Consider the following 115,343-nt stretch of genomic DNA (forward strand, 5'->3'; position numbering starts at 1 on the left):
GCGCTAGGCGTGTCACCCTGGGCACTTATCAATGGCAGCGCGGACGAGCTCAGTGTCCAAGTGTGGTGGCAGCTACGCCTACCGCGCCTACTTCTGGGGGTTGCCGTGGGGGCGATGCTGGCGGGCAGTGGTGCCGCCATGCAGGGGCTATTTAGAAACCCATTGGCCGACCCAACGCTATTAGGCCTTGCCAGTGGTGCAGGGCTATTTGTAGCACTTTGGATTGTGCTATTTCAGGGCAGCGCTGCCGTTAGCCTCTATGGCCAGTTTGCGGCTGGGTTCCTAGGGGCACTTAGCGTTTGCTTAGTGGTATTTGGCATTGCCAAGCGCCAAGGTGGTGGCAGTGCCGCCGTGATGTCGCTGCTGCTAGCAGGCTTGGCAATCAACACCTTAGCTGGCGCTGGGGGCGGCGTACTGGCGTTTATTGCCAGCGATGAGCAGCTACGCCAGCTAAGTCTCTGGGGGATGGGCACGCTTACCAACGCTCTGTGGCGCACCACGGCCTTAGCCCTTGTCCTTATTGCTGTTGCCCTATGGCTGTTAATACGCAGCGCTCGTGAGCTTGATCTACTTCAGCTAGGCGAATCTACCGCCCATGCGGCAGGCTTGGATGCAACGCGCTTAAAACGCCGTGTGGTTGTTGCTACCTCGCTTGGCGTAGGGCTGTGCGTCGCGCTGACCGGCGTAATTGGCTTTCTTGGCTTGCTCATCCCCCACTGCCTACGACTTTGGCTCGGGCCTGGCCATCGCCTGCTGCTCCCCGCCTCTATGTTAGGCGGTGCACTACTGCTAGTGGTGGCCGATACCCTGGCGCGCACCCTAGGTGCCCCTGCCGAAATTCCTGTCGGGCTGTTAACCAGCTTACTGGGTGGCCCTTACTTTCTTTACCTCCTAATGCGTCGGAATCGGGCATGCTAACCCTACATCAAGCTGGTTTCACCACCACGCCCTCTATCGCGCCGCTGGACGGCACCCTTCGCCCTGGAGAACTGCTCGCTATTGTTGGGCCTAACGGCGCGGGCAAAAGCACCTTACTTAGCATGCTGTCGGGGTTTCGCCCTTGTGAACAAGGCGAGCTACACCTGGATGGAAAGCGTCTGAGTGATTGGCCAATCAGCGAGCTTGCCAATCGCCGGGCGCTAGTGGCCCAACAGGAGTTACTCGGCTTTGATTGGCAAACCTGTGAGCTGATGAGTTTAGGCAGCAATCCAAGCAGCACACTTGTTGCAGAGCTACTGCATGATTTAGACCTGACGCACCTTGCCAAACGCAGCGTGCTTTCGCTCTCTGGCGGCGAACGCCAACGGGTAATGATTGCGCGGGGTGCCTGTCAGCTACTCTCTCGACGCGCACCCACCGCCAAAGATGGCGGACTTTTACTGCTGGATGAACCCACTAGCGCTCTGGATATCGGTCAGCAGCAGCGCTTAATGCGTCAACTGCGCACCTGGGCAGAACGACATCATATGGCGATTGTCTGCGTGCTTCACGACCTCAACTTAGCTGGCACCTACGCCGACCGAGTGTGGCTGGTGCATCAAGGTCAGCGTATTGCTCACGGCTCGCCCGCTGAGGTACTTGATCCGCAACGCATAGCGGCTATCTATCATGCCGATATTACTGCACTGAGCCACCCCACATCACACCGTACGAACGGTACCCCCTGGCTAGCGCTAGATCATTGATCAACAGGGCATCACAGCAGGCTAGCCTCATAGAGAGGCATACGAAGCAGTACAAAACAGCTGTACAAAAGCATCACAAACCTTAGACTTAAACGTATATAAGTTTATCGTCTAGTGAGGTGATGCCATGTCCTCAACGCTCCCAGCGCGTCTTACCCTTGAAGAACTTTTACAACGCTCACAAACCTCCGCGCCGCGTCCTGAAGTAGAGCTGCTTGGGCTCGACATGGGCTGGTATATCGTGCGATTGCATCACAATGACTCGGTTAGTTTACTGGTCGATTCCCAAGGTGAAACCAAGCGCTTTAGCGGTACCCAATGTGTCAGCCGCGCACTGGCGCCACTTGGCTTTACCCACGGCGTTCTCACTTGGGCAGACGCCGTCGACGAAATGATCGGCAACGACACCCCGCCAGTTTCGGCTCAACAACGCATGGCTTACGGCGTTCGCGTTGCGTTTGAGACACGGCACTGATTGCTAACCCAACCACCGTTTCAGTGAAGCCAAAAGCCATGCTGGCATTAAATACCGACATGGCTTTCACCCCAGCCTATCGATAAGATTCATCATGAGCCATCAAGTGCTTTCTAGTAGTTGTGTTAAAAACTAATTTTCCAAAGGATGGACTCTATGCGCGATGAGGAAAAATACACCCATTCAGAGGAGCAACTGCTCTATCTTCAAAAACGGTTAGATGAGGAAGATACCGCCGCCCTGAGCGAGCTGTTTGCTGAACTCGATATTTTGTCGATTGCGCGCACGCTTGAGTCTTTCCCAACCAAAACTCGCGACCGATTGTGGGAGTACATTCCTGAAGCACTGCTCGGCGAGGTGCTTGCCGAAGTCGATGAAGATATTCGTGCCGACTATATAGAAGATCTTTCAGCCAGCGATGTAGAACAAATCGTTAAAGGCCTGGACGCCCAGGAAGTAGCTGAAGTTCTCGACGTCGCCGACGATGCGATCAAAACGACCGTCTATGCCAGCCTAGACCAGGAGATCCGTGCCCAGGTTGAGAACCTTCATGCTTATGAAGATGACGTGGTCGGTCGTTACATGGACCCAGAGACGGTCAATGTAAAACAGGGCGTATCACTGGAGGCTGTACAGCGCTATATCCGCATTCATCACCTATTAGATGATGAGTCACAGCAGATCATGATTACCGATAAGGATAAGCGACTGCTGGGCACGCTGACGCTCATTGATCTCATCAAACAGCCTCAGGAGAGCATCGTTGATGAGTACATGGATACCCCCTTCACGCTAAATGACCAGATGAAGGTAAGTGAGGCTGCCGCACTACTCCGCTCTAAAGAGCTGCCGTTTGTTCCCGTTTGCGATAGTGACGGGCTATTAGTGGGTCAGTTGAACGCCGCTGATGTATTAGAAATCACCCAAGATGATGCTGATATGACGTTAAAACACATGTCAGGCGTCAGCGATGAAGAAGAAGTCTTCACTCCGATACTCCGCAGCGCAAAGAGCCGTGGAATTTGGCTGGGCATTAACCTGCTCACCGCTTTTTTAGCGGCCTTCGTGATTGGGCAGTTTGAGGAGGTACTGGATCAAATTGTAGCGCTGGCCATCTTAATGCCGGTAGTCGCGAGTATGGGTGGGATTGCGGGCAGCCAAACACTCACTGTGGTGATACGCGGCTTAGCGCTCGGCCAGCTCGCCGGTAATAACAAACAGTGGCTCTATAACAAAGAGCTGTGGGTGGGGATGAGTAACGGCTTAGTGTGGTCGCTGGTCGTTGGCGGTATTTCTTATCTGTGGTTCAGCGACCCGCTGATTACGCTGGTGATTACGTTAGCCATCTTTGTGAATATGAGCCTAGCGAACTTATCGGGTGTGCTGATTCCCTTAGTGTTGAAAAGGTTGCAAATAGATCCCGCATTATCAGGCGCCGTCATTTTAACCACTGTCACTGATGTGGTCGGTTTCCTGTCGTTCTTGGGGCTGGCGACAGTGATTATTTTGTGATCAGAATGCACCCACTGACGCTGACCCTGCCGTTTCAGTGCCAGTGGGCCTGCTTTAATAGCTAATCACGTGAAAATAGCTCAATGATTTAACCGCGTAATTTTATACAGCTACCCACATACCTTGTTTATTTGAGGACTCAATCGCATCAATCAAACGATTCACCCGTGCGGCTTCGCGGAAGTCAGGATAGAGGGGGCGGTGGTTGATGATGCCCTCCACCAGGTCGCGCACCTCGATAATCTTCTGATCGTTATAGCCCAGACCGTGCCCCGGCGCGGGGCTGAACGCGGCATAGTCGGGGTGTTCCGGGCCCGCTAACAGCGTAGTGAACCCGCGCCTGCCGTGGGCGTCGCCGTGGCGATATAGCTGCAGCTCGCTCATGCGCTCCTGGTCAAACACAATGGCGCCTTTGGTGCCCGTTAGCGTGTAGGCCAAGCCCATTTTGCGGCCAGCCGCCACCCGTGATGTTTCGATATTACCGATTAACCCCTGGTCAAACCGCAGCATGGCCTGGGCCTGGTCATCGTTCTCTACCGCAGCCATACCGCTGCCATCGGCCTTAGGCCGAGTGGGTATGACGATTTGCAGTTGGCCGCATACCTCGGTAATGCGCTGCCCGGTTAAAAATTCGGCCATATTGAGGATATGCGACCCCACATCACCTAACGCACCGGCCCCAGCGGCCGCCCGCTTGGTATGCCAGTCATGGGGCTTGTGCGGGTCGAGCAGGTAATCCTCATTGTGCCGTCCACGAAAGTGAATCAGCTCACCAATTTCACCGCTGGCAACAATCTGACGAGCCAACTGGGTGGCGGAATTGCGAATGTAGTTAAAGCCTACCAGGGTTTTGACGCCCGCCTTTTCAGCCGCGGCGACCATCTCGTCAGCGTCTGCCGTGCTCAGCGCCAGCGGTTTTTCGGCGTAAACATGCTTACCAGCGGCAATGGCGGCCAGCGCCATCTCTTTATGCAGGAAGTTGGGCGCGCAGATATCCACCACGTCCACCTCACTATCTTCTACCAAAGCGCGCCAATCGTCGGTGGCTCGGGCAAATCCCCAGGCCCGCGCCCGGCTCTCTGCAGTGGCAAGGTTAACGTCCGCAAGCAGTTCGCAAACGGGCTTGGCGGGCAGTTCAAAAACGCTGGACGCCGCATTAAAGGCAATGGCGTGAGCTTTGCCCATAAAGCCGGTGCCGATTAGGCCAATCTTGAGGGTTTTCATTGTGGTTATCCCTGTTCTAAAACAATAACGCCGGGCTAGGCCCGGCGTTAAATGGTGTCGTGCCCCGTAGGCTGTTTACATGGTCGGCATGGTGAAGTGGTTGGTCTCTTCACGAATGCCGCTGGGCCAGCGTTGAGTGATGGTTTTCATACGGGTGTAGAAACGCACACCGTCGGGGCCGTGCATGTGCAGCGGGCCAAACAGCGAGCGCTTCCAACCGCCAAAACTGTGGAACGCCATGGGTACCGGGATAGGTACGTTAACGCCGACCATACCGACCTGGATCTGCTCGCAGTACTGACGCGCCGCATCGCCGTCGCGGGTAAAGATTGCCGTGCCGTTGCCGTATTCATGAGCGTTGATCATGCTGACCGCTTCGTCGAAGCTCGCCACGCGAGCAATGGCCAGCACCGGACCAAAGATCTCCTCGGAGTGAATACGCATGCTGGGCGTGACATGGTCAAACAGGCTGGCGCCGATAAAGTAACCATCGCCTGCACCGTCAACCGCTGTCTGGCGACCGTCGACCACAAGCTCTGCGCCTTCATCCACGCCGACCTGGATATAGCCCGCCACTTTCTCAAGATGCTCGCGGGTGATCAGCGGCCCCATATCGTTATCCGGGCCATCAACCAGGCCTGGCCCGACCGTGAGTTTATCCAGTTCGGCCACCAGCTTTTCACGCAGACGGTTGGCGGTATCTTCGCCTACGGGCACGGCCACAGAAATCGCCATGCAGCGCTCGCCTGCCGAGCCATAGGCCGCGCCCATCAGGGCACCCACGGCTTGATCGAGATCCGCATCGGGCATGATCACCATATGGTTTTTAGCCCCGCCCAGGGCCTGAACACGCTTGCCATGGGCTGATGCGGTAGCGTAGATGTACTCGGCGATGGGTGTGGAGCCGACAAAGCTGACCGCCTGAACACGCTCATCGGTGAGCAGCACATCTACCGCTTCTTTATCACCATTGACGACGTTAAAGACGCCATCAGGCAGGCCCGCTTCGCTTAACAGCTCGGCTAAGCGCAGCGGCGTGGAGGGATCTTTTTCCGAAGGCTTCATGACGAAGGTGTTGCCGCAGGCCAGTGCAATGGGGAACATCCACATGGGCACCATGGCGGGGAAGTTGAACGGCGAGATACCGGCGCACACGCCCAGCGGCTGCATCATCGAATAGCTATCAACGCCGGTGCCGACGTTCATGGAGTGCTCGCCCTTCTGCAGGTGGGGAATGCCGCAGGCAAACTCGACCACTTCCAGGCCCCGGGTCACTTCACCTTTGGCGTCTGAAAACACCTTGCCGTGTTCGCTGGAGATCAGGCGCGCCAGCTCATCGGTGTGCTCCTCAACCAGCGCTTTAAATTTAAATAGGATACGCGAACGCTTCAGCGGCGAGGTTTTTGACCAGGCGACAAAGGCCTCATCGGCGATGCGCACCGCTTCGCGGGTTTCATCAGCGGTGGCCAGCGCCACCTGGGCGCTCTGCTCACCGGTGGCCGGGTTATAAACCGGCGAAGTGCGCTGGCTCTGACCGGCAGAGAGCTGACCATTAAGATAGTGGGATAGCGTCTTCATACAAGCTCCTGATTAAAAGCGGTGCTGTTTAGCTGGCAACGTCGAAGCCTGCCTGCTCGGCAAGTTGGCGTAGGTTGCGGTAACTCAGGCGGGCGTAAGTCAGCGGATGGGCAACTTCCGGGTCTTGTTCGGCTTCAACCACTAACCACCCCTGGTAGCCCTGTTCGCACAGGTGGGTTAAGGCGGGCAAAAAATCCACATTGCCATCCCCTGGCACCGTAAACAGGCCATCTAACACGCCGTTTAAAAAGCTTTTGTCGCGGTTGCGTACCGCGTCCAGCACTGGAAAGCGAAGGTCTTTGCAGTGCACATGGTGGATACGCTGGCTGTAGCGTTTGGCGATGGCGAGTGGGTCACCGCCGGCACCGCGCAGATGACCAAAGTCGAGCAGCAACCCCACCCCTTCACCGGTGTTATCCATTAAGCGCTCAACGTCGGCCTGGCTTTCGATCACCGTGCCCAGGTGATGGTGATACACCAGCTGAATGCCCTGGGATTTCAGGTAGTCGCCCACCACTTCCAGGCCATGCAGCAGTCGCTGCCACTCTTGCTCGGAAAGATGCGGGCGGTGGGAGAGCGGGCGCTCCTGATCGCCGTGTACACAGTGGGTGACTTCACAAAGCACCATCACCTTCGCGCCACACTCCTTGAGCAGGTTCATGTGATCCTGAATGGCGTCAATCTCTTCTTCAGGTGTGCGTTCCAACAGCTGCGCGGAGTACCAGCCCGACACAAGCGCCAAGTCGTGGGCGCTAAGCACCTGATTCAAGGCGTCAGGTGTACGGGGGAACTTGTTACCTAATTCAAAACCACTAAAACCTGCCTCGCGACCCTCTTTCAAACAGGTTTCCAGCGGTGTTGCGCCACCCAGGCTGGGCAAGTCATCGTTGGTCCAGGTGAGCGGATTGATGCCTAAAGTAACCGTCGGCATAGCGTATTCCTTGTCATTTTTGTCTGAGTATTTTTGGCGTTAGGGCGCTTTACCCTATCGCCGACTCTCTGATGTTCTGCATTCGATTAGCGGGCCTGGCGCTGCTTGGCTTCGCGGTACCCTTGATAGGCTTTATTGACCGCTTCACGCTCGGAACCCTCGGGCACGGCCACTTCCCACCAAGCGCCGCCTTCGTGGGTGCTGGGTAAAGGGTCAGTATCCAGGGCAATCACATAAGTCGAGGTGGCGCTGCGAGCGCGCACCAGCGCCTGCTCCAGTTCCGCAATACCGCTCACCGATTCAGACTCACAGCCCAACGCTTTGGCGTGGGCGGCAAAATCGGTTTTCGGTGCGCCCGCCTCGACAGTGCGGCAGTCTTGCAGCAGGTTGTTGAAACCTGCTCCGCCGGTGGCCTGCTGCAAGCGGTTGATGCAGCCATAGCCGCGGTTATCTAACACCACCACAATCAGCCTGTGGCCCAGCATCACCGAGGTCGCCAGCTCTGAGTTGTGCATCAGGTAGCTGCCATCGCCGACCATCACTACTACTTCCCGCTCTGGCTTGGCCATCTTGACGCCCAGCCCGCCGGCAATTTCATAGCCCATGCAGGAGAAGCCGTACTCCACGTGGTAGCTGCCGGGGCCAGAGCATTGCCAGAGCTTATGCAGCTCGCCGGGCAAACCACCGGCGGCGCATACCACGGTGGTATCGTTGCCTGCCTGACGATTGACCGCACCGATCACCTGAGCATCGGTAGGCAGCGCTAGCCCTTGATCTGCGGTTACACGGCGCACTATTTCGGCCCATTCGCGTTTGAGCGTGCCGGTTTGTTCGCGCCATTCATCGCTACCGCGCCACTCGCCCAGCGCTGCGTCGAGTTGCCCCAGCCCGATCAAAGCATCGCAGCTAAGCGGCAATGCTTGATGCTTCAAGCTATCGAAACGGCCAACGTTAAGGGCGATCAGTGTTTTATCGTTGTTTTCAAACAGCGCCCGAGAGCCAGTGGTAAAGTCCTGCAAACGCGTGCCCACCGCCATAATGACATCTGCCTGCTCCGCCAATTGGTTGGCGGCTGCGCTGCCGGTCACCCCAATGGCACCCACTGCGCAAGGGTGGCTATCGGCCAACGCTCCTTTGCCGGCCTGGGTTTCGGCTACCGGGATGCCCCGCGCTTTAGCAAACTCTGCCAGGGCATCGCAGGCAGCGGCGTAATGCACGCCGCCGCCGGCAATGATCAGCGGGCGCTTGGCCTGTTGCAGTGCGGCGATGGCTTGGCGAAGTTCGAAAGCATCTGGCGGCGAGCGGCGAATGCGATGCACTTTGGGGGCAAAAAATGCCTCCGGATAATCATAGGCAAAGGTTTGCACATCCTGGGGCAGCGCCAGGGTCGCGGGGCCGCAGTGCTCAGGGTCAAGCAGGGTGGCAATCGCCTGGGGCAGGCTAGTCAGCAACTGCTCGGGGCGGTTAATGCGGTCGAAGTAGCGCGATACCGGGCGAAAACAGTCGTTGACGCTAATCGTCGGGTCACCGAAATGTTCCACTTGTTGCAGTACCGGATCCGGTTCGCGGGTGGCAAAGGTGTCCCCCGGCAGCAGCAGGATCGGCAACCGGTTGGCATGAGCAAGCGCCGCAGCGGTGACCATATTGGTCGCCCCTGGGCCGATGGAGCTGGTCGCCGCCATTAGACGCTGACGGCCATTGGCCTTGGCAAAGGCGATCGCCGCGTGGGCCATGGACTGTTCGTTATGGGCACGAAAGGTCGGCAATTCGTCTTGCACGTGATAAAGCGCTTCGCCTAACCCTGCCACGTTGCCATGACCAAAAATCGCAAATACCCCCTCAAAAAGCGCCACTTCTTGTCCGTTGATGTCGATACGCTGGGCGGCAAGGTACTTAACCAGCGCTTGAGCCATGGTGAGTCGAATGGTGCTCATCTTACGCCTCCTCGGTGTGGGCCAGCGTTTGCGGCTGCGCCTGCCTTAATTGCCGCCACGTCTTTATCAATTCGGCATAGTTTTGGGCGACTCGCGCTACCAAGCTAGCGTCGTCGATACGCCCAGCCAGCCAATCACGACTCGCACTAGCAAATAGCGTGCGGCCAACGGTGAAACCCTTACAGCAGGCATGATTGGCGGCTGCTTCAAAGCCGCGTTTCATGTCGTCCATAGGGGCGTCGAGCCCGAGCAGTACACCCCCGCGGCAGTAAGCATCCTCGCGCTCAATGGTCTCGCCCCCCGCCTGCCAAGCAACATCCGTCATTGAGGGTAGCTTCCACCAGTCTGGGCGAATGCCTAGGTTGTAGAGTCGCTGAAGGCTGCGCGGTAGCGTCGTGTTATCGCTTTGCATATCAGCGGGAGGGATTATCTCTATCAGCAACTCCAGCCCATAAGTACAGGCCGCCTGGTAGAGCTGGCGCAGACGCTCCTCCTGCTCTAGGCGCAGTGAGAGTTCATCGTCAGGATGGTAGAACACCAAGCATTTAATGATCTGTTCTCTAGGCCAGTTGCGTAGGCAGGCACCTAAGTCATCGCCATGCTGGAAACGCAGCGGGCGTGAGCCTGGCAGCTCCACCGGCCGACCAATCCACCAGCCTTTTCCACTGGCTTGATTGAGTGCGTCTTGACCCAGCACGTCATCAACCAGGATTGCGGGAGTGGAGATGCCTCCCAGCTTGGCGCCCTCTTCAGCGGCGCTGACCAAGAGTTTTTTGAGTGCTGGCAGGCGCGCGCTGTCGGCATGCTCTTCGGGGGCCATATCGGTGAGCTGGCGACGGTGGTCAAACGCCAGACCCAACACTTCGGGCCATTGCGCAGGCACTCGGGTAGTGACCCGGTGTAAATGGTTTAGGCGTTGATCGATATCCGGACGGGGTACCTCATCCCGGCGCGCCAAGTAATCAAATAACTCGTCTTCGGTGGGCATGGCGGGGGCACAGCCGTGGCGGGAGACCACCAGCGCGCCACAGGCATTGGCATAGCTGGCACTGGTTTGCCAGGATTCATTGCGTAACCAGCCACGTAGCAGCCCACTCATAAAGGCATCGCCCGCGCCCAGTACATTGAGCACCTCGACCTGAACGCCCTTGACTAGAATGCCGTCTTCAATGTGTTCAGGAATCGCGCCTTCAAACACTACACAGCCCATGGGGCCCAGCTTGCATACTAGGGTCGCCTGGCTAACCTCACGCACTGCGCGCAGTGCCGTCAAGGTGTCAGTGCTGCCACCGGCAATATGAAACTCCTCTTCGGTGCCCACAATCAGGTCAAAATCCGCCAGCCAGCGCTGCAGGTCGGTGGTGACGGTTGCATCCGCAATAAAGCGGGTTTCACCATCGCCGGGGTTGGTCAGCCCCCACAGCACGGGGCGGTAGTCGATGTCTAGCACTCGCTTCACGCCATGATGGGCGGCAGCATCTAGCGCTTTGCGGCACGCCCGGCGAGTGGTATCGGTAGAAAGGTGGGTGCCGGTAATCGCCAGCGCCTTGGCCCGGGCGATAAATTCAGGGTCGATGGCGTCGGCGTCGATGGCCATATCGGCACAGTCGCGGCGGTAAAATAGCAGCGGGAAGCTTTCGCGATCTTTTAACGCCAGCAGTACCAAGCCGGTGTGGCGCTCGGGGTCGGTTTGTAGCGCGGAGGTATCCACCCCCACTCGTGCTAATTCCTCGCGAACAAAATTGCCCATTTGTTCATCGCCGACCCGCGAGAGCATGGCAGACTTCAATCCTAAACGAGCGGTGCCGTAAGCCATATTGCCCGAGCTGCCACCTAGGTACTTGGCAAAGCTCGCCACGTCTTCTAAACGGCTGCCAATCTGCTCGGCGTACAGGTCGACCGCCACACGTCCAAGACAAATCAGGTCAAGCGGTCGGTGTTGACTATTGTTATTCAGCATAAATGTCTCCCCACGTCACAAATTCGTGGTATCGGGCAAAAGAGGGCACTGGGCATAAAAGCGTCTTGGATGGCTATCGATGAGGCTTACCTAAAATGAGAAAGCAGCACGGAATCGATCAAGGGCGAGGCTGTCATCGCCAGAGGCCCAACCTTCTACCCCCACCGTGCCGCGATAGCCTATGTCGTTCAGCGCTTGAGCAATGGCCGGGTAGTTAATCTCGCCAGTCCCCGGTTCGCAGCGCCCAGGCACATCGGCTACCTGCACTTCACCAATGTACGGCCCGCAGCGGCGAATCAATTCAATCAGATTACCTTCGCCAATTTGGGCGTGATAAACGTCCAACATAATGCGCAAGCTGGGCCGATCAACACTCTCCACCAGTGCTAGAACATCTTCCAAGCGAGCAAACGGCACACCTGGGTGATCAACGTCGGTATTGAGGTTTTCAAGCACGAAGGTGACGTCATTCTTCTCGCCAAGATCTGCCAGACGATTGAGCGTGTCGCGGGCTTTGAGCCACATAGCGCCCGTCATCTGCTGGCAAGGCTGAACGGGCAACCCATTACCATCTAGCCCGGTGCCATGCAGGTTAAGGCGCGGAATGCCAAGGCGCTTTGCTACCTCAACCGACTCAGCGGCGGTGCGAAGCAGTTCATCTGCCCCGGTGGCATCTGCCAGTGTGCCGGTGACATAGCCAGTCATGGACGAAAACGTCGCCCCGCTATTGGCCAGCGCATCAATGTCGTGCTTCGTCCAGTCCCAGATTTCGACTTGAAAGCCCAGTTCAGAAATACGCTTAACACGTTCCAGTATCGGCAAATCGCAGAAGACCATTTCAGCACAGACAGCCAGCGTGAACGGCGATGATGGGATAGGTTTATTCATCATGGCTCCTTAATATCCGTTCGCCGTTCGCGGTGAAGAGGGTTCAGTGCTGCTTGCATCGGCAGACTGAGTGTCTTGGTCGGCTAAGCTGGCCTTCTTGGCTTTATCCTCCCGCTGGAATTCAGCAAGCTCTGCATCCAGGCTTTCAAGCTCAGCGCCCCCCGCCATCATGTTGAGCACTTCTTCGCGGCTGACTTCTTCTTTGCGGAAGGAGCCCAAACTGCCGCCGCGTGACAATAGGGTGAACGCATCCGCCACTGGGTAAGCATGGTGGACATTGTGGGTAATAAAAATGACTGCAAGGCCATCTGCGCGGGCTTTAGCGATGTAGCGCAGTACAACAGAAGCCTGCTTGACCCCAAGCGCGGACGTGGGCTCATCCAGAATCAGCACTTTGGCACCAAAGTAGACGGCACGAGCAATCGCCACACACTGGCGCTCCCCACCGGAAAGCGTGCCCACCGGCTGGCTTGGGTCGCGTACATCAATACCGATTTTAGCCATTTCCTCTTTGGCAACCCGGTCGGCATATTTCCAATCAATTCGCTTTAAAGGCCCCCAGCCCACCGTCGGTTCGCGCCCCATAAAAAAGTTACGGGTAATCGACATCAACGGCACCATCGCCAGATCTTGGAAAACTGTCGCGATACCAGCGTCTAATGCATAAGCTGGAGACTTGAAACGAGCTGGCTTGCCATCCAGTAGCATCTCGCCGTGGGTGGGCTGGTGAACACCGGAAAGGGTTTTAATCAACGTTGACTTGCCAGCACCGTTATCCCCTAGCAGGCACATAACCTCACCGGAGTAGACCTGCATTGAGATATCACTTAAGGCGATAACACTGCCGAAGTGTTTGCTGACACTGCGCATTTCAATCATTGGCGTACGTGTGGTCATGTTATTTGGCCTCCATCGCCTTTTTGCGCATGTAATTGTTGAATAGCACCGCCACCAGCAACATCACGCCCAGGAAAACCTGGAACCAGTCGGTATTAACGCCGGTGTAAAAGATGCCCATTTGCACCATGCCAAAGATCAGTGCCCCAAGCGCTGCACCAATGGCAGACCCATAGCCACCGGTCAGCAAAGCACCGCCAATGACAACGGCAATGATGGCTTCCAGCTCTTTTAGCAGGCCACGAATGGTGTCCGCCGAGCCGGTATCCATCACCTGTATGCAGGCAAAGATGGTGGCGGAGAAAGCGGTGAACATGAACAGTGAAATCTTGACACGATGGACGGGAACGCCTGAGTTGCGCGCCGCATTGGCATCGCCACCGCTAGCGAAGATCCAGTTGCCGTAAGGCGTGCACAGCAGCACCCAAGTCGCTACAGCGGTTAAGCCCAGCCACCAGACAATCGAGACGGGAATACCGGTAACCGTGGGGTTGCCCGCAAAGTTGGTCGCCATCCAGCCATTTGCTGCCATCCAGCTAAATAGGCCCGTAGCGACTTCTCCAGAGAAAAGCGCCGCAAACCAATCTCCAGGGATATGATCCTGCACTCCTCCCACCTGAGTACGTCCCGTCAACAACCGACTGGTTCCAATAGCCAGGCCACGCAGAATGAACAGGAAGCCCAAGGTAACGATAAATGACGGCAAGCCCGTTTTATTGACCAGATTACCGTTAATCCAGCCCACTAGGCCCGCACAGGCAAACGCCAATAAAATTGCGGCCCATAGCGGCCAGCCATACTCCACAGCGGGGATGGCAATCAGAATGCCTGCCAAGCCAATCATCGAGCCAATCGAAAGATCAAACTCTCCGCCGATCATCAGCAATGCAGCCGCCGTGGCGATAATGCCGAGCTGAGCGGCGACTTCAAGAAAATTAATAATACCCGCTGGGGTAAACATCCCGGTGCCGCTGGAGGCAGCGATAAAGAAGGCAAGCACCAACACGGCACCGGCCAGCGCCCCCAACTCTGGGCGATTAAGCGCTTTCTTCCAGAAAGAGACTCTCTGGATACGCTCGTCTTGATCAGCCGCTGTTGGCGCAACCGATGGTTTCGTTTCAGTGGAATTCATAGCGATCGACTCCTAAGGCTCGACACCGCCGAGCCTTTTCCGATTAGGTAGTTATCAGCGGATGCCCTGACTACTCAGCTCAATGACCTGAGCAGCGTTTTCTTGAGTAACAAATCCAGGGCCGGTGGCAACATCCCCTGCAGGCAGCAGACCATTCTTGACGAACTGATCTAGGAACATGACAGGTAAGTAGCCCTGCATGTACTGCTGTTGGTCGATCGCGAAGTCCAGCTCACCCGCATCCAAGGCTTCCAAAATACCGGGTGAAAGATCAAAAGTACCAAGGGTGAACATATCGGTTGCCCCCTGCTCACGCATGGCCCGAATCATCGGATCAGCGGCCAATGCACCCAAGGTCAGCACACCACGCACATCGCTGTTTTCGTTGAGGTAAGCGACAATGGCATTGCGAATATTGGTGGGGTCGTAGGTGGTCGCTAGCTGCTCAGCATTGCCATTGAAGCCGTCGACAAAACCATCACAGCGCTGGTCAAGTCCTTGATTGCCTTGTTCATGGTTAACGCAGACGCCTTTCTCGACGCCCATCTCCTGCATGCGCTCAGCAGCCTGCTTACCTGCTTCATACTCACTTTGCCCAATGTGCAGCCGGGCACCATAATCCCTTGCCACGTCGCCACCGGAGTTAATAGTGATGACGGGTATGCCGTTATCGACAGCATTTTGCACAGCGCCGCCCAGGGCATTTTCGTCGGTAAAAGAGAGAATCAAACCATCAGGACCAGACGCCACTGCTGCTTCTACAAGTTGCTGCATCTTGGCCATATCAAAGGTGGAGGGCGCGCGATACTCCAAGCTAGCCCCGACGGTTTCAGCGGCGGCTTCTGCGCCGTTTTTCACTACCGACCAGAAAGGATCAGAGGGAACGCCATGGGTCACCATGACGAAACGGCTCTCTTCTTGTTCTGATTCCTGTGCTTGTACGACACCTGCCATTAATGCCGTGGTGGCGGCAGAGGCTAAAAGCCATTGAGATAGACGTGCCATAAACAATTCCTCATAACGTTATCGTTGTTGGTAGGGAAGTGGCATTAGATGCCTTGGCGTCATGAAATATAGATTCCAAACGTCAGTTATAGCAAATTATTTATTCTATACTTTGGTATAAATGGAATATTTATTCCAATCAACTAGACTGCATAACAACGAGTCACTTTGCTCAGTACTGCATATCCACTAGTACATAAGCAAAAGGGTGCTAGATGGGCCAACGCGAAGGAATTTGTATGCCACAACCACCACAGAGCTATCGTGAGTTGGAAACGCTGATCACCGCCGAGTACGCCACACTGAGCAAACGCTTACAGCAAACCGCGCGCTTTATGCTTGATCACCCTCAGGAAGTTGCTTTAGCGACCGTGGCCAAAATTGCCGAACAGGCGGATGTCACGCCATCCACCTTAATTCGCTTGGCCAATAGCTTGGGCTTTAAGGGCTTTTCCGAAATGCAGCAGCTGTTTCGCAGCCGTCTGGTCGATGAGTTGCCTAACTACACCGAACGAATTCGTGCGGTACGCAGCGCCACCGGAGAAACACCCGATAGCACCCAACTATTATGGGAGTTCGCTGACGCCAACCGCGCCGTGCTTGAGCAGCTACCCAGCCGTATTGATCCAGAGAGCCTAGAGAAGGCGCTGGATATTTTTGAAAAGGCCCATGCGATTCATGTGATGGGCGCACGGCGCAGCTTCATGGTCGCCAGCTACATGACCTATGCCCTGGCGCATGTGGATAAACCTGCGTTGCTGGTCAGTGGTTTGGGGGGGATGTACGGCGAGCAACTGCGCGCGATGAGCCAACACGACGCTCTACTGACCATCAGCTTCTCTCCCTATGCCGAAGAGAGCCAAAAAGCCTGCGAAGACGCCCATCAGCGCGGTCTACCCATTGTGGTGATTACCGATTCAAGCCTTAGCCCACTGGCGCGTTTCGCGGATGTTGCCTTCGTGGTTAACGAAGCCGAAGTAAAAAGCTTTCGCGGCTTGACCGCATCGCTCTGCTTAACCCAAGCCTTGGCAATTGCCCTAGGCGTGCGACAAGACAAATCCCGGGACAAAGCCCTGGAAAAAGCCTCAACTAAAAAACGTAAGACATAAACACCAAGCCAACAGCAACAACAAAATAGGAGTGCTTATGAAACTCGCGCTTATCGGCGCTGGACGCATCGGCAAGGTGCATGCCCAGGCCATTTATTCACACCCCAACGTTACGCTGGTTGCCGTGGCTGATTTTCATCAGCCTGCCGCAGAAGCCCTGGCCGCGCAGTACGCTAGTCGAGCAGCCTCTGTGGATGAAATCTTCGCAGATGATGAAATTGATGCCGTACTGATTGCTTCAAGCACACCTACTCATGCGGAGTATCTGGAGCGTGCCGCCCGCGCAGGCAAGGCGGTTCTGTGCGAAAAACCTATCGCCCTGGACTTAGCGCGCACGCGCGATGCCCTACAGGTACTTAGCGAATACCCGGTGACCTGCGCGTTAGGCTTTACCCGCCGCCACGATCCTCAGTTTGCAGCATTGAAAAAAGCGATTACCGAAGGGCGTATTGGCGCACTTGAAACGCTGACGATTATTAGCCGCGCCCCCTCTCCCCCGCCTGCCGAGTATGTGGCTGAATCCGGCGGTCTGTTCCGCGACATGATGATTCATGATCTTGATATGGCTCGCTGGTTGCTTGATGAGCCTATTGAAAGTGTCTTTGCCGTCGGTAGTAGCATCATTGACCCAGCGATTGGTGAAGCAGGTGATGTGGATACCGCCATGGTCACCCTTACCACCGCCAGTGGAAAGCTGTGCCAAATCAGCAACTCACGGCGCGCCTGCTACGGCTACGATCAGCGTATCGAAGCCTTTGGCAGCCAAGGCATGCTGCAAGCCCAGAACGAGAGCGATACCCGGCTGCGTTTTACTGGTGAAGCAGGCCAAGTGGAAGACAAACCCAAGTGGTTCTTCCTGGAGCGCTACGCCCAAGCCTACCAACTTGAAATTGGCGACTTTGTCGCCGCCTGGCAAGAGAAGCGTGCGCCACTCGCAGGTGCCCAAGATGGCCTAGAGGCGTTGCGCTTAGCCGATGCAGCGGAGCTTTCATTACGTGAAGGTCGCAAAATCCTGCTCGACGCCTCGGTCTAAACAGACGCAGACGGGTCTGTGTAGACCTTTCATATCGACAACGACTAGCTGCCAACCGAGCAGCTAGCCATCAGGAAGGAGCGATATATGGCTTTACTACTGGTACGCCCCACCGCCCCAGATGCCCAAGGCACCGTGATTGACGTTACCCCAGAATCCGCTGGCTGGACGCATGTTGGCTTTCGGGTGCATAAACTCGCCAAGGGCCAGCGCCTGGAGGCCAGCAGTGATAACCAGGAAGTCTGCTTGGTGCTGCTCACCGGGCAGGCCACAGTGACCTGCGGCGAGCACCGCTTTGAAGACATCGGCAAACGCATGGATATCTTTGAGCAGATCCCTCCCTACGCGGTTTATCTGCCTGACCATGTTAGCTACGCGGTGGAAGCGACCACGGACTTAGAGCTAGCGGTGTGCGCTGCCCCTGGGCATGGCAATCACGCCCCAAGGCTGATTTCCCCCGACAACATCAAGCAGAGCACCCGTGGCCAGGGCACTAATACCCGCCATGTTCACGATATTTTGCCGGAAACCGAGCCCGCCGATAGCCTGCTAGTGGTTGAGGTATTCACACCTGCGGGTAACTGGTCTAGCTACCCGCCACATAAACACGATGTGGATAACTTACCCCACGAATCATACCTGGAAGAGACCTACTACCACCGGATTAACCCTGAACAAGGGTTCGCATTTCAGCGGGTTTACACGGATGACCGAAGCCTTGATGAAACCATGGCGGTGGAAAATGGTTGCTGTGTGTTGGTTCCCAAAGGCTACCACCCTGTGGGCGCCTCTCATGGCTACTCGCTCTACTACTTAAATGTCATGGCGGGGCCTAAGCGGGTGTGGAAATTTCAAAACGACCCCGACCATGAGTGGTTAATGAACGCTTAACAGGGCAATACTTCGCCCGCTAACATTTAACCAATGCTATGATATTGCGCCCCGCCTGTGCGGGTCTTTTTTATGTTGCCCGTTCCCCCTATTGATAGAGGTCCACATGCTCCCCGATTACTCTGTCATCGCGTGGGTGTTGATCGTATTTTCTGTTTACCTGACCGGCGTTTCAAAAGGCGGCTTTGCAGGCGGGTTTGGTACGCTTTCGGTACCGCTGATGGCGCTGGCGATTAGCCCTACCCAAGCAGCAGGCTTGTTACTGCCCCTCTTGCTAGTCATGGATGTATTTGCGCTAAAAGCATGGTGGGGAAAGCAGGCAAACGCCGAGGTGTGGCGGTTTGTGCCAGGGTTAGTCATTGGCGTGACGATTGGCACACTGCTGTTTGGAAGTTTAAGTGATCAAGGCGTGCGATTGGTGCTAGGCGTAATCTCCGTTGTGTTTGCGGTGTATATGTTGCTGAAGCCTGTCGCGAAGAAGCCGATTTCCACCCGCTGGGCGCTGCCTGCCGCCAGCGTTTGTGGGTTTACCAGCTTTATTGCCCATGCAGGCGCACCACCGCTGAACATTTACTTGATGCCACGCAAACTCTCTAAAGAGACCTTTATAGCCACCTGCACGGTCATTTATGCGGTAGTGAATGTCATCAAGCTCGGCCCGTATATGTGGCTTGGCGAAGTCAACGTAACAAGCGCCTGGGCGTCGCTACTGTTGGTGCCGGTAGCCTGGATCGGCGTGCGCAACGGGCTGTGGCTGCAAAGCCGCGTCAACGAAGCACTGTTTTACCGACTTGTGATTCTGGCCATGTTCTTGGTGGGAATCAACTTAGTTTGGCAAGCGGTAGGTTAGTGCGTGCTTACAGTGCTACCAGCAGAAGCCCACTCAACATGATCAGTGTGCCAGCGGCTTTTGCCGTAGAAGCGGGCTCTTTTAGCCACAACACACCCATTAATACACCGACTGGAATGGAGAGCTGGCGTAGCGCCACGACGTAACTCACTTCGTCGGTTAGTGCGAGGGCCATTAGTACCAGGCCATAAGTGCAGGTCATCATCAGCCCTGTGACGACCAGCATCACTAGCCCTTGCTGGCGGATGGCGGGCAACCGGCGACGTTCCGTGGGTAGCAGCATCAGCAGCGGAATCGCCCAGGTCAACGTCATCAATGCCTGTAGCACCATAAACACCGCGCCTGCGGTTAGACTGCTATGGCCTACTATCTGCATCAACGCCAATGCCTGCTTATCTATCAGCGAATAGCCCACGGTGCCGGCGCCTGCCCATAGTGCAAACCCCATGGCTGGGGTTAAATAGGTAGCTAGCCTACGCGCCTCTGGGTGGCTTAGCGGCAGGCAGAGCCCCCCCGCCACCACCAAGGCCATGCCAATGCCATCCCCCACATCCAGCGCGCGGTTACCGAGCAGCGCAATGGATACGAGCGGCACAAGCACCACCGGCAGCGCCCGTGCGATGGGATAAAGAACGCTGACCTCCCCACGCGCATAAGCCCAGGCTAAGCCACCCATATAGAGCATTTGGCACAATCCAGAAAGCGCCAACCATCCCCAGAATGTGTTGGGTAGCGCCGCCAACGATGGCCAAAGCCACACCAACGGCAACAACAGCACACCGCCTGCCCCGTAAGCCAAGGCAAAAAAAGCCAGCGACGGTGCATTACGCTTACCCAACACGTTCCACCCAGCATGCATACACACCGAAAACAGCACTAACGCTAAGGCGGCTGGGCTCAAGGCCGCTCTCCTCGCTGTAATCGGGCATTAATGGCATCCACAACGCTTGGAAGTTCGGCGATGGTGGCAATGCTGTAGTGCGGTTTTGAGGGGGCAAATTGAGCGGCTACTCGCTCGTGGGCTGCACGGCGTTCGCTATCGCTCAGTGCTTGATACTGATCATAACTCAGCCCCAGAGCATTACCTGAACAGGTGAGTGCGACCGTCCACATTCCAGCACGGCGCCCTTCTAGAATGCCGGGTGTGGTGTCATCTACTTTGATGCAGGCAGCAACATCGCTAATGCCTAAGGCAATCACATTGGCCAGCGCCTGGGCGGGGTGCGGTCGGCCATTGGGCACCTCATCAGTGGCCACCACATGATCCACTTGCAGGCCGTTATCGACGGCTAGCGCCACCACCTTTTCCATCACCACGGCCGGATAGCCGGAGCAGGAACCTATTTTCAGCCCCTGCCCTCGCAACCAAGTGAGCGTATCAAGCGCCCCAGGAATCACCGCCGAGTGATCGGCAATTTTGGCAATCTGCAGCGGCATAAAGCGTTCATAAAGCGCAGTCACATCAGCATCAGTCGGCAGATGGCCAACTGCCAGGAGAAAGCGCTCGGCTATCTCAGGCTGATTGCACAGCGTGCGGATATGATCCCATTTTCCCATGCCCATCGGGCCGCGTGCTTCTTCTAGGCTGATCGCCACACCCAGTTCGGCAAAGGCTTCGACAAATATCTGCGTCGGTGCGAAGGAGCCAAAATCGACCAGCGTGCCCGCCCAGTCACAAATCACCGCCTGTAGGCATTGAGGAGATTGATAGTGCATCAGGCACTCCTTGATTCAGTGAAGAGAGAAACACCCATATTCGTTAGGGCGTCTTGAATAACGCTGAGTAACTGCTCAATCACCGCCGCATCCAATTGGCCAATCCAGCCGATGCGAAAACTTTCAACGTCGGTTAACTTGCCCGGGTAGATCAAAAAGCCACGCGCTTTCAGCGCTGCGTAGAAGGTCTTAAATTCAAACGCAGGGTCGGTAGGGCTCAAAAAGGTAGTGATGATCGGCGATAACCATTCATCTTCTAAAAGCGTGCTGAAGCCTAACGCCCGCATGCCTCTTACCAGCACATCACGATTGTGGGTATAACGTGCGCAGCGCCCCGGCACGCCGCCCTCTTCCCGGTGCTGGGCAAGCGCCGCTTGGAAGGCCACCACCGTATGCGTAGGCGGGGTAAAGCGCCACTGGCCAGTGCGTTCCATGTAGTCCCACTGAGCGTGCAGATCCAGGCTCAGCGAGTGGGCACGCCCCTTACCAGCAGCAAGTAGCGTCTGGGGAATGATCACAAAACCAAAGCCCGGTACACCTTCGATGCACTTATTGGCTGATGAAATCAGCACATCAATAGGCGTTTTTGTCAGACTGATCGGTATGCCTCCAAACGAGCTCATGGCGTCCACGATCAGCGTTTTTCCGTGAGCGCGTACCACCTCAGCGATGGCTTCTAGCGGGTTCAAAATGCCGGAGCTGGTTTCGCAGTGAACTAGAAACACGACGGTAATGTCAGCATCTTGCTGTAGCAGTGCCGCCACTTCGTCGGGTTGCGGTGGTAAGTAATCACCTTTGTCCAGCGTCACATAACGGCGGCCCATCATATCGAGCAGTTGAGCAGCCCGCTTGCCGTAAGCGCCGTTCATTAACACCAACACCTTGCCGTTGGGGTCGGTTGCGCAGGCCAGCGCACTTTCAACAGCAAAGGTGCCACTGCCCTGCATGGGTACGCAGGCATACTCGTCGCTTGCCGCCTCAGCCATGGCAAGCAGTTGCGTACGCACGTCCGCAGTCACACGGTTAAAGTCGTCATCCCAGGAGCCCCAGTCACGCAACATGGCTGCTTTGGTCGCGTGGGAGGTGGTTAGTGGTCCTGGGGTTAAAAGGTAAGGCACTTGTGAATGATTTATCATTTTGGTCTATACCAGATTATAAACACAATTTAACCGCTAGCGCAGCGAGCTATCTCTAGCTCGCTTGGCGCCAACGCTGAGCGTTGTTTAGCAGAACGTGGGTAAGTGCGGCGTGGAGCAGTTTAACCACCAGCGAGGTCAGGAAAATCAGCACGGCCATGGCCGCGGCGCTAGCAAAATAGCCCGCCTCGTCCAGGTGCAGCACCGCCACTGAAGCCAGCCGCGTGTCACTGTTATAGAGGAACACCACCGCTGACACTGTCGTCATCGCATTGACGAACAGGTAGACCGAAATATCCAGCACGGCGGGCAGTGACACCGGCAATGTCACGCGGCTAAACGTGGTCCAGAACGGTACTTTTAGCGAGGCACCCACGGCTTCAAACTCCGGATCGAGCTGTTTCAGCGCGGTGACAGAAGTGAGGTGGCACACTGTATAGAAGTGCACTAGCGTGTTGAGCACCAGAATCGCCATGGTCCCGTACAGCCAGTTAAGGGGGTTACCTGCCTGGTTGAAAAAGAAGATATAAGCCAGGCCCAGCACCATACCTGGACCCGCCATAGGCAGCATGGCCATAAAGTGCAGGCCTTGACGCAACGGGCGATAGCCTTCGCTCTTTTCAATCAGCCACGCATTAAAGAAAATCACCAGTGTGCCCACTAACGCGACGCTAAATGCCAGTTTGAGGGAGTTAAACCACGCACCCCAGCCACCGCCAGCTAAGCCTTGAAAGGTGTAATGCTGCAGAGTGAACGACAGGTTATAGGGCCAAAACTGTATGAGCGACGCATACACTGCGGTACCAATGACCAGCAGAATAATGCCCGCGACCGAATAACACAGCAGCGCAAACGTCCAGTCTCGCAGCGGGCTAGGCGTTGGTTGCCATGGCACTGCCCGAGCCGAAAGCTGAGCCACCTGGCGTTTCTGTATCCAACGGTCAACGATGAACGATAGCACCGCAGGCATTAACAAAATAACGCTAACCACCGCGCCCATTTGGAAATTCTGTTGGCCCACTACCTGACGGTACACATCGGTGGCGAGCACGCTGAATTGGCCGCCAATAATTTTCGGCACACCAAAATCGGTAATTGCCAGCGTAAAGACAACGAACAGACATGAAATTAGCCCGTAGCGCACTCCGGGCAGCGTAATCGTCAAAAACGTGCGCCACTTCGGCGTGCCCAGTGCTTCTGCTGCTTCATAGAGGCGTGCATCGCTGTTAGTCAGCGCCGTGGTTAGCAGCATTAGCGCATGGGGAAAAATCCAAAAACTCATGCCCATCACAATGCCGATCGGCCCATAAATAGAATGACCTGCCAGCACGTCGCGCAAAAAACCCTGGTTACCAAACAGATACACCAAGCTAATGGCGGGCAGCAACGAAGGTGCCAAAATGGGCAAAATCGCCAACATTCGAAAGAGCCGTTTGCCTGGCATACAGGTACGGGTAATGCCGTAGGCGCATAAAAAGGCGAGCCCAGCGACCACTACCGTGGTGGTGAATGCCACGCGCAACGAGTTGGCAATTGAATTGACCAGTGCTGGCGTTTGAAAGTACTGCACAAAGTTTGCTAGCCCAATAAAGTCGCCGCTGCGGTCTTGCAGGCTTTTCACCAGCATCGCAAATAGCGGGAACAGCAGGCCAATCACTAACAGCGCCACGCCCGCTAACAGCACGAGTAGGCGTATCAATGCCTCCAGCGATGGCTTTGAGGCAGAGCCTGAAAACGTACTCGCTCTCATGACTGGTTGCTCCCAGCCGGGTATAACCGGGCAGCGTCGGCAGGCAAATGGATACCCAGGTTTTGCCCTAGCCGTAACCCCAGTGTGGCGCTATCACGGCTGGGAACATCAGCCAGTAGCCATTGTTCAGTATCGCTCAGACGCAGAGATACCCGCTGAAACGCACCTAAAAACTCAATGCCCATAACATCACCGCTCAGCCCGGTGGTGCTGGCACTAAGCGCGACTGCTTCGGGGCGAATGGCCAGTTGAGCTGCTTGGTCTTTCGCGTAAGTATGCGGCAAACAAGGGCATGAAATAGTGCCTAGCAGCGCGTGGTTATTCGCCTGGGCGGTCACCTCTAGAAAATTCATGGTGCCGATAAATGACGCCACAAAAGCGCTGGCGGGCTGGTGGTAAATCTCGGCAGGCGTACCTACTTGTTCGATCACCCCGTGATTCATCACCACGATACGATCAGCCATGGTGAGTGCTTCTTCTTGATCATGGGTCACCATGATGGTGGTCACGCCAAGGCGTGCCTGTAGTGCTTTGATCTGATGTCGCAAATGGCCGCGTACTCGAGCATCCAGCGCGGAGAGCGGCTCATCAAGCAGTAACAGGCCGGGTTCAGTCGCCAGCGCCCGCGCCAGCGCAACCCGCTGCTGCTGCCCGCCAGAAAGCGCAGCAGGATATTTATGCTCGCTACCATTAAGGTCAACTAGTGCAAGTAACTCCGCCACGCGGGCATCAATCGTCGCCCGATCACTTCGACGATTGCGTAACCCGTAGGCAACGTTATCGAACACGGTCAGATTGGGGAACAGCGCATAAGATTGAAACACGATGCCAAAATCCCGCGCTTGCGGGGGCAGCGTGGAAATATCCTTGCCACGCTGAATTAAGCTACCTGCTGTTTGCTGAGCCAGACCTGCAATGGTGCGTAACAGGGTTGTTTTGCCACAGCCAGAAGGCCCTAAAAAGCATACAAACTCGCCTTCCTGAATCTGTAGCGCAATGTTATCCAGCGCGGTAAAGCTTCCGAAGCGTTTAGTGACGCCATCTATGCTTAGGTGCGCAGAGGGTAAGTGGGGTTTCGCCGCCGAGTGAGCCGTCAGCGGCGATGTCAGTGTGGTCTGCATAACATCTCCAAGCCCCGGCCTTGGCCGGGGCAACTGATTCGTGCTTACTGTTCGGTCTTACCGTCGTAGCGGCGCTGCCACTCTGCCAGCACGCGCTCGCGATTAACCGCAGCCCACTGGAAGTCGGCATCAATCATGCGATCCGCAATGTCAGCGGGGTAGTTTTCAATCGGCTGCGCCACACCTGGATAGGCCACCACGGCATAACCTTCGTTATAGAGTTCGTTAGCTTCACGGGAAACAGCCCAATCCATCAGCGTTTGTGCAGCTTCCTGTTTGGTGGTTCCCGCAACGATGGCGGCAGCTTCCATATCCCAGCCAAGCCCCTCTTCCGGGAAGATCACTTCAATTGGTGCGCCTTGGGATTTTAACCGTGCCCCACGGAAGGCAAACGACACGCCAACAACCGCTTCACCGGTGGCCGCCAGGCTGCAAGGAGCAGAGCCTGAGTGGGTATAACGGGAAATGTTGTTATGCAGACGGTCCATATAGTCCCAACCTTGCTCTTCGCCCCACAGCTGCATCCAGCTGGCTACATCCAGATAGCCGGTACCGGAGGAGTTGGGGTTAGGCATAATCACATGCCCCTCAAACTCTGGCTGGGTCAGGTCTTCCCAGGAGGTCGGCATGGGTACGCCCTGACGCTCGCCTTCAATGGTGTTGTAGCAAATGGCCGCTACCCAGGCATCCATGCCTACCCACGCAGGGTCTTCACCGTTCCGGTAAGCGGCATCAATAAATTTTGGATCGAGATTTTCAACGCCAGCGGGGGCGTAGCGTTCCAGCATGCCCTCTTCTTCAAGCACCAGCAGACTGGTGGCTGCTAAGCCCCAAATAACGTCTGCCTGGGGATTGTCTTTTTCCGCTAGCAAGCGCGCGGTAATCACCCCCGTAGAATCACGCACCCAGTTAATGGTGATATCGGGGTGAGCAGCATTGAAGCGCTCGGCGTATTTTTGCAGATCATCTGACTCAACGGCGGTGTACACCGTTAGCTCAGTGGCGCTAGCCACAGAAGGGAAGGCAACGGCAGCCGTTGCAAGCAGAGCAGTTGCAATCTGATTAGGTTGGAACAAACGGCGAAGTTTCGACATGGTAGGCTCCCAGCGTTTTGGTATAGACCAGGAGTTTCCCGCCGTTAAATGACAGTGCGATGACGCTTGTTTGACCGATTTTTTAAGTTGTTGTGTACGCTCAAGCGTAGGTTCTTGTGAGGGATCTTGTGAGGTTTCTCGCGAGCGTCCCTGTCTTCGTAACCGTGTTACTGCTGGCCCGATAGCTCAACGCTAATGCAAAGGGAGTCATGCAGCCAGTGCTCCTCATCAAACTCAATGGGCCGCTGTTGACCATCAAAAATGGCGCGGCAAATGTTTAACCCTGCCGCGCCGGGGGCAACGAGTAACTCTTCAGCATCTAATGGCGACAGCGCTTCGGACACCATGCGTATTGAGCGATTGGCCAAGTGATGCCCCCATCGCTCTCTTAACAGCCCCCACAGTGACTGTCCGCTGTAGATGTCTAGCAGCTCTGGCGCACGCTCGGGCACCACCCAAAGCGACTCCACCAGCACAGCGCGATCATCTACGTAACGGCGACGGCGAATGTGGTGAAACGGCTGGTCATCGGGCAGTTCCAGGGCTCGGGCCGCCACCAGATGAGAACGGGTCTCCAGCTTAAGTACCGCCGTGCGTGGTTGCCGCCCCTGAGCGCGCACATAGTCGTTAAAACCTGCGTCCCGGGTGGGGTCATACACCAGCCTAGCCGGTGAAATAAACCAGCCACGTCGATTGCTGCGGTGAATAAGCCCTTCCCCCTCCAGTTGCGCCAAGGCTTGCCGCAACGTAACGCGGGTAGTCGAGAAGCGCTCTGCCAACGCTCGCTCAGCGGGCAACTTGCCTTCCCACTGCGTGGCATGCTGGGTAATTAAATGACGAAGTTGTTCCGTTAACTGTAAATAGTAGGCATCAGGCATGCGCCGATTTTCCTGGCAAATTATTGGCCGATGAAGCGTCTGACGACGCTGCCATCCGCCAGTCTAAGCGCTGCCACCCTTCTACACTAGCCACCTCCGCTAGCACGGGGTCAGGGTTAACCGCCACTGGGCAGTCGACATACTGCAGCAGCGGGATATCGTTGCGGGAATCTGAGTAGAACGTTGTGTGACTGGGGATAATTTTTTGCTCGGTTAGCCACTGCTGAAAACGCAGTACTTTACCCCCTCGGTAAGAGAGCACGCCTCTGCTATGGCCGGTGTAGCTTGTCCCACTTCCCGCTTGTTCGACACTTAGCTCTACCGCCAACACATGCTCGATCCCTAGCATCGTTGCAATCGGTGCTACCAAGTGATGCGATGATGCAGAAATGAGTACTAGGGTATCGCCTGACTGACGGTGCGCTTCCAGGCAGCGCCAGGCTTGATCAAAAACACGTGGCTGCAAATGAGTAGCGACAAAGCGCTCAACCTCTTTTTGTACATCCATCACTCGGCGGCCCCGCAGCGGCGCCAAGGTCATCGCTAGGTACTCCTCTAGCTTCAACTTACCGGCATGATAAGCCTGCTGCATCTGTTCGGCACGGGCTATAAAGGTTTCGGCATCACGGATCCAACCCAGCTCGATCATCCATAAATTCCAGCGGTCGCTGCAGTCTCCATCCAGGAGGGTGTCATCAAGGTCAAACAGAGCAAGGCGCATGTGGCACTCCTTTTTTCGCGAGTTCGGCGGCGCGTAGGGTATGCCAACGATGATGACAGGACGATGACGCTATTGCTGAGAATGGTTATTGCTCGCCTTACCTATCCATAAAATGGCTTAAGGGGTTAACCACATTGCCGCGAACTCATCAGCGGGTAACGGGCGGCCAAACCAGTATCCCTGAGCTTCGCTGCAGCCCATTTTTGCTAGTAAATCGGCCTGGGCCGAGCTTTCAACACCCTCTGCAAGAGTTTTCATATCTAGCGTGTCGGCCATGGCGATGATGGTTTGTACAATCGCCCGATCATGATGGTTATCGAGCATGTCACGCACAAACGAAATGTCTATCTTCAACGCATCCGCAGCGAAGCGCCGCAAATAAGAGAGCGATGAGTAACCTGTACCGAAATCATCAATAAACAGCGCGTAGCCAGCCTGACGCATAGACTGAGTAATCGTGACCGCTTGATCGGGATCACGCATAAAATCGCTTTCGGTGAGTTCTAACGCAATGGCGCATGGAGGTACGCAGGCAGTTAGCTTAGCCACATGTGCGGTTAGCTGAGGGTCGGCAAACTGTTGGGCCGAAATATTGATTGAGAGCCTTCCCGGCAACGGCGTATTGTTGGTTTGCCAAACGCTTAGCTGACTTGCCGCTTCTTCTAGCACCCAGTCTCCCAGCATGCGGATCAAGCCACGCTCTTCCGCCAGAGGAATGAACTCGCCGGGGCTTACCCAGCCCCACTCAGGGTCATACCAGCGGCACAGCGCTTCAGCCCCCTTCAATGTTTTGCTAGCAAGACTAAACTGGGGTTGGAAGTAAAGTTGTAAACGCCCTTCAATAATGGCTTGATGCAGGCGCTCGGTCATCCATTGCCGGCGTTCCATCGTCTGACGCATCGCCTGTGTATAGGGGCATACGCTATTATCACGTCGTTTTGCGTGATGGAGTGCAATACTCGCCGCGTTAAACAGCTCGCCGCCATCCGATACATCGCTTGGATAGCTGGCTACCCCAATACTGACGTCGAGGTTAAAAACACGATGCCCCAACTGGATGGGACGCTTGATTACCTCGCATAGCTGAAACACTACTTCTTGAAGACGAACATCCTCAATGTTGGGTAGCAGTATCGTAAATTCATCCCCGGAAAGTCGCGCGACAGCACTTTTGGACAGACTGGCTTGCCGCAAGCGCTCAGCCACGGTCACGAGCAACTGGTCTCCTACCTGATGGCCATGTAGGTCGTTAACCTCTTTAAAGCGTCGAATATCCAGCAGCAGTAACGAGAGCGAGTCATCCTGACTAGTCGCCTCTTTTCCCATGCTGGCCAACAGCTCAATGAAACGTGCGCGGTTAGGCAAGCCTGTGGTGTTGTCTGTATAGGCGAGACGCTGCATGTGTCGATGGTCACGGCGACGTTCGAGTTCCGCGGCGGCACCGGGAGAGAGAATTTTTAGCACGGAGGTCGCAAATGCATTGGTGGTCAGCGGTGCTTGATAAAACACCATCATCACGCCAATGGCATCTCCCTTGGCATTATCCAGGCGGCGGCCGATCCATGCCTGGGTACTGAGCGAGGTGCCTGGCAACGTAAACGAATGGCCACTTTGAACGACGCTCTCGCGCTCAAACACTACTCGCTCAGCAGGCGTTCCTTGCAACATAAACGTTTGGTTATCTATTAACTGTCCATTAGCAACTAAACTAACGGTATGGGCTGCTGTGGCGGGCAGCACCGAGTCTCTCTTGTCAGTTGATCCCAAACGCTGTGGAACAGGTTGATCCAGTAATGCGATAAACCCGGCATCTGCTTCTAATAACGTGGCTAACGTGGCGATCAATTGGTGAAAATAATCATCTCCTACGCGTGAGGTAACCGTCGTGGCTACTTGTACTACCGCGTCCTGCACGCGTTGCGATTCGTGCTGATCAGTCACATCCGAGATAAAGCCCTCGAGATAGGCCACATGACCATCATCATCGATGACAGCTTGACCTTGCTCCCACATCCAGCGGTAGCTGCCATCCCGATGACGTAATCGGTACACCACGCGATATGGCTGACGCTGTTGAATTGCCTGCTGTGCTGCTAAATAGAGACGATCCTGATCGGCTTCATGTATGAGGGAGGCGAAGCTTATGAGCCGATTGTCTTGTAACTCGTCCGGATGATAGCCCGTGAGCGCTTCAGCACCTTGGCTAACCAACTGCATCGTCCAGTGTTGGTCATTCAGGCAACGATAGGCCATTCCAGGAAGGTGATTGAGCAATGTATTTAAACGCCGCTCACTCTCCCGAGCCACTTCTTCACTTTGACGAAGCGCTTGCTCGGCTTGGCAACGGCCTAGCTCGGCGCCCGCTTGAGCGGCCACAATGCGCAAGATTTCGTTTTCAAGCCCATCGAGCTGCATCGGCTTATTACTTAACACCGCTAAGATGCCAATGGCGGAGCCATCTGATGAAAATAGAGGCAGCCCCATGTAGCTCTCCGCACCCAGTTGGCCGAGCAACTCGTCTTTAGGAAAGCGCGCCTGAACATCACAGGCATACAAGCAAGGCTCTCGACCTAAAACGGTTTCACAAGGCGTTCCAATGAGAGAATAAGCGATATTTTCCTGATGACAATTATTTGACCAAACGGCCAACGTTGTGGCCATATTAGGCTCGGTGACCACAGCGATCAACGCATGATCAATCCCAAGCAGTTGGGCAAGTTGCTCGACAAGCGTCGTATAAAAGTCAGGTCTTCCGCTGCGCCCCAAACCTTCCGCCAACTGGCGAAAAATCTCTAACGCTTCGTTTCTGGTGTGCATTGGCGCACTCACTTTTGTCATTCTAGAGCAGCTGCCCACATAGCGCTGTTGCAATAAGCTGTTGCAATAAAATGCAGCGGGATACAGCATAAACAGCTATTTTACTGATTTACAATGCCTACATATGACACTGCTAACACACGCAGACTCTATGATTGATCGCTTAGCACATAACTTAGTGGCTGCTCGCTACGCTGGACAGCACGTTGGGAGATAACATGACGGGCCTTTCAGCAGTAAACGAAACACTTTATGCCTCGCTCACTAATGAGCTGCCCGATTTTCTTAGTAACGCGTTATTACGGGCTGCTAACCTACCTTCGCTGCCTGCTGTTGCCATGCAAGTGCTTGAAGTAGCGCGTTCTCCCCGGGCTCCTCTAAGCGACTATGCTCGCGTCATTGAACGTGACCCTGGGTTAACGGCTCGCCTTATTGCGGCCGCCAATAGCGTGCACTACCTTCGCTCAGCTCATCCTGCACAAACCAGCTTGGAAGCAACACAGCGACTGGGGTTAGACGCAACGCTTGCCACCGTATTGAGCTTCACTCTGTTTCCTTGGCCACCCGCTGAGAATGCGGCTCTACAAACATGGCGCCGCGTCATTGTTGCAGCCGTGGTAGCAAGCAAGCTGGCTCACCAACTCTGTCCCGAAAAGGTAGGCAGCGTGTTCACGCTTGCCCTGCTACAAGATATTGGCATTCTGGCGATCCTCACCACCTACCCAGACGAAGCCGAAACACTATACGCGGAACATCAAATACCTCACGCACGGTTGGTCAACGCTGAACGCCGTCGCTTCGGCAGTGACCATACGCGGATCGGCGCTTGGTTAGCCGCAAAGTGGGGTTTACCGTCCCCAATCGTGCACGCTATTTACCAAAGCCATGATGGCTTTTTAACCGATGACATGGCAACACTCTGTCTACGTTTATCCGGTTCAATCGCCGATGCTTGGCTCAGCCCTGAGCCAAGTACCGCCTTAGCAATGTTGCTTAAACAGTTAGCGGTCACAGAAACGCTGACCACGAATGCAATCGAAGCACTTTTCCATCAGCTGCCCGAACAAATTGATTTATTAACTGATATTTTGGATCTCACAGTGCCAGTGCCTGTGGATAGTCATACGCTACTGGAAGACGCACAACAACTACTCTATCAACACGCATTAACACTCACCGCACGATTAGATGCTCAGCAGCAGCAGTTGAACACACTACAGCTGCATAATTCTGCATTAGAAGAACGTAGCCGCATTGACCCACTGACTCAATTGGCTAACCGCGCCTGGTTAGAAGAACAGCTCCAGGAACGTTTTGCGCTTTGCAATGAGCAAGGCCGCACGATGTCAGTCGTGTTTATCGATTTAGATCACTTCAAAGTACTTAACGACCAATATGGTCACCAGACAGGCGACTTGATTCTAGAACGTTTTGGCAAAACGCTAGCGTCACTAACTCGTTCAGGCGACTTGGCTGGGCGCTATGGCGGTGAAGAGTTTTTAATTATCTTGCCCGATGAGACAGCTCAGACCGCTAGACAGTTAGCCGAACGAATTGCTCTGCATTTAAACGAACAACCTATGTTGAAAATTGACCAAGAAGCACTGTATATAACCGCTTCTATGGGCATAGCGTGTTTAAGCGATGGTAATTTCAGCAATGAACGTGAGCTGATAGATGCCGCCGACCAGAGCATGTATTTCATCAAACGCTCTGGCCGCCGGGGCATCTCCGTACATGGCCAAGATTGACCGTTAATTTTCTGCTATCTGTTCATTGCCTGGGGCAGATACAAAGCGATCTCAGGGAAGAGATGCATGAAGGCAATCGCCAGCAACATCAGTAGGAAGAAGGGCAGCGTGGCTTTCGTGATGGTGACAATATCTTTACCAGTAAGTCCTTGAATCACAAATAGGTTAAAACCCACGGGCGGCGTAATTTGTGACATCTCGACCACAATCACCAGATAGATACCAAACCAGATCAGATCAAACCCAGCGGCGCTAACCACCGGCATAATAATGGCCGTTACTAACAAAATCAGCGAAATACCATCCAAAAAACAGCCCATGATCAGCAGCAGCACCGTTAAAGCCACCAGCAGCATCGTGGGAGATAGACCCATTTCACCAATCGTGCGAGCTAACTGCATAGGCACTTGAGTAAAGCCCATCGCAGAGGTCAGAAATGACGCGCCAGCAATAATAAAGGCAATCATGCAAGCGGTACGCACCGCCGCAAATAACGAGCTGGTAAAGATGTCTCGATTAAAGTGGCCATTAAAATGCGCAATGACCATCGATAGCACAACGCCTACCGCAGCGGCTTCTGTTGGTGATGCCAAGCCTCCATAAATCGATACGATAATACCGCCAATCAGCAGCAGAATTGGCACCAGCGACCAGGTATTGCGCAGCTTTTCAACAAAGCTCATACCCGACTCATCAGCACCGGTTAACCCGTTTCGATTACCCTTCAACAGGGCCCACAGCACCAGATAGGTCATAAACATGGCTAAAATCATTAGCCCTGGCCCAACCCCTGCCATAAATAGCCGGGTAATGGACTGCTCAGTCACCACGCCATAAACAATCAGCACGATGGAAGGCGGAATCAGCAAGCCCAGCGTTGATGCGCTAGCCAACGTACCAATCGCCATGTTGCTGTCATAGCCGCGGCGTTCGAGTTCCGGCAGGGTCATTTTACCCACCGTTGCACAGGTCGCCGCTGAAGAACCACATACCGCGGCAAACATTCCACTGCCAATGATATTGGTGTGAAGCAAACGTCCCGGCAGGCGATTTAACCAGGGCGAAAAGCCACGAAACATATTGTCGGCAAGACCTGAACGAAACAGAATCTCACCCATCCAGATAAACATCGGCAACGCCGTTAAATCCCAGCCATAACTTGCTCCCCAAAAATCCGAGGCAAGAATAGGGCCGGGGTCAAAGGGACTAAAAAACTGAAGGGCAACCCAAGCAGTTCCAATTAGGGCAAAGGCAATCCAGACGCCACTGCCTAACAGCACCACAAGGGTAAAGATGGTAGCCAAACTGAGTAATAGCACGAGGGTGTCTCCCGGGTAGCGTCTTAATGCGCTTCGTTGTCGTCGATGGCGGTCACTTCACGGAAGCTCGCAGGGTCACGGATGGCAATACGTAGCGCTATCCACAAGGCTTCCATAAGCGCCAATGCCAAAAGCCCTCCCCCAACGACCAGTACCGATTGAGGTATCCACAAGGGAATAGATAAAAAGCCTGACGAAACATCGTTGTACTGAAGGCTTTCCCTTGCCAATCCAATAAAGCCATAGGTCAGTAAAAAGCTGATCACTACCGCAATGAGTAGCCCAAACACCTCAAACCAGACGCGTATGGCAGCAGGTAGGCGGGAGATAAGCAGTGTTACCCGAATATGCGCATGGTGAACAAAGGTGTAGGCAAGCCCAAGAAACGTTGCTCCTACTAACAAATAAGACGCCATTTCAGAAACACCGGTGATGCTCACGCCGAGTCGGCTAAGGCCAACCAAAACAAGCAGCGCATCTACTAACCGAAACGTGACCTGCAGTGCGATAAGTGCACAAATAGCCACCATACACGCCGCTGCACCCCAGGCACCGAGGCGGTAGAGTTTGTCGAATTTAAACATCATGTTCGCAGTCTCATTGAGCGCGTGGGTGGGAAGGGCGACAAACGTAGCCGCCCTTTAAGCCAGCCTTAGTTAGTAAACTTTAGTTATCGCGCTGTTCGCGATAGCTTTCTAAGGCTTGTTTTGCTTCGTCGTCAGCACGGGATTCCCAATCAGCAAACAGCTCATCCCCCGCCGCTTGCAGGGCAGCAGAGACCGCATCATTAGGCTGGGAAACTGAAATGCCATTTTCCCTCAGTGCTTCCAGGCTAGTTTCATTGTTCTCACGGCTCATTTGCCAGCCACGCTCTTCAGCCCGAGCAGCAGCTTCCATCAGCGCGTCTTGGGTGGCTTCATCTAAACGGTCAAAGCTACGCTGACTCATAAACACAATATTTTTAGCCAGCCACAAGTTGGCATCGGTGTAGTCGGTCACGTAGTCCCAGGCAGCCATGGAGTTACCGGTAGAGCTTGAGGTAATCATGGCATCCACACGACCGGTGCTAAACGCGGTAGGAATATCAGACTCTTCAGTTTCCGTCGGGCTTCCGCCTAAATTATCAACGAAGCGCTGAGTATTAATATTCGGCGCACGCACCCGCAGGCCATCAAACTGATCGGGGTCCGTTAGCGGCGCTGAGGTGTAAATGCCCTGGGCTGGCAAAGCCACTGCATACAAAGGAACCATGCCTTCATAGGCAAATAACTCAGCAATCATCGGTTTCGTGGCTTCCCATAAGGCATAGGCATCTTCATAACTACCGGCGACACCCGGCAACGTATCGACTTCGAAAATAGGGTCATCATTGGAAAGAATAGAGAGGAACACTTCACCAGCATCGATAGTGCCGCGACGCACCGACGGTTTAATTTCACCATGAGAGACCAGTGAACCACCGCTGTGCACCGTAATGGTTAAGTCACCGTTTGTTGCCTCAGCCACATCCTCAGCAAACTGTTTGTTGTTCTGGGTATGGAAGCTTGCATCACCATAAGGCGTTGCCATGGTCCATTCAGCCGCATGAGCGGTCGCTGTAGCGGCAAGGCTGCAAGCGGTCACTAGCAGTAATGGCGTTGTTATACGTTTATGCATGGGGACGTCCTCTTATTCATATTAATGGAAGTTCAGGTTAATCGAGGTATTGCTTCGGGGGTGGCAGGGGTTGCGCTAGGTTGAACCCAGCGGCCGGTGAAACAAGTGCTTGCCATGTCAGCGCGCCGCGCTCTGGCGTAGTCAGATGCACACTCTTGGGCGATACGGCCCACGCTGCGACAAAAACGAGGATGATTTGCACTGCGCCATATCACATCATAGTTCATAGGCGGCAAAGGAATGGGTAGCGCTAAACGGTATAGATCACCTCGACGCCACTCATCTAATACAGTAGCGACGGGTAGTGCACCAATTCCCAGCCCTTCCATCGTCATCCGTGCAATGGTCATCAATGTGCTTACGCTATGGATACGAGGCTGCTGAACGCCCACGTCTGAAAGGTAACGCACTAGCTCTTCATAAGGGCGAGCCTGCCTGCCAAAGGAAATAAACGGCAACGACTGGCACCAAGCATTGGGGTGTTCGCTTAGCAACGCGGCATGGCGAGGTGAGATAAACATACCCATCTCGTAAGGGCTTAACGTATCGCACTCAATTTGCTCTGGGGCCGAGTAACCATTCATTGCCAGCAAAATATCAAGCTCGTTGCGCATAAGCCGATCATTAAGAACCGGAGAGTAATCAACCGTTAGCTCAATAATGAGCTCTGGAAAGCGCTCAGTAAGCTGCTGAATAAATGCAGGAAACCAGCTATGGGCAATAGTTTCGATGGTGCCGAGCCGAAGAGGCGCAGAAAACGTCTCTGCGCTGTCGAACAGCTTTAGTGCCTCATCACGCTGGTGCAGTATGCGTTCAGCATGCAGAAAAAATTCACGTCCACGCATAGTTGGCTGAATCGGACGTGCTGAGCGCTCAAGCAATAGCTCACCTACGGTGCTTTCCAGGCGCGAGATACGCTCAGAAACGGAAGGCTGCGTAATATGCAGGCGTACCGCCGCTTTACGAAAAGAACCCAGCTTTACCGCCCACACAAAGGCGTCTAGCTCTTTGAAATCAAGCATACATTTGCCTAACCAACGGTTGCAGTAACATCGACAGGGACTCCTACACCGCACAGGTAACGTCGCGCGCAGTGCCGCTCCCTAACGCAATGTGTCACTGGGTGAAATGGTCGCATTGCTGTGTAATGCAATCTTGGGGCCAGCATAGTGATGTTATCCACGATAACAGGCTGAACGCTGACAAGCTGACCCATGGCCGACATTTGCATGCTTCACTCCTCAAAACCACTCACTGACCGCCGATTATTGTTGAAACTGCGCATATTCGTCAGGGCTGGCGTGAGCGTTTTTTTATAATCTTTTATCGAGTCGCTTTATTTATTTGATAATCGTATTCCCCCCTAGCGTCAACCATTTTCCCAATAAATAACAGCATGATAGGAAGCACCGATACTAAGTATCGCTAAAAACGATTGGAACTTAACAAGATAGGTTCATATATTGGTTTTAAGACATCACAGTGATAACCAAGCTAATTATTTACAACAAGCATTCATAACAAGCGCTGATAACCACATCGTCACAAGAAATTCTTTAACATTAGCACTCTATTATTAAAAATAAGCGTTCTTTGCCAACGCTGTTAACTAACAACTCGCTGTTAATGAACAAGTTATTCCAATAAATTAAAAACAGACTAGGAGACAACATGGCAATCCCACTGCTGAACTGCGATATGGGCGAAAGCTTCGGTAATTGGTCGATTGGCTTAGATACCGAGGTGATGCCTCACGTTGACTGTGCCAACATTGCCTGTGGTTACCACGCTTCTGATCCCCATGTTATGCGGCGCACGGTTGCCTTGGCCAGTCAGCATGGCGTTCGTATTGGCGCCCACCCCGGCTACCCCGATTTAATGGGATTTGGTCGTCGCTCCATGGCCTGCTCGCCCGCCGAAGTAGAAGATATGGTGCTCTATCAAGTCGGCGCGCTGGCTGGGATTTGCCAAGCAGAAGGCGCAAGACTCAGCTATATCAAGCCCCACGGGGCGATGTATAACGACATGGCGGCGAATCTCGAGTTATTGGAAGGTGCCATGCGCGCGGTACGTGCTTATGATGCCAGCCTTCCGCTAATGGTCATGGCAACTGCCGATCCAGAGCCTCACCGCCAGTTGGCGAAAAAAATGGGCATTACCCTGTGGTTTGAAACGTTCGCAGACCGCGCTTATGAAGCGACCGGACACCTCGCCTCTCGCCGTCTGGCGGGCGCGGTCCATCATGATCAGGCCACTATCGTTGCGCAAGCCGTGGCGCTCGCCAAAGGCGAGGCGCTGACCGCCCGGGATGGCAGCGCGTTGCTGCTGCCCTGCGACACCCTGTGCGTGCATGGCGACAATCCTGAGTCGGTTGCTGCCGTGCGCGCAATTCGTGATGCCTTTACGGCGCTGGAGTCGGCGTGAAACTGCGTTTAGAAACAGCGGCCATGGACGCTCTAACGGTACGGCTGGTTGATACTATCGATGAATCCAATATGGCGTGGATCATCGCTGCCGACCAGGCCCTACGCGATGCGTTGGGCGAGGCACTCATTGACCTGATTCCCTCCTACACCACGCTGCTGGTGCACTACGACTGCCATCAACTAACGTTTTCCCAAGTCACTACGCTGATTCGCAGTGCCTTGCACCATTTAGCGCCCGCCGAATCTCAGAACGGCCAACTGCATGAGATCCCCGTATGGTATGACGAAAGCGTTGGTCCTGAGCTTCCGCTGGTGGCAAAACGCGCGGGGCTCAGCGTTGACGCCCTGATTGAGCATCACTGCAACCATGATTACTGCGTATTCGCGTTGGGTTTCGCTCCCGGCTACGGTTTTATGGGTTTGGTAGATGAAGGCATTGCCACGCCACGTTTGAAAACACCACGCCGCAAAGTCGCAGCAGGCAGTGTGGGCATTGCCGACCGACAAACCGCTATCTACCCGCTTCTTTCCCCAGGTGGTTGGAATATTTTAGGTCGCACCGCCGTGCCGCTATTTGAATACGCTAAGCGGGGTGAGCCGCTGCTGCGCCCCGGCGATAAGGTACGCTTTAAAGCGATTGGCAAAGCAGAATTCGAAGCATCAGGAGGCGATACAACGCCGATGGAGGAGCGGCCATGAGTCAAGCAATGCTGACCGTTAAGCAAGCCGGGCCGCTGGCTCTGATTCAAGATACGGGTCGGTTCGGCGTAGGTCATTTGGGTGTCACCCAAGGGGGTGCCGCCGACTGGATTTCATTCCGCTGGGCAAACTGGCTCCTTGGTAACGCGCCAGACAGCGCGGCGCTAGAAATTGTCATGGGCGGTAACCTCACCCTGGTCGCTACTACCGAGGTGCGCCTGGCTCTCACCGGAGCCGACCTGGGTGCCACCATTGACGGCCAACCGCTCGCTACTAACACCAGCTTTCTACTGCGCCCCGGGCAAACACTCATTTTTAGCCAGCCCCGTCGCGGTCTACGGGCCTATCTGGCGTTTCCTGGCGGATTAGACGCACCAACGATTCTGGGCAGCCGTGCCTGCACTGCCCGCGAGCAAATTGGCGGGCTTCATGACGACGGCAGACCGCTACAAACCGGCGACCAGCTCACCTGGCAAGGTAACTCACCCAGTGAGCGCAGCTTGCCTGAAGGAACAGCCCCCGCCATGCCGGAAAAAAGCTGCCAACTCAGCATGGTGCTTGGCTCGCAGGCTTCACATTTCGCCGGACGCAGCCTGTACAACGCTTTTAACCAGCCTTGGACGGTGGATAATCGCGCTGATCGCATGGGTATTCGTCTCACTGCCCAGCCACTACATTGCAAGCTCGGTGGCATTATTTCTGAAGGGATTCCCCTTGGCGCAGTGCAAATCCCACCCGATGGCCAGCCTATTATTCTGATGAATGATCGCCAAACCATTGGCGGCTATCCACGCTTAGGTGCGCTTACCCCCATGGCCTGCGCCCTGCTTGCTCAATGCTTACCGGGAACCGAGGTGCGTTTGCGTCCCATCAGCGCCAGCCAAGCGCAAATTGCCTATCGGAAGCAATATGCGCTGTTTAAGTATTAAACTGCGATAGATGAGCAAATTTATTAAACGATCAACGCAAAAAAACCCGCATCTCTCGATGCGGGTTAGAACAGGGAAGGTGTTGCTTGGTACAGCAGGTGACATTTACGCGACGTCGAAGCGGTCTGCGTTCATCACTTTTGTCCAGGCAGCCACGAAGTCTTTAACAAACTTCTCGCCGTTATCGTCCTGGGCATATACCTCTGCGTAAGAGCGCAGTAGTGAGTTAGAACCAAACACCAGGTCAACGCGAGAAGCGGTCCACTTCACAGCATCTGTGGCACGATCACGAATTTCATAAGCGTTGTTACCCACCGGCTTCCAGCTATTGCCCATATCGGTCAAATTGACAAAGAAGTCGTTGGTCAACTGGCCTTCACGGTTGGTAAATACGCCGTGTTTAGTGCCGCCATAGTTGGTGCCCAGCACGCGCATACCGCCCAACAGAACGGTCATTTCCGGTGCGGTCAGCCCCATCAGTTGGGCACGATCCAGCAACATTTCTTCGGGTTTGACGATGTAGTCTTTTTTCTGCCAGTTACGGAAGCCATCGGCCAGTGGTTCTAAAGGCTCGAAAGAGTCTACGTCAGTCATCTCATCAGTGGCATCACCGCGGCCTTTGAGGAACGGTACGCGCACCTCGTAGCCCGCTGCTTTGGCCGCTTTTTCGATCCCGACACTACCCGCCAAGACAATCACATCAGCAATGCTGGCACCCGTATCAGCAGAGATCTGCTCATACACCTTGAGTGCATCGGCAAGACGCTCTGGCTCATTGCCTTGCCAATTTTTCTGAGGAGCTAGGCGAATGCGAGCACCGTTGGCGCCACCGCGCATATCGGAACCACGGTAAGTGCGCGCGCTATCCCACGCAGTGCTGACCATATCGCTAATGCTCAAGCCGCTCCCAGCAATTTTCTGCTTAACCACTTCTTCGCAGTAATCGGTGCTGCCAGCCGGAATGGGATCTTGCCAGATCAGGTCTTCAGCCGGTGCTTCTGGGCCGATATAGCGTGCTTTCGGACCCATATCACGGTGCGTTAGCTTAAACCACGCTTTCGCGAAGGTCTGTTTGAAGTACTCCGGATCGGCCATGAATTTTTCGCAAATGGCGCGATAAGACGGATCCATCTTCATCGCCATATCCGCATCAGTCATGATGGGATTGTGGCGAACAGAGGGGTCAGTTGCATCAACCGGCTTATCTTCTTCTTTAATGTCGACAGGCTCCCACTGATGGGCACCAGCAGGGCTTTTTCTTAATTCCCACTCGTAGCCAAACAACAGGTCAAAGTAGCCCATATCAAATTTAGTGGGGTTGGTGGTCCAAGCGCCTTCGATGCCTGAAGTCACGGCATTGCTCGCTTTTCCATCCATGGTCGGATTGCCCCAACCAAAACCCTGGTTCTCAACATCAGAGGCTTCAGGTTCGGCGCTCAACGCATCGGCATCACCATTACCATGGCACTTACCCACGGTATGGCCGCCCGCTGTTAGGGCGGCGGTTTCTTCATCGTTCATCGCCATACGGGCAAACGTCAAACGCACGTGCTCTGCCGTCTTCAGCGGATCTGGCTGGCCGTTTACCCCTTCCGGGTTAACGTAAATAAGCCCCATTTGCACCGCTGCAAGCGGATTTTCCATGGTGTCCGGCTTGTTAACATCAGCGTAGCGCTCATCAGAAGGCGCTAACCACTCTTTCTCAGCCCCCCAGTAAATATCTTTTTCGGGGTGCCAAATATCTTCACGACCAAACGAGAAACCGTAGGCAGGCAGCCCCATAGATTCATAGGCTACGGTGCCGGCCAATATCATCAGGTCAGCCCAGCTAATTTTATTGCCGTACTTTTTCTTAATTGGCCACAGCAGACGACGCGCCTTGTCCAGGCTGACGTTGTCCGGCCAGGAGTTCAACGGTGCAAAACGCTGGCTACCCGTACCACCGCCGCCACGGCCATCGGCAATACGATATGTTCCCGCAGAGTGCCATGCCATGCGGATCATCAAACCACCGTAGTGGCCCCAGTCGGCTGGCCACCATGCTTGGCTGTCAGTCATCAAGGCATGAACATCTTGCTTGAGGGCGTCAAAATCGAGCTTTTTGACCTCTTCCCGATAGTCAAAATCTGGGTCCATCGGGTTAGTTTTACGATCATGCTGGTGCAGGATGTCGAGGTTCAACGCCTCTGGCCACCAATCTTTGTTGGAGGTGCCAGTAGATGTATTACCACCATGCATTACAGGACATTTACCACTCATATTTCTCTCCCCTTCTTGCTCTTTGCCTTGGACTTGCCAAGGAAACAGATGGCCAGCACTTTTACTCATTTTGCTGCACTGAATGCAGTCAAGCGTGCGTCATCGACATATCACTGTTTTAAAGCACCCAATCGATAGCTACAATTTGCTTTTTACGACCAACTTTATAGTTTTTAGCTATCTGCCAGCATAGGTGCTTAAGTAATGTCTCTCAGAATGGCCTCCAGCGGTCTGCAAGGACGATTGTTAAAACCCAGCTTGGCACACATATCCGCTAGCGACCTCTTTCTTAAATACCGCCCGTCAAAATAGCGCTTATTTGTGACGATTATTTTTAGTTGGACGCATGCCACATTATGATATTTTGTTAAATCAAAGTAGCTTATTTAGGTAATTCTAGCGGCAGATTCCAACAGAGAAATACTATATGTTGACGGCAAAATGTTGACGGCAAAGCACTCCGCCCAGGGCTTTACCTTGTTAGAGCTGCTTGTTGCGCTGGCACTGTTTGCCACCCTCGCCACTATCGCCATTCCTAATTTTGCACGCATTATTCAAGAAAATCGGGTTATTACCACGGCAAACGACTACAAACTCGCCTTAAGCTTCGCACGCAGCGAAGCGGTCAGGCGCAACCAATCTATTCGCCTACAGCCTGTTAGCAACGGCTGGAGTGCTGGCTGGGAGGTCGTCGATGACACAACGCCGCTGCGCACATGGCCCCAGTCCCAACACGATATCTCAGTGAACGGTGCGCCTGAGTCTTTCACCTTTAATAGCCAGGGTCGCCTTGTAACTGCAAGTTTCGCCTCCCAGGAAGTATCAATCACGCTGGACGATCGAGGCCGTTGTATCCGAGTGGAACCAAGCGGTATCTCCCGCGTATTAACGCGTCGCCAAGCCTGTGATTGATTCAACGTTGAGCCCTGCCATGCCTAAACAACAACGTGGAATTTCTCTGCTGGAGTCATTGATAGCGCTACTGGTGCTATCCATCGGTTTATTAGGGGTTGTTGGATTACAAACACAGTCGCTGGTACATAACCGTGCCGCCTATTTTGAAACTCAGGCAACCAATATGGCCCAAGATATGCTGGATCGAGTACGTGCCAATCCTGATCAAGCAGCCGTCTACGAACTGAGTATCGGCAGTACGGTGCTCGGTAGTGGGCTTCCCGCCAACGACCTGGCTGAGTGGGTGAATGACCTTGCTAGCGCTCTGCCCAGTGGTGAGGGGGGAGTTACGATCAATAATCGACGTATCAATGTCACGGTACGCTGGGCAGACGCTTCAGCCCCTGAAAATACGCGCCAAATTCAGCTTGTGTCGGAGCTGTAGCATGGACGACCAAATGCCTACAGCTCATCACTACCCTACGTCGCAATCAGGGTTTACCTTGGTCGAGTTGCTCGTCGCAATGGTTATCGGTTTGTTGGTAATGGCCGGGGCTACACAGCTATTTATCTCGTCTCAGCAAAGCTATCGATTTCAAACCGCGCTGGCAAATATGCAAGACGCTGGCCGGTTCGCGTTGGATACGTTAGCTCAAGAACTTCGCCAAGCGGACTTCAGCGGCGGCTGTGCGCCGTCACAAACGACCAACCATCTACGCAATATTGACGGTACTGAAAACGCCCATAACGCGATCCAGGCATGGAGTGATACAAGCAGCACCAACTTTGCATCGCAACTACTCAATCCTTTGGAAAGTCAGCACAGCGTCATGTTTCGTGGTGGGCTTATCTCTCGTACCGGTTTCGCTAGTAACTCGCTAACCATTAGTGATACGGCCACCTCCGCTTCCGCTCTCACTTTTACCCTCAACCGAAACGTAGACAGCCTGTATCGCAATCAGTTGGTACTTCTCCAGAGCCTACAAACCTGCGATGTGTTTTATAACGCCTCAAGTAAGGACAACATGCTTCAAATATCGGCAGGGACCGAATGGCTAGACAATATGGATGTTGATAGCGGCAGCGAAGGAGGAGCAGGCATCCTCCCCTACAGCGTGGGTCAACCCGTTTCTCTTAGTGCCCTTAACAGCGCGCTTTACTATGTTGGCCAAGATCCGGAAAACGATGTGCCCCCTTCTTTGATGCGTTTGAATCTCAGCCAGAGGACACCGCACAACGAAATAGTCGCCAGTAACGTCGTCGCCCTGCGTACCGCCTTCTTAATTGATGACGCCTATCTTCCCCCTGACCAACTCAGTAACGCTCAGTGGGAAGAAGTGCGTGCGCTGCGAATCAGCCTAATCGTACAAAGTGATCAAGCCAATTTACGTCGCACCGCGACAACGATTGCCACCGGGAATTTTCGCGACGATAACGCCTTCAACGCCGATGATGGCCGCCTTTACCAAGCTTTCACCACCACTATCTCGTTGAGGAACCGCTAGCATGAAAGGTGCAGGCGGGTCCCAGCAGCGTGGCATGGCGCTTGTTTTAAGCCTTATTTTTCTCGCTATCATCACGATTCTCAGCCTCTCCTCTATGCAGGGGGCGATTACTCAAGACCGCATGGCGGCCAACCAGCGAGACTACACTGTCGCTTTTCAAGCGGCGGAAGCCGCCCTGCGTAACGCTGAAAATCAGCTTCAGAACGATATAGTTTTTAGTAATGGCTGGCGTACTCATCAAATGAATATTGATGAATTGTCTCGCAACCCGCGCTATCGCGTCCAGCCAATGACACCGCTGGGCTCACGCCCCAACAACGCAGGCGTAGAACTGGTTGAAATGCTCTATCGCATTGAAGCGCAGGGCTTTGGGCTAGGAGAAGATACCAGCGTTACGCTGGAAGCTCTCTATGTTCGCCAGCAGCAAGTGGAAGCGCCATGAAAACAAGATCCATCAAAGCTAGTTCTATAAAAACCAGGTCTATAAAAACCAGGTCTATAAAAATTGAGCTCTTCCGCTTGTCGACCGCCGCGTTGGCACTCGTGCTATCGCTTGGCTATACCACCCCAGCGTCATTAGGTGCTGGTGTTTTCCCGCCTGACCCGCCACCTGAAGAGCCGTCTCCAGACCCTCCTGGAGAGCTGGACCCAGATCCGGAACCAGAGCCAGAACCTGAGCCAGAGCCTGAACCAGAGCCAGAGCCACCGATTGGTGGAGGCGATGACGGCCCCATTGATGAAGACTATGAGATACCTGAAGAACAAACTGGTATTTCATCAGCGCCGTTAAACGTGGTTAGCCGTGTTCCACCTAACGTACTGCTGATCTTGGATAACTCAGAAAGTGGTCAGGAAGGCTTGGATGGCCGCGTGGCTGTGGGTCGTGAACCAGGTGATAGAGAAACATCCCTCTGTCAGGGCAGCAGTTTAAATCCAACTAACTGTCCTGCGGGAGCACGCTCGCCTCTCAGTAAATCGAGCATTATGAAGCGCGTCGGCGATGATCTAATTGAACGCTACCGAGGCGATATTAATATGGGCCTGATGGCCTACCAGCAGAACCCTGCCTCTCGAACACGGGACAACGCCTTTAGTGGTAGCACCGTCGTATGGCGGCTGACTGAGCGTGCGCTTGAGCCGCGATACTCTACCAATGCTAACCCAAGTTGGTATAACCCTGACTTTGAAGGCGCATGGAATGCGACCACGAAACGCTATCGGGCACGCTTACCAGGGCTAAATATTTACGCCTTTTTTAACGTTGGCGTACCCGGCTATATGTTTGAAGAGAATTTCAGTACTGGTCTACCCACTAACGATATCACCGAGTACTGGCGGCGTATTTCCAACCCAACGGCAACGTCTGATCAGTTATCAGAGCGTTACCGTAGCCTTACTAGTGGCTCTTCAGGCTCACCCTTTATTGGCGACGGCATTTCTTATAGCTCACCCGTTAGGTCTAACTTCACCTTACCGTTAGTCGACAGCTTACGCCAACGGGGGATTCCTAACTGGGGATCGCATACCGCATCAATACAGCTGAACCAGTGGGAATGGCGAACCACCTCTTCGCCAGGCTTAGGCTATTTACACGTACCTATTGGTGGATTAAACGCCGATGGAACGGTTAACGACGCGCACTGGGTGGCGATCGAAACAAAACTGGGCTCTCAGCGACATGAGTGGAATGGCTCAGGCACCCCCATGACAGCCCCGAACTGGCCGCTAATCGCGACGGGCTTAACGCCTATCGAAGGCACCATGTATACCGCTCGAGATTACTTTTTAAATAATACGGGGAGAAATAGCGCATTTCGTAGCGATCAGGGACAGCGCTCAAACATCGCCATTCCTAATATCAATAACCCCGATGCCCAGCAGTGTTTGGTCAACGCCAATATTTGGCTAACCGATGGTCTGCCTTCGGTTGATCGTAACGGTAATTCGCTAGGCAATAACGTGAGCGGCGCGCTGGCCAGCGCCGAGGCGGCTATTAAACGACTTTACGACGACACCAATGCGCAGCTTTCCAACCCCGTTAAAACCTACGTTGTCGGCTTTAACCTGCCGCCAGATATTGCCAACCTGCCCAATGTGTCCGACGACCCTCTTGGCGATCTAGCCCGTGCAGGTGGTACCGAACGTGCCTATTTTGCTAACAACGAAGCCTCACTTAACCAGGTGATGCAGCAGGTATTGGGTAATATTATCGCGGCCTCCCAGTCCAACACCTCTGCGGCGGTCAACAGCGATGAATTTGGGCTTGAAGACGGCAATTTACTGTTTACCGCTGGTTTTAGAAGCGACGATTGGTCAGGCCGCCTAACGGCATCGGTGATTCAGCCAGATGGCAGCCGCAGCGAACGATGGAATGCACAAACCACACTTTCTCAACAGGCTGGCAATCGCCGCCTGTTGACGTCTAAACGCTTAGACGATGGTCAACGCGTCGGCGCCCTGTTAAGGCCTGAAAATAGTGGCTTCACCAGCGCCGAAATCAGTTGGTTACAGGGTGTCAATGTTCAGGGACTTCGTCCTCGCACCAACGCGCTATTGGGCGATGTTATCAACGCCAGCCCCGTGGTTTTGCAGGGTAACGAAACACGTGCATCGCTACTGCTGGTGGCTGCCAACGACGGAATGCTGCATGGTTTTAACGCTTCCAACGGCCGTGAGCTATTTGCTTACCTGCCTGCCGAGCTTACCCAAGGTGATACGCCCGCCCTACGTACACTAACCCGCGAGGACTATAACCACCGCTACTTTGTAGATGGCACGCCTGCCGTGCGTGAGGTCAATATCCAGGGCGGCCCGGATGCCGTGGCCGTAGGCACTATGGGAGCTGGGGGCCGCACGGTATTTGCCTTAGATGTTAGTGAGCCCAGCAACATGAGCACAACCGACGTACTGTGGGAGTTTCGTCACCCAGAACTGGGTGCCGGGGTTAGCGAGCCCACTATTACGCAGCTGACTGATGGCACCTGGGTCGCCATTTTTGGCAACGGCTAAAACAGCACCGGTTATCAGGCGTCGCTATTTGTGGTGCGTCTCACCGACGGTAAACTCATTGCTCATTTAAAAACCAATACGGGCAGTGGAGAGACACCTAATGGTTTGGCCACACCAACAGTAACCGCTTGGCCGAGTTTTTCAGGTGCCCGCTTCGCCTACGCAGGTGATTTAGCAGGTAATTTGTGGCGTTTCCCGCTTACCAACACCGGTAGCGTGAACGCGCTATACACCGGCCGATCTGACCAGCCAATTACCTCGGCTCCTGCCGTGACACTAAGCAACAACTCGCCTGATACGCTGATGGTGCTATTCGGCACCGGCAGCTACTTCCGCAGTAGCGATATTGGCGACAGCTCAACGCAGCAGCTCATTGGTTTACAGGACCGTGTTGACCGTAGCCTCTCATTTACATCGGCCAACTTAGCCACACAGCGCATCACCGGAAACGCGACGCGTGATGGCTTCAATTTACGCGCTAGCACAACCGCGGCCCCCACCAGCAGCCAGCGGGGCTGGCGTTTGGAGCTGCCCTCTGGCGAGCGGGTGATTGCCGGGCCTTCTATCTCAAGCACCCTGCCCCGACGGGTGCGGTTTTCAACACTGTTACCCGATGAATCCGACCCCTGCGGCGGTGGGCGTAGTGGTTTCTTTATGTCACTTCTGGCCGACACGGGTGGCAGCGGTGGCAAGACCACCTTTGACTTTAACGGGGATGGTAAAGAAGACAGCGATGAAACCATTAATGGCGACGCCATTACCGGCTTACAAGCAGGTACTGGCGAACGCTTGGTTGGCGTTAACGATGGCAATATCGAGCAGCTATTTGTGGGTAATCCAGATGACCCAAATGCCTCGCCTAACGGCGATGGTTCAATCACCATTGGCTTTAGCAATGACCATTTAGGTCGCCGTTCCTGGCGGCAACTGAGTGGCGAAGAAAACACCAATTAAGCTAGTTGTAAAAAAAGGGGCGGAGCGCTTTGCGCTCCGCCCCTTATGACAACAAGGCTATCGCTGTCTAAACGTTAATCGATTAACGGCAGGAGCGCATTTAAGCTATCTCTTGCATCGCCGTAGAACATCCGCGTGTTATCTTTGAAGAACAGCGGGTTCTCAATGCCAGAGTAGCCAGTGCCTTGGCCGCGTTTGCTGACAAATACCTGCTTGGCTTCCCACACCTTCAACACCGGCATACCGGCGATAGGGCTATTGGGATCTTCCTCGGCCGCTGGGTTTACGATGTCATTGGAACCGATCACGATCACCACGTCAGTGCTTGGGAAGTCGTCGTTGATCTCATCCATTTCCAGCACGATATCGTAGGGCACTTTAGCTTCAGCGAGCAGCACGTTCATGTGCCCAGGCAGACGCCCGGCCACCGGGTGAATACCAAAGCGCACGGTTTTACCGGCTGCGCGCAGCTTACGCACTAAGTCACTTACCGCACTCTGTGCTTGCGCTACCGCCATGCCGTAACCCGGCACGATAATCACGCTATCTGCATCGTTTAAAGCGCTCGCTACACCGCCTGCATCAATGGCGACCTGTTCGCCCTCAATTTCAGCTGCTGGCCCTTGAGCACCACCGAAACCGCCCAAAATCACGTTAACGAAGTTGCGGTTCATCGCCTTACACATAATGTAAGACAGGATCGCCCCTGAAGAACCTACCAGGGCGCCGGTGACAATCAACAGATCGTTGGAAAGCGTGAAACCAATCGCCGCTGCGGCCCAGCCGGAATAGCTGTTCAGCATCGACACCACCACCGGCATATCTGCACCGCCAATGCCCATAATCAGGTGATAGCCAATGAAGAACGACAGCGCCGCCAGCACGATTAATGTCCAGAAGCCTGCGCCGTTGAGGTACATAATCGCAAGCAGCAGAGAAATCGCCGCAGCACCGGCGTTGAGCATATGCCCACCCGGCAGTTGGCGAGGCTTGCCATCCACCTTACCCGCCAGCTTACCGAACGCAATCACAGAGCCGGTAAAGGTCACCGCACCGATGAAAATGGCGAACACCACTTCAATCTGCAAAAAGGTCAGTTCATCAGGGGCCTTCGTGGCCACCAACGCGGCAAAGGCAGAAAACTCTTGCATAGCGCCATCGGCGGCTTGTCCTGCCAGTACCCGGCGACGCTCTAAATCTGCGCTCCAGGCAACAAAAACCGCTGCCAAACCCACAAAACTATGTAGTGCCGCTACCAACTGAGGCATTTCGGTCATTTCGACCTTGCCTGCCACGTAAACACCAATCCCAGCACCGATCAGCATTGCCGGAATCAGCCACCAGTAGCCACCAATACCTGGTCCGAAGGAGGTAAAGAACACCGCTACGGCCATACCCACAATGCCGTACCACACGGCACGCTTGGCTTTTTCCTGATTACTCAGGCCACCTAGCGATAAAATAAATAACACACTTGCCGCAATTGCCGCGGCAGATACGAATCCTTGTCCTAACATCTCGTTTCTCCGCCGCTTAGGATTTTTGGAACATGGCGAGCATCCGGCGTGTCACCAGGAAGCCACCCACGATATTAATCGACGCAATAAGTACCGAAATGGCCGCCAGCACGATAACGACGCCACTGCCTGAGCCGATTTGCAAAATTGCCCCTAAAATAATGATGCCTGAGATGGCATTAGTGCCCGCCATTAGCGGCGTATGCAGCGAATGACTCACCTTCCAGATCACCTGGAAGCCAATGAAACAGGCTAATACAAACACGATGAAGTGCTGCATAAATGAGGCAGGGGCTATTTGACCCAACAACAGCATTAACGCGCCACCCACCGCCAACAAGCCGGCTTGCCGCTTGGTTTGTGCTTTAAAGGTGTCCAGCTCAGCTGCTTTCTTCTCTTCAGGCGTTGGTTCTTTCTCTTTTTTCTTTGGCTTCGCCGCGGCAATGGCTTTTACTTTGGGCGGCGGCGGCGGGAAGGTGACTTCGCCCTGGTGCGTGACCGTGGCACCGCGAATGACATCGTCTTCCATGTTGTGATGGATGACGCCGTCTTTCTCCGGCGTGAGATCGGTCAGCATATGGCGAATGTTGGTGGCGTAAAGCAGCGACGCCTGGGTGGCCATGCGTGAGGGGAAGTCGGTATAGCCAACCACCACTACACCGTTATCAGATACCACACGCTCATCTGGCTTGGTTAAATCACAGTTGCCGCCTTTTTCAGCGGCTAAGTCGATAATCACCGAGCCAGGTTTCATAGCCGCGACCATATCTTCCAGCCACAGCTTTGGCGCGGGCCGACCTGGAATCAGCGCCGTGGTGATAACGATGTCGACATCCGGTGCTTGTTCGCGGAAACATTCCAGCTGTTTCTCGCGAAACTCTGGGCTGGAGGGGGAGGCATAGCCACCGCTTTCCGAACCGTCCTGACTATCTTCAAAATCGAGGAACAGGAATTCAGCGCCCATGGATTCAATCTGCTCGGACACCTCTGGGCGTACATCAAATGCACGCACCACAGCGCCAAGGCTAGTCGCGGTACCAATAGCCGCCAACCCCGCCACACCCGCGCCGATCACCAATACTTTGGCAGGAGGAACTTTACCCGCGGCCGTTACCTGCCCAGTAAAGAAGCGACCAAAGTTATTGCCCGCCTCAATCACCGCACGATAGCCCGCAATGTTGGCCATTGAGGAGAGCGCATCCATTTTCTGCGCTCTAGAAATACGCGGAACCATGTCCATCGCAATAACAGAGGCGCCCTGAGCTTTACAGGTGTCCAACAGTGCTTCGTTTTGTGCTGGCCAGAAGAACGCAATCAGCGTCTGGCCTTCCCGCAAATAGTGAGCCTCTGTTTCCGAAGGTTCACGGACTTTAATCACCACGTCCGCATCACGCCACAGCGCTTCCGCGCTTTCCACAACGCTGACACCCGCGTCGCGATACGTGTCGTCATTAAAGCCCGCGGCAGCCCCTGCGCCTGCTTCCACCAGGCATTCATGGCCCAGCTTTTGAAGCTGCTTTGCGCTCTCAGGAGTAAGCGCTACACGCGCTTCTCCTTGAGCTGTCTCTTTCGGTGCGCCTATTTTCACACGCTTTCTCCCTTGGTTAGCCCATTTCCAGCGCCATTACCAAAACACTCGCGTTTTCACCCTTGGTTATTGGGCGCTGGGCATTATTACTGACACGCGTCGCCGCGCCAGATAGCAGTTTAGGATCTAACGCGGCGACTGCCAGTTACTATTCAACCTTCGATTCAATTGGGTTGTTTAACTACAACACTACCCTTTTTAACAACGATTCCCCACCAAAAGTTAGAGAAAACTACTTCCAAAGTACCGCAGTCAATTCACCCTACCAGTGCTTAACTGAAGTAGTGGGTAGGGCAATAATGATTAACTGCCAACAACGCCCACACCTGCATGTGGTGTAGCACAAGCAACAATACTTGCTACAGCATTTGTAACAACACTCACAACAACATGCTTAACAACGCAGGAGAGCCTCTTATGTGGACTAAACCGACGTATCAAGACATGCGCCTTGGCTTTGAAGTAACGCTGTATATCTCTACCCGCTAATCTCTAGCTACTGAGCCGCGGCCCCTGCCTGCCTTATTGGGTTTATATCAGGTAGGGGCTTTCACCCAGGATTCATAGCACATCCACAGCACCAACGTAGAAGGCCAGTCTATGCAGATTTTAGTTCTTGGGGCTGCCGCAGGCGGCGGGTTTCCCCAATGGAATTGCAACTGCCCAAACTGCTACCACGCTCGCCTGGGCAGTGCCGATTATCAACCTCGCACCCAATCATCGATTGCGTTGAGCGTGGATGGCAAGCAGTGGTTGCTATGCAATGCGTCCCCTGACATTCGCACCCAGCTCAATGCCAACCCAGAATTATGGCCAAGCGAGCTACGCGGCAGCGGTATTCGAGGCGTGCTGCTGGTGGATGCCCAGATCGATCATGTCACCGGGCTACTTTCCCTAAGAGAGGGCTGCCCGCTGGATATATGGTGCACGCCCAATGTGCATCGCGATTTATCTAGCGGTTTTCCGTTGTTCCCGATGCTGGAGCACTGGGGCGGGCTACGCTGGCAGCCGATTGGTTTGGAGGATCATCAGGAGGTTGTCGAGTTTTCGATTCCCTTCCTACCAGATATCGCGCTCACCGCCTTTGCGCTACACAGTAATGCCCCGCCCTACTCGCCACGGCGCGGCGCGCCCTCCTGCGGTGATAATTTAGGCCTGTACATTGTTGACCGCCGCAGCGGACAGTCGCTGTGCTACGCCCCAGGGCTTGGCAACCCCACACCGCTGGCCATGCGTTTCTTAAACGCCGCTGATGTGGTGATGGTGGATGGCACCCTGTGGGAGGACGACGAAATGCAGGCACTGGGCGTTGGCACCTCTACAGGCCAACAGATGGGTCACCTCGCGCTCAATGGCAGCGGTGGTATGTATGAGCTACTGAACGACCTACCCAGCAGCACACGGCGCATTTTGATTCATATCAACAACACCAACCCAATTTTAGACTGCGCTAGCTGCCCCGCAAAAACATTGCAGGCCGCAGGCATCGAAACGGCTTACGACGGAATGAAACTTACCTTATAGGCCTACGCTCACAGAGCTTAGATTAATTGAATCTTAGTTTATTAGAATTTAGACCAAAGAAGATTAGATTAAAAAAGCACTAGGTTAGTAGGTTTTAAAACATAGTAGCCCAGTAAAAACTGGGGAAATAGAGCCTAATAAAATACAACTCAGGTAAATATAAATTTTAAGAACAGAATGTGAATAAAAAGAACTTTAATCAACAACCCTCTTGGTTAATTAAATCTATGAAAATATAAGTTAGCTAGCTCATCAACAGTTATATTAGATATTCCAACAATAACAATCAGGAGGTCGATCATGGCGCTGACAGCGATGATGCCCTGCGCTTCTGCCACCCCACTCAGCCGGGAGGCGTTCCGTGAAGCGCTGATGAATAAAGGACAGTACTACCATCTTAACCACCCCTTTCAACAGGCGATGGCTAGCGGAGAGCTTACCCAGGAACAACTGCAAGGCTGGGTGGCTAACCGTTTTTACTACCAGTTGATGATTCCCCAAAAAGATGCCGCGCTGCTGGCCAACTGCCCAGATGCCGCTACCCGCAGGCGATGGGTGCAACGCCTGCTTGACCACGACGGCCACGACGGAGAGGAAGGCGGGATTGAAGCCTGGTTAGCCCTAGGTGAAGCCGTAGGGCTACACCGTCATACACTGCTTTCCCAGGAGCGTGTGCTACCCGGCGTGCGCTTTGCGGTAGATGCTTACCGCCACTTTGTCGCCCGTGCCCCCTGGCAGGAGGCAGCGATCTCATCGCTTACCGAGCTGTTTGCTCCTCTTGCCCACCAAAACCGCCTGGACACTTGGCCCCAGCACTACCCGTGGATTAACGAGCAAGGCTATCGCTACTTTCGTAAGCGGCTCAGTGAAGCCCGCCGAGACGTCGAGCATGGCCTGGAAATCGCCTTAGGCGTGTGTACGACGGTGGCGCTGCAGCAGCGCGCGCTGGACATTTTGCAATTTAAGCTCGATGTGCTGTGGAGCATGTTGGATGCCATGACCATGGCTTATCAGTTAGACCGCCCGCCTTACCACACCGTCACCCGCGAAGCGGTGTATCACCGTGGGCTTGAGCACTCACATTACTAGGCAATGATCGACTAGCGTTGGGGAAATCACCATGTCACAGCAACTCGTCATATCACATCACGATATTTACCAGCTGCGACGCGGTTGGCGCTTACAGTGGGAAGCCATTCAAGGCTGCCACGTTATTCTTTATCCCGAAGGCATGGTCAAGCTCAGCGCGACCGCCGGAGCAATTCTTGAACAGGTCGATGGCCACCGATCTATCGCTGACATTATCGCTACTCTACAGCAGCGCTACCCAGGCGCGGAGACCCTAGCAGACGACGTCGTGCAGTTTATCGATGAAGCCCGCAGCAACGGCTGGTTAGCCGTGAAGGAGGTTCATTGTGGTTAATAACAACATGGTTAATCAAAACACGGGTACCCCAGCCGCTGAAGCGACCTCACCGCCCTTATGGCTGGTGGCGGAACTCACCTACCGCTGCCCGCTGCAGTGCGCTTACTGCTCTAACCCGCTGGCATTTACCCGCTACCAAAACGAGCTGGATACCGACGCGTGGTTTAGCGTGCTGCGCCAGGCCCGAGCCATGGGCGCGGCTCAGTTGGGGTTTTCCGGCGGCGAGCCGCTGATTCGCCAAGACCTTGAAGCGCTGGTAAGCGAAGCACGCCAGCTAGGCTTTTATACCAACCTGCTGACCTCCGGGGTGGGTCTCACGGCCCAGCGGGTAGACTCCTTGGCAGAGGCAGGTCTTGATCATATCCAGATTAGCCTGCAAGCCGCCGACCCCGAACTGGCCCAGGCACTGGCGGGTTCTGCCAAGGCCCACGCTAACAAGTTGGCCATGGCTAAGGCCGTTAAAGCAGCCGGCTATCCTATGGTTTTGAACGTGGTCTTGCACCGGCACAATATCGATCAAATTGGCGATCTGATTGCCCTCTGCGATGAACTAGGTGCGGATGCGGTTGAGCTGGCCAACTGCCAGTATTACGGCTGGGCGTTTTTGAACCGACAGGCGTTAATGCCTACCCGTGAACAGCTGGTACGTGCCGAAGCAGAAACCAATCGCTGGCGTGAAACACTCGCTGCACGTGGCCGCGATATGTCATTACTATTTGTGGTGCCAGACTACTTTGAGCAAGCGCCTAAAGCGTGCATGGGTGGTTGGGGCAGTATCTTTATGACCGTTGCCCCAGACGGCGCCGTGTTGCCCTGCCACAGCGCCAGGGAGTTACCAATGGCGTTTCCGAACGTCAAAGAGACGTCGCTGCAAGACATTTGGTACCAAAGCGATGCTTTCAACCGTTTTCGCGGCACCCAGTGGATGCCTACGCTTTGCCAGCAGTGCGACGATCGCGATAAAGACCATGGCGGCTGCCGTTGCCAAGCCTATTTATTAACCGGCGATATGAACGCTACTGACCCCGTATGCCAGCACTCTCCCCAACATGGGTTGTTAGAGAGTTTAATCGCAGAAAACAGCCAAAACACGCCCGATCAAGCGACTCTTATCCCCCGCAATGCCCGCCAGTCAAAGCAGTTGCAAACAAAGCAGTTACAGAATCAGGTTGAAAGTCAGACTGACCGTCAAAGTCAAAATAGTTCAGCGGCGCCTTCGCCCCGCCAACCACCCGAGCTGATTTATCGGCAATAAATCTATTTATCCGTAACAAACCTGGTTAACAGTTCTGGTTAACAGTTGCAGACCTATTAAGGCTCGCAGGTAGCTCGCTCAGCATGAGCGGGCAACTGCGGGCAAACGGCTGCTAACGAATGACCGCTCGCTTGCCAGCCATCCACCCCACCGGGGTACCAATATAGCTCTTCATAGCCCATTGCCTCGGCACGCCGAGCAGCGTTCCAGGAAAGCCAGCAGTCAGCCCGGCAGAAGAATACTAGCGGCGCCGCCTCTGCATACTCACGAAACACATCAAGTGCATCGGTGAAATAGTCGATCCACTCATCTTCCAATGCAGGTGCGCCAACGTTGGGCAGCCAAACGCTGTTAGGAATGGTTAGATGAGGGCTATCTTGCAAAAACAGGCCGTCGCTCCAGGGCAGCGCATTAACATCCACTAATATCACTGGCGGTGCTTCTACAAGGGCTTGAAAGGCATGATCATCTAACGTGGTCACCCCTGGTAGCGGTGCAGTAACCGGTGCTTTAAAAGGCGGCAAGCGGTAGCCTTCTTGGTTAAATGCCGCTGAGGGCGCTTCAGCGAGTGCCGCTCCGCTGAATACACCAGATGCCCAAGCCAAACAGAGGATATAGCGGCGCACAGAGTGCGCCGAAGATTGTGCCAACATAGTGACATTACTCCCAATCAAACGGGCAGGCGGTACAGCCCTCCATTTGGGCCATTTGGAAGTTTCCATAGTGGATGCGAGCACCCGTCATATCCGCATCATTGAGGCGCGCGATGTTCATTTTGGCTTCTTGCAGATTAGCATCGCGCAGGTCCGCTCCGATCAGGTTGACCTTATTCATCCAGGCCATTTCCAGATTACTGCCCATCAGCGTCGTTCCCTGCATGCTGGCGCCAGAAAGCCGGGCAAACTCCAGGTTAGCGCCAGTCAAATCAGCATGGTCAAACGTCGCGCCCTGGGCATAGATACTCCAGCTATCCAACCCAATCAAACTGGCATGGGAAAGATCGGCACCACGTAAATGAGTGCTAGGCATACGCGCGCGATTGAGGTTGGCATGTCGCAACGATGCGCCTTCAAAATCCACGCTGCGTAGGTTGCTGTGGCGGAAATCAGCGCCCTCTAGATTGCTGCCCGCAAAGTTAGCGCCTTGTAAGTCAAGATTGGAAAAGTCGCCACCGGATAAATCCATATTGGCGCATTGAGTACCTGGCACCAGCTCCCAGCCGTTATGCACAGGCGGTTGATACTCTTCAACATAATCGTCGGCAACGACGCTGCCTATCGCGCTCAGACAGAGAAAAATCGCCGTCGTTTGGCGGCTTAATACAGGTAGAGCATTACGCGTTATCATTATTGTTCTCTCCATTACCGTTAATGTTATTCAAAAAAGGGCGGCAAAGGCCGCCCAAGAGGGGTCAATAACTTAACGGTTAGCCAGATCTTGAACGAAAGATGGCAGCTTGAAGACCCAGAACGAGCCGCCCTGAGCAATCGGCCGCGTCAGTTCAGCCATATCACCGCCCCAGAGAGGAACCGCGCCGCCATAACCGGCAGTAACACCAATGTACTGTTCACCATCCATTTCCCAAGTTACCGGTGGTGAAATGATGCCGGTGCCTACCTGGAACTTCCAAAGCTCTTCACCGGTTTCAGCGTGGAAGGCTTTGAAGTAGCCATCACCCGTACCGGTAAATACCAGATCACCGTGGGTCGCTAACACGCCTGCCCATAGCGGCATGGGTTCTTTATGCTCCCAAGCGTACTCACCAGTGACTGGATCAACAGCGCGTAGAATACCGACGTGGTCGTCGTACATACGCTTAATGCGGAAGCCCATACCTAGGTAGGCCGCGCCTTCCACGTACTCGACTTCCTCGGTCCAGTAATCTTCTTTCCAGTGGTTACCCGGCACGTAGAACAGCCCCGTATCTTCACTGTAAGCCATGGGGTTCCAGTTTTTACCGCCTAGGAACGGTGGTGAAACCTCAACCGATTCGGAGCGGGTTTGCCCTTCTTCCAAGCGCGGAGGACGCTGGCCTTCAGCCTCAACCGGGCGACCGGTTTCTAGATCAATGTGGGTGGCCCAAGTGATGTTATCGACAAAGGGGAAGGCGTTGATGAGCTCGCCGTTGGTCCGATCAGTGACATAGAAGAAGCCATTACGGTCAGCGTGGGCACCTGCATTCACCGTTTGGCCATTCTCATCTTCGTACTCAAACAATACGATCTCGTTATTGCCCGAGAAGTCCCAGGTGTCGTTGGGCGTGTGCTGATAGAACCACTTCACTTCACCGGTCGAAGGGTCGATACCCAACTGACCCGAAGTATAGAGGCTGTCGTAGTCCGACGGATCGCCGTCTTCTGAAGTGCGTGCCCAACCGTTCCAGGGGGCCGGGTTACCCGCGCCAATGATGATGGTATTGGTGTCAGGGTCGAAACTGGCGCTCTGCCATGGCGCGCCACCACCTTGGCTCCAGGCTTGTACTTTGCCGGTTTCGCTATCGGGGTCATCGGGCCAGGAAGGCGCGTTGGCATCACCTGTCGGAGTGCTCTCTTCACCGTTCAAACGTCCCATGTGGCCTTCAACAAAGGGCCGCATCCAAATCTCTTCGCCGGTTTCCGGATCGCGGGCATACAGCTTACCCACAATGCCGAACTCATCCCCCGAAGAGCCATGAATCAGCAACACGCGACCTGTTTCGCTATCTTCTACAATCGTTGGCGCACCGGTCATGGTGTAGCCCGCGCGGTGGTCACCAAAGCGTTCGCGCCACACCACGTCACCGGTATCTTTATTCAGCGCCACGATGCCAGCATCCAACGTACCGAAGAATACTTTATCACCATAGATGGCCGCACCGCGGTTCACCACGTCACAGCAGGGGCGGATATCGCTGGGCAGGCGATGGTTGTAAGACCACAGCCGCTGGCCAGTGCGCGCATCAATAGCAAAAATACGTGAGTAGGAGCCGGTAACATAAATGACGCCTTCATGGATCAGCGCCTGAGATTCTTGGCCACGCTGCATTTCATCGCCAAACGAGTGGGACCACGCAGGGGTCAGCATTTCGACGTTATCTGCGTTAATTTGATTAAGCGGGCTATAGCGCTGTGCTTTCACGCCCATGCCGTACATCAACACCGTTTCAGTGTTGTTATGGTCATTGAGAATATCGTCCCAGGTCACCTCGCTGGCGTGGGCTGTCATCGCAACACCCCCAACGCCTAGGGCAGAGGCGTAAGCAACGGCGGCGGGGAGTGTACGCAGGCGAAAGGGCCACGAAATTTTGCGGGCTGACGTGTTGTTATTGATAGCGTATGTCATGGGTTTTCCATCCGAGTAATGATCACAATGCAATGGCTGCAAAGCGGCCAAGCTGCTGCTTGCGTGGTGCCAGCAAGACTAAGTCCAGCTTAGAAGCTCGGATAACAAACCAATCTACCCCTCCAGTCGCGTTCTCATCCTGATTTAGCACTACTTCCAAAGGAGGAGCCTAGCGATGCCTAAGGTGCTATAGGTTCCAAAGGCCTGCCTGCCTAAGCTCACTCAAGTGACGATACATTGATCCCCTGAGGAGCATTTCCCATGACCATTACAAAAACCGTACTGACAAAAACAAGCTCAGCAAAACTGCCCTTACGCCTCAGCAGCCAAGTGGGTGCTATCGCCCTTGCCGCTTTGCTGGCTTCGCCGCTGGCCTGGTCTCACGGCAGCGTGACCCCTCAAGCCGTTGACATTAAAGACCTCGAACGCTTAGGCGACGAATGGCGGGAAGAGAACCCCTACCGGGATCATCCCCAGCAAGAACTCGCCATTGATATTGGTGCTCGCGCTTACAACAGCAACTGTGCCGCTTGCCACGGACTAGAAGCGAAATCCGGCGGCATCGCCCCGGACCTGCGCGAGTTGGAGAACGGCGCATGGGGCGATGAGTGGTTCAAAGAGCTGGTCACCAATGGCGCCGAGCGCAACGGCCGTGTACTAATGCCGCGCATGTCCGATTACGTTAGCCAAGAAGGGCTGTGGGCCATTCGCACGTGGTTGGAAACGGTCAGTATGGAAACGACTGGACAATAATTCCAACGCTGGGAGGCACCATGGCAACCCTAACCCCTTTCATCACGTTACAACGGCTCGCCGCGGCGATCGCCGCATCCTTTACCCCCGCACTCGTCGTGCTTTTCTGGCTACTGCTCGCGCTGCCGACCACCGCGTTGGCCACAGCGAGCACGGCTGAGCAGGATCCGCTTAACTCCTTTATGTGGCCTGTGTACCGCGAACGCTTTCTGGGCGACGCCCCCGTGGTGTTTGATGAGCGCGTCATCGTTAGCGCGCCAGGATTCGCCGAAGACTCAGGACAAGTACCCATTGAGCTAGACGCCAGCGCCTTAGAAACCAGCGGCGAGCCAATCACCGACATGATTGCTTGGGTGGATCTCAACCCGATTCCCCGCTTGTTTCGCTATTCCCCGATGAGCCATGGCTTAGCCAAGCTATCGTTAAACATTCGCTTGGAACAAGCCTCCGCGGTGCGCGTAGCGGTGAAACAGGGGGATACTTGGCATGTGGGCGGCACCTATATTGAAGCGGAAGGCGGCGGTTGCACCACACCCGGTATTGCCAGTGCTGACACCGACTGGGAAAACACCTTCGGTGAGCTGCAGGGACGGCTGTTTGCCAATAAAGACGAACAGCGGCTGCGGGTGCGCCTTTCTCACCCCATGGACAGCGGCTTAATCCCCAGCCAGCCAGCCTTTTATGTGCAGTCGTTTGAACTGTTGGATCAGCAGGGCGAGCAAGTGGCCGCCCTGGATATCGACGCATCGGTGAGCGCCAACCCCACCCTGGGGCTGCATATGCGCCCCTCTCCAGGCGGTTATGTGATTGGCGCGCGGGATAACAACGGCAACCGCTTTTCTATCGGCCTGCAGCCATGAAGGCGTGTTTTCTAGCCGCCTTCAGTACCTTGCTGATCACGCCGCTGGCGGCCAGCGAAGCGGGGATGTTCTGCGAACGCCCGCTCACCGCCCAGTCGGTCGCGGAAAACACCTGGATGGTGGAAGGCTTAAGAGAAGAACTCTCCACCAACAACTGCGGCCATATTGGCAACCAAGCGTTTATAACGACGCCCAGTGGTGTCATCCTTATCGACAGCGGCAGCAGTCCACACTTTGGCGAAGCCCTCAAAACACTAATTGCCCAGCACACCTCTCACCCCGTACGCTGGGTCTTGAATACCCATCACCACCCCGACCACTTTTTTGGTAATGCCGCCTTTGACGAGGCACAACACCTCACCTTAGCCAGCACTCGTGCGTTGATGGCCCGCGACCAGGACGCATTGATCGATAACGTAGAGCGACTAACCGGGCGCAGCTTGGAGCGCTTGCCTATTGCCCTACCCAACGTGATCGAGGCCGGCGAGATAACCCTTGGAAACTACCCGCTCACGCTTTTCGCCATGAGCGGCCATAGCGGTGGAGACCTAGTGATTATGGATCATGCCACCGACGTGCTGTTTTTGGGCGACATGGGGTTCTACCAACGTGCTGCTGCCACTGCTCACAGCCCAAGCCTGCAACAGTGGCGGGAAGAACTGAACGATCTACGCACACTCAACGCCAGCGTCGCGGTACCCGGCCATGGGCCCAGTGCGCCGCCCGAAATGATCATTGGCCAAACCACGCATTACCTTGAATGGCTAGACCAACACCTAAGTGACGTGGCTAGCGAAGGGCTTGGTGCAAACCATGCCTTGGCCGTTGAAATTCCCGACTCGTTTAGCACCATGGCACTCACCAAATACGAGTTCACCCGCAGCGTAATGCAGCTTTACCCACGCTACGAAGCACGGCTGCTGTGGGGCACTCCACACTAAGGAGCACGCCCATGCTACTTACCCTGGCAGATGCTACCGAACCTACTGACACCTTGGCCGAGTTACACAGTGATGCCCAAGCTATTTACTGGCTGGCTCGCTGCCCGCAAACGGGCGGCATGCAACTTTGGCAGTGGCCCGCCGACGGCAACGAGCCGCCGCGCTGTGCAGTAGAAGATGCGGTGGGGAGCCGCGTGAATCAGTACGGCGGCGGCAGCTACACGCCCCTACTAGGGGGCGTCGTATGGGTGCGCCAGTACGATCAAGCCATCATGCAGCTCGACCGCCACGGTGCAAGCTACTGCTGGCAACAGCGCCCGCAAACAGCCTACGGTGGGCTGTGCGCCGACCCTAAGCGCCAGCGGGTGATTGCGGTAGAAGAGGATTCTCAAGGTCAACGGCTGGTCGCCATTACTGACACCAGCAGAACTTACAAGAACAGGCAAGTGCTGGTTGAAGGCGCTGACTTCTACGGCGCAGCGGTATTAAGCGATGACGGCAACTATTTAGCCTGGGTGAGCTGGTCACTGCCTTATATGCCCTGGCAGCGTAGTCAGTTGAACCTCGCAAACATCGCAGCCGACGGTACGCTTCAATCCTTTGAAAGCTGGGACTTCGGCGCGGCGATTAGCCAGCCACAGTTTGACCCTCACAACGCGCTAATTTGCATGAGCGATCACACTGGCTGGTGGCAACCCTGGCAGGTTAACTTAGCCACCCCCGTTTGCCTGAGCAGCACCCCGGTAGATCACATCACCACACCGTGGCAGTTGGGTGAGCGCCAGCACGTATGGCGAGATAAACGGCAGGGTTACTGCCAACTGCACCAGGGGGCAGCTCATCTGTATCGCCGTTGCGGCGAGCAGGTGGAAGCACTGCTAACAGACCCTGGCCGCGTGGCAAGCACTACGCTGGCAGATCACGGTGATTACGCCATAGTGCAAAGCGCTACCTGCGGCGCACAGCTTATTCGTTTCAACGAAAATGGCTCACGCAGATGCTTAGTGGGTAACGTCGTGGGTAACGTAACGCAAAACCTAGTGACTGAAAATTCCGCCACTGCACAATGGCTGGAAACCCCCGTTGGCAACAAAGGCGAAACGGTACACGGTTTTTTCTACTCAGCCTTAGCCAACCGCGCTGCACCGCTGATTGTGCGCGTTCATGGTGGTCCTACCGCCGCCGCCTACCCTATTTATGACCCGCTAGTAGCCTACTGGCAGCAACAGGGCTTTCACGTTTTAGATATCAACCCACGGGGCAGTGGCAATTTTGGCCGCCGCTATCGAGAATGTTTAGCCGGCCAGTGGGGGATAAGCGATACTGAGGATGTCATCGCACTGGTTAACGCCGCCTGCACACACTTTGCGATCGATACAGCGCGCTGCTTTATTCGTGGCCAAAGCGCTGGCGGGTTTACCGCCCTCAATGCCTTGGCGGCCACGCCGCTATTTGCAGCGGCCACCAGCCTGTACGGGGTAACCGATGCGTTGACGCTGTCGGCAAAAACACACCGCTTTGAATCCGGTTACCTGGGCTGGCTAATCGGAGACGAAACCCAGCTCGCCCAACGCAGCCCCACCTACCACGTCACCCGTTGCCAGCGCCCATTAAGGGCACTGTTTATCCAGGGTGGCAAAGACGCCGTCGTGGTGCCAGAGCAAACTCATGCCATGGCGCGGCATATCGAACTCCACGGTGGTGAGGCACAAACACTGTTGTTTGATAACGAATACCACGGTATTCGACACCCCAAAGCTCGCCACACCATGCTGGACCGAGAGCTAGCCTTTTATCACTCTAGCCACATAACGACAGCACCAAGGTCGTAGCGCAACAATCCCTTAAGGTGCTTAAGATAATGGTTAACAACTATAAACGAGACCGCCCCATGACTTCGCCGCTCACACAACTTCGTAAGTTTGTCGCTCCTGAAATTATTTTTGGCGACGGAGCGCGCCACGCGGCAGGCAACTACGTCACTACGTTCGGGGCAGAAAAAGTGCTCCTGGTCTCCGACCCTGGCGTGCTTCTGGCGGGTTGGGTAGCCGATATTGAAGCCAAGCTACTGGAAGCCAACATTGCCGTTGTGCGCTTTACCGCCGTATCACCTAATCCACGTGTCGATGAGATTATGGCCGGGGCCGAGCTCTACCGAGAAACCGGCTGCAAGGCGATCGTGGCCGTGGGCGGCGGCAGCCCCATGGACTGTGCCAAAGGGATTGGCATCATCACCGCCCACGGCGGACACATTCTTGATTTCGAAGGTGTGGATACGATTCGCGTGCCCATTCCGCCGCTAATTTTCATTCCCTCAACAGCGGGAACGTCGGCAGACATTTCTCAGTTTGCGATTATTTCCGACCAGCAGCGGCGCATGAAATTTTCGATTATCAGCAAGGCGGTGGTTCCTGACGTATCGCTGATCGACCCAGAAGTCACTATGACCATGTCACCCTATCTAACCGCATGTACAGGGGTCGACGCGCTGGTGCATGCCATCGAAGCGTTTGTTTCAACTGGCAGTGGCCCGCTTACCGATGCCCACGCCCTTGAAGCCATGCGCTTAATTAGCAGCCATCTCGAAGCACTGGTGGCGAACCCCACCGACGGCGAGCTACGTGCCCAAGTAATGCTGGGCAGCATGCAAGCGGGGCTGGCGTTTTCAAACGCGATTTTAGGCGCGGTACATGCGATGTCGCATAGTTTGGGCGGCTTCTTGGATTTACCCCACGGCTTATGCAACGCCATGCTGCTAGAACACGTGGTGGCCTATAACTACGAAGCCGCCCCCGACCGTTTTAAGCGGGTTGCCGACGCCGTGGGTATCGACTGTCGGGGGCTGTCACAGCAACAGGTCAAAAAAGCACTGTTTCAGTACTTAGTTGATTTAAAGCACGCAGTTGGCCTGGGAGGAACCCTCGGCGTAATGGGCGTCTCACGCAGCGACGTGCCGTTTCTCACCAACCATGCGCTTGGTGACCCTTGCATTCTGACCAACCCACGCCGTTCCAGCTCACGAGACGTAGCGGTGGTGTACGAAGAGGCGCTATGAAAAAAGCCAGCGACCCCTCGGGCTTTTCGGTCAGTGACCTGCTCGGGCTTGGCCAGCAGTCAGCGCGTAAAAGCTACTATCGCGAGCTTTCAGTACGCTTAGAAGAGCTTGAGGTTGAGCGCAACCGTTATAAATGGCTGTTCGAGAACGCGCTACACGGTATTTTTCAGGCATCGCTGTCCGGCAAACTGCGCGCTGCCAATCCGGCGCTTGCCGCCATGCTCGATGATAGTAGCGTGGTGCATACGCTCGAACGCTGTGCGCGCTTTGACGCGCTGTTTGTTAACGCATCTACTGGTCAACAGCTGCGCGACCTGCTGCTCGCGCAAGGGCACGTAACGGGCCAAACCACCTGGCTGCAAGGCGCCTCCGGGCATCAGGTACCCGTGGCAATTACATTAATACGTAAGCCCGCCGAGCTTGCTGGAGACGAAGACCTGATCGAAGGCTTTGTGGCAGATATTACCGAACGTGAGCGCGCCCGCCAGCATTTAGAAACACTCAATGCCCACCTGGAGGCACGGGTAGCAGACCGAACCCAGGCGCTTGAACGGCTCAACGAGGAGCTTAGAAGCGCCCGCGATGCCGCTGAGTTTGCTAACCAAAGCAAAGACCGCTACCTAGCTGCCGCTAGCCATGACCTGCTGCAACCCATGAACGCTGCACGCTTATTGGTAGCCTCGCTACAGGAGCGGGTGACTAACAGCGATAATTTGGCTCTGATTGAGAGTGTACAAAACTCACTGGAAGGTGCCGAAGCAATTCTTTCCGATCTGTTGGACATTTCACGACTGGATCACGGCCAGGTACAGCCACAACTACGCCACTTTAAACTCGACGATATCCTCAGCAATCTGGCTGATGAATTTACCCCTGTGGCCCAGCGCAAGGGGCTAACACTGCGCTACGTGCCTTCTCATCAAGCAGTGACAAGCGACCCTTATCTACTCAGCCGCATTGTGCGCAACTTTCTTGCTAACGCCTGCCGCTATACCCATCGGGGCGGCATCTGCCTGGGTGTCCGCCGTCATGGCGACGACAGCCTGGCCGTTCAGGTTGTCGATAGCGGTATTGGTATTCCCGAAAGTGACTACCGGCTTATTTTTCGCGAGTTTCACCAACTTAATGCTACCCGTGCGCGGGACCGCCAGGGCGTTGGCCTAGGGCTTGCGATTGTGGAACGGATTAGCCAGCGCCTTGAGCATCCGCTCTCTGTGCGCTCAGCACCCGGCCAAGGCTCCTGCTTTGCTGTTACGGTGCCCCGTGCCAGCGGAATTTCCTTTAGCCAAGCCCCCGCTCCCAGCGCGCCGCTCTCCGCTGACGATGAGTTTGAAGGTCTTCGCGTGCTGATCCTGGATAATGAGCCAACAATTTTGCAAGGCATGGCGCTGCTGTTAACTGAATGGAAAATCAGTTGCGATACTGCCCTGGATGTCGATACCGCTAAAGCCTGCCAGGAAGCACCGGATATGCTGCTCGTCGACCTTCACTTAGATGACCATATGACTGGCTTGGAAGCTATTCGCCAACTTCGCCAGCACTGGCACGACCCGCATCTCCCAGCCGCTATTCTCAGCGCCGACCGCTCTGACCACTGGCAGAGACGGTTGCGTCATGCTGGCGTGCCGCAGTTAAACAAACCCGTTCGCCCCGGCAAACTGCGCGCGCTGCTGCGTAGCCTGCTTAATGGCTAGCCTGAGTTTCCAACAAACCTGTATCTCCTTGCCTAACGGGGCGCAGGGAGTGCTGGCCTACGCGCCCCACTTAACCCGCGCTCACGTCAGCATTGCCATTGTGGCGGGCTATTTGGATGAGCCGCGCGCCCTGCCAGGGCTGGCTCATTTATTAGAACACGTGCTCACTACCGCGCCGCTGGAAGCGTCCTCTAACATCAGCCTGCTTACTTGGTTTTCCCAACACCAAGGAAGCCTGAACGCCCATACCGATGACTACATCACCGATGTACATTTCTCGATATCAGCAAACAAACTAGAAGTAGCGGCGCTCACCGTTGCCAGCCAGCTCGCCACGCCTGCGTTTTCGCCATCAGTCATTGGCGCTGAAGTCGCTGCTATTGACGCCGAGTGGCAGGCCCGCCAGCACAGTTCGGCGATGCAACGATTGTCGGCCATCTCCACGCTCAGCGATTCACAGCATATTGGTGCGGGCTGCCGTCACGGTAACGCGCAAACCCTAGGTAGCGACATGACGCTATTATTTGAAGCGCTCACCGCGTTTCATCGCGCCTATTACCATGGCGGCCGCGTTAGTATCGCCATTATCAGCCCGTGGGCAGCGAAAGCGATGAACCGCCTGATTAAACGCATGGCAGCGCTGTTTAGCCCACCAATACCTTGCGCTCCTTCGCTTTCCATTGCGCCTCGTTGGAGCCGTCAGTTCAGCACGAAGGTAGCTAGTACGGGCAATACCGTTGAGCTACTGTGGCCGCTGTCCTCGGCCATTGCTCGTCACCAACTTACCGCTCTTGGCGACACTGCTGATCGGTTAAATCAAGGCCTCCTAGTGGAGCAGTTGCCTGATTCGATTACCGACTACCGCGCAACGTTGGCCCCTAGCGGGGCGACAGACGCTTTTAGCTTGACGCTAAGCGGCACTGCGACCCAGGACCAGGTGAAAGCCCTTGCGGCTGCCCTAAGTGAGCGCTTAGCCGCCCTGCTCGGCACAGCAACTAACGCTCATGGCAACCGTTGGCAGCCACCCGTTGATACGATGCAGTTAGCCCCGGCTTGGTTTGCACACGCCCGCCGCCAAGCGCTTACTCGTCGCTTTGCTACGCTGTCCTCTGAACATCAGCCAGTCACAAGCACGTTTGCGGCTAGTCATGCCCGTTGCCTACTGGGTAATACGCCTCCACCGCCCTCACCACACGCTTTTGATAGACAACCACCGGCTTACCCCGCCGTGCAGCATTGGTGCGGTCAGTACGGTGTTAGCGATGATTTCGCGGTACTTGCCACTACCGCCTGGGCGGCCTGTTTTGTGCCCGGCGCAGTGGTTGTACCCAGCCCGCTCACCGCTAAGCGGCTCGCTCGCCAGGCTATTGTCTTCAAGCAGGAGAACTCACCCCACGGCAGTTGGGTGATAGCGATGGGTAGTCAAGCCAACCACGCTATGGTGGCGCTGTTGGAAGACGCCGTGTTAGCTGCCTCTAAGGCTCAAGAAGGGATGCTGGCTCAGCAATTGATACAGCGCTTAACACCATTGCCTGCCGCGCCTGTGGTATGGGTTTCCCATAGCACAGGCGCCGCTGCCGTTTGCAACGCGCTAGCGAACTTGGCGAGCCGCGTAGCAATACGCGCTGAGCAGCCCTCCGCCAACCTATCGACCAGCACCGCCATCATGCGGACACTGAGCCTACCGGGAACTCCCAGCCAGCGATTACTATTGGCACTTGCGGAGCAGCATCACAGCGGGGCTTTTTTTCAGCAGGCACGCTATGACCATCACTTGGGCTATGTGGCAGCGGTTCGCAGTGGCGACGGCGCACCTTGCTCACTTGGCTATGTCGTGCAAACTAGCAATGTGGGGGAAATCAGCAAAGACGCGGGCTCGGCAGGGGGGAAGCCGTTAGAGGAAAAACGGATAGCGGAAAAGTTACAATCGATCACCGATGCCCTCTGGAAAACGTCGGATAGCGTTCTGCAGGCGCAACTGCCAACGCTAACACCGCCTGAAACGCCACTCGCGGCGCTGGTTCTCCAGTGGCAAAGCCTCTTAACAGGTACCAATCAGCCACTGCATCGCCTTGGACAACAACGCATCGATTCACAGGCACTTACCAATTTACTCACTCAGATAAACACCTTGGGCCATTGGCAAACCCACTGGCTGGATAGCGCTGGCCATTATGAAGTCAATCGCTGAGACAAACCGACAGCTGCGGCAAGTCAACGATTGAGGAACTGGGAGAAATCGATATCGTTGGCGGATAAAATCGCCTGTACTCGGCTGGTCACCCCCAGCTTGCGCAAGATCGCTGACACGTGGGCTTTCACCGTGGTTTCTGCAATATTAAGGTGATAGGCAATCATCTTGTTAGATTCACCGCGCGTCATATGCTCCAACACTTGTAGCTGCTTGCGGGTCAGCAGGCGCAGCTGTTCCGCGGTAAATCCCTGATCCTGGTGGCGACGCTTGCGGATACTGTCCGGCGCGCGCATCGCATCGGCAGGTAGAAAGATATTGCCTTCCAGCACTTGGGCAATGGCGTGGCGCATCTGATCACGAGGCAGTGACTTGGTGATAACCCCCGCCGCACCGCAGGAGACTGCCTGCAGAATAATCTGCTTATCCTCTTCCGCAGACACAATCACCACGGGAATCGTAGGCTGCTCGTTACGCAGCTGCAAAAGCCCTGTTAACCCATTCATGCCAGGCATATTTAAATCTAGCAATATCAAATCAAGATCTGGATCTTGCTGGGCATGGGCGAGGGCCGCATCAAAGTCTTCTACCTCGATAACCTCAGCATCTGCGTAAGCTTCACGGATCACTCGCGCCATGGCATCGCGCACCAGGGGATGATCGTCGGCAATCAGGAGTTTATACGTTGCTGTCATTATTATGGTTGCCTGTGGTTTAGCTAAATTCCGCTTACTGTATCTTTTCTGACACTCTACTAAGTCATCCGCCTTTATTGAAGCAACTTCCAACCAACAAGCAGGGATCAGCTACCTCTAAGGGATTTTTTGCTTAAAGGTGCTGGCGAATTCCTGCAGCGATTGAGTCAACCAAATGAGGGCAGGTTCATTGGCATACAGCCCGTGTTGAATCAGCGTCATGTTGAGTGCAGGCAGTTCTTTAGGTGGCGCGACGATACGCACCGGCAGCATCGTGATAAATCGCTCGGCCATTTGGCGTGGCAACGTCATGATCGCATCAGTGAGCGCCACGACCCGCGCTGCCGCAATATAATTTAAGTTCTTTGAAATCACTCGGCGGTTGAGCCCGTGCCGTACTAAACAACTATCGATGTTACTGGGTCTTAAACCGCTGATATCAGTCAGTGCCACATGGGCCTCACGGGCAAACTGCTGAATATCCAGTGCATCGCCTACGCGGCCATTACCAGTCGCGGCCAAACAAACCAACTCCTCATCCATCCAAGGGTGCTGTATGACACCGCTGGGCAGCGTGCTTTGGCTATCCAGCCCTACCACCATATCCACTTGTCGCTGTTCCAGTCCTTCACTGAGTACGCTGGGGGTGATCAGCTCAATGGTAAAGCTGATATCCGGCGCGTACGTCAGTAATTGGCTCAGAAACGCTGGATACATCACCTCTTCAAAATAATCCGTGGTGGCCAAGGTAAAATGCCGCGCGCTAGTGGATGGGGAAAAGCTGGCCGGCGGGGTAAGGCCTTCCTGCAACATTGTCAGCGCCTGCTGCACGACTGGCAGCAACGCCAGCGCACGGGGCGTTGGCTGCAGACCATTGTTGGTACGTATTAATAATGGATCTTCCAGCGCATCCCGCAACCGTTTTAACGCATGGCTAAGTGCTGGCTGGCTTAGATGCAGCGTTTCTGCTGCGCGAGTGACATGGCGCTCACGCATTAGCGCCTCAAATACTAGCAGCAGGTTTAGGTCGAAATGGCGTAGCGAGCGCATAGGCCCCTCATCATTCATATTACGAATGATTAAATTCTAAACATTCATTTAATTTATCACCAGAAATTGCTTATTGTCTGCCGCTCATTCGCCCACCAGCGATTACCCAGCACGCAAGGAGAAGTACACCGGTGACCCACCCACAAACGATGCCCAGCCTTTATGGCGATATGATTTCTACCTTTATGGGCGTAGCAAAAGCAACGGATCCTAAGGCAACTGACGCCGACGTTGTGGTGAGTGGCGTTCCCTTTGACCTTGCTTGTTCTGGTCGTGCTGGCACCCGCATGGGGCCGAATGCTATTCGTCAAAGTACCGCTAACCTGATTTGGGAAGGCAAACGCTGGCCATGGGACTTCGCATTAGAAGATCGCCTCAAAGTTTGCGATGCAGGCAACGTTGATTACGCTTATGGCGAGCCGGAGAGCTTGGTCGACAACTTGGAAATCCACGCCAACCGTTGGCTAAAAGCCGGTAAAAAAATGCTGACGCTGGGTGGCGATCACTACATCAGCCTGCCCCTGCTGCGTGCTCATGCTCGTGAGCATGGCCCACTGGCACTGATCCATTTTGATGCCCATACCGACACCTACGAGCAAGGCACGCGCTTTGACCATGGCACTATTTTCCATCATGCCCTAAAAGAGGGTTTGGTAGTGCCGGAGCACTCACTGCAAATTGGTATTCGCACCAGCTATGACCGCCATAACCACCCTTATGAAGTGCTGGATGCCGACTGGGTAAATGACCATGGCCCTGCCGCCGTGCTAGAACGCATCCGTGCCCGCGTTGGCCATCATCCCGCTTATATCAGCCTGGACATTGACGGCTTAGACCCTGCCTACGCGCCAGGAACAGGGACACCAGTATGTGGCGGCATGTCTACCGACCTAATGCTAAAAGTGATCCGCGGCATGGTAGGCATGGAGTTAATAGGTATGGATGTTGTTGAGGTAAACCCCGCTTACGACCATGGCGATATCACGTCACTCGCCGCGGCCACCCTGGGGTTGGAGTTTTTATATACGCTGGCCGCGTCTAAGCGTGTTGAAAGGTTAAGCGTGTAAGTCTCGCTTTGCGTTGCCGCCTCATCGCTCACAGCGTTGAGGCGGAACAAGGATGAGAAGTAGTTGAGAAGTAGACGGCTACTGCTGATCAATACTCTTCGCGCACCAACGTCACATCAAAAGACACGTCAATGTCCATAGTATTGCTGTGATCATAGTCTTCTGACATAGACGCCAAATAGGCAAGCGACGTTGCAACACGCCCTTTTACTCGGCCAGTGTCGCCATCGACATCCAGCAGCTCTATATCAATGGGCACATCTTGTTCTGTGCCGTAATGGGGCATCATTCCGCTTTCTGGAAAGTAGCTCACCGAGGCATCACCCGCGTTGCCGTTCATGACTATAAAGCTAATGCTAAGCGTGCCCTGGGTTTCAAATCTCGGTTCTCTATGCCCTTGGACAGTGACATTCATCATACCCGGCATCAGCTCAGAAAAATTAGCCGTTGAACCTTCCGAGTGAGTAACAACATGCCACTCCTTAGGCTCTCCATCTAGCGTGCCGCTGACCTCGTCGGCAACGGCGTGCCCTGCCCCCCACATAAGCCCACCCAGTAACAGTGCACCGCTCAAGCATCGTTGTGGATTTATCATTTATTTTTCTCCTGTTTCATCACCTGTCTAATCCGTCGTCACTGATTTTCTCGTTGCTTATTACGCTGCTGAAACGGGGTGAGCCCGCTTTAGTGCGCAGCTACCGTATAGCTTTTTTTATTAAAAAAAGTTCAGCAGCTTACTGATCTTGTCTCGGCCAGGGCTGTTGGTCACTGGTAGAGAACATTAGCGCACTATCGCCTGGACTGAGGACAATCAGCCGCTCCCAGAGCGCACGGGTATGATCATCCATCAACTGGTCATGGTGAATGACGAGGTCTAACGCGTCGTCCTGCCCCAGCCCTCTTTCTATATAAGCGTCAATAAAGGGCTCCCCTGCTGCAACACTTTCCGGCCACTCTGGGATACGCCAGCCAGCGTGACCCTGCTCATCGCGTAGGCCCAGCTTCTCTAGGCCTACCTGTAGCACCGATAGCTCCAGCGGCCCCTGGTCGAACAGAGGCTCGATCGGCTCGAATTCTGGCCAATCACGTACGGCTTCGTTGAGCGAGTCGACGTCACGACAAGAAAACTCGAAGCAGTCAGCAGCGTGCTGTTGTGACAGCTCGCGTCGGGCCACATGAACGAGACCTGCAACCTGCCCCATAATAGGTCGAGTAACCAGCCGCCAAGCAACGTCCGGCGTCTGACCAAATTCTGCAGCAGGAGCCACCTGCTTCTCGCCATATATCTCGATAAGCTCGGCGCGACGCGACGGCCCAAGGTTAAAACGCGAAATCTCGACCAGTTCAGCTATCAGTGGCGAACTCAACTCAGGGGTCACATTGGCCTGAGCATAGCGTAGCCGATAGCGGACGTGTGGAATCACAGGCTCTTCGTTGAGCACTACCAGCAGCGCCTTACCCAATGGGCCAATATCAGCGTCGGCCAAGAACACACTGTCGCTCCCGCCATTATCGGTTAGCGCCTCACGCAGTTGCTCCTCTAACGCCGCCGCCTTCTGGCGCTGCCATGTGTCTTCTGGAATAAAAACCGCCGCGACATCCTCCAGCGAGGCGGCTTTTTCCAGCCGTTGATCTGCCGCCATTTCACCGCCAAAGACAACACCACAGGCACCAAATGCAGCACAAAAAGCCAAAGGACGCAGACTCAACATTCAGCTCTCCTCACTCAATCGCTCAGCGCGGCGACGTTAACGAGCACTTTGCTCACGCACAGCAGCAAGATCCCAGTCACGCATTAAGTCGACGGCGACATCCTGGGATTCCAGGTTTTCACCCTTCACCTGCATCATAATTCGTCCATCGAGTAATAGCGTCACTTCTGCACGGGAGCGTTCAGGCTCCCACTTCACCACTGCCGCTTCACGCCCCAAACGAACACGCTCCATATTAGGCTGCGCGGCGATCATTGCCGGATTGTTAAACATTGCCCCCATGCTTTGTATCAGCGGACTATCAAGCATCATGCTAGCGGTCATCTGACCATCGCCGTCATCTTGTTGATAGGTGCGCTCAAGCGACGTACCACCAGCACCAAACATGGCGGCGGCTCCCCCACCTGCGCTACCGGAGGACGCTTCATGCGCCGTCCAACCATCGGGTGCATCAGGGAACGTTTGGGCAATCAGGCCTGACATCATCTTGCGCATGTCTTCAATGGCAAATTCCAACTCGGTAATTGCCGCGCCGTACTCTTGCTCTTGATAGAGTTCAAGTCCTAGCTCGATCTGTTCGACAACCTCATCCGCCAAAGCACTTTGTGCGGCAGGAAAAAGTAGTACGCTAGCCACTACCGCCGCCTTAAGACGATGGGTCGACAAGATGTGATTCAACTCCATGACAGTTTCCTCTTTGATAGGTTTTGTTAGTTATTTCGATCACACTCGGAGGGAAAGCGCCTGTATCGTTGCTCGCGCTAACAGCATCGACAGACTTAAAATGTTATCTAACGTTAAGGCATGCTTAGCAGTTCAGCCCCGTTTAAACGGATAGGTATTGGTAAACATGTCGTGTTAACGAGATGTTATCAAGGGAAACTCTTTGCTAGAGTGATTCCATCAGGCGGATATCTACCTCGCACTCTCAACCAAACAATAGCGAACAATGACATGCCATTAGTTCACCTTTTGTTTAGCTTGTTTGCCACCGCTGGTTTTTCCACCCAATTGCTTGCGGATAGCCCTGTACAACTCGGTGAACGCCCATTACCAGAGCCTTCGGAACCTATCATTCTGGCGATTGGTGGCAGCATCAGTCACACCAATGCGGGCGATAGTGCGCAGTTTGATGCACGAATGCTTAGCCACCTCGAAACTCATACCTTGGCCACTGAGACGTCTGTCACCGATGGCGTTAATCACTTTGAAGGTTTTTTACTGCGTGACCTGTTGGAATGGGTAGGTGCCGACGGTAAACAGGTCATTGCTACAGCGCTGAATGACTACATCGTTGCTATCCCGCTTGACGACTTTTATCAATACGATGTGCTAATAGCGACCCATATGGATGGCGAGGCCCTAACGCCACGTGATAAAGGGCCGCTTTGGATTGTTTCCCCCCGCAGCGATCACACAGAGCTGCAAGATATTCGCTACGACTACCGCTGGGTGTGGCAACTTACCGGGCTAACCGTGGAATGATCCGTTTTCCTTCTCGTGCACGTATTTACTGGTTGCCGCTAGTAGCCATTGGCCTGTTCATCATTCTTTTATTTTTCTCTCTGCTGCGTCTTTCTGGGGTCGAGAAAAATATGCGCAGCAACGTTGATGAGAACATGCTGTGGGTCATCACCCAAGCCCAGTTAGCAAGCCATCGTCTACAGGAAGCGGCACATCGCCATGCCATGGGGCACACTGATGCTCAGCCAGAACAACACCTTGATGTGCTCTTCAGCCGTCTAACCCTAATGGATCAAGGTCCACAGCGTCGTTATATTCAAGCCTTAGGGTTTGAACCGCTACTGGATAACACCCTTGAGCAGTTAGCGCAGATTGACAGGTTGTTGCCACTGTTCTTGCTGGACGAGTTAACCTCGGACGACATGTACCGCAACATTCAGCCACTGCTGGCCACATTAAACCGCATGGCGAATGCGATCATGACGGAGGAGTGGGAAGCTACCGGTGAGCGGCTCGACGACTATCGCGATAGCCTAATGCAGGTGATTTACTCGGCCGTGGGCATCCTGGTCACTGGCCTACTGTTAGCCCTGCTATTGCTATGGGCGCTTAGCAAACGCCGGCAGGCACAGGAAGCGCTTACCCAGCACCTTGATCACCTGGAAGACGTTGTCAGCGCACGCACCCAGGACTTGGAAGATCAGCGGCGCAGGCTGGCAGATTCAATTAACACAGCGCCTGATGGTTTTGCGGCCTTTGATGCCAATGGACAGTTACAGTTAATCAACGCGCGTTTAGCGCAGCTACTCCCCGAGACAGAACGCATCTTCTCACCCGGCACTCCCTTGCATGATGTTGTAACGAGACTCTACCAAACCTGCGTTAGCACGTCGGCAGCACTCCCCCCTCACCAAGCCAGCGCACAGTGCGATATCGAACTGGCTGGCGGCGAGTGGCGACAGTTGACGTTGCGCAGAACGCAATCCGGTGGGCACGTCATGCGCCTTGCTGATATAACACCCTATAAAAAAGCGGCCATTGCCTTGGAAAACGCCCTGGAGCGTGAGCGAGGCATAAGTGATTTCTACCGTAGTTTCGCCGCCATGGTGTCCCACCAGTTCCGCACCTCTCTGGCGGTGATTGATTCAGGCCTGCAGCGCTTGATGCGCCGCCACTCGGGCTACTCGGCAGAAGAGCGTGCTGCCCGCTATCAGCGTCTGCGCGATACCGTCGCTCATATGACTGAACTGGTTGATGCCTCGCTGCTGACCGCACAGCTAGACGCGGGGCAGGTAAGCAGCCATCAGCAGCCCCACGACATGATTAAACTGGTCAGAAAGGCGTGCCTCTTACATCAGGAAGTGCCCGGCAATACTCGGCTGCTAATTAACGTGGTGATTCCGCCAGAATTGAAAACGTTGCAGATAAGCTGCGATAAAGCACTAACCGAGCACATTATTGATAACCTGCTGACCAACGCCCGCAAATATTCTCGTCAGGGAAGCCCTATCACTGTCGAGCTATCACATGATGCACACTGGGCTTACTGTCGCATCAGTAATCAGGGGGATGTCATACCCGACGTCGAGCAGTTGCATATCTTTGAACGTTTCTATCGCGGTGCTAACAGCGCCGGCCAGCAGGGACTTGGACTAGGACTCAACATTGCCCGCACGCTGGCCCAACTTCAGCACGGTGAGCTGGTATTGCTCAGCTCAACTCCTGAAGCAACTACCTTCCAGCTCATCCTGCCCCAAGCCCCTCAAGCAGGCCAACACGCCACTCAAACGCAGGCGGGTGGTAAGGAATCAACATAATGAATGAACGCCCGCCTTTAGTGCTATGCGCTGAAGATCATCAAGAATTGCGCCGAGATTTATGCGACGAGCTGCGCGAGGCGGGCTACCGCGTAGTGGAAGCCAGCGATGGAGAGGAGGCGCTGGCACACTTGAAGTCGATGCCAGATGTGATTCTGTGCGATATCACCATGCCGCGCCTAAACGGCTATGCCTTACTAGAGCAGGTGCGCAATGGCTTTCCAGAGCTTGCGGACACACCGTTTATCTTCCTGACCGCACTTTCAGACCGCTTTGACATTATCGAAGGCAAACGTTTGGGTGCCGACGATTATCTGGTTAAGCCGATTGACTACGACCTGTTGCTAGCCACACTAGAAGCACGCCTGCGCCAGGTTAGCCGCATGCGCGCCAAAAGCACACGGGAACTCGACCATCTGCGCCAAGGCATTCACCATTTACGCAGTGAAATCAGTGAACACGCCTTTGCCGCAGCCAAGAGCGCACTCGACCTGATGGCCGCCGGTGTGGTGCTGTTGGATAACCACGGCCAGCCACTGTTGACCAACCGAGCGGCCTTAAGGCTAAACCTCGATAAGCCGCCATTAAGGGGCGTTCCTAGCCTGGAAGACATTAGCGACACGTCCAGCCAGCAGCTACATAAAGCGGTGCGCAGAAGCTTAGCCGCCAATCGACTTAGCGCTGAAAGCACTGACTGCCTGCGCCTTCCCCGCCTGGGCGGGCACAGCGACCTGATGCTGTTTATCTGCTCACTCGCCAACGGCGCGCCTAACGCTGATAGCCCCGCGGTGGCCGTTATGCTGATCGACCCAAACCAGCGCGTTCAGCTACCGGAAACATTGCTTGCCGAGCTATTCGGTTTTACCCCAACCGAGACGACTATCGCCATGCATTTGGCCGAAGGGCAACGCAAGGAAGATATTGCCGAGCTGTTGGGCATTTCTGTGACAACGGTGGCCTTTCATCTGCGCAACCTGTTCCAAAAAACCGATACCCGGCGGCAGGCGGAATTGATCGCGGTGATTCTGGCTGGCTCAATGAGCCTATCTATTCAGAACTAATGTTCGCGTATCAGAGCTAATACAAACGTAATAACGCTAGGCACCTCAGCACCTAGCGTTAGAGAAAATGCGAACAGCATCTGAGATAGAGGCGCTCTACCCTTGAGAAGCCGCTAGCGCTTGATCAATATCTGCTAGCAGATCGTCGATATGCTCAATACCAATCGACAGACGCACCATATCCGGTGTAACGCCTGCAGCCTTTAACTCCTGCTCATTTAACTGGCGATGGGTGGTGGATGCAGGAATCGAGGAACAGCTCTTGGCATCGCCGATATTAACCAAACGCAGAATCAGCGCCAGGGCATCGTAGAAGCGCTCACCAGCGGCCTGCCCCCCTTCAATACCAAAGCTAAGAATCCCCGAGGCATGGCCGTTCATATAACGCTTGGCCAACGCATGGTCGGGATGATTTTCCAAGCCTGCATAATGCACCCAGGTGACCAGCGGATGGCTTTCCAGATGCTTTGCAACGGCCAACGCGTTGGCACAAATACGCTCAATACGCAGTGACAGCGTTTCCAGGCCCTGCAGCAGATTCCAGGCCGCTTGGGCCGAAAGCGCTGCTCCCATATTGCGTAGCGGCACAACGCGGGCACGGGCAATAAAAGCGGCTTCGCCCACATCGCGGGTATAACTAACGCCGTGATAGGAGATATCTGGCTCGTTGAGCAGGGAGAAACGGCTAGCATTTTCCGCCCAAGGGAATTTGCCTGAATCAACAATCACACCGCCTACCGTGGTGCCATGGCCACCGATATATTTAGTGGCCGAGTGAACGACAATATCCGCCCCATGCTCAATGGGCCGACACAAGAACGGCGTTGCAGTGGTGTTATCAACAATCACCGGCACACCATGGCGGTGCGCCGCTTCAGCCAGTTTTTGCAGGTCTACTACGCCACCCGATGGATTACCGATGCTCTCGCAAAAAACCGCTTTGGTGCGCTCGTCAATCAGCGCTTCAAGGCCGTCGATATCATCTTTATCGGCGAACCGCACCTGAATGCCTTGGCGGGGTAAGGTGTGGGCAAACAAGTTGTAAGTGCCGCCATACAGCTCGCTAATCGAAACGATATTATCGCCCGCTTCAGCGATGGTTTGGATCGCATAGGTAATCGCCGCCATGCCAGACGCCACCGCCAACCCCGCAATGCCGCCTTCTAGCGCGGCCACCCGCTGCTCCAGCACGGCGCACGTTGGATTCATAATGCGCGAGTAAATATTCCCTTCCACTTTCAGATCAAACAGATCCGCCGCGTGTTGGGCGTTATCAAATGAAAACGACGTGGTCTGATGGATCGGCACGGCAACTGCGTTTTGTGAATCAGGTGCATAGCCATGGTGAAGGGCAATGGTTTCAGGCTTCATAAGAACGGCTCGCTAGTTGATGAAGGATCATCCTTGATCCTAAACAAGCACCACTCTGAAGGCCAACGTCGTTTAGTCGGGGTAGATAAACTTGATGTGCCAAATGTTGCACTTGTTCATGAAGACAGCCCCCATACGTTGTTTGAAGCATAGAGCTGCATACCGATATACAGTATAATTAGCGCGCTTTTATAAGCGCCATGTTGAATTCACAACGTCTATTATTTATCGACAAAGGAACTGGCGATGCAAACAACGCCCTTAGTACGCTCTACATTCTGCATTTTAGGTTTAGCCACCGCACTGACTCTCAGCGGCTGTCAATCAGGTACAGATATAGGCGGCATGATCTCCGCTGGCACCGGTTTGGCAGGCGCTGCCACCATGAGTGACGAGCAGATGCAACAACTCGGCGACCAGACGATTGCCCAACTTGATGCCGAGAACCAGCTTGTCGCCAGTGACAGCCAGTATGCCGAGCGTTTGGCAAATCTGACCCAAGGCTGGGAAAATATCGACGGACACGACCTTGAGTACAATGTCTATCAGTTGGACGACATCAACGCTTTTGCGGTACCCAACGGCTCTATCCGACTGCACACCGGTCTAATGGACGAAATGACAGATGATGAAGTGCGTTACGTCATCGCTCATGAGATTGGTCACGTGGCACTGGGGCACTCCAAGCGTGCTTTTCAAGTTGCTTACGCAGCATCTGCCGCACGTGAAGCCGCCGCTGCCAGCGGAAGCACCACTGCCGCCGCACTCTCAAGCTCTGAGCTAGGCGAGCTGGGTGAGAAGCTGGTGAATGCCCAGTTCTCTCAACGTCAAGAAAATGAAGCTGATGACTACGCCATCGAGCTAATGCAGCAGTACAACCTGAATGCAGAAGCCTCTGTGACTGCGCTACGCAAATTGGAAGCCAAATATGGCAACAGCAGCAGCTTCTTCTCCAGCCACCCCGCTCCGGGTGAGCGCGCCGAACGCCTTGAAGCTACGCTAAACTAAGCGCAACGTACTACTTCACCGCGTTACTTCACCACATATATATCACTGCCTTGCCAAGTAAGTGCCTCTCGGTCTTACTTGGCAAGTGCATTGCCCCATTCGCGACCATTTGCCTCCTACCACCCGAAACCTAACGCAAAGCAGTCGTTTGGCCTCACCGGTGCCACGTAACTTTTCATCCGCTACACCTCGTTTTTTGCGTTAGTGACCAACCCCAGCACCCGGAATCATTCTAAATAATAGAATGTTTCGTGTATTTTAAATCAATTTTATAATTATGTTAGCCTGCTTACAATCTTACTCGTCGTCCATACAGCGATGAACAGTCATCGCAAATTTCGAGACGTTTTATTTAACGTGAGGTTAAAAGTTATGAAGTTAATCAATACAGTAGCAGCCGCCGCCCTTATTTTATTGTCAGGTGCAGCACTTGCCGAACGAGGCTCTGGTGAAGAAAATCAAATCGCCTACCCTGACTCATCAGCGCAGCACCAAACCGACGCAAGCACGTACAGCACTTCTGAATTACCGATTAGGAATTCGAAGTAATCAGTAGCGTTCCGATGTGGGGAATGTAAGCGAAGGGTGGGCCTTTTGGTCCACCCTTTGTCATAGACAGAAAGAGGGATATATGAGCGCTTCGCCGTCTAGTTAAGCCGATAGGCGACGCTCCGATCATTAATCATCTGAAATGCCATACAGCCTCCGTTAAACGCGCGCGAGAGCGGCCCATATCATAACTGCTTAACGATTTCGGTCAGGCAGATCAGCCAAGGCATTGTGCCCAATAGCACCGCTGTGCTGCTGAGACGTTGATTCTGGGTAAGCGATTTGATTATCTTCACCCGAACCGCGCTCCGCTAATGCAACACCAGAGACCAGTGCAAGAGCGATGGCAGCGACGATATTAATTACTTTCATGATTCATTCTCACTCGTTTTAATTGGTTAACTAATAAATTGATTATTAATAAATAGAGCAGTTAAGAAATAGCGTGGTTAATAAATAGAGTGGTTAATAAATAGAACAACTCATCAATGATTGCTCCGTAACCTTAATTCCCACGGTACGTTGATTAGCCGTAGGGGCTAAGTAGTAGCGGTATGTGGTAGTGCTGATCGGCCTCTTCCACTACGAAAGGTACTGGCACATTGGGAAAAAACGTCGCGGTGTCATTCGCTTCAAACCATTCACCGGTTTCAAACGTGACACGGTAAGTGCCTGGCAAGAACGCTTCACCAGCGGGATAAAGGGCTGATACACGGCCTGCATCGTCGGTAGTTGCCGTTGCCAGCAATTCCCAGCCCGTATCGGTATGGCGCTCAAGCTCCACATCAACGCCAGGAGATGGCTGGCCGTTCTGAATATTAAGCACGTGAACGCTCAACGGGTTGTCAGCCGCCAACACAGTGGCAGCAACGCTGCTAAGAACCATACCGGCAAATAGGGCAGAAAAGATTTTCATAAAAACGTCCTTTTATGGTGATGCGTGAATAGTGATCATCGTGGGCTTTACTGGGGTATTACGTTGTCGATAGCAGCCAGTGCACAGCCTTCATCAATGGCAGAGCCCCCTGCCCCAGCAACGCCAAGGGCACCAATCAGTTCTCCCTCAACTCTGAGCGGTACACCGCCACCCAACAGCAGCAATTCATCCAGCGTGTTTAGGTTTGCCGACTCAGGATCCTGGCGGGCATGTTCAGACAGCGCGCGGCTGGTACTGCCGGTCGATAAGGACGTAAATGCTTTGCGCTGGGCGGCCAATGTATTGTGGGGGCCGATGTTGTCATCGCGTTGCAAAGCAATCAGATTGCCACCACGATCTACCGCTGCGACCACGGCAGTGCGGCCATCGGCATGACACGCTTCCAAGGTGGCATTCACTAGGCGATTAGCCAGATCCAGCGACAGCGTCTGCTGTTGGATAGGGCCGGTATCGGCAAGCACACTACCGGCCAACAAGACAGCGCCAAACAGTGGCAGGCGAGCACGTCGTGATGTCATGAAAATCTCCTTATCAAGTGATGGCGTCATCCTGACAGCTCGACCTCGTCAAACACCTGACGGCAGCATTACAGATTTGTAATGTGAAAAAGCATCCGATCCGACTACTCTGTCGATTTCGCGGGGTGACGGCATGCGTATCCTGGTAGTAGAAGACGAGCAAAAAACCGCTGATTACCTGAACAGAGGGCTTGGTGAATCGGGCTATGCTGTTGAGGTAGCTCGCGATGGATACGATGCACAGCATTACATTGAAGAGTGCGAATTCGACCTGATCATTCTTGATGTCATGCTGCCAGGCCTTGATGGCTGGCAATTACTGCAACTGATCCGCCGCCGAAGCCAAGTACCCGTGCTTTTTTTGACCGCGCGCGATGCCGTGGAGTATCGCGTCAAGGGGCTGGAATTGGGCGCAGACGACTACTTGGTCAAGCCCTTCTCGTTTGTCGAACTACTAGCCCGAGTGCGCACGCTGTTACGCCGCAGCCCGCCTCGCGAAAGAGAACACTTTCGTGTAGCGGATTTAGCAATGGACGTTTTGCGCCGCCGAGTCACCCGCCAAGGTGAACGACTTGCACTCACCAACAAAGAATTTGCGCTTTTAGAGCTGTTTCTCGACCGAGAAGGTGAAGTGTTATCGCGCACCTACATTGCCTCTCGGGTGTGGCAGATGAACTTTGACAGCGACACCAACGTCGTCGAAGTGGCTGGGCGGCGACTTCGCGCGAAAGTCGATGACCCCTTTCCCACTAAATTAATCCACACCGAGCGCGGCATGGGTTATGTGCTTGAGGATCGTACTTAATGCCAACGCTAAACTCTCTGGCAACGCGCCTATCGCTACTCTTTGCCCTTGTCAGCGTGCTGCTGTTGGGAAGTATCGGCACCTATCTCTACCATTCGCTAACTCGTGAAATTGCCTGGCGCGATGACCAAATGCTGCATGGACGCCTAGAGCGCATGGAAGCGCTGCTCCATGATAGCGAGAGCATCGCGATGCTTCACCAACGCCCTCATCTCTATGCCAACATGCTGGGCAATCGCGACAGCCTACTGTGGATACTTGATAGTGAGGGGAAGGTACTCATTGACGTTAACCCAAGCGATCTGCCCATACCGGAACTGCCGATGACGCCGACCGTCCGCTTTAGTGATACACCTGATCCAATACAGGCAAGGCTTGCATGGCACACCCTTGAACAAGATGGCCGGCCATTAACTCTGGTCGCCGGCAAGCTACTGAATGAGCGAAATCAGATGCTCGCTGCCTATCGACTTAAACTATGGGTAGCATTAGTGACTGGGGCATTACTGGCTTTTTTGCTTGGTTGGGGCGTCAGTCGACAGGGTCTCCAACCGCTAAGCCGCTTGGCTGAACAGGACAATCGCATTGACATTCGCCAACTGGATCGGCGCTTGGACGTGGCTGGAGAAACGAAAGAGATAAGCCTTCTGAGCCAAGGCTTGAACCGAATGCTGGATCGATTAGAAGAAGGATTTTCGCAACTCTCACGCCACTCAGCAGATATGGCCCACGAACTGCGAACCCCCTTAACCAACTTACTAGGACAAACACAACATACGCTGCGCCGGGAAAGAAACGACGTGGAATATCGCCAGGTGCTGGAATCGAATATCGAAGAGTATGAACGCCTATCGAGAATGATCGATAGCCTGCTGTTTCTAGCCCGCACCGAAAGCCCTTCAAGCGACATTCCCTATGAACGCGTCGATCTCGGTGAGCTAGCCACCCAGTTATGTGATTACTTCGAAGGCATGGCGGAAGACGACGATCGCACGTTGATAAACCACACCAGCGGTAGCGTACTTGCCAACCGCGACTTATTACGCACGGCATTAGCCAACCTAATTGCTAATGCCCTACACCATGGGCGCACAGGAACACCTATCGGCATTTATACCAAGAGCGTTGAAAACCAAATTGAGTTACACATTCATAATCATGGCTCAGTCATCTCACCAGACGATCTGCCAAGAGTGTTTGAACGGTTCTACCGCTGCGACCCCGCGCGAAGCGGTGTCGCAGGCTCAGGTGGCTTAGGCTTGGCTATTGTTCGTTCAATTGCCCAGTGGCATAAAGGTGACGTGCTCGTCGAAAGCGATGCCGACAAAGGCACTACCTTTAAACTGATACTCAGGATGAACGATACACGCTAACACGGCCGTCGTTTCGTTATTTAACACACTAACTTTTTCTTTCGAGAAGGATTTAATAGTATCTAAAAACACAACATCAATATTTAACTCTACCAAAATTAGCGTTCACTTAAATTTATTTTTTAGAAATTACGCTATAGTTTGCTGTAGCGCGTGTTAACTCCTAATAGTCTTGTGAGGAAATATATGATGCTACGCCTTTCTAAACCTCGTTTAGCGACCCTTTGTATCGCAGTTGCCAGTATCGCCATAGCGCCCACCGTATCCGCTTGCACTTCCCTTCTATATAGCGATGCGAATGATCACTTCTATGCGGGTCGCACCATGGAGCTGCCCATGGAGCTACCTTACAAGGTATCTTACTTTCCAGCAGGAACTACCTTTGGTTCGCAAGCTGACAAACATCATGTACTGGACTTTGCTGGTCAAAATGCATTCGTAGCGATTAGCGTACCAGACCCAGTATCAGGGGACGTGAAAGTAGCTGAAGGGGTTAACGACAAGGGGCTAACATTCAGCGTACTAGCGTTCGCAAGCACCGAAGGACCTGCCGATATGGTGGATAACACTCAGGCAGTGTTAGCCGCTATCGATCTGGGCGCCTGGACGCTTTCTCAGTTTGATACAGTTAACGAAGTCAAACAGGCGCTAGAGGAACAACCTGTATTGGTAACCTCACTGCTACCACATGGGTTGCTAAAAACACCGTTCCATTACACGTTGCACGACGCCTCGGGCAACTCAATTGTGATCGAATTTGCTAACGGTGAACAAAACATTATTGATAATCCGTTAGGCGTTATGACCAATGGGCCAGAGTTTTCCTGGCATATGACCAACATGAACAATTACACATTTTTAAGTAACGTTGACCAATCAAAGCTAGAGCTTAGTGGCGTAAAACTCGCCCAACCCGACTCAGGCATCGCCACTGCTGGGCTCCCCGCGTCGAACACATCGGTTGGCCGCTTTGTACGCGCCGTTTACTATTCACAGTTTGCCGAAAAAGCGGAAGATGCCGATAGCGCAATTACCACACTGGCACATGTAATGAATAACTTTGATCGGCCGCGCGGTATTACCATCGACAACCGCTTTCATGATTCTGTGGAAAATATTGCCGCCCCCGGCGTTAACAACAACCGCGTCTACACATCCGAGTATACATCTTGGACTTCATTGATCGATCTTCAGCAGCGGAATCTCCACATACGCTCTTACGACAGCCTTAACTATATTCATTTCGATTTAGATGAGTTAACTGATATTGATGAAATACGGCACGTTGAGCTTAAAGATGTTGTTCATGGCCCACAAGATGCCACCGCGTCTTTACGTCAATAAGCGATTATTTAATAAGCTTTAACGCTATGCGAGTCAGCAAGGGCAAGAGCTAGTACCTCTTGCCCTGCAAGCTCTAACTAACCTGCGACACGTTCTATTCAAAAGCTAGCGCCTACTCAGTTATCTAACCACGCCTTAATTTCCCGAGCGACAAGCTCTGGGTGCGTCATGTGGATGCAGTGCCCCTCGCTTGCCATGACACGCAGCGTGCTATTAGGCATCTGTGCATGGATGTAACGACCTACTTCCGGGTTGGCAAGGGAGTCTACTGCGCTTTGAAGCACAAGCGCTGGGTGTTTCGCTTGGGGCAGTAAATGCCGGTAGTCCGAAAAGAAAGTAGCTCTTGCAAACGTTTTAGCCACCACCGGATCGGTCGAACAAAAGCTGCTGGAGAGCTCACCAATTAAAGTCGGAGACGACTCTGCCCCCCTAATGAGCGGTGCCAGATAATTACCCCAGCCGATATGATTCCGATCCATTAAACCAACGAGTTCTTCAAGATCAGCACGCTCAAATCCACCGTGATAGTCTGGCGGCATATTGAAAAAGCAAGGCGATGGACAAATCATAAGGTGGCTGGCGAACCGTTCAGGACTGGCAATTGCCGCCAACAAGCCAATGTTGCAGCTAACCGAATGGCCTACAAAATGCACCTCGCTCAGATCGAGAGCATCACAAATCTCGGTGACATCACGAGCATAACCTTCCAGCGCACTGTAACGTGACTCGCTGAAGGCAGAAATTGTTGATCGACCTGACCCTACATAATCAAACATGACCAGCGTGTAATGCTCTTTAAGCTGGGGGATAAGGTGATACCACATATGTTGGTCACAGCCGAAACCGTGGGCGAGCATCAGTGTTTTATTGCCCGCCCCAACGACGGTTACATTATTCCGAGCTATGACCCGCTCCTTCGTCAACACGTAAGCTTTGCTCCCTTAACTGAAATAGCCAATTTCATATACCAAACGTTCACTAACTGTGATGTTTGAATTGCTTCTGAAATGCTTGCTGATGCCACTCTTCCACCCACGGCTTGAAAGCATGGGCAGGCATTGGGCGGGCAATAAAATAACCTTGTCCGCACTCGCAGCCAAGCTCAATAAGCTGCTGGCTATGCTGGAGTGTTTCAACACCTTCAGCGACTAAGTCACATTCGAACGCGCCCGCAAAACCAATAACACCTTTAAGAATGGCTAAGTCTCCAGCGCTGGACAGCATATTTTGAACGAAACTCCGGTCAATTTTAAGCGTATCGACTGATAGATCTCTAAGATGGCTTAAAGAGGAATACCCTGTACCAAAGTCATCTAACGAGATACGAATCCCCATCATTCGGCAAGCATTGAGCACTGAGTAAACATGGCTAACATCTTCGATAGTGCTTGTTTCCAGCACTTCAAGCTAAAGCCGCTGTTTTGGTAGATTAGGAAAATCAGCAAGGATACTGCTTAAATCGCGGAGAAACTGGGAATGCTGTAAATGATACCCATCGATATTGACGCTGACATGTAAATCCAGACCTTGTTGAAGCCACTTCTGGAGCTGGCAAAGCGCACTGGTGATAACCCATCGTCCCAGTTCCACGCCAGTCGATGTATTATTCAGTACAGGCAAAAAAGTAGCTGGTTCTTTTAATCCTTCACTGGGATGATTCCAGCGTATGAGTGCTTCAGCCCCAAGCACTTTACCAGTGAGCATGTTAATTTTGGGCTGGTAGTAAAGCTCAAACTGATCAGCGTCCATCGCAGCTCTAATAGCACTTAACTCTGATTGTTTACCTTTTTGGACTTGTTCATTATCTACATTAAATAGGCAGATCTGATTCTTACCTGACAGTTTTGCTTGATACATCGCCTGGTCGGCTTGGCGAATCAGCTGGTCAGGCTCTACCGCTTTCGATTGCGGATAGAGAGTAACGCCTATGCTGGCAGAGAGCTGTAACAACACAGAATCTATATCAAATGGCTCTGAAAGTTTATTAATAAGCCGAGAAAGTGACTCCTCAACTAAACAGGGACTAAAACGGCCATTCAAAAAAATAACAAACTCATCACCACCAAAGCGGGCAATCAAATCATCGCTTCTTAGGTTACTAGCCAAGCGTTTGGCGACTAATTGAAGAATTTTGTCACCCATATGGTGTCCATAGCGGTCATTGACCTCCTTGAAGCCATCAAGGTCAACGAACGCCAAAGCAAATGCCATGTCATCTTTCTTTAAATCAATAATTTTCTGATCAAGGTGTTTGGCCAAGGCGGCGCGATTAGGTAAGCCTGTCAGTTGGTCGGTATCCGATAAAGTACGCAGCAAAGAGACCTTCTGTTCAAGAAGCTTTTTGGTTTCCGTCAGTTCCTGAAATAATTGGTCAGATCGGCTAAAGCTACTGACACTCCAGAAAATACGTTCATTGGCACTATCGTCGCAATGCACACTCACCACGATAGGTAACGTGCTTGTGGAGCGAGTTACCATTGACAGTCGGATTTCGTCGCACTGCTTTTCCCGAACTAATATGGGCACTATATAAGTGTCATACATAATCTGCGACGCTTTGCTCAACAAAGTAAACAAATCAGCGCCTAACAATTCATTCGTTGAATAACCGTGATATTGCTCAAGATAGCGATTACTGTAGAGAATCCGGCGTTTATAGTCGGTCACCATGCACCCTACAGGGAAATCATCAAGCGAAAATAAGTTAGATGTCACCATGTTCTACCTTGGAATATGCCGCGATGATTCATGCGTAAAAAATTTTCATATTCCCATATAGTCTCTGATAATTAGCCAAGTTGCTATTTATATAGCGTAACTAATTGATGCAGAGGAAACACCCTCAACATCAACACAATGAAATTGATGAGTTTTACCGCCAACTTGAGACGTTATATTTCACTTTAGAAAGTTACAAGCTACAAAAGCGAAACGTATTAACACCAACATGAAACAAACACTAAAAACAACATATGCCGCCCACTAAATTTTCTCAGAGGGCAGCATAGTTGGGCAAAACATCGAATTGGCGGCACTAACTTAGGGTAAAGACTACTTACTCGACGGCCCCAGAAAACGCGTTTCACTAGCATTCGTTACCGATGGGTCATCCAGCGATGTAAAACGCAGCTCAACTGGGTGGCTGGGTTGAGTCAAAACATCCTCATCGGCAGTGAGAGCAATGCGTAAGTGGCGGGTCTCGTTAGCCTCTACGTCTATCGTTTCCATGCCTTGTAAGCGCAGCCCTGGCAGCCCCGATGCCGTTAACGCATAACGGTGAGGATCGGTATCTTGATTGCGCAGCGTTACGTTGTAGTAATTGACGATGCGTCCGCCTTCGGTACTTTCAAACAGCGCTTGGCGGTCTCGCGCAACATCTACATCAATGGGCACACGGGTATTTAAGAAGCCAACGAGCAGCACCACCATAGAGAGCAGTGCTACGGCATAGGCGATCAGTTGAGGGCGCCAGAAACGGGTGTCTTTACCCTCCAACGCGCGCTCCGTGGTATATCGCACGAGGCCAAGCGGTTTATTAATGCGTGCCATGACGCTGTCACAGGCATCAATACACGCGGCACAGCCAATACACTCGTACTGCAATCCATCACGAATATCGATACCTGTTGGGCATACCTGAACACACAACTCACAGTCGATACAGTCACCAATACGTGAGGCCTCAGCGCCCTTCTGAAGGTGGTTACGACGTGGCTCACCACGTGCAGCATCATAAGAAACAATCAGAGTATTAGCGTCGAACATTGCAGACTGAAAACGCGAGTAAGGACACATATGAAGGCATACTTGGTGGCGTAGCCAACCCGCATTCAGGTATGTAAAAACCGTAAAGAAGCCGATCCAGAATAGCGCCCAGGGGTGCACATTCAGGCTGATAAAATCCACCACTAGCGCTCTAATCGGCGTGAAGTAGCCAACAAAGGCAACCCCCGTTGCCAGTGCAATTAACAGCCAAGCCGCATGTTTGGCTGCCTTACGCCATAACGTATCAACGGTACGCGACGCGTTATCACGGCGTATCCGACGGTGCCGTGGCCCCTCCAGGCGGTGCTCAAACCAAATAAACAGAAATGTCCAAACGCTTTGTGGGCAGCTATAGCCACACCATACTCGCCCCGCTGCTACCGTGATCAAAAACAGGCCAAACGCGCACAATACCAAGATCCAGGTGAGCAAGATAAAGTCTTGTGGATAAAACGTCGCCGCAAAAATATGGAACTCTTGCGCAGAAAGATCAAACCATATCAGCGGCCGGTCGCCCCAATTAATCCATGGCAAGACAAAATACAGCGCCATTAACAACCAGTTTGAGCAGCGCCGGATGCGTTGAAAAAAACCACCAATTTCTCGCACATAAATATGCCCAAGCTTGGGTGGCTTATTATTGGACGGATTGTTACTAGAAGGCTGGTGACGGGAATCATTAGATGAAGGCGAGTGGTGTTCAACCGCTGCCTCAGTGGTTAGGTTTTGCAATGGAATGCGTTGCGTCATACCGATATCCAGAAAAGAGGGAATGGAGGTCATACGGTCGAGGGGCGTCGCCGATTATTAACCACCACTATCCCCACTACGCTGACTAACAAACAGGCGCAGTTTTAGAGAAATATTGCATATCAGTTGAGACTAAACAGCTATAAAATTTTCTTCTGATATGCTTTTTATTGGCAAAATTGAGTCTGTTTTAAGCTCCATTCATGCGCCACAGTGATATTTCCCAACAACAGAGAGTCGCACTGTGCCGCCTAAAACTGTGATGGAGTATCCTGGTGCTATCCTCAATGCACCGACGATTTATCCCATGAAACGTTACGAACAATTTGCCGATGAGATAGCCACGCTGATTCGCCAGGGTGTGCTTGGCCCTGGGGAGCGCATACCATCCGTTCGCCAGGCCAGCCGCCACCATGGGATCAGCCCCTCCACGGTGTTTCAAGCTTACTACCTGCTCGAAAATCGCGGCCTCATCACAGCGCGGGCACGCTCAGGCTATTTTGTTCGTGAACATGCTCGGCGCTTGCTGGGCGAACCACGTGTAACGTTGCAGCCCACCGATCCGGCGGAAGTAGAAGTCAGTGAACTAGTGTTCTCGGTTCTCGACTCACTGCAGGATGACCGAACGGTACCCTTTGGTTCCGCCTTCCCAAGCCCCGAGCTTTTCCCGCTTTCACGCTTGAGCACTAGCATGACACGTGGCCTGCGCGAGCTTTCGCCTCAGCAGATAGTGGCCGACATGACCACCGGACATATCGACCTGTGCCGGCAAATTGCCTTGCGCTACATGCTGGGCGGTATTCAGTTACCAATGGAAGAGCTGGTGATTACCAATGGCGCGATGGAAGCGCTCAACTTAGCTCTGCAGTGTGTTACCCAGCCAGGGGACTTGGTGGCGGGTGAGTCCCCGGCATTTTATGCCAGTCTGCAAGTATTGGAGCGGCTGAAATTGCGTGCAGTAGAGATTCCGGTGCATCCACGCGAGGGAATTGACCTCGACGTGCTAGCAGAGCGACTGACGTCGCTGCCTATCAAAGCCTGCTGGTTTATGAGCCACCTGCAAAACCCGATCGGTGCCAGCCTAAGCAATGAACGAAAACAAACTCTGTATCAACTACTAAAGCAACACCAAGTACCGATGCTAGAGGACGACGTATACTCCGAGCTTTACTTTGGCAACTCCCCCCCCACTCCGGTAAAAGCGTTTGATGATGAAGGGTTAGTCATTCACTGCAGCTCGTTCTCGAAATGCTTGGCGCCTGGCTATCGCGTTGGCTGGGTAGCAGGTGGACGCTACGCCGAAGCTATTTCACGCCTGAAGTTAATGACGACTATTTCGCCTTCCGTTCCTGCGCAGCCAGCCATTGCCGACTATTTGCAACACGGTGGCTACGACCGTCACTTACGTAAGCTCCGCCACGCTCTAGAAACCCAACAAGGCAGTATGCTGGCGTCTGCAGATCGCTACTTCCCCACCCAAACACGTATCACCCGCCCTGCTGGCGGCTATTTTTTATGGGTGGAGTTTCCTGAGAAAGTTGATTCACTGCGCTTATTTAACATGGCACTCGATCATGGCGTTAGCTTAGCGCCAGGCCCCATCTTTTCGGCAACTCAGCAGTTCCGTCACTGCGTACGATTGAGCTATGGGCATCCATGGACCGCGCGCAGCGAACGAGGCATGGAAACCTTAGGACAGCTATTAACCCTATTCTAATAGCCCTGTTCTAATAACCCTGTTCCAACCCTTTGCTGTTATGTCGTCGCCTCGTAACACCTCCTAACTGATATGATTTTTTGGTTAATCACTAAGACTGCTATGAAGCACACCTACTAATAAAGCAATCTAGCAAATAGCCAGATAGAGCCATTCGCTAAGCGCTTAGGCTGGTTAATGACCATTTGGTTTTCGAGTGTTTGTGTTCTATTACTGCTTTCACTAGGAATTAAGTTCATGATGGGACTAGTGGGCTTAACCAGCTAAAAGGTTTACTTTGTCTGGTCAACGTATTAGGCATTGGGTCATGAGTTATGATCGAATTGCTGGACAGCCTTGCCCTACTGGTGTGCCAAGGTTCTTACCGCTCTTTGGCAACTAACCTGTCAATGAACCATGTTAGCCGGATTAGCCTATGCCCGTTGACCTGCAATCGCTCTATCCCAAACTGGTGCATCTGATGCTGGACACTGTCTTCGTGGTTGATGGAGACAATCAGATCCTCTTTGTGAGTGATGCCTGTGAGTCACTGCTTGGTTACCGTGCTGATGAGCTGACCGGCACCTTAATCACCAATTACATGCATCCTGACGACCTCGCGCTCACGCAAGACTCCATTGTGCGGGTCATGAACGGTCAGCACCACGTCGATTTCCGCAACCGCTACCTTCGTAAGGATGGCAGCACTGTGCACATTTTATGGTCTGCCCGTTGGTATGAAGACGAGGAAGTTCGGATCGGCGTTGCGCGGGACGTGACAGCCCTGATGCAAGCCGAAGAGGAATTACGCTTCCTCGCCCATCACGATCCACTAACAAAACTGACGAATAGGTCACTGTTCTATGATCGGCTGGTCTCAGGCTTGAGCGCGGCCCGTCGCCATCAAAGCAGTCTTGCGCTACTCTTTCTGGATATTAATGACTTCAAAATGATTAATGATACCTATGGACATGCCATGGGTGATGGGGTGCTATGCACAGTGGCTCCACGACTGGAGAGCTGTCTACGTGAAACGGACACGGTCGCACGGATGGGCGGTGATGAGTTTACTGTTCTGCTGACGGACATCCAATCGGTGAAAGCCGTTACACGTAAGGTAGATCAGATTCTCACTGTCATGGCCGAGCCCCTAGGCGCAGAATTCGGTGAGATCAGCATGCCGTCTTGCAGTATTGGTATGGCCTATTATCCCGCCGATGGGGACGATGCCGATACGCTGCTCCGGCATGCTGATAGCGCGATGTACAAAGTAAAAGGGAACCGATAGCACATGGCCACTGTGCTAGCTCAGCAATACAACGGTTAGGAGGTATTGGATTCTTGAGCGACAGGGTCAATGGGTTCGCCATTCTCGTCAAGCAACTGGTTGTCATAAGCTGCCTGAAGGCCCGTCTCTTCAACGGATGGCAATTCCTCTTGCACTTGTTGTTGTTCTTCTACGCTCTCCTCCGCCCAGTCTGCCCAGTAATCAATGTGGCCCGGATAAATCGGCGATAGAATCGCCACCACAATGCCAACAACCGAAAATACCGAAAATGCGTAGGCATATCCAAACCCGTCCACCAGCACACCAACAACCGGAGATCCTGCTGCCTGCCCAAGCGCGCAGGCCATGAAAGGCAGTACTGGCCCCAGGGAAAGTCGCCCCGGCAATAGACGAATGCCGGTCATCAGATACAGTCCCGTTAAGCTCATGTAAGCAAGGCCAAATACCATGGCCGAAAACATCGCCAATCCTAGCTGACTTGGGCTAGCAGCAAGCAACACTAAGCTTGAGGACAGCATCATCAGCATCAATGCTTGCGTAATAGGAGGGTTATTACGGTCAGCCAAATCGCTCACTACGGCACCCCCTAGACCTGCAACCCCCACAGCAAACCAAAGCCAACCGGTTTGATTTGGAGATAGTGCACCGAGGGTAACCACCAGATCTGGAGCAAACAACCAGTACGGCGCAGCCACAAAACCCATCGCAAAAGCGAATAGAGAAAGCCGGGTAAGGCGCGACCACTGCTGTCGCGTGATCGGCGGCGGTGGTGCCGCATTCGCCGGCACAATCCGTGAAACCGAAGGGATAAAGTACCACGCTGCAATAACCCCTAAGCCCGCCAAAACAGCAAAACTCGAGTAGGTAAAGCGCCAGGCATTCGCCAGAAAAACGACAGTAGGCACTGCCACGATAATGCCGATACTGGTGCCTGCATTCATAATAGAGCTAACGCGACCATGCATTGTTCGGCTCACCAACGCCTGCATAGCCGCAGTCAGAGCGGGCATCATCAAACCAGTACAAATCCCGCAGATAAACACACCCACACCGAGCGATAAGGCATTTGACGACTGACTGATGATTACAAGACCAGCTACACCGAATCCACCAGAGAGTACCGCCAAGTTACGCGCACCAAGCCGATCTGCTGCAAGTGGTGCAAACAGCGTGGCCAATACAAAGCTAATAAACGGCAGCGCCCCGATAATGCCAACTAAGTACGCTGTCAGTTCCAGGTCAGCGCTAATAGCAGGCACAAATAAGCCAAACGCAAAGCGCGCAAGCCCATAGCTAATCGCGACCAGCGCTGCCCCAAATAGGGCAAACCCCATGTTCGACAAGGTCTTCATACCGGATACTCCACAGCCGTGTATTGCGTGTATACAAATCCACTTGAATTATTGTCGTAGCAACATCCGAGATGAGCAATGCAAATGAGTTATTGCTCGATAAAACAGCAGTAGCTAATCGATAGTGAAGGAAATGAAAACCATATATATTAGTTTTTTATCGAACCACACCGAAGAACAAAAAACGTGATTGGTGTAGTCATCTTGTGAGAGCAACCTAAGGATGGCTATGGATGAACTCACAGACAATGAAAGTACAGTGAGCAAAAGTAAACAAACACAAAAAACCCCGCACTTGGCGGGGTTTTTTAAGCTTACCGAGTTAGTCGGTAGCTAATATCGCAGTATGGGGTTTATTCCACAACCTTGATATTAGAAGCTTGAAGGCCTTTTTGGCCCTGAGTGACGTCAAAAGAAACCTTCTGACCGTCTTGCAGGGATTTAAAGCCATCTGCTTGAATTTCGGAGAAGTGCGCGAACAGATCGTCGCCGCTAACTTCAGGAGAAATAAAGCCGAAGCCTTTAGTGTCGTTAAACCACTTTACGGTACCAGTTGCCATGATCGAAATCCTCGATTTAGCGAAATTAATGCCGGGGAAATACCCGAGTTACAGAGGGCAGAACAAGAAACTTTCACCAGGCTCAACGCTAAAATGCTTCGATACTGCTGACAACGTTCGACTTGCTAACCAACTGCGATCAGCTTGCGCTTCTATAGTGCTCACGTCAACAGCAGATACAAAAAAGATATAAATTAAGCAGGTAACGGCATTAATTATGGGGTATTTATTTTGAACATAAAATAAAATGCAACAACTTATTAAATACTTAAAGCCTTTATAACAGAAACTTACGACCTGCATGGCTGGCTATAGCCAGCCACCTGCTTTAAAAAGCAATTTTAAAATATTTTTTAAACGCTTAAATCGCACATCAGCATGGCTTTGCCCGCTTCTTCGTCAGTAATCAACTGCGCCTGATAGGGGCCGCTGTCATGATTCACCAAGGAATATTCAACGCTTGAAAGCCTTTCCTGCACGTCGGCAATGGGCGCTGAAAACTCAACCAAAAGCACGTTAATGCCATTTGAGTTGCCAAGATAAAAAACGAAGCCTTCAACAGGCAGGCCGTAGTACTCACCGTTTTTTGCTGCTAAACGGTAGCCGCTATAATCTCGGTTGCGCTCAAATAAATCTATTTCCCCAAGGCCTTCTTTATAAACAGCAGGCAGGACAATCTTGTTAACGTCTGGGTAGAGCGAATCCCCTGAGTAGGTAACCAGATTTCGGCGTAGATCTCCCCACTCCTCAGACTGGTCACAGCCGTCTTCCCACGACTCAAGCAGGGGCGTCCAATCTACTGTTGAGCCTGCCGCATTGCTGGCATACAAAAGCGCGCTGCTTAGAAGCATCGTGCACAGTGGCTTATAGGTACGTTTCATCTAGTTCCCTTTTTAATTTATATTTAATCGAACAGGCTGGCAGGTACGGCGTCGGGGGCTCCTAGTTCAAGCCACTCTTGATGCTTTTGAATGAAGTGACTACCGCGTGCACTTAAGATATCTTGACTGTGAGTGCCAATATTGAACGTTATCGCCCCAGCAGCTTCAGCCACTGACAGAACAGAATTTTTTGATACTTTACAATAACTTCCATTAAGCGGTGTAAAAATCTGAGATAGTTCAGTATCTACAGATGAGATTAGGCCTCTACCTCCAGAGACAAACCACGCTTTGCCATGTTCGCCGTAAACGCTTCCACCAAAACGTACAAACAGATCAGCGAAGTGCAGGTACTTTGTTTCAGCGTCACAAGAAGCCGTGTGAATATTAATTCCCGCACTTCTTGCCAAGCGCTCCATCAGCTCTTCGTTGCCGCTATCAATCACCGTAAAGTAACTAATGAACTCCATAGGATCGACAGGCTCAGCACGAAAGCTATTGAGCAGAATTTGCTGTGTTCTTTCATCCCCTCTTAGGACAGCATCGTAAAAGCCCATATACAGCGTCGAGAAAGGCATTTCGATTCGAAATGGCGGCTCACCTTGGCTGACTTGCATTGGGCGACACTCACTATCGAGTAAGCGCAGATTGTCACCGATCACGTCCCTCGCCCTGGGCGTCAGGTTTAAAAACGTTGCCACGGTTAACTGCAAAGGCTCAGACGTGCCTGCCTGGCGTTCATCGACATAGTCAGCAAATGAATAGAGCCGCTCATCGTCCTGGCAAGCGGCCTGAGCGAATGCACTGGTGGGCAATGAAAACAGCGATATTACCCCGGCGGTAAATAGGGCCTTAAAATACATTTACTGGCACTCCTGTGGATGGATAGTGACGCGGCGACTTACATTAAAATAGGGGTTGATGGGGTCTTCGATAGCGGTTGATTCAGCCAATTGATAGCCATCTCCCTCTTGCTGAACGACTGGCCGCCAACTGCCCCGGCTTGAAATACCTTCTTCTCGGTAAAAGGCTTCAACCATTTCCCAGGCAATGTTTTTATCAACCACAATGTTGGCATTAGGCTCGGCCTGCTCACCTTGGCACTCGTTGGTATTTTCAACGTAGATACCCTGGCTAAACACATTGTCGTATATCAACCAAAACGCATTTTCTTCCATCACGTTGCCTAAGCTGCCGACAAACATGCGCGCGACTTGTTGAATAGTGTCAACGTTCTGGCCTAATAACCGATAGTGGTCGCCATCTAATAGATAAAACGCCCAGAACCAACGCGCATCAATCGCCGCTGCTTTGGTACCGCGCAAAAATTCCATGTGCGCGCTTAACTCTGGTGTTTGCCTTAACTTAGAAAGCAAGATGTCGAGATGCTCTTCAAAGGGCAGTACCGGATGGCCAATTAGCTCCCCATCAAAGTAATAGACAGGGTTACACTCCATACTCGCAATCACCATATTGCGCGCTAACAGCGTTTGAACGTTCTCTCCGGCAAAAAGAAACGTGCGTAGCGTCACCTGGAGAGGATCCATGACGTCACCATTGGCTAGTGCCTGCAAGGTTCCTCGAGGATCTTCCTGCAAGCGAATATCATCGCCATATTGGCAACCATATTGAGCACTTTCCTGGGCAATGTAATATTGCCAGGCTTGCTTTTGCTCTTCCGTTAATGCTGATTGTGCGAAGGGTTCGACCACCAAATCGTTAGCATGCGCAGCAGAGAATGTTGTTACCCCTACCGCGATGGCTCCCGCCCATTTCAGCGCTTTTTTCATGATCATTCGTGGTTCCTTGTCACTATCACGTCTAGTGTTTGGCCTGCCGTGCTGGCTGGCAGTTGTCTCGCCCCAAAAACGCCATAGCGTAAGTCGTGAGTTTGTGAAAAGGTGAATACGCCTGTATTGGTGTGGCTCTGATGAACCACTAGCCAGTCTCCCTTGGTCAGAACGCCCTGAATGCCTTCCAACGCTGCTTCCGATAGCGTTAAGGCTTGAGGACGATAGCCGACACCCCTGGCGCGCTCACGCAGGCGCTGAACGTCTGCCAAGCTCATACGACGAAGCTGGCTATCCCCTTCTGCTTGGGGCTCGCCATACTCAGGCCCGAAATAAGCAAGACCATACTGACGTTCATGCCGCGCAAAACAGCTAAGTACCTGTGGCGTACTGGCGGCAGCGGTAAACCGATGGGCCCCTAGCACATCAGCAATTTGGTCGGCCTCACGACGTACTGCATGACAATTAACTTCGCCCAAGAGCGTAGGTTGGAAATGCACCCATAGCGCGATGCCATCTTCATTTCGCTGGATAACACGAGCAAAATCAGCTGCAAGAGGAATACTAACGGGGCGTTTCGCAATCGCGTCGCTACCACAGTCGCCATGCCGGGCTGCGCGCCACTGAAGGCTATTTACTCGACTAATATCCATCGCTCTTGAGAAGTTGGTGAGGCAGGTACCTTCGCCAGTGATAACCGGAGAACGATGGATCGCCCAGTTGCCGTCACTGAGCTGCTGGACATCAATAAGTGCCGCGTGATGGGGCATGTTTTCATGCAGTGTGGCTAGTTGGCTTTCTAACGGTGTCGAGGCATCTAAATGCACCACGCCTAACGGCCTACCGTCATCTGGCAAAGCCATAGGGCTGCCGTCTTCCTGGGCGGCGGGAGGAGAAGAGGATGGAGCGGCTGGCTCAGCCAGCGTTTCTACCGAGGCTTCTTCCGCAGAGCCAGGCGTTGCTTCGCTTTCCTGTTTAGCGTCTCCAGGACGCTCTATGGCGTTGGAGTGCCCACTTACCAACGGGGGCGCAAAATAGGAAGTGAAGCGCCCTATCGAATAGATCACCGGCTGGGTGTGGATTACCCAGGTGGCAAATAACGCCCCCCCGGTGGTCATTGAACGCTGAAATTCCTCATTAAAGTAGCGGTACGTTGCGGTTTGCGTCACCGCTGCACTACTCAGCATAGGAATAGTGACAACGACCACTAGCCCACCTACTTTGATAACGTGGGGTAACCAGCGACGCTTGGAATCCATCAGTACAGGAACGCTTGCGGCCAAACCAATCGCATTCACTAACGCAAAAAATAGCGAAAAGCCCATTGCAATCGGGGGCACGATGAGCGCTCGAACGTACTGCTTACCTTCATCTTCTCTAGGCTGACCATTCGCGAGCAATTGTGCGTCGTCATATAACCGCTGCCGCTCTGCTTCGGCGTACGCTAAATAGTGTGGCAACAGTATCTGGTCTCTGAACTGCTCTGGCGTCAGGTCCAACGTGATGACCATCTGTTGATCGCGTGGTTGTAATGCTTCGTGTAACTGGTCCTGAATTGGCTGAGAGGCAATAAAGGCGTCGGCATTCAAATCAAGCGGTAGCGATGCACCTAAATGTTGCTGCATGGACTGATCTGCTTGCTCGCCTATCTCGTGAGACTGCTCTGCAATAATCGCCTCAAGAAATCCCTCCCGGTCATTCGCGCGCCAATCACTGGGTAGCTCAATCCCCTGCGCCAGCATTGCCTGCCTTACCTGAGCAGCAACGTCATCACTCGCCACAAAGTGTTCATAAGAAGCAGGCGCACCTAAAACGGTGGCTAGCTTCCCATTCAAATGATCGTAAGAGAGGTCTTCACAGCGCTGAACGGTTCGCTGCTCAGTAACAAAGCGGTTACCACGACGGACATTTTGGGTCACTACTTCGGGGGTATAGCACCAGTCGGTGGGGGCAATATAGTGTCCTAAGTTATCAACCACTTCTTCACGGTAGATCTCTTCAACTCGGACAATACACTCATTTCTAAAACGGCCACTTTCACATCGCTGTCGGGCATTAAAATAGGTTGCCAAACTGCGCTGCAGTGTCAGCACCTGACGAGTAAAAGCTTCTTCACTTCCTTCTATTTGATTATCTTGCCATTGGCTTAACAGGTCTTCTTGAACGTCTAACCAGGCTTGCTCAGCGTGACTGGAGATCTCTTGCTGGGCTGCCCAATAATTATCCGAAATCGTTTTATACGCATCCCATGCACTACGGATAGACCCTTGCAACGTTTCATAGGCTTTGTAGCTTTCTGGCAGTTCCTTACTCGCCTCATTTGTCGCTACTTGATGAATAATGCGCTCTGCCTCTGCCTTGAGATCATCAACAAAGGCGGGAGAGACAAACGTCATCAGCCCTAATACAGAAAGAAAGCTACGCGTATGAGGTGAATCGAGATCTTCTTCATCAAACACAATACCTTCCAACTGCAGTGAGTTAGTGGCAAGACCCCGTTTCATCAGGAGAAGATGCTGAGCATCCATGCGCTGCTCGGCAGAAGTGCGATCAATCAATACATCAACTAAGATGCGCTGACCAAAAAACATGACTGGGAAGCCAATGGCAATCGCCAGCGTCACCTGCTTTATAAACAACTTGGTTGGCTTATTTTTTAATGTGATCAGGCGTAGTAGCAGCAAGCTAAGTCCGATACCCGACAGTATCCGCCCCTCTAATTCCAGCGCTCTAATATCACCGCTCGATAAGCGGGCAACCGATGCATCCACCAGGCGACTGTTAAACGCTAACTCATAAACTAAGTAGGCAATATTGAGTACGAAGAGTAGCCAAAGCCAAGCCCTCCCATTTTTCAGGTAGTGACGCATTATTCTCTTTTTTCGCTCGGTATAGTGATAATGACAGGGGCAGATAGCGGCGCTGTTACTACTGCTGTTCCGCTACCCGTTTTTAATTGGCCTCGCTCTGGCAGCGTTACAACGATAGCGCTGCCTTCAAGCGATACCAGGTCACCCGCTTGATTTAAGTAAGCGCCCTGCTGAATAAAAAAGGCCTGCTCTTCATCAACGCCACGGGCAGCATCATCCGGCAGAACGGTGCCTTCGATTACCAAAGGGTTACTGGGGGCTGTGCTTTGCGAGGGAGGGCAGCCAGCGTTATCACTACATAACAGCTGTGCAGCAAAATTATCCAAGCTATCTGAATAAACAGGTTGGCTATAGCTCTGCAAGCAGGAAAAACTGGCTAACATGCCGAAAATGACGGCTGTATTTCGACGCGCAGACACACACCCTCCCGCTATCGGGCTTTTCTTTGAAATGTTAATTATTTTTTATAATCACAGACCCGCCCTGTATAAGTCAACGCTACTTTTCAGTTAAATTAGCATTTTATTTCCCTTTGCTAATTCATTTTGATGGACGTTTATATCCTGTCGTAGCGCTGTCTTCTGGCCGCACAAGGGGGCTAGCTATCAGGTAAGGTTGAGTTCTTTGAGCATTTTTGAGGGATGTTCGTACCACGTCTGCAACGCCTTTGCCGGCATGGGACGGGCGATACCGAATCCTTGCAACAAATGGCAGCCCATTTCTGTCAGTCGTTTGACGTGAGCGTTACTCTCAACCCCTTCCGCGACGACTTTTTTATTGAATCGTTTAGCCAGATACACAACGCTCTCAACAATGGCCAAATCATGATCGCGCTCCAACATGTTGATAACGAAGCTGCGATCTACTTTAACCACGTCCACGGGCAGATCACGTAGGTAGGTCAGCGACGAATACCCCGTACCAAAATCATCCAAGGCAACGTTCACCCCTAGCGAGCGACAGGCACGCATGACCTGTGTCGCGGCTTGTAGATCGTCCAGCGCCGCAGACTCCAGTACCTCAAGGCATAGCAGTGCTGGCGACACATCTGGGTGTGCGGCTAACGCACCCTGCAGAGTATCGAAGAAATCGGCTCGGGTGAGTGACTGGGGGCTCAGGTTAATGCATACCTCCAGCATGATGTCGCTGGCATGCCACTCCTCCATCTGCTTCAGCGCCGTTTCGAGCACCCATGCATCAAAGCTCAGTTCTAGTTCGCTGCCAGCAATCGCGGGTAGAAACTGACCGGGGGCCAGCAGCCCACGCTCGGGGTGCTGCCAGCGGATCAGCGCCTCCACACCGGTGACCTGCTGAAGGACTGGATCAAACTGTGGCTGGGAAAAGAGCACAAACTCATCTGCATCAAGTGCACGTGCAATTTGTCCACGCCGGATCTGAAGGTCCTTAAGCTCTTGTTCGCGCTCAGGGTCGAACAGGACGAAACGATTACCACCGACCATTTTGGCGCGATACATCGCCTGGTCGGCGTGACGTAACAGGGTGTCAGGATCATTGTGATCAGCAGGAAAGAGAGTAACGCCTAGGCTGCCAGTCAGTCTTAGCGGCGTCTTATCTGTGACCCCTAGTTCAGGTATCCTCAGTGGTTTCGTAACCTGTTGAAGTATAAGTTCTAAACGCTCCAGACTGCCCTCAAATCGGTGCAGTAAAAAGGCAAACTCATCCCCGCCGATACGAGCGATAAGATCACCTGACCCTAGCGCATTGACCAACTGTCCAGCCAAAGCCACCAGGATTCGATCAGCCCCCGCTCGACCAAATCTCGAATTGAGTTCCTGAAACCCATCTAAGTCGAGTACCGCTATTGCCAGGGTTTCATCTGGCTTGCTGCTATCAAGCGCCTCATGCATAAGCTCAATCATGTGGCGGCGATTAGGCAGTGCGGTCAGGCGATCCACATACCCCGCTCGAAACAGCTCATCCGCATGCTGCTTGATACGCGTCAGGTCGGAGAAAACGGCAACATGATGGGTAGTGTCACCAGTTTCATTGCGTACCACTGAAATTGACAGCATCTCTGGCAATGGATCGCCGTTTTTGCGTCGATTAAGCACTTCCCCCTGCCAATATCCCTTCTCGTTCAGCGACGCCCACAGTGACCGATAGAAGCTAGGTGTTTGGCGCCCTGACGATAAGACCCGAGGGTTCTTGCCAAGCACTTCGTCACGGGTATAGCCGGTAATTCGTTCAAATGCTTCATTAACCTCAATAATGCGATTATCGCTATCCGAGATCATGATCGCTTCACGACTGCTAGAAAACACCTTGGAGGATAGCTCCAGGCGCTTCCAGGCTTCATCGTTCTGACGGCGCAAGCGTAAACCGTGAATCAGTTGACCAAGTGGCCGGAGCAATGGCTCAAGCAACGTAAGCGTTTCATTGCTATACCCCTTAGCACAGTTGGCAAGTCCCAGCATGGCAACCATCTCGCCTTCCACTGAGACAGGCAGACACAACAGCGTATCGAGGGAAGGATGCCCTTTAGGCAGTCCGCCACGCCTTGGATCATGGGAAGGTCGATTGCTAATCAGCGGCTTGCCAGTACGCAGAACATGACCATAGAGTGAGTCTAACTGAGAGAACACTAAACCGTGCGCTTGTGCCTTACGGTAAAGTGCCCGTGAGGCGTCGTCCCAACTAATATCAGTAATGGCGTGGGTCTTAAGGAACGGCTCTCCGTTCTCATCCTTAAACACCTCACCAATAAACCCGTATTCACTCTCCGTTAGCGACAGCAGCGCCTCTAGCGCACCTGAAAACGTAGCGGAGATATTATCTCCAGCAATAATGCTCGCTTGCAGGCGAGTGATTAGATCATCGATACGGTGACGCCACTCAAGTTCGTGTTTGTTCCGCTGAAGGAGCGTAATGTCCTGCAGGGTGCCGGCAATATGGCGGGGGGGCACCGTATCGTCGATAGAAGCGCCCGTTAACTGTACCCAGGTAATCGCCGTTTCGCCGGGGGCTTTCAAACGTAGGCAGGCGTCAAAAGGGGTGCCCTGATGAATGATCTTCCCCAGCCCGCTTTCCAGTGTGTCGCGATCTTCAGGCAAATAGTGGTTTGCGAGCTCAAGGCGGCTACTAGGTGTTAACGGCGCAGCGCCATGCAAGCGCAGAAACGCCTCATTGCCCCACATCGCATTGGAGCTTACATCGAGCTCCCAAACACCCAGCCCCGCGTGATAAATAAGTTGCTCCAGACGTTAAAGCCGCTGCAACTCTAGATGACTCATAACTTGGTGAGCTAAGGCCTGCAAATGACGCTTATGCTCGTCACCTATTGCCCTTGGGCGGTGATCTATCAGGCACAGCGTGCCAATAGAAAACCCGTCGGGCGTCACTAGCGGCGCTCCCAGGTAATAGCGAATATAAGGCGGGCCGGTGACTAAGGGATTATTCTGGAAACGGGCATCCACAGTGGCATCCAACACCTCCAGAAGCTCGTTTTCCAAAATGGCATAAGCGCAGAACGAGACGTCACGGGGGGTATTGGCAATTTCGAGGCCCACCTGGCTCTTGAACCACTGACACTCTTCTTCAACCAAACTGATCAGCACAATTGGAACGTCAAAAAACTTGGCGGCCGAACGGGTAATGGCGTCTAAAACAGAGTCAGGTGCCTGGTTATGACGTATATAGCGCCACATCGCACGCAAACGGTCTGCTTCATTCGGTGGCAATGGTGCAACCATTAACACTCCTCAATGAAACAGAGCTGAAGGTTTGCCAAGGGGCAAAATAACGACGGCCTGAACTCAAGACGCATGGGAGACTTCCTTACATTATTTTTCTGGGCATCTTTTAGTATCGGCGAAAGTTGAAATAGCTTGAGTGATTTAACGTAAAAACAAAGGCTTTACGACACCTTAGGCTTAAATCGCTTCCCTGAACACCAGCGCACAAGCGTTATGGGTCAACGCTTTTCAATAGGCGAGATACCTTCAATTACGATGCCATTTCGCCCCTGCCGCTTTGCTTGGTAGAGCAAGCCATCGACCGTGTGCAACCTCTCTTCTAACTGACTGTTCGCATTAAGAGGGCAAATGCCAATACTTGCCGTGACATATATCGGCGTGTCTGCCTCTGCTGCCATCGAGGTGCTGGTTAGGCTATCCAGCAGGCGTTCAGCCGCTTGCTGTGCCTCTTTTACCGAAGTATTAGGCATTAGCAACATAAATTCTTCCCCGCCCCAGCGCGCCATGACGTCAGCTTCGCGAAAGATCGATACACAAAGATCAGCAAAACACTTCAATACGTCATCCCCCGCAGGATGACCAAACACATCATTAATACGCTTAAAATGGTCTAAATCCACCATTACTAATGCGGCTGAGGGCGCGCCACGTTTTATTAGCGCTAACGTTTCCTGCAGTCGTTGTTCGAATGCACGGCGATTTAATAAGCCAGTCAACATATCCGTCGCAGCTAACTGCACCATCTCTTCCCGGGTGGCCTCCAGCTCAAGAATCAACTGCTTTTGATAACGGTATGAAAGCATCAGCTCCATATGCGCCATCACTTGATTAGCAAGCGCTTGCAACGCGAAGCGCTGCTTATCCGTCAACTCACGGGGCTGGTAATCCAACACACATAAGGTACCTAGCGGATACCCCGCTTCGTTTTCCAGCAATGCCCCCGCATAAAAGCGTAGATGCGGGTCGCCGATAACTAACGGGTTACTGGAAAATCGTTCATCCAGCGTAGTATCCGGAATAATAAACAGGCCTGATTGAAGAATCGCATGCGCACAAATCGAAATATCCAACGGGGTTTCACGTATCGATAACCCCTTGATGGCTTTAAACCACTGGCGATCTCGATCAACGAAGTTAATTAGCGCAATAGGTGCTTCGCAGATGATAGAGGCTACCTCAGCTATTTCATCGAATGCGGCCTCTTTAGGGGTATCGAGTATCTCGTACCCAGCCAGTTCGGCTAGCCGCGACTCTTCATATGCTGAGGTACATCGTTCATCAATTTTTGACATAGCATCCTAGACATCCATAGTACAAGTAAGGCCTTAGCACGGTGAAACAGTATGACCAAACAGACGTTCAAGGGCTAAACTGCTAGGTACTGTTAATCGCGATAATTAGCATAAAGGACGAGCACTTTTACGTTGCTATCACTTATGTTTAGTTACATGGTACGTGTTGAACAGCCACGCGTCAGAATTAAACAAAAACACAGCCATAAGGCCCTTAGGTCTTATGCATGAAAGGGGCGCGTTATGTACCATGAATTTCCGCTACTAGAGGCCCAGCAGGAAATCCACGAGCTGACCGCCGCCGGAGCGCCACTCACCACAACGCTGGTCGCATTGATTGAGTGGGCAGAACTGATGCTGCCTGACGCGCTGGTTTCCATTATGCGCTTCGATCCGGCGCAGAACACGTTAAGCCTCGTTCCTAGCCCGCGCTTTTCAGCTAGCTACATCGCCCAAATGCAAAACATTGAGATTGGCCCCGCAATGGGAACGTGCGGACGAGCCGCCTTTAAAAAACAGCTAGTAGTCACTGGTGACATTGACACTGACCCTAATTGGAAAGACTTTCGCGAATTAGCACGCGCAGAAGGACTACGCGCTTGCTGGTCAATGCCGATCCTTTCCGCTAACGATGAAGTGTTGGGTACTTTCGCCACGTATTACCGCCGCCCAGCAACGCCTTCACAAAACGCGCAGAACTCCCTAGCCCGAAGTGCCAGCCTCGCCGCCCTGGTGCTTGTGCGGCACCGTGATAAACAGCATCATCGCACGCTTTCTGAGTGGCACCGCTCCCTGTTTGTGAATCACCCTGATGGCGTTTACGAATTTGATCTTAACGGACACTTTCAGCGCTGCAATAGCGCACTTGAAAGCATTACCGGCTATCCGGCGTCTAATTTAATAGGGGCTCATTTTAACCAGTTTATTGCTCCCTCCTTTCAGGAGCTTACTCAGCAAGCGTTTGATAATGCTTGCCGTGGCGAAGCCATTACTTATGAAACTGTCGGAAAGCATGCCAACGGCCATCACTACCATCTAGAGATTACCAATTTCCCAGTGGTGGTGGACGACGTGATCGTGGGGGTTTATGGAATATGCCGCGACGTTACCGAGCGCAAACAACAAACCGAAGAAATGCGCTTGCTAAAACGGGGGATGAAAGCCAGTCCCAGCGGCATTATCATGGTGGATGCGCAACAGGCCGGCATGCCGATTGTGTTCGCTAACCCTGCTTTTTCGCGCATTACTGGCTACGAGCATGGTGAAATCATCGGTAATAACAGCCGCTTTCTGCACGGCCCCGAAACGGCCCCTGAAGCGATTGACGCCATTCGCGCCGGCATGTGCGAACAGCGTGACGTGAGTATTACGCTGCTTAATTATCGTAAAGACGGCGAGCCCTTTTGGAATCATTTGGTGGTCAGCCCAGTGTTTGATCAAAGTGGCCCCTGCAGCCACTTTATCGGCATTCATCAAGATATCACCCATGAAAAAGCCCAAGAGGCCAAACTGGCCTATCAGGCCACCCATGATTTGCTCACCGGTCTGCCCAACTACTCTGCCTTCACCGAACGATTAGCCAGCCGCTTTCAGCTTCACGCCTTAGGGCCACACCTTGGCACACTGGTGGTAATGCAGCTTGATCTAGATGGTTTTAAAGCCATTAACGATGGCCTGGGCCATCACGCGGCTAACCGCGTGTTAATTACCGTCGCCCAGCGCTTAGAGGGGCTGGTTAGCCCTCCTTCCATGGCGGCTAGGTTAGTGGGGGATGAATTTGCCCTGCTGTTGAGTGTAAAAGATGACCTCGACGCCACGATCAACCTATTAGCCGAGCGCATTCTCACCACCCTTGCGGAGCCTATAGAGCTTGAGGGCCAATTGGTTCACCTTAGCGCTAGCATTGGCATTGCCTGTGACACCGCTACCGTTGTAGCGCCCTACAGCCTGCTCCAACACGCCGACTTAGCACTGGAACAAGCCAAGCGCCAGGGGCGCAACACCTGGCAATGGTACCGTGGGCGAAAAGCGGAGAGCGTTAAACACAGCGTCGCCATGCGACACGACTTGCACACTGCGCTTATCGAAGGGCACTTTGAACTGCACTATCAGCCCCTGGTCGATGCTATGAGCAGCCGCATACGCAGCGTTGAAGCACTCGTGCGTTGGCGTCACCCCACGCTTGGTTTAATCGCCCCGGGTGAATTTATCCCACTCGCTGAGCAAACGGGGCAAATTATTCCACTGGGACGCTGGGTACTTCTCCAAGCCTGCCGAGAAATTGCGGCACTGAACGAGCAAAGTGACCGAGTGCTCTCAGTGGCAGTGAATATTTCCTCGCTGCAGTTCTGCCGAGACGGCTTTCTTGATGAGGTAAAATACGCGTTAAAAGCAACTGGCTTACCACCGGAACGCCTTGAATTAGAAGTGACAGAAAGCGTCTTACTGGATGGCACAGACCCCATTATTGAGCTAATGCAAACGCTTAAAACCATGGGGGTGCGCGTCGCCCTGGACGATTTTGGCACCGGCTTTTCAAGCCTCAGTTACCTGTGCGACTTGCCCACCCATAAGGTCAAGCTAGACCGCCGTTTTGTGCAAAAGACGCTGGAAAATCGGCGCATGGCCGCCATTGTCCAGGGCGTGATTACCATGGCACACCATATGGATATGCAAGTCGTCGCCGAAGGCATTGAAACCCGCGAACAACAAGAAGCCCTCACTCGCCGCCACTGTGACCTACTCCAAGGGTACCTATTCGCACGCCCCATACCCTTAGAAGAACTAAAGCGCCTGCCCGACCATTTACCCGTCGCCCTAACAACTAACAACTAACAACTAACAACTAACAACTAACAACTAACAACTAACAACTAATCCAAACGAGCTCGTATCCAGTCAATAAAAACGCGCAGTTTATAAACGTCGACCATATGTTCTGGGTAGGCCATGTAGTAAGCATCCTGGCTTTTAAGCGAGAACTGCCAAGGAATGACTAATTTCCCCTCATCAAGCTCTTCTTGGGCAAGAAACCTTGGCACTAGTGCAACACCGCAGCCCGCGCGGGCAGATCTTAACGCCATATAGAACGTATCGAATCTTGGCCCATGGTAGCTGTGCTCCGTATATAGATCTTGTGCTTCAAACCAGTCATGCCACCCCTCGGGCCGAGTAGAAACCTGTAACAACACCATGTCTGTTAAATCCAATGGGTCGCGTACGGTCGTCTGCTCCATAGTGGAGGGCGCGCAGACAGGCACCACGTCTTCATCTAGTAACTTAATACACTCAGCCCGCGGCCATACACCATGGCCAAAAAAGAAAGCCGCCTCTATGCGCTCTTTTTGCATATCAAACGGCTCGGTACGGTTAGAAATATTAAGATTAATATCTGGATGCTTAAAGCGGAATCCGTTGAGTCTTGGGATAAGCCAACGCGCCCCAAAGGTGGGCAACGTGGCAATATTCAGTACATCTGCCTCTACGCCATAAGACTGCATATAACGCGTAGACATTTCGACCTGGGCTAGTATTTTACGCGCTTCGCCAAGATAGACCGCCCCCTCTGGCGTCAGGTGCAGGCGCTTTCTCACCCTCCTAAACAACGGATGTTGCAGCGTTACTTCCAATTGTGACACCTGCTTGCTCACCGCACTTTGCGTCAGGCTCAGCTCATCCGCGGCCCGCGTAAAACTGAGATGCCTCGCCGCGGCCTCAAAGCAATTCAAGCTGGTCAAAGAAGGTAAGTTTCGACGACGCATGGCAATCCCACTTGGTGAAATTAAGGAATGATGTTTTTCACAAACATCGTTTGATGAGCTACCGCAAGCTTGGCAATACTGGCCCTGTAACCAATTTACTCACAACTTAATATTTGGTGAAGCAATGATTCATTCCCTGATGGAAAAAATGGGTGTCGCAAAAGAACAGTATCAAGGCGGCAACCTGATTGTTACAACGCCGATTGATGGTAGCGAGATTGGCCGTCTCACAACGGCCTCTAGCAGCGACGTTGAAACAGCTATCGCGAACTCAGAAAAAGCCTTTCAGGCCTGGAAAAGCGTGCCAGCCCCCCGTCGTGGTGAATTGGTGCGCCTTTTTGGCGATCAACTGCGCCAGCACAAGGAATCTCTCGGCGAGCTGGTCACCTGGGAGTGCGGCAAGATTCTCCAGGAAGGGCTTGGCGAAGTTCAGGAAATGATCGACATTTGCGACCTTGCCGTTGGCCAATCACGCCAGCTTTTTGGACTGACCATCGCTTCCGAGCGCCCTGGTCACCACATGCGTGAAAGCTGGCACCCGTTAGGTCCGATTGGCCTGATTACGGCGTTTAACTTTCCCGTCGCCCCATGGGCATGGAATTCAGCCTTAGCGCTGGTTTGCGGCAATAGCTTACTTTGGAAACCTTCTGAAAAAACACCGCTAACGGCGCTGGCATGCCAGGCACTGTTAGAGCGCGCCATTGAAGAGTTCGGCGATGAAGCACCTGAGCACCTGAGCCAGGTGATTATTGGTGAGCGTGCCGCTGGCGAACAGCTGGTCAATGACGCTCGCGTTGCGCTGATCAGCGCCACCGGCAGCACCCGCATGGGTCGCGAAGTAGGCCCACAAGTGGCAGCGCGCTTCGGCCGCAGCATTCTTGAACTGGGTGGCAACAACGCCATGATCTTAGCGCCAAGCGCAGACCTTGATATGGCGACTCGCGCCATTCTCTTCTCTGCGGTAGGGACAGCAGGACAGCGTTGTACGACACTGCGCCGCTTAGTCGTTCATGAATCCATTAAAGATGAAATCTTAGCGCGTCTTAAGAAGTCGTATAGCGCGGTGTCCATCGGCAATCCGCTTGACGGTAACTTGGTTGGCCCGTTGATTGATCACCAAGCCTTTGATGCGATGCAAAGTGTGCTGGCTAAGGCGCGTGAGCAAGGTGCGAGTGTATTCGGCGGCAACCGTGTAGAGATCGCCAACAGCAACGAAGGCTACTACGTCGAGCCGGCCATTGTTGAAGTGACAGAGCAGAACGACCTGGTCAAGCACGAAACCTTTGCACCCATTCTCTATGTCCTCACCTACAAAGAGCTGGATGAAGCCATTGCTACCAATAATGACGTTCCCCAGGGTCTGTCATCTTGTATTTTCACCACCGATGTTCGCGAAGCCGAAACTTTCATCTCTGCCGTTGGCAGTGACTGTGGCATCGCCAACGTCAACATCGGCCCGAGCGGTGCCGAAATCGGTGGCGCATTTGGGGGCGAGAAAGAAACCGGTGGCGGTCGCGAGTCTGGCTCCGACGTTTGGAAGAGCTATATGCGTCGCCAAACTAACACCGTGAACTACTCTCGTGAACTCCCATTGGCCCAAGGTATTAAGTTCGACTAACCCTTCCCCTCTATAAGGGCCCTTATCTGCAGGGCCCTTACTAAAATCATAAAAAATGAAGGTGACGTATGCGTGACGATGTCCAAATCGGCCCGACGCCGGGCCTCGCGATGGCGCTATTCCCGCTGCTGGCCACTACCGCTATTCTAATTCTGCAATTTTTTATCTTCTCTGACTTTACCCCGCATATTCCTTTAGCCTTCGGGATAATGATTTGTGCTCTGTGCGGACGCATCCGTGGCATACCCTGGCAGAAAATGGAAGCCTCAATGCTTGAGGTGGTTAAGCTAGGGATGCCCGCTATTTTTATCCTTTTAGCAGTCGGCATGGTGATTGGTACCTGGATTCTTTCCGGCACAGTGCCCACGCTGATGTATTACGGTTTTCAACTGGTTTCACCCTCTTACTTCCTCGTCGCGACCTGCGTCATTAGTGCTTTGGTATCTCTTGCCACAGGCACATCCTGGGGCACAGTAGGAACGCTCGGGCTTGCCCTAATGGGCATCGGGGAAGGGCTGGGCATTCCCATGTATCTAACGGGCGGGGCGTTGGTATCCGGTGCGTTCTTTGGCGATAAAATGTCGCCCTTATCAGAGACTACCAACTTAACCCCTGCCGTATGTGAAACCGATTTATGGAGCCATATACGTAGCATGATGGCCACCACGGTGCCCGCCATGATTGTCGCGCTGGTACTTTATATGTGGCTCGGCACTAGCTATGGCGGCCAGCTTGAACGGAGCACCGATATTGCAACATTCCGCCAGGCACTTGATGACACCTTTACGCTCTCTTGGGTAACGCTGATCCCGCCCTTTGTTGTCATCGGTTTAGCGCTTGCCAAATTTCCGCCTTTTCCAACTATTTTCACCGGCGCTGCGATAGGCGGCTTAGTGGCCATCGGCGTTCAAGGTGAAACCGTACATGCCGTGTTTGATGCCATGCAAAATGGTTTTAGCAGCGATACCGGTAATCCGGCGATTGATGCTCTGCTCAGCAGTGGCGGCGTGCTCTCCATGACCTGGGTCGTAACGCTTACGTTCTTCGCGCTGGGTTTTGCTGGCATGCTGGAAGCCTATGGCACCGTTGATGCGATTATTAAGCAGCTCATGCGGCTCATTAAAGGTCGCTTCAGCTTAGTGGCAACAAGCTCCGGCACAACGCTGGCGGTAAGCACTATTATTGGCGATGTGTATACAACACTGGTGCTACCTGGTCGCTTGCTGAAAGGCCAGTATCAAGCCATGGGCTATAAGGCATCGACGCTGTCACGCACCATTGAAGACAATGGCACGCTCTCCTCTCCGTTGATTCCTTGGAACATGGGCGGTGGGTTTGTGTCCTCGACGATTGGCGTACCCACGCTAGCGTATGCGCCCTTCGCCTTCGCTTGCTGGTTATCCCCTTTATTCGGCTTGCTGTGGGCACTAACCGGCCGCTTTATTCCCCGTGAAGCCTCCGAGGACGAGGCTGAAAACAAACCCCATACGCCCAAAACCGACTACTCCTCCCAACCCACTTCATAGCCATACAAGGTCGGCCCATGGCCGACCTGCGCTTCTTTTCAGGAGGTACTATAAGATGCAAACGACCCTCTCCGAGCGCTGCCTTTGGCTGCAAACGAGCGCGGAAGCCCCAGTACAATACCCTGCGTTAACGAACCAGGAAGAGGCCGAGGTCTGTGTTGTTGGTGGTGGTATTACAGGCCTGTCCACCGCGTTACATTTGGCCGAAAAAGGCATCAAGGTCATCTTGCTGGAGGCGGGAGATATCCCCACGGGAGGCTCAGGCCGCAATGTTGGTCTCGTTAATGCTGGGCTTTGGATTCCACCCGATGACATTGTGGCTGCGCTAGGGGAAGAGAAAGGTGAGCGCGTTAATACTATTTTGGGCGGCGCTCCAGCAAAGGTATTCGACATTATTGAGCGCTATGCAATTGAGTGCGATGCGACGCGCACAGGCACCCTTCACCTTGGCCATAACACTAAAGGCTGCCAAGAGCTCGCACGCCGCCGGGATCAGTTACAAAACCGTGGGGCGCCGGTGACGTTAATCGAAGGAGAGGCATGCGAGCGGATGACGGGAACCTCTCAGATACATACAGCGTTGCTTGATAAGCGCGCAGGTACTATCAACCCCTGTGCCTATACGCGAGGTCTCGCACGTGCGGCAGCGGATCTTGGGGCTATTCTCTACTGCCAAAGCCCCGTAACAGGCATCGAGCGACAGGAAGACCGCTGGCGCGTGCTGACTCAAAACGGCAGCGTGACCGCGAGCAGAGTCGTCATGGCGACTAATGCGTATACCGAAGATGACTGGAACCAAGTTCGACAACACTTCTTTACCGGCCATTATTATCAACTGGCGTCAGAACCGCTAACGGGCGAAGCTGCCGATGCAATTCTTCCAGAAAAGCAAGGTGCTTGGGACACCCGGACAGTGCTTAGCAGCATTCGCCGGGATAAGGCAGGGCGCTTAATACTGGGCAGCCTGGGCAAAGGTGAAGGCAAACCACTGGCCTACTTAACCCGCTGGGCCGATACCATACAGAATCATTATTTTCCCGAGCTCGGCAACGTTCGCTGGGAATACACCTGGACAGGTAAGGTCGCGTTCACACCGGACCACACCTTGCGTATTTTTGAACCGGCTCCTGGGATATTGTCAGCCACTGGCTATAACGGACGAGGCATTACTACCGGCACGGTGGTTGGCGAAGGGTTTGCCCACTACATTGCAAACGAAGATGACAGTCTGCTACCTCTTCCGCTATCGCAGCCCAAACCCATCAAAGCACGCCCGCTGTGGAGCTGTGCCTATGAGGGCGGTTTCTCGCTATATCATGCGGGTCAGTGTCTACGGGTGCTTATCTAATAAGGGCGTTACTACTTAACAAAACGGCAGCACATTCCTGTCCTGCCGTTCTTTAATTAACGATGGATTAGTTTTTTAAACTTGCCAGCACCTTCGCTTTAGAGGCATTTTCGCGCTCTGCATAGAGCGATAGCTCGTCTGTTACCTGGGCACCCAGCGCTTCTTCAAAGGCATCGCGATTGGCATTCCCGGCATAGGCTTCGCTCTCAGTGCCACCCAGATTTGACTGGAAAATCCCCGCCGCACTGACCGGCAGAAAGTCTTCATAGGTTATCGGCTGTGCTTCCACTAGGCCCTGGGCGATTAACGAATCAATATCGGCACTACCAGCGTCTTTAGCGGCCTGACCTTTCTCGGTCAGATGATAGTGAAAATACGCTAACGCCTCACGGCGCATTGCCTCATCGTTATCAGGGAACTTGGCGAATACGTTCTTCATGACCGTCTGGTGCGCGTCGTTATCCAACCCTGCGGTTTGCTTACGGCCTTCAGTAAGCAACTGGTCATAAAGCGCACGGCCTTTCGGTGTTAGCGCCACACCGCGCTGTTCAATTTCACCAAAGCGAGCGGTGTGGGTGCCTTGCGCGTCACCAGCAAAACGAATCGATTCCTCTAACGCCTTAAAACTGGTCTGGCGCAGCAGAATCGGGCACTCACGACGCGGTGGCCCTTCAATGACGGCTTTGGGGTTCATGCCCATCTCCGGCATGCGGCGCTGTACTTCGTCGATATCCAGGGTGCGCGGCGTCAGGTGATTAATATGCGGCCCACGGAAGCACACCACATCGGCAATCAAACGGTGCTCATCATGTAGCGCATGATAGGTATCCAGATCGACCGTCGCATCCTGGTGCCAACGGAAAGTTTCCAGAGCTTCTTTGACGAACTGGTCGGCCTCTTCGCTGGTTAACCCACCCTGGGTTTCATGACGCTCAATAAGTTCGCGCGCCCCTGGGGTAAAGATATCGCGCTTAGCCAGAATTTCTTCTGAACGCTGGCGCAGCGCCTCGCTTTCAATAAGCTCTAAACGCAGTAGCGAGGTAAAAACGCGGAAAGGGTTCATCGCCAACGCGTCATCGTCGATGGGCCGGAAAGCGGTTGAGTGAACCGGCACGCCCGCTTCAGAAAGATCGTAATAACCGACAGGATACATGCCCATAACGGCAAACAGGCGGCGCAGCATGGAAAGCTCTGTAGCGGTTCCCACACGAATGGCTCCGTGGCGCTCTACGCTCAAACGCGCCAACTCACCCTGTGCCTCCAAGCGGCGATGAAGTTCAGGCTGCTGACTAAGCGTTTCTTGATTAACGCGCTCGACAAGTTCAAGCAGCGTGCCGTACTGCGGCACTTCGGCTTGATACATGGCCGACATCGCCTTAGAGAAACGGTCGCGAACATCATTGGTTGAAAGAAGGTTCGGTTGAGTCATTTCGTTGCTCTCTCTTGCATATTGTTGGGATAAGGATGAGATACCGACGTCAATTGCGCCAATAGCGCCTGAAGCGGGTGTGGCAAAGTTTGCCCAGAATAGCGTTTCACCTGGCTGCGGCAGGAGTAGCCTGTGGCGAGCAGCTTGCCCTTGTTTTGCTCGGCTTCCACCTGGGGCTGCCAGGATTGGGCGTAGATCGTCTTCGAGGTTTCGACATTGCGGGTTTCATGGCCGTAGGTGCCGGACACCCCGCACCAGCCTGTGGTGGCTAACTCTAGCTGTAAGCCAAACGCCGCAAACACCTGCTGCCAGGCCTTGGGGCTGCCCGGTGCGTTGGTTTTTTCGGTGCAGTGGGACAGCAGCTTAAAGCCAGGATCGGTTAAGTTCAGCTGGCGAGGCGCTAGCGTGTTAATACGGGTAGCCAGCCACTCTTGCAGCATTAACACCTCGGGGACCTGCTCGGCACCTAAGGCTTTCACGTACTCCTGACGATAGGTCAGCGTCATGGCGGGGTCGATACCCACCATCGGCACCTCAAACTCTGCCAACGCCCGCAGGCGCTTGGCCTGTTTTTCTGCCGTGCGCTCAAAGGCACCTAAAAAGCCCTGTACCTGCAGCGGTTTGCCGTTGGCAGAAAACGGCATCACAAACACCCTCAGGTTGAGCCGCGACAGCAGTTCCACCACGTCTATCACCAACTTGGCTTCAAAGTGGCTGGTGAACGCATCCTGGACAATTATCACGCTGTTGGCGCGCTGCTGCTCGGTCAGCAGCGCAAGCGAGGTGGGCGTGGCTTCGGCAACGCCCCAGGCACGCAGCTGTTTTTTCACGCTAGCGCGGGAAAGCTGCGGGGAGTCACTCATTCCAAGCCCTTTACGCATCAGGCTATCTACCCAGCGCTGGTTGAGTAGGGCGTTATACAGCGGCGCAACCTTGGCAAGGGTTGGCAACATGAATTCGGTGCCACCGATGATGTAATCGCGCAGCGGGCGTAAATAGCGGCCGTGGTAGACCTCTAAAAACTGCGAACGGAACTGCGGTACGTTGACCTTAATCGGGCACTGGCCCGC

General features: G+C 53.5%; 96 protein-coding genes and 2 pseudogenes (2 of these 98 only partly in view). 45 read left to right on the top strand and 53 right to left on the bottom strand.

Going from position 1 to position 115,343, the window contains the following annotated elements; translation table 11 throughout:
- From REH51_RS07095 to mgtE, 4 genes are all read left to right on the top strand, one after another.
- On the top strand, positions 1–918 hold the 3' portion of the coding sequence (locus REH51_RS07095) for a FecCD family ABC transporter permease (protein WP_498937351.1). It extends 123 nt beyond the left edge of the window; only the last 918 of its 1,041 coding nucleotides appear in the window; the start codon falls outside the window, past its left edge; the stop codon is at positions 916–918.
- A complete protein-coding gene (locus REH51_RS07100; protein ID WP_498937353.1) occupies positions 912–1,685 on the top strand; it encodes an ATP-binding cassette domain-containing protein in 774 nt (257 codons plus the stop codon). The genes REH51_RS07095 and REH51_RS07100 overlap by 7 nt, the downstream gene beginning before the upstream one ends.
- 127 nt (positions 1,686–1,812) lie before the next feature.
- On the top strand, positions 1,813–2,160 hold the full coding sequence (locus tag REH51_RS07105; RefSeq protein WP_009722948.1) for a DUF6482 family protein: 348 nt from the start codon (positions 1,813–1,815) through the stop codon (positions 2,158–2,160).
- A 156-nt stretch (positions 2,161–2,316) separates the two neighbouring features.
- Entirely contained in the window at positions 2,317–3,672 is a 1,356-nt protein-coding gene (gene mgtE, locus REH51_RS07110) for a magnesium transporter (protein WP_009722949.1), read from the top strand.
- Between the two features lie 102 nt (positions 3,673–3,774).
- Here the strand turns inward: mgtE and REH51_RS07115 are convergent, their stop codons facing one another.
- The 9 genes from REH51_RS07115 to REH51_RS07155 form a co-directional block, all read right to left on the bottom strand.
- Positions 3,775–4,896 (bottom strand): Gfo/Idh/MocA family protein, encoded by a 1,122-nt coding sequence (locus REH51_RS07115; protein WP_009722950.1) that lies wholly within the window; start codon positions 4,894–4,896, stop codon positions 3,775–3,777.
- A 75-nt stretch (positions 4,897–4,971) separates the two neighbouring features.
- Complete coding sequence (locus REH51_RS07120) at positions 4,972–6,474, bottom strand: CoA-acylating methylmalonate-semialdehyde dehydrogenase (RefSeq protein WP_498937355.1); 1,503 nt, start codon at positions 6,472–6,474, stop codon at positions 4,972–4,974.
- A gap of 28 nt (positions 6,475–6,502) precedes the next feature.
- The gene (gene iolE, locus REH51_RS07125; protein ID WP_009722952.1) at positions 6,503–7,405 is read right to left on the bottom strand and encodes a myo-inosose-2 dehydratase; all 903 of its coding nucleotides are present in this window, start codon (positions 7,403–7,405) and stop codon (positions 6,503–6,505) included.
- Between the two features lie 86 nt (positions 7,406–7,491).
- Positions 7,492–9,339, bottom strand: a complete 1,848-nt coding sequence (gene iolD / locus REH51_RS07130; RefSeq protein ID WP_498937356.1) for a 3D-(3,5/4)-trihydroxycyclohexane-1,2-dione acylhydrolase (decyclizing) — start codon at positions 9,337–9,339, stop codon at positions 7,492–7,494.
- 1 nt (position 9,340) lies between these two features.
- Positions 9,341–11,299 carry a bifunctional 5-dehydro-2-deoxygluconokinase/5-dehydro-2-deoxyphosphogluconate aldolase gene (locus REH51_RS07135; RefSeq protein WP_498937358.1) on the bottom strand — a complete coding sequence of 653 codons (1,959 nt, stop codon included), beginning with the start codon at positions 11,297–11,299 and terminating at the stop codon, positions 9,341–9,343.
- A gap of 90 nt (positions 11,300–11,389) precedes the next feature.
- Positions 11,390–12,187: a TIM barrel protein gene (locus tag REH51_RS07140; protein ID WP_498937360.1), complete on the bottom strand. Its 798-nt coding sequence runs from the start codon at positions 12,185–12,187 to the stop codon at positions 11,390–11,392.
- 9 nt (positions 12,188–12,196) lie between these two features.
- Positions 12,197–13,084 (bottom strand): ATP-binding cassette domain-containing protein, encoded by an 888-nt coding sequence (locus tag REH51_RS07145; protein WP_009722956.1) that lies wholly within the window; start codon positions 13,082–13,084, stop codon positions 12,197–12,199.
- Between the two features lies 1 nt (position 13,085).
- Positions 13,086–14,216, bottom strand: coding sequence for an ABC transporter permease (locus REH51_RS07150; RefSeq protein ID WP_009722957.1), 1,131 nt, complete (start codon positions 14,214–14,216; stop codon positions 13,086–13,088).
- A gap of 54 nt (positions 14,217–14,270) precedes the next feature.
- Positions 14,271–15,221 carry a sugar ABC transporter substrate-binding protein gene (locus REH51_RS07155; RefSeq protein WP_009722958.1) on the bottom strand — a complete coding sequence of 317 codons (951 nt, stop codon included), beginning with the start codon at positions 15,219–15,221 and terminating at the stop codon, positions 14,271–14,273.
- Between the two features lie 239 nt (positions 15,222–15,460).
- On the opposite strand from REH51_RS07155, the gene REH51_RS07160 reads away from it, so the two are divergent.
- The 4 genes from REH51_RS07160 (at position 15,461) to REH51_RS07175 (ending at position 19,104) form a co-directional block, all read left to right on the top strand.
- Positions 15,461–16,330 carry a MurR/RpiR family transcriptional regulator gene (locus REH51_RS07160; RefSeq protein WP_146944415.1) on the top strand — a complete coding sequence of 290 codons (870 nt, stop codon included), beginning with the start codon at positions 15,461–15,463 and terminating at the stop codon, positions 16,328–16,330.
- A gap of 37 nt (positions 16,331–16,367) precedes the next feature.
- The gene (iolG, locus tag REH51_RS07165) at positions 16,368–17,363 is read left to right on the top strand and encodes an inositol 2-dehydrogenase (protein ID WP_498937362.1); all 996 of its coding nucleotides are present in this window, start codon (positions 16,368–16,370) and stop codon (positions 17,361–17,363) included.
- Between the two features lie 87 nt (positions 17,364–17,450).
- On the top strand, positions 17,451–18,254 hold the full coding sequence (gene iolB / locus REH51_RS07170; RefSeq protein WP_498937364.1) for a 5-deoxy-glucuronate isomerase: 804 nt from the start codon (positions 17,451–17,453) through the stop codon (positions 18,252–18,254).
- Positions 18,255–18,360: 106 nt separating this feature from the next.
- Positions 18,361–19,104, top strand: a complete 744-nt coding sequence (locus REH51_RS07175; RefSeq protein ID WP_009722963.1) for a sulfite exporter TauE/SafE family protein — start codon at positions 18,361–18,363, stop codon at positions 19,102–19,104.
- Positions 19,105–19,111: 7 nt separating this feature from the next.
- On the opposite strand, the gene REH51_RS07180 is transcribed toward REH51_RS07175, so the two are convergent.
- The 9 genes from REH51_RS07180 to REH51_RS07220 form a co-directional block, all read right to left on the bottom strand.
- Positions 19,112–20,005, bottom strand: a complete 894-nt coding sequence (locus REH51_RS07180; protein ID WP_498937366.1) for an EamA family transporter — start codon at positions 20,003–20,005, stop codon at positions 19,112–19,114.
- Positions 20,002–20,820, bottom strand: a complete 819-nt coding sequence (phnX, locus tag REH51_RS07185; protein WP_009722965.1) for a phosphonoacetaldehyde hydrolase — start codon at positions 20,818–20,820, stop codon at positions 20,002–20,004. Before phnX ends, REH51_RS07180 begins: the two co-directional genes overlap by 4 nt.
- The gene (locus REH51_RS07190; protein ID WP_498937367.1) at positions 20,820–21,956 is read right to left on the bottom strand and encodes a 2-aminoethylphosphonate--pyruvate transaminase; all 1,137 of its coding nucleotides are present in this window, start codon (positions 21,954–21,956) and stop codon (positions 20,820–20,822) included. The genes phnX and REH51_RS07190 overlap by 1 nt, the downstream gene beginning before the upstream one ends.
- Positions 21,957–22,011: 55 nt before the next feature.
- Positions 22,012–23,706 carry a putative 2-aminoethylphosphonate ABC transporter permease subunit gene (locus tag REH51_RS07195; protein WP_498937369.1) on the bottom strand — a complete coding sequence of 565 codons (1,695 nt, stop codon included), beginning with the start codon at positions 23,704–23,706 and terminating at the stop codon, positions 22,012–22,014.
- A complete protein-coding gene (locus REH51_RS07200) occupies positions 23,703–24,827 on the bottom strand; it encodes a putative 2-aminoethylphosphonate ABC transporter ATP-binding protein (protein ID WP_009722968.1) in 1,125 nt (374 codons plus the stop codon). The genes REH51_RS07195 and REH51_RS07200 overlap by 4 nt, the downstream gene beginning before the upstream one ends.
- A 44-nt stretch (positions 24,828–24,871) precedes the next feature.
- Positions 24,872–25,921, bottom strand: coding sequence for a putative 2-aminoethylphosphonate ABC transporter substrate-binding protein (locus tag REH51_RS07205; RefSeq protein WP_498937371.1), 1,050 nt, complete (start codon positions 25,919–25,921; stop codon positions 24,872–24,874).
- 167 nt (positions 25,922–26,088) lie between these two features.
- The gene (locus tag REH51_RS07210; RefSeq protein WP_009722970.1) at positions 26,089–26,799 is read right to left on the bottom strand and encodes a UTRA domain-containing protein; all 711 of its coding nucleotides are present in this window, start codon (positions 26,797–26,799) and stop codon (positions 26,089–26,091) included.
- Entirely contained in the window at positions 26,792–27,520 is a 729-nt protein-coding gene (locus REH51_RS07215) for an HAD family hydrolase (RefSeq protein WP_009722971.1), read from the bottom strand. Before REH51_RS07215 ends, REH51_RS07210 begins: the two co-directional genes overlap by 8 nt.
- Positions 27,521–27,637: 117 nt before the next feature.
- Positions 27,638–30,337, bottom strand: coding sequence for a bifunctional diguanylate cyclase/phosphodiesterase (locus REH51_RS07220; protein ID WP_498937373.1), 2,700 nt, complete (start codon positions 30,335–30,337; stop codon positions 27,638–27,640).
- 218 nt (positions 30,338–30,555) lie between these two features.
- Between REH51_RS07220 and REH51_RS07225 the strand changes: the two genes are divergently transcribed.
- On the top strand, positions 30,556–32,088 hold the full coding sequence (locus tag REH51_RS07225) for a GGDEF domain-containing protein (protein WP_234668000.1): 1,533 nt from the start codon (positions 30,556–30,558) through the stop codon (positions 32,086–32,088).
- A 14-nt stretch (positions 32,089–32,102) separates the two neighbouring features.
- Here the strand turns inward: REH51_RS07225 and REH51_RS07230 are convergent, their stop codons facing one another.
- The 4 genes from REH51_RS07230 to REH51_RS07245 form a co-directional block, all read right to left on the bottom strand.
- On the bottom strand, positions 32,103–33,407 hold the full coding sequence (locus tag REH51_RS07230) for a TRAP transporter large permease (RefSeq protein ID WP_498937375.1): 1,305 nt from the start codon (positions 33,405–33,407) through the stop codon (positions 32,103–32,105).
- 23 nt (positions 33,408–33,430) lie between these two features.
- Positions 33,431–33,994: a TRAP transporter small permease gene (locus tag REH51_RS07235; RefSeq protein ID WP_498937377.1), complete on the bottom strand. Its 564-nt coding sequence runs from the start codon at positions 33,992–33,994 to the stop codon at positions 33,431–33,433.
- A gap of 79 nt (positions 33,995–34,073) precedes the next feature.
- Entirely contained in the window at positions 34,074–35,063 is a 990-nt protein-coding gene (locus tag REH51_RS07240; RefSeq protein ID WP_498937379.1) for a TRAP transporter substrate-binding protein, read from the bottom strand.
- Between the two features lie 32 nt (positions 35,064–35,095).
- Positions 35,096–36,085 carry a LysR family transcriptional regulator gene (locus REH51_RS07245; RefSeq protein WP_009722977.1) on the bottom strand — a complete coding sequence of 330 codons (990 nt, stop codon included), beginning with the start codon at positions 36,083–36,085 and terminating at the stop codon, positions 35,096–35,098.
- Positions 36,086–36,734: 649 nt separating this feature from the next.
- Here REH51_RS07245 and REH51_RS07250 point away from each other — a divergent pair.
- Genes REH51_RS07250 through REH51_RS07260 form a run of 3 tightly spaced genes read left to right on the top strand, consistent with a single transcriptional unit; the run spans position 36,735 to position 39,117 of the window.
- Positions 36,735–37,487 (top strand): 5-oxoprolinase subunit PxpA, encoded by a 753-nt coding sequence (locus REH51_RS07250; RefSeq protein WP_009722978.1) that lies wholly within the window; start codon positions 36,735–36,737, stop codon positions 37,485–37,487.
- Complete coding sequence (gene pxpB, locus REH51_RS07255) at positions 37,484–38,188, top strand: 5-oxoprolinase subunit PxpB (protein WP_498937382.1); 705 nt, start codon at positions 37,484–37,486, stop codon at positions 38,186–38,188. Before REH51_RS07250 ends, pxpB begins: the two co-directional genes overlap by 4 nt.
- Entirely contained in the window at positions 38,185–39,117 is a 933-nt protein-coding gene (locus tag REH51_RS07260) for a 5-oxoprolinase subunit C family protein (RefSeq protein ID WP_498937384.1), read from the top strand. Before pxpB ends, REH51_RS07260 begins: the two co-directional genes overlap by 4 nt.
- A gap of 105 nt (positions 39,118–39,222) precedes the next feature.
- Here REH51_RS07260 and katG read toward each other — a convergent pair whose 3' ends face one another.
- Positions 39,223–41,376, bottom strand: a complete 2,154-nt coding sequence (gene katG, locus REH51_RS07265; protein WP_009722981.1) for a catalase/peroxidase HPI — start codon at positions 41,374–41,376, stop codon at positions 39,223–39,225.
- 441 nt (positions 41,377–41,817) lie between these two features.
- On the opposite strand from katG, the gene REH51_RS07270 reads away from it, so the two are divergent.
- The 5 genes and pseudogenes from REH51_RS07270 to REH51_RS07290 all read left to right on the top strand — a co-directional run bounded on the left by REH51_RS07270 (position 41,818) and on the right by REH51_RS07290 (position 47,738).
- Positions 41,818–42,288 carry a GspH/FimT family pseudopilin gene (locus tag REH51_RS07270; protein ID WP_009722982.1) on the top strand — a complete coding sequence of 157 codons (471 nt, stop codon included), beginning with the start codon at positions 41,818–41,820 and terminating at the stop codon, positions 42,286–42,288.
- Between the two features lie 19 nt (positions 42,289–42,307).
- Positions 42,308–42,715 carry a type IV pilus modification protein PilV gene (gene pilV / locus REH51_RS07275; protein ID WP_009722983.1) on the top strand — a complete coding sequence of 136 codons (408 nt, stop codon included), beginning with the start codon at positions 42,308–42,310 and terminating at the stop codon, positions 42,713–42,715.
- 1 nt (position 42,716) lies between these two features.
- Positions 42,717–43,775 (top strand): PilW family protein, encoded by a 1,059-nt coding sequence (locus REH51_RS07280; RefSeq protein WP_009722984.1) that lies wholly within the window; start codon positions 42,717–42,719, stop codon positions 43,773–43,775.
- Between the two features lies 1 nt (position 43,776).
- Entirely contained in the window at positions 43,777–44,217 is a 441-nt protein-coding gene (locus REH51_RS07285; RefSeq protein WP_009722985.1) for a pilus assembly PilX family protein, read from the top strand.
- Between the two features lie 836 nt (positions 44,218–45,053).
- Positions 45,054–47,738 (top strand): annotated as a pseudogene (locus REH51_RS07290) (pilus assembly protein).
- Between the two features lie 74 nt (positions 47,739–47,812).
- Here the strand turns inward: REH51_RS07290 and REH51_RS07295 are convergent.
- Complete coding sequence (locus REH51_RS07295; RefSeq protein WP_498937386.1) at positions 47,813–49,255, bottom strand: NAD(P)(+) transhydrogenase (Re/Si-specific) subunit beta; 1,443 nt, start codon at positions 49,253–49,255, stop codon at positions 47,813–47,815.
- A 16-nt stretch (positions 49,256–49,271) separates the two neighbouring features.
- Positions 49,272–50,843, bottom strand: coding sequence for a Re/Si-specific NAD(P)(+) transhydrogenase subunit alpha (locus tag REH51_RS07300; RefSeq protein ID WP_498937388.1), 1,572 nt, complete (start codon positions 50,841–50,843; stop codon positions 49,272–49,274).
- 417 nt (positions 50,844–51,260) lie between these two features.
- On the opposite strand from REH51_RS07300, the gene pqqA reads away from it, so the two are divergent.
- The 5 genes from pqqA (at position 51,261) to pqqE (ending at position 55,048) form a co-directional block, all read left to right on the top strand.
- A complete protein-coding gene (gene pqqA / locus REH51_RS07305; protein ID WP_009722990.1) occupies positions 51,261–51,332 on the top strand; it encodes a pyrroloquinoline quinone precursor peptide PqqA in 72 nt (23 codons plus the stop codon).
- A gap of 111 nt (positions 51,333–51,443) precedes the next feature.
- Positions 51,444–52,367 (top strand): pyrroloquinoline quinone biosynthesis protein PqqB, encoded by a 924-nt coding sequence (gene pqqB, locus REH51_RS07310; protein ID WP_009722991.1) that lies wholly within the window; start codon positions 51,444–51,446, stop codon positions 52,365–52,367.
- A 300-nt stretch (positions 52,368–52,667) separates the two neighbouring features.
- A complete protein-coding gene (pqqC, locus tag REH51_RS07315; RefSeq protein ID WP_498937390.1) occupies positions 52,668–53,456 on the top strand; it encodes a pyrroloquinoline-quinone synthase PqqC in 789 nt (262 codons plus the stop codon).
- A 31-nt stretch (positions 53,457–53,487) separates the two neighbouring features.
- Positions 53,488–53,790: a pyrroloquinoline quinone biosynthesis peptide chaperone PqqD gene (gene pqqD / locus REH51_RS07320; protein WP_009722993.1), complete on the top strand. Its 303-nt coding sequence runs from the start codon at positions 53,488–53,490 to the stop codon at positions 53,788–53,790.
- Between the two features lie 7 nt (positions 53,791–53,797).
- Positions 53,798–55,048: a pyrroloquinoline quinone biosynthesis protein PqqE gene (pqqE, locus tag REH51_RS07325; protein WP_498937727.1), complete on the top strand. Its 1,251-nt coding sequence runs from the start codon at positions 53,798–53,800 to the stop codon at positions 55,046–55,048.
- A gap of 56 nt (positions 55,049–55,104) precedes the next feature.
- On the opposite strand, the gene REH51_RS07330 is transcribed toward pqqE, so the two are convergent.
- From REH51_RS07330 to REH51_RS07340, 3 genes are all read right to left on the bottom strand, one after another.
- Positions 55,105–55,701 carry a rhodanese-like domain-containing protein gene (locus tag REH51_RS07330; RefSeq protein ID WP_009722995.1) on the bottom strand — a complete coding sequence of 199 codons (597 nt, stop codon included), beginning with the start codon at positions 55,699–55,701 and terminating at the stop codon, positions 55,105–55,107.
- A gap of 7 nt (positions 55,702–55,708) precedes the next feature.
- Positions 55,709–56,395, bottom strand: a complete 687-nt coding sequence (locus tag REH51_RS07335) for a pentapeptide repeat-containing protein (protein ID WP_498937392.1) — start codon at positions 56,393–56,395, stop codon at positions 55,709–55,711.
- Between the two features lie 72 nt (positions 56,396–56,467).
- Positions 56,468–58,252 (bottom strand): methanol/ethanol family PQQ-dependent dehydrogenase, encoded by a 1,785-nt coding sequence (locus REH51_RS07340; RefSeq protein WP_232318779.1) that lies wholly within the window; start codon positions 58,250–58,252, stop codon positions 56,468–56,470.
- Between the two features lie 378 nt (positions 58,253–58,630).
- Between REH51_RS07340 and pedF the strand changes: the two genes are divergently transcribed.
- From pedF to REH51_RS07375, 7 genes are read left to right on the top strand one after another with little or no spacing between them, the layout of a single operon-like run.
- Entirely contained in the window at positions 58,631–59,122 is a 492-nt protein-coding gene (gene pedF / locus REH51_RS07345) for a cytochrome c-550 PedF (RefSeq protein ID WP_009722999.1), read from the top strand.
- Between the two features lie 20 nt (positions 59,123–59,142).
- Positions 59,143–59,982 (top strand): quinoprotein dehydrogenase-associated SoxYZ-like carrier, encoded by an 840-nt coding sequence (locus REH51_RS07350; protein ID WP_009723000.1) that lies wholly within the window; start codon positions 59,143–59,145, stop codon positions 59,980–59,982.
- Positions 59,979–60,923 carry a quinoprotein relay system zinc metallohydrolase 1 gene (locus tag REH51_RS07355; protein WP_498937394.1) on the top strand — a complete coding sequence of 315 codons (945 nt, stop codon included), beginning with the start codon at positions 59,979–59,981 and terminating at the stop codon, positions 60,921–60,923. The genes REH51_RS07350 and REH51_RS07355 overlap by 4 nt, the downstream gene beginning before the upstream one ends.
- Positions 60,924–60,934: 11 nt before the next feature.
- On the top strand, positions 60,935–62,755 hold the full coding sequence (locus tag REH51_RS07360; protein ID WP_498937396.1) for an alpha/beta hydrolase family protein: 1,821 nt from the start codon (positions 60,935–60,937) through the stop codon (positions 62,753–62,755).
- 59 nt (positions 62,756–62,814) lie between these two features.
- The gene (gene ercA, locus REH51_RS07365; protein ID WP_009723003.1) at positions 62,815–63,978 is read left to right on the top strand and encodes an alcohol dehydrogenase-like regulatory protein ErcA; all 1,164 of its coding nucleotides are present in this window, start codon (positions 62,815–62,817) and stop codon (positions 63,976–63,978) included.
- Positions 63,975–65,672: a PAS domain-containing hybrid sensor histidine kinase/response regulator gene (locus REH51_RS07370; protein WP_498937398.1), complete on the top strand. Its 1,698-nt coding sequence runs from the start codon at positions 63,975–63,977 to the stop codon at positions 65,670–65,672. The genes ercA and REH51_RS07370 overlap by 4 nt, the downstream gene beginning before the upstream one ends.
- A gap of 49 nt (positions 65,673–65,721) precedes the next feature.
- Positions 65,722–67,863 carry an insulinase family protein gene (locus REH51_RS07375; RefSeq protein WP_234667994.1) on the top strand — a complete coding sequence of 714 codons (2,142 nt, stop codon included), beginning with the start codon at positions 65,722–65,724 and terminating at the stop codon, positions 67,861–67,863.
- Between the two features lie 23 nt (positions 67,864–67,886).
- On the opposite strand, the gene REH51_RS07380 is transcribed toward REH51_RS07375, so the two are convergent.
- Both REH51_RS07380 and REH51_RS07385 read right to left on the bottom strand, forming a co-directional pair.
- Positions 67,887–68,558 (bottom strand): response regulator, encoded by a 672-nt coding sequence (locus tag REH51_RS07380; protein WP_498937400.1) that lies wholly within the window; start codon positions 68,556–68,558, stop codon positions 67,887–67,889.
- Positions 68,559–68,675: 117 nt separating this feature from the next.
- On the bottom strand, positions 68,676–69,608 hold the full coding sequence (locus REH51_RS07385) for a LysR family transcriptional regulator (protein ID WP_009723007.1): 933 nt from the start codon (positions 69,606–69,608) through the stop codon (positions 68,676–68,678).
- A gap of 149 nt (positions 69,609–69,757) precedes the next feature.
- On the opposite strand from REH51_RS07385, the gene speB reads away from it, so the two are divergent.
- Positions 69,758–70,675 carry an agmatinase gene (gene speB / locus REH51_RS07390; RefSeq protein ID WP_050801089.1) on the top strand — a complete coding sequence of 306 codons (918 nt, stop codon included), beginning with the start codon at positions 69,758–69,760 and terminating at the stop codon, positions 70,673–70,675.
- Between the two features lie 88 nt (positions 70,676–70,763).
- On the opposite strand, the gene REH51_RS07395 is transcribed toward speB, so the two are convergent.
- The 3 genes from REH51_RS07395 to REH51_RS07405 form a co-directional block, all read right to left on the bottom strand.
- Positions 70,764–71,270, bottom strand: a complete 507-nt coding sequence (locus REH51_RS07395) for a hypothetical protein (RefSeq protein WP_009723009.1) — start codon at positions 71,268–71,270, stop codon at positions 70,764–70,766.
- A gap of 139 nt (positions 71,271–71,409) precedes the next feature.
- Positions 71,410–72,387: a hypothetical protein gene (locus REH51_RS07400; protein ID WP_009723010.1), complete on the bottom strand. Its 978-nt coding sequence runs from the start codon at positions 72,385–72,387 to the stop codon at positions 71,410–71,412.
- A gap of 36 nt (positions 72,388–72,423) precedes the next feature.
- On the bottom strand, positions 72,424–73,071 hold the full coding sequence (locus REH51_RS07405) for a hypothetical protein (protein WP_009723011.1): 648 nt from the start codon (positions 73,069–73,071) through the stop codon (positions 72,424–72,426).
- A gap of 270 nt (positions 73,072–73,341) precedes the next feature.
- Between REH51_RS07405 and REH51_RS07410 the strand changes: the two genes are divergently transcribed.
- From REH51_RS07410 to REH51_RS07420, 3 genes are read left to right on the top strand one after another with little or no spacing between them, the layout of a single operon-like run.
- Positions 73,342–73,872, top strand: a complete 531-nt coding sequence (locus REH51_RS07410) for a putative pterin-binding protein (RefSeq protein ID WP_498937402.1) — start codon at positions 73,342–73,344, stop codon at positions 73,870–73,872.
- Complete coding sequence (locus REH51_RS07415; RefSeq protein ID WP_009723013.1) at positions 73,869–75,668, top strand: sensor histidine kinase; 1,800 nt, start codon at positions 73,869–73,871, stop codon at positions 75,666–75,668. Before REH51_RS07410 ends, REH51_RS07415 begins: the two co-directional genes overlap by 4 nt.
- A complete protein-coding gene (locus REH51_RS07420) occupies positions 75,668–76,729 on the top strand; it encodes a response regulator (RefSeq protein WP_009723014.1) in 1,062 nt (353 codons plus the stop codon). The genes REH51_RS07415 and REH51_RS07420 overlap by 1 nt, the downstream gene beginning before the upstream one ends.
- Before the next feature lie 96 nt (positions 76,730–76,825).
- On the opposite strand, the gene REH51_RS07425 is transcribed toward REH51_RS07420, so the two are convergent.
- Positions 76,826–78,100, bottom strand: a complete 1,275-nt coding sequence (locus REH51_RS07425) for an O-acetylhomoserine aminocarboxypropyltransferase/cysteine synthase family protein (protein WP_009723015.1) — start codon at positions 78,098–78,100, stop codon at positions 76,826–76,828.
- A gap of 246 nt (positions 78,101–78,346) precedes the next feature.
- On the opposite strand from REH51_RS07425, the gene REH51_RS07430 reads away from it, so the two are divergent.
- Together REH51_RS07430 and REH51_RS07435 are read left to right on the top strand one after the other, a co-directional pair.
- The gene (locus REH51_RS07430) at positions 78,347–79,108 is read left to right on the top strand and encodes a M48 family metalloprotease (protein ID WP_009723017.1); all 762 of its coding nucleotides are present in this window, start codon (positions 78,347–78,349) and stop codon (positions 79,106–79,108) included.
- A 372-nt stretch (positions 79,109–79,480) separates the two neighbouring features.
- On the top strand, positions 79,481–79,657 hold the full coding sequence (locus REH51_RS07435; protein ID WP_009723018.1) for a hypothetical protein: 177 nt from the start codon (positions 79,481–79,483) through the stop codon (positions 79,655–79,657).
- Between the two features lie 195 nt (positions 79,658–79,852).
- Here REH51_RS07435 and REH51_RS07440 read toward each other — a convergent pair whose 3' ends face one another.
- The 3 genes from REH51_RS07440 to REH51_RS07450 form a co-directional block, all read right to left on the bottom strand.
- Positions 79,853–80,029 carry a hypothetical protein gene (locus REH51_RS07440; protein ID WP_009723019.1) on the bottom strand — a complete coding sequence of 59 codons (177 nt, stop codon included), beginning with the start codon at positions 80,027–80,029 and terminating at the stop codon, positions 79,853–79,855.
- Between the two features lie 154 nt (positions 80,030–80,183).
- Entirely contained in the window at positions 80,184–80,573 is a 390-nt protein-coding gene (gene uraH, locus REH51_RS07445; protein ID WP_498937404.1) for a hydroxyisourate hydrolase, read from the bottom strand.
- A gap of 47 nt (positions 80,574–80,620) precedes the next feature.
- Positions 80,621–81,112, bottom strand: a complete 492-nt coding sequence (locus tag REH51_RS07450) for a GlcG/HbpS family heme-binding protein (RefSeq protein ID WP_009723021.1) — start codon at positions 81,110–81,112, stop codon at positions 80,621–80,623.
- 133 nt (positions 81,113–81,245) lie between these two features.
- Here REH51_RS07450 and REH51_RS07455 point away from each other — a divergent pair, with 133 nt between their 5' ends.
- The 3 genes from REH51_RS07455 (at position 81,246) to REH51_RS07465 (ending at position 84,634) form a co-directional block, all read left to right on the top strand.
- Positions 81,246–81,917, top strand: coding sequence for a heavy metal response regulator transcription factor (locus REH51_RS07455; protein ID WP_498937406.1), 672 nt, complete (start codon positions 81,246–81,248; stop codon positions 81,915–81,917).
- Positions 81,917–83,290, top strand: a complete 1,374-nt coding sequence (locus REH51_RS07460) for a heavy metal sensor histidine kinase (RefSeq protein ID WP_498937408.1) — start codon at positions 81,917–81,919, stop codon at positions 83,288–83,290. Before REH51_RS07455 ends, REH51_RS07460 begins: the two co-directional genes overlap by 1 nt.
- A 186-nt stretch (positions 83,291–83,476) precedes the next feature.
- Complete coding sequence (locus tag REH51_RS07465; protein ID WP_234667992.1) at positions 83,477–84,634, top strand: linear amide C-N hydrolase; 1,158 nt, start codon at positions 83,477–83,479, stop codon at positions 84,632–84,634.
- Positions 84,635–84,750: 116 nt separating this feature from the next.
- Here the strand turns inward: REH51_RS07465 and REH51_RS07470 are convergent, their stop codons facing one another.
- The 3 genes and pseudogenes from REH51_RS07470 to ccoG all read right to left on the bottom strand — a co-directional run bounded on the left by REH51_RS07470 (position 84,751) and on the right by ccoG (position 89,149).
- Positions 84,751–85,560, bottom strand: coding sequence for an alpha/beta fold hydrolase (locus tag REH51_RS07470; RefSeq protein ID WP_498937410.1), 810 nt, complete (start codon positions 85,558–85,560; stop codon positions 84,751–84,753).
- 52 nt (positions 85,561–85,612) lie between these two features.
- A pseudogene (locus tag REH51_RS07475) lies at positions 85,613–87,352 on the bottom strand (putative bifunctional diguanylate cyclase/phosphodiesterase).
- Positions 87,353–87,685: 333 nt separating this feature from the next.
- Positions 87,686–89,149 (bottom strand): cytochrome c oxidase accessory protein CcoG, encoded by a 1,464-nt coding sequence (ccoG, locus tag REH51_RS07480; RefSeq protein WP_009723028.1) that lies wholly within the window; start codon positions 89,147–89,149, stop codon positions 87,686–87,688.
- A 307-nt stretch (positions 89,150–89,456) separates the two neighbouring features.
- Between ccoG and mapR the strand changes: the two genes are divergently transcribed.
- The 3 genes from mapR (at position 89,457) to REH51_RS07495 (ending at position 92,133) form a co-directional block, all read left to right on the top strand.
- Positions 89,457–90,866: a GntR family transcriptional regulator MpaR gene (gene mapR, locus REH51_RS07485; RefSeq protein WP_498937728.1), complete on the top strand. Its 1,410-nt coding sequence runs from the start codon at positions 89,457–89,459 to the stop codon at positions 90,864–90,866.
- 144 nt (positions 90,867–91,010) lie between these two features.
- Positions 91,011–91,133: a DUF2474 family protein gene (locus REH51_RS07490; RefSeq protein WP_083817053.1), complete on the top strand. Its 123-nt coding sequence runs from the start codon at positions 91,011–91,013 to the stop codon at positions 91,131–91,133.
- Between the two features lie 148 nt (positions 91,134–91,281).
- Positions 91,282–92,133, top strand: coding sequence for a diguanylate cyclase domain-containing protein (locus tag REH51_RS07495; RefSeq protein WP_498937412.1), 852 nt, complete (start codon positions 91,282–91,284; stop codon positions 92,131–92,133).
- A gap of 35 nt (positions 92,134–92,168) precedes the next feature.
- On the opposite strand, the gene REH51_RS07500 is transcribed toward REH51_RS07495, so the two are convergent.
- The 10 genes from REH51_RS07500 to REH51_RS07545 all read right to left on the bottom strand — a co-directional run bounded on the left by REH51_RS07500 (position 92,169) and on the right by REH51_RS07545 (position 104,591).
- Positions 92,169–93,485 (bottom strand): MFS transporter, encoded by a 1,317-nt coding sequence (locus REH51_RS07500; RefSeq protein ID WP_498937415.1) that lies wholly within the window; start codon positions 93,483–93,485, stop codon positions 92,169–92,171.
- A gap of 353 nt (positions 93,486–93,838) precedes the next feature.
- The gene (locus tag REH51_RS07505; protein ID WP_009723033.1) at positions 93,839–94,045 is read right to left on the bottom strand and encodes a cold-shock protein; all 207 of its coding nucleotides are present in this window, start codon (positions 94,043–94,045) and stop codon (positions 93,839–93,841) included.
- Between the two features lie 353 nt (positions 94,046–94,398).
- Positions 94,399–94,926: a hypothetical protein gene (locus tag REH51_RS07510; protein WP_009723034.1), complete on the bottom strand. Its 528-nt coding sequence runs from the start codon at positions 94,924–94,926 to the stop codon at positions 94,399–94,401.
- 23 nt (positions 94,927–94,949) lie between these two features.
- On the bottom strand, positions 94,950–95,789 hold the full coding sequence (locus REH51_RS07515) for a hypothetical protein (RefSeq protein ID WP_009723035.1): 840 nt from the start codon (positions 95,787–95,789) through the stop codon (positions 94,950–94,952).
- A complete protein-coding gene (locus REH51_RS07520) occupies positions 95,790–96,722 on the bottom strand; it encodes a hypothetical protein (RefSeq protein ID WP_009723036.1) in 933 nt (310 codons plus the stop codon). It abuts the gene before it with no gap.
- Complete coding sequence (locus REH51_RS07525; RefSeq protein WP_498937417.1) at positions 96,719–99,586, bottom strand: hypothetical protein; 2,868 nt, start codon at positions 99,584–99,586, stop codon at positions 96,719–96,721. The genes REH51_RS07520 and REH51_RS07525 overlap by 4 nt, the downstream gene beginning before the upstream one ends.
- Positions 99,586–100,005, bottom strand: coding sequence for a hypothetical protein (locus tag REH51_RS07530; protein ID WP_009723038.1), 420 nt, complete (start codon positions 100,003–100,005; stop codon positions 99,586–99,588). Before REH51_RS07530 ends, REH51_RS07525 begins: the two co-directional genes overlap by 1 nt.
- Positions 100,006–100,191: 186 nt before the next feature.
- Entirely contained in the window at positions 100,192–102,741 is a 2,550-nt protein-coding gene (locus REH51_RS07535; RefSeq protein WP_498937419.1) for a bifunctional diguanylate cyclase/phosphodiesterase, read from the bottom strand.
- A 66-nt stretch (positions 102,742–102,807) separates the two neighbouring features.
- Positions 102,808–103,296 (bottom strand): GAF domain-containing protein, encoded by a 489-nt coding sequence (locus REH51_RS07540; protein ID WP_498937421.1) that lies wholly within the window; start codon positions 103,294–103,296, stop codon positions 102,808–102,810.
- A 221-nt stretch (positions 103,297–103,517) separates the two neighbouring features.
- Positions 103,518–104,591, bottom strand: coding sequence for a GGDEF domain-containing protein (locus REH51_RS07545; RefSeq protein ID WP_009723040.1), 1,074 nt, complete (start codon positions 104,589–104,591; stop codon positions 103,518–103,520).
- 243 nt (positions 104,592–104,834) lie between these two features.
- Between REH51_RS07545 and REH51_RS07550 the strand changes: the two genes are divergently transcribed.
- Positions 104,835–107,426, top strand: a complete 2,592-nt coding sequence (locus REH51_RS07550; protein ID WP_498937422.1) for a sensor domain-containing phosphodiesterase — start codon at positions 104,835–104,837, stop codon at positions 107,424–107,426.
- A 38-nt stretch (positions 107,427–107,464) separates the two neighbouring features.
- Here the strand turns inward: REH51_RS07550 and REH51_RS07555 are convergent, their stop codons facing one another.
- Positions 107,465–108,352 carry a LysR family transcriptional regulator gene (locus REH51_RS07555; protein ID WP_039868866.1) on the bottom strand — a complete coding sequence of 296 codons (888 nt, stop codon included), beginning with the start codon at positions 108,350–108,352 and terminating at the stop codon, positions 107,465–107,467.
- Between the two features lie 124 nt (positions 108,353–108,476).
- Between REH51_RS07555 and amaB the strand changes: the two genes are divergently transcribed.
- From amaB to amaA, 3 genes are all read left to right on the top strand, one after another.
- The gene (amaB, locus tag REH51_RS07560) at positions 108,477–109,970 is read left to right on the top strand and encodes an L-piperidine-6-carboxylate dehydrogenase (RefSeq protein ID WP_009723043.1); all 1,494 of its coding nucleotides are present in this window, start codon (positions 108,477–108,479) and stop codon (positions 109,968–109,970) included.
- A 68-nt stretch (positions 109,971–110,038) separates the two neighbouring features.
- Positions 110,039–111,496: a Na+/H+ antiporter NhaC gene (gene nhaC, locus REH51_RS07565; protein WP_498937424.1), complete on the top strand. Its 1,458-nt coding sequence runs from the start codon at positions 110,039–110,041 to the stop codon at positions 111,494–111,496.
- 55 nt (positions 111,497–111,551) lie between these two features.
- Positions 111,552–112,844 carry an L-pipecolate oxidase gene (gene amaA, locus REH51_RS07570; RefSeq protein WP_009723045.1) on the top strand — a complete coding sequence of 431 codons (1,293 nt, stop codon included), beginning with the start codon at positions 111,552–111,554 and terminating at the stop codon, positions 112,842–112,844.
- A gap of 67 nt (positions 112,845–112,911) precedes the next feature.
- Here amaA and hglS read toward each other — a convergent pair whose 3' ends face one another.
- Together hglS and ydiJ are read right to left on the bottom strand one after the other, a co-directional pair.
- Entirely contained in the window at positions 112,912–114,273 is a 1,362-nt protein-coding gene (gene hglS / locus REH51_RS07575; RefSeq protein WP_234667989.1) for a 2-oxoadipate dioxygenase/decarboxylase HglS, read from the bottom strand.
- A protein-coding gene (gene ydiJ / locus REH51_RS07580; RefSeq protein WP_498937426.1) for a D-2-hydroxyglutarate dehydrogenase YdiJ crosses the window boundary here: on the bottom strand, positions 114,270–115,343 show its end. 2,055 nt of this gene lie beyond the right edge of the window; 1,074 of the gene's 3,129 nt are visible here — the last part of the coding sequence; the start codon falls outside the window, past its right edge — the gene reads right to left on this strand; its stop codon occupies positions 114,270–114,272. The genes hglS and ydiJ overlap by 4 nt, the downstream gene beginning before the upstream one ends.

Source organism: Halomonas bluephagenesis (assembly GCF_054790765.1).

Coding starts and splice junctions, on each gene's coding strand:
- REH51_RS07100 (WP_498937353.1), top strand. CDS start 912: ATGCTAACCCTACATCAAGCTGGTTTCACCACCACGCCCTCTATCGCG.
- REH51_RS07105 (WP_009722948.1), top strand. CDS start 1,813: ATGTCCTCAACGCTCCCAGCGCGTCTTACCCTTGAAGAACTTTTACAA.
- mgtE (WP_009722949.1), top strand. CDS start 2,317: ATGCGCGATGAGGAAAAATACACCCATTCAGAGGAGCAACTGCTCTAT.
- REH51_RS07115 (WP_009722950.1), bottom strand. CDS start 4,896: ATGAAAACCCTCAAGATTGGCCTAATCGGCACCGGCTTTATGGGCAAA.
- REH51_RS07120 (WP_498937355.1), bottom strand. CDS start 6,474: ATGAAGACGCTATCCCACTATCTTAATGGTCAGCTCTCTGCCGGTCAG.
- iolE (WP_009722952.1), bottom strand. CDS start 7,405: ATGCCGACGGTTACTTTAGGCATCAATCCGCTCACCTGGACCAACGAT.
- iolD (WP_498937356.1), bottom strand. CDS start 9,339: ATGAGCACCATTCGACTCACCATGGCTCAAGCGCTGGTTAAGTACCTT.
- REH51_RS07135 (WP_498937358.1), bottom strand. CDS start 11,299: ATGCTGAATAACAATAGTCAACACCGACCGCTTGACCTGATTTGTCTT.
- REH51_RS07140 (WP_498937360.1), bottom strand. CDS start 12,187: ATGAATAAACCTATCCCATCATCGCCGTTCACGCTGGCTGTCTGTGCT.
- REH51_RS07145 (WP_009722956.1), bottom strand. CDS start 13,084: ATGACCACACGTACGCCAATGATTGAAATGCGCAGTGTCAGCAAACAC.
- REH51_RS07150 (WP_009722957.1), bottom strand. CDS start 14,216: ATGAATTCCACTGAAACGAAACCATCGGTTGCGCCAACAGCGGCTGAT.
- REH51_RS07155 (WP_009722958.1), bottom strand. CDS start 15,221: ATGGCACGTCTATCTCAATGGCTTTTAGCCTCTGCCGCCACCACGGCA.
- REH51_RS07160 (WP_146944415.1), top strand. CDS start 15,461: ATGCCACAACCACCACAGAGCTATCGTGAGTTGGAAACGCTGATCACC.
- iolG (WP_498937362.1), top strand. CDS start 16,368: ATGAAACTCGCGCTTATCGGCGCTGGACGCATCGGCAAGGTGCATGCC.
- iolB (WP_498937364.1), top strand. CDS start 17,451: ATGGCTTTACTACTGGTACGCCCCACCGCCCCAGATGCCCAAGGCACC.
- REH51_RS07175 (WP_009722963.1), top strand. CDS start 18,361: ATGCTCCCCGATTACTCTGTCATCGCGTGGGTGTTGATCGTATTTTCT.
- phnX (WP_009722965.1), bottom strand. CDS start 20,820: ATGCACTATCAATCTCCTCAATGCCTACAGGCGGTGATTTGTGACTGG.
- REH51_RS07190 (WP_498937367.1), bottom strand. CDS start 21,956: ATGATAAATCATTCACAAGTGCCTTACCTTTTAACCCCAGGACCACTA.
- REH51_RS07195 (WP_498937369.1), bottom strand. CDS start 23,706: ATGAGAGCGAGTACGTTTTCAGGCTCTGCCTCAAAGCCATCGCTGGAG.
- REH51_RS07200 (WP_009722968.1), bottom strand. CDS start 24,827: ATGCAGACCACACTGACATCGCCGCTGACGGCTCACTCGGCGGCGAAA.
- REH51_RS07205 (WP_498937371.1), bottom strand. CDS start 25,921: ATGTCGAAACTTCGCCGTTTGTTCCAACCTAATCAGATTGCAACTGCT.
- REH51_RS07210 (WP_009722970.1), bottom strand. CDS start 26,799: ATGCCTGATGCCTACTATTTACAGTTAACGGAACAACTTCGTCATTTA.
- REH51_RS07215 (WP_009722971.1), bottom strand. CDS start 27,520: ATGCGCCTTGCTCTGTTTGACCTTGATGACACCCTCCTGGATGGAGAC.
- REH51_RS07220 (WP_498937373.1), bottom strand. CDS start 30,337: ATGCACACCAGAAACGAAGCGTTAGAGATTTTTCGCCAGTTGGCGGAA.
- REH51_RS07225 (WP_234668000.1), top strand. CDS start 30,556: ATGACGGGCCTTTCAGCAGTAAACGAAACACTTTATGCCTCGCTCACT.
- REH51_RS07235 (WP_498937377.1), bottom strand. CDS start 33,994: ATGATGTTTAAATTCGACAAACTCTACCGCCTCGGTGCCTGGGGTGCA.
- REH51_RS07240 (WP_498937379.1), bottom strand. CDS start 35,063: ATGCATAAACGTATAACAACGCCATTACTGCTAGTGACCGCTTGCAGC.
- REH51_RS07245 (WP_009722977.1), bottom strand. CDS start 36,085: ATGCTTGATTTCAAAGAGCTAGACGCCTTTGTGTGGGCGGTAAAGCTG.
- REH51_RS07250 (WP_009722978.1), top strand. CDS start 36,735: ATGGCAATCCCACTGCTGAACTGCGATATGGGCGAAAGCTTCGGTAAT.
- REH51_RS07260 (WP_498937384.1), top strand. CDS start 38,185: ATGAGTCAAGCAATGCTGACCGTTAAGCAAGCCGGGCCGCTGGCTCTG.
- katG (WP_009722981.1), bottom strand. CDS start 41,376: ATGAGTGGTAAATGTCCTGTAATGCATGGTGGTAATACATCTACTGGC.
- REH51_RS07270 (WP_009722982.1), top strand. CDS start 41,818: ATGTTGACGGCAAAGCACTCCGCCCAGGGCTTTACCTTGTTAGAGCTG.
- pilV (WP_009722983.1), top strand. CDS start 42,308: ATGCCTAAACAACAACGTGGAATTTCTCTGCTGGAGTCATTGATAGCG.
- REH51_RS07280 (WP_009722984.1), top strand. CDS start 42,717: ATGGACGACCAAATGCCTACAGCTCATCACTACCCTACGTCGCAATCA.
- REH51_RS07285 (WP_009722985.1), top strand. CDS start 43,777: ATGAAAGGTGCAGGCGGGTCCCAGCAGCGTGGCATGGCGCTTGTTTTA.
- REH51_RS07295 (WP_498937386.1), bottom strand. CDS start 49,255: ATGTTAGGACAAGGATTCGTATCTGCCGCGGCAATTGCGGCAAGTGTG.
- pqqB (WP_009722991.1), top strand. CDS start 51,444: ATGCAGATTTTAGTTCTTGGGGCTGCCGCAGGCGGCGGGTTTCCCCAA.
- pqqC (WP_498937390.1), top strand. CDS start 52,668: ATGGCGCTGACAGCGATGATGCCCTGCGCTTCTGCCACCCCACTCAGC.
- pqqD (WP_009722993.1), top strand. CDS start 53,488: ATGTCACAGCAACTCGTCATATCACATCACGATATTTACCAGCTGCGA.
- pqqE (WP_498937727.1), top strand. CDS start 53,798: ATGGTTAATCAAAACACGGGTACCCCAGCCGCTGAAGCGACCTCACCG.
- REH51_RS07330 (WP_009722995.1), bottom strand. CDS start 55,701: ATGTTGGCACAATCTTCGGCGCACTCTGTGCGCCGCTATATCCTCTGT.
- REH51_RS07335 (WP_498937392.1), bottom strand. CDS start 56,395: ATGATAACGCGTAATGCTCTACCTGTATTAAGCCGCCAAACGACGGCG.
- REH51_RS07340 (WP_232318779.1), bottom strand. CDS start 58,252: ATGACAGCCCACGCCAGCGAGGTGACCTGGGACGATATTCTCAATGAC.
- pedF (WP_009722999.1), top strand. CDS start 58,631: ATGACCATTACAAAAACCGTACTGACAAAAACAAGCTCAGCAAAACTG.
- REH51_RS07350 (WP_009723000.1), top strand. CDS start 59,143: ATGGCAACCCTAACCCCTTTCATCACGTTACAACGGCTCGCCGCGGCG.
- REH51_RS07355 (WP_498937394.1), top strand. CDS start 59,979: ATGAAGGCGTGTTTTCTAGCCGCCTTCAGTACCTTGCTGATCACGCCG.
- REH51_RS07360 (WP_498937396.1), top strand. CDS start 60,935: ATGCTACTTACCCTGGCAGATGCTACCGAACCTACTGACACCTTGGCC.
- ercA (WP_009723003.1), top strand. CDS start 62,815: ATGACTTCGCCGCTCACACAACTTCGTAAGTTTGTCGCTCCTGAAATT.
- REH51_RS07370 (WP_498937398.1), top strand. CDS start 63,975: ATGAAAAAAGCCAGCGACCCCTCGGGCTTTTCGGTCAGTGACCTGCTC.
- REH51_RS07380 (WP_498937400.1), bottom strand. CDS start 68,558: ATGACAGCAACGTATAAACTCCTGATTGCCGACGATCATCCCCTGGTG.
- REH51_RS07385 (WP_009723007.1), bottom strand. CDS start 69,608: ATGCGCTCGCTACGCCATTTCGACCTAAACCTGCTGCTAGTATTTGAG.
- speB (WP_050801089.1), top strand. CDS start 69,758: ATGCCCAGCCTTTATGGCGATATGATTTCTACCTTTATGGGCGTAGCA.
- REH51_RS07395 (WP_009723009.1), bottom strand. CDS start 71,270: ATGATAAATCCACAACGATGCTTGAGCGGTGCACTGTTACTGGGTGGG.
- REH51_RS07400 (WP_009723010.1), bottom strand. CDS start 72,387: ATGTTGAGTCTGCGTCCTTTGGCTTTTTGTGCTGCATTTGGTGCCTGT.
- REH51_RS07405 (WP_009723011.1), bottom strand. CDS start 73,071: ATGGAGTTGAATCACATCTTGTCGACCCATCGTCTTAAGGCGGCGGTA.
- REH51_RS07410 (WP_498937402.1), top strand. CDS start 73,342: ATGCCATTAGTTCACCTTTTGTTTAGCTTGTTTGCCACCGCTGGTTTT.
- REH51_RS07415 (WP_009723013.1), top strand. CDS start 73,869: ATGATCCGTTTTCCTTCTCGTGCACGTATTTACTGGTTGCCGCTAGTA.
- REH51_RS07420 (WP_009723014.1), top strand. CDS start 75,668: ATGAATGAACGCCCGCCTTTAGTGCTATGCGCTGAAGATCATCAAGAA.
- REH51_RS07425 (WP_009723015.1), bottom strand. CDS start 78,100: ATGAAGCCTGAAACCATTGCCCTTCACCATGGCTATGCACCTGATTCA.
- REH51_RS07430 (WP_009723017.1), top strand. CDS start 78,347: ATGCAAACAACGCCCTTAGTACGCTCTACATTCTGCATTTTAGGTTTA.
- REH51_RS07435 (WP_009723018.1), top strand. CDS start 79,481: ATGAAGTTAATCAATACAGTAGCAGCCGCCGCCCTTATTTTATTGTCA.
- REH51_RS07440 (WP_009723019.1), bottom strand. CDS start 80,029: ATGAAAGTAATTAATATCGTCGCTGCCATCGCTCTTGCACTGGTCTCT.
- uraH (WP_498937404.1), bottom strand. CDS start 80,573: ATGAAAATCTTTTCTGCCCTATTTGCCGGTATGGTTCTTAGCAGCGTT.
- REH51_RS07450 (WP_009723021.1), bottom strand. CDS start 81,112: ATGACATCACGACGTGCTCGCCTGCCACTGTTTGGCGCTGTCTTGTTG.
- REH51_RS07455 (WP_498937406.1), top strand. CDS start 81,246: ATGCGTATCCTGGTAGTAGAAGACGAGCAAAAAACCGCTGATTACCTG.
- REH51_RS07460 (WP_498937408.1), top strand. CDS start 81,917: ATGCCAACGCTAAACTCTCTGGCAACGCGCCTATCGCTACTCTTTGCC.
- REH51_RS07465 (WP_234667992.1), top strand. CDS start 83,477: ATGATGCTACGCCTTTCTAAACCTCGTTTAGCGACCCTTTGTATCGCA.
- ccoG (WP_009723028.1), bottom strand. CDS start 89,149: ATGACGCAACGCATTCCATTGCAAAACCTAACCACTGAGGCAGCGGTT.
- mapR (WP_498937728.1), top strand. CDS start 89,457: ATGAAACGTTACGAACAATTTGCCGATGAGATAGCCACGCTGATTCGC.
- REH51_RS07495 (WP_498937412.1), top strand. CDS start 91,282: ATGCCCGTTGACCTGCAATCGCTCTATCCCAAACTGGTGCATCTGATG.
- REH51_RS07500 (WP_498937415.1), bottom strand. CDS start 93,485: ATGAAGACCTTGTCGAACATGGGGTTTGCCCTATTTGGGGCAGCGCTG.
- REH51_RS07505 (WP_009723033.1), bottom strand. CDS start 94,045: ATGGCAACTGGTACCGTAAAGTGGTTTAACGACACTAAAGGCTTCGGC.
- REH51_RS07510 (WP_009723034.1), bottom strand. CDS start 94,926: ATGAAACGTACCTATAAGCCACTGTGCACGATGCTTCTAAGCAGCGCG.
- REH51_RS07515 (WP_009723035.1), bottom strand. CDS start 95,789: ATGTATTTTAAGGCCCTATTTACCGCCGGGGTAATATCGCTGTTTTCA.
- REH51_RS07520 (WP_009723036.1), bottom strand. CDS start 96,722: ATGATCATGAAAAAAGCGCTGAAATGGGCGGGAGCCATCGCGGTAGGG.
- REH51_RS07525 (WP_498937417.1), bottom strand. CDS start 99,586: ATGCGTCACTACCTGAAAAATGGGAGGGCTTGGCTTTGGCTACTCTTC.
- REH51_RS07535 (WP_498937419.1), bottom strand. CDS start 102,741: ATGTGGGGCAATGAGGCGTTTCTGCGCTTGCATGGCGCTGCGCCGTTA.
- REH51_RS07540 (WP_498937421.1), bottom strand. CDS start 103,296: ATGGTTGCACCATTGCCACCGAATGAAGCAGACCGTTTGCGTGCGATG.
- REH51_RS07545 (WP_009723040.1), bottom strand. CDS start 104,591: ATGTCAAAAATTGATGAACGATGTACCTCAGCATATGAAGAGTCGCGG.
- REH51_RS07550 (WP_498937422.1), top strand. CDS start 104,835: ATGTACCATGAATTTCCGCTACTAGAGGCCCAGCAGGAAATCCACGAG.
- REH51_RS07555 (WP_039868866.1), bottom strand. CDS start 108,352: ATGCGTCGTCGAAACTTACCTTCTTTGACCAGCTTGAATTGCTTTGAG.
- amaB (WP_009723043.1), top strand. CDS start 108,477: ATGATTCATTCCCTGATGGAAAAAATGGGTGTCGCAAAAGAACAGTAT.
- nhaC (WP_498937424.1), top strand. CDS start 110,039: ATGCGTGACGATGTCCAAATCGGCCCGACGCCGGGCCTCGCGATGGCG.
- amaA (WP_009723045.1), top strand. CDS start 111,552: ATGCAAACGACCCTCTCCGAGCGCTGCCTTTGGCTGCAAACGAGCGCG.
- hglS (WP_234667989.1), bottom strand. CDS start 114,273: ATGACTCAACCGAACCTTCTTTCAACCAATGATGTTCGCGACCGTTTC.